This window comes from Halobacillus sp. B23F22_5, from assembly GCF_043497085.1.
GTDB lineage: Bacteria > Bacillota > Bacilli > Bacillales > Halobacillaceae > Thalassobacillus.
Genome location: NZ_JBIEKI010000015.1, coordinates 1 through 90,500 on the forward strand (window position 1 = coordinate 1; position 90,500 = coordinate 90,500).

Annotated in this window: 96 protein-coding genes, 2 pseudogenes and 2 riboswitches; of the genes and pseudogenes, 73 read left to right on the top strand and 25 right to left on the bottom strand. The window is 43.7% G+C overall.

All coding sequences use genetic code 11. The features are described 5' to 3' along the window. Positions 1-422 precede the first annotated feature (422 nt). Positions 423-1,817 (top strand): YjiH family protein, encoded by a 1,395-nt coding sequence (locus ACGTN9_RS16155; protein WP_499594544.1) that lies wholly within the window; start codon positions 423-425, stop codon positions 1,815-1,817. A gap of 121 nt (positions 1,818-1,938) precedes the next feature. After that, entirely contained in the window at positions 1,939-2,217 is a 279-nt protein-coding gene (locus ACGTN9_RS16160) for a hypothetical protein (protein WP_499594547.1), read from the top strand. A 52-nt stretch (positions 2,218-2,269) separates the two neighbouring features. Here ACGTN9_RS16160 and ACGTN9_RS16165 read toward each other — a convergent pair whose 3' ends face one another. Further along, on the bottom strand, positions 2,270-2,743 hold the full coding sequence (locus ACGTN9_RS16165) for a 3D domain-containing protein (protein ID WP_499594549.1): 474 nt from the start codon (positions 2,741-2,743) through the stop codon (positions 2,270-2,272). A 265-nt stretch (positions 2,744-3,008) separates the two neighbouring features. Here ACGTN9_RS16165 and ACGTN9_RS16170 point away from each other — a divergent pair, with 265 nt between their 5' ends. The 16 genes and pseudogenes from ACGTN9_RS16170 to ACGTN9_RS16245 all read left to right on the top strand — a co-directional run bounded on the left by ACGTN9_RS16170 (position 3,009) and on the right by ACGTN9_RS16245 (position 21,760). Then, the gene (locus ACGTN9_RS16170; protein WP_499594552.1) at positions 3,009-4,160 is read left to right on the top strand and encodes a dicarboxylate/amino acid:cation symporter; all 1,152 of its coding nucleotides are present in this window, start codon (positions 3,009-3,011) and stop codon (positions 4,158-4,160) included. 120 nt (positions 4,161-4,280) lie between these two features. After that, positions 4,281-5,150, top strand: a complete 870-nt coding sequence (locus ACGTN9_RS16175; RefSeq protein WP_499594556.1) for a 5'-3' exonuclease — start codon at positions 4,281-4,283, stop codon at positions 5,148-5,150. A 353-nt stretch (positions 5,151-5,503) separates the two neighbouring features. Next, a complete protein-coding gene (locus tag ACGTN9_RS16180) occupies positions 5,504-6,718 on the top strand; it encodes an FxLYD domain-containing protein (protein ID WP_499594558.1) in 1,215 nt (404 codons plus the stop codon). A gap of 12 nt (positions 6,719-6,730) precedes the next feature. Further along, positions 6,731-7,867, top strand: coding sequence for a S1C family serine protease (locus ACGTN9_RS16185; RefSeq protein WP_499594560.1), 1,137 nt, complete (start codon positions 6,731-6,733; stop codon positions 7,865-7,867). A 194-nt stretch (positions 7,868-8,061) separates the two neighbouring features. Then, a complete protein-coding gene (locus ACGTN9_RS16190; protein ID WP_499594791.1) occupies positions 8,062-10,773 on the top strand; it encodes a UPF0182 family membrane protein in 2,712 nt (903 codons plus the stop codon). A gap of 132 nt (positions 10,774-10,905) precedes the next feature. Continuing rightward, the gene (locus ACGTN9_RS16195; RefSeq protein WP_499594563.1) at positions 10,906-11,097 is read left to right on the top strand and encodes a DUF4083 family protein; all 192 of its coding nucleotides are present in this window, start codon (positions 10,906-10,908) and stop codon (positions 11,095-11,097) included. Between the two features lie 541 nt (positions 11,098-11,638). Next, positions 11,639-12,496 (top strand): annotated as a pseudogene (locus ACGTN9_RS16200) (alpha/beta fold hydrolase). A gap of 62 nt (positions 12,497-12,558) precedes the next feature. After that, positions 12,559-13,773: an EAL domain-containing protein gene (locus tag ACGTN9_RS16205; protein ID WP_499594566.1), complete on the top strand. Its 1,215-nt coding sequence runs from the start codon at positions 12,559-12,561 to the stop codon at positions 13,771-13,773. A gap of 768 nt (positions 13,774-14,541) precedes the next feature. Then, positions 14,542-15,102, top strand: coding sequence for a GNAT family N-acetyltransferase (locus ACGTN9_RS16210; protein ID WP_499594569.1), 561 nt, complete (start codon positions 14,542-14,544; stop codon positions 15,100-15,102). A gap of 161 nt (positions 15,103-15,263) precedes the next feature. Further along, the gene (gene zupT, locus ACGTN9_RS16215) at positions 15,264-16,073 is read left to right on the top strand and encodes a zinc transporter ZupT (RefSeq protein ID WP_499594571.1); all 810 of its coding nucleotides are present in this window, start codon (positions 15,264-15,266) and stop codon (positions 16,071-16,073) included. Between the two features lie 99 nt (positions 16,074-16,172). Beyond that, a complete protein-coding gene (locus ACGTN9_RS16220) occupies positions 16,173-17,099 on the top strand; it encodes an LCP family protein (protein ID WP_499594573.1) in 927 nt (308 codons plus the stop codon). Positions 17,100-17,345: 246 nt separating this feature from the next. Then, a complete protein-coding gene (locus ACGTN9_RS16225) occupies positions 17,346-18,188 on the top strand; it encodes an SDR family oxidoreductase (RefSeq protein ID WP_499594576.1) in 843 nt (280 codons plus the stop codon). A 38-nt stretch (positions 18,189-18,226) separates the two neighbouring features. Then, the gene (locus ACGTN9_RS16230; RefSeq protein ID WP_499594579.1) at positions 18,227-18,982 is read left to right on the top strand and encodes an alpha/beta hydrolase; all 756 of its coding nucleotides are present in this window, start codon (positions 18,227-18,229) and stop codon (positions 18,980-18,982) included. 120 nt (positions 18,983-19,102) lie between these two features. Further along, the gene (nagA, locus tag ACGTN9_RS16235; protein ID WP_499594582.1) at positions 19,103-20,284 is read left to right on the top strand and encodes an N-acetylglucosamine-6-phosphate deacetylase; all 1,182 of its coding nucleotides are present in this window, start codon (positions 19,103-19,105) and stop codon (positions 20,282-20,284) included. Continuing rightward, entirely contained in the window at positions 20,284-21,045 is a 762-nt protein-coding gene (gene nagB, locus ACGTN9_RS16240) for a glucosamine-6-phosphate deaminase (protein WP_499594584.1), read from the top strand. The genes nagA and nagB overlap by 1 nt, the downstream gene beginning before the upstream one ends. Next, entirely contained in the window at positions 21,035-21,760 is a 726-nt protein-coding gene (locus tag ACGTN9_RS16245; RefSeq protein ID WP_499594587.1) for a GntR family transcriptional regulator, read from the top strand. Before nagB ends, ACGTN9_RS16245 begins: the two co-directional genes overlap by 11 nt. A gap of 130 nt (positions 21,761-21,890) precedes the next feature. Here ACGTN9_RS16245 and ACGTN9_RS16250 read toward each other — a convergent pair whose 3' ends face one another. Further along, positions 21,891-22,313, bottom strand: a complete 423-nt coding sequence (locus ACGTN9_RS16250) for a VOC family protein (protein ID WP_499594590.1) — start codon at positions 22,311-22,313, stop codon at positions 21,891-21,893. A 356-nt stretch (positions 22,314-22,669) separates the two neighbouring features. On the opposite strand from ACGTN9_RS16250, the gene ACGTN9_RS16255 reads away from it, so the two are divergent. The 9 genes from ACGTN9_RS16255 (at position 22,670) to ACGTN9_RS16295 (ending at position 30,945) form a co-directional block, all read left to right on the top strand. Continuing rightward, positions 22,670-23,674, top strand: a complete 1,005-nt coding sequence (locus ACGTN9_RS16255) for a serine hydrolase domain-containing protein (protein WP_499594593.1) — start codon at positions 22,670-22,672, stop codon at positions 23,672-23,674. Between the two features lie 104 nt (positions 23,675-23,778). Beyond that, entirely contained in the window at positions 23,779-24,123 is a 345-nt protein-coding gene (locus tag ACGTN9_RS16260) for an ASCH domain-containing protein (protein WP_499594596.1), read from the top strand. A gap of 59 nt (positions 24,124-24,182) precedes the next feature. After that, a complete protein-coding gene (locus tag ACGTN9_RS16265) occupies positions 24,183-24,746 on the top strand; it encodes a hypothetical protein (RefSeq protein WP_499594598.1) in 564 nt (187 codons plus the stop codon). Between the two features lie 136 nt (positions 24,747-24,882). Continuing rightward, the gene (locus ACGTN9_RS16270) at positions 24,883-25,617 is read left to right on the top strand and encodes a peptidoglycan recognition protein family protein (protein ID WP_499594601.1); all 735 of its coding nucleotides are present in this window, start codon (positions 24,883-24,885) and stop codon (positions 25,615-25,617) included. Positions 25,618-25,687: 70 nt separating this feature from the next. Then, entirely contained in the window at positions 25,688-26,113 is a 426-nt protein-coding gene (locus ACGTN9_RS16275) for a universal stress protein (protein ID WP_499594604.1), read from the top strand. A 241-nt stretch (positions 26,114-26,354) separates the two neighbouring features. Beyond that, the gene (locus ACGTN9_RS16280; protein WP_499594606.1) at positions 26,355-28,367 is read left to right on the top strand and encodes a penicillin-binding transpeptidase domain-containing protein; all 2,013 of its coding nucleotides are present in this window, start codon (positions 26,355-26,357) and stop codon (positions 28,365-28,367) included. A 70-nt stretch (positions 28,368-28,437) separates the two neighbouring features. Beyond that, a riboswitch (TPP riboswitch) is annotated at positions 28,438-28,541 on the top strand. Positions 28,542-28,630: 89 nt separating this feature from the next. Next, positions 28,631-29,242, top strand: coding sequence for an energy-coupled thiamine transporter ThiT (thiT, locus tag ACGTN9_RS16285; RefSeq protein ID WP_499594608.1), 612 nt, complete (start codon positions 28,631-28,633; stop codon positions 29,240-29,242). Between the two features lie 87 nt (positions 29,243-29,329). Continuing rightward, the gene (locus ACGTN9_RS16290) at positions 29,330-29,467 is read left to right on the top strand and encodes a hypothetical protein (RefSeq protein WP_499594610.1); all 138 of its coding nucleotides are present in this window, start codon (positions 29,330-29,332) and stop codon (positions 29,465-29,467) included. Continuing rightward, positions 29,464-30,945, top strand: a complete 1,482-nt coding sequence (locus ACGTN9_RS16295) for a phospholipase D family protein (RefSeq protein ID WP_499594613.1) — start codon at positions 29,464-29,466, stop codon at positions 30,943-30,945. Before ACGTN9_RS16290 ends, ACGTN9_RS16295 begins: the two co-directional genes overlap by 4 nt. A gap of 312 nt (positions 30,946-31,257) precedes the next feature. Here ACGTN9_RS16295 and ACGTN9_RS16300 read toward each other — a convergent pair whose 3' ends face one another. Continuing rightward, positions 31,258-31,608 (bottom strand): YflT domain-containing protein, encoded by a 351-nt coding sequence (locus tag ACGTN9_RS16300; protein WP_499594615.1) that lies wholly within the window; start codon positions 31,606-31,608, stop codon positions 31,258-31,260. 135 nt (positions 31,609-31,743) lie between these two features. Here ACGTN9_RS16300 and ACGTN9_RS16305 point away from each other — a divergent pair, with 135 nt between their 5' ends. From ACGTN9_RS16305 to ACGTN9_RS16315, 3 genes are all read left to right on the top strand, one after another. Continuing rightward, complete coding sequence (locus ACGTN9_RS16305; RefSeq protein ID WP_499594618.1) at positions 31,744-32,334, top strand: DUF2087 domain-containing protein; 591 nt, start codon at positions 31,744-31,746, stop codon at positions 32,332-32,334. Between the two features lie 87 nt (positions 32,335-32,421). Continuing rightward, entirely contained in the window at positions 32,422-35,376 is a 2,955-nt protein-coding gene (fdhF, locus tag ACGTN9_RS16310) for a formate dehydrogenase subunit alpha (protein ID WP_499594621.1), read from the top strand. Then, complete coding sequence (locus tag ACGTN9_RS16315) at positions 35,369-35,833, top strand: helical membrane plugin domain-containing protein (protein ID WP_499594624.1); 465 nt, start codon at positions 35,369-35,371, stop codon at positions 35,831-35,833. Before fdhF ends, ACGTN9_RS16315 begins: the two co-directional genes overlap by 8 nt. A 203-nt stretch (positions 35,834-36,036) precedes the next feature. Here ACGTN9_RS16315 and ACGTN9_RS16320 read toward each other — a convergent pair whose 3' ends face one another. The 7 genes from ACGTN9_RS16320 to ACGTN9_RS16350 form a co-directional block, all read right to left on the bottom strand. Continuing rightward, positions 36,037-36,513 carry a DUF456 domain-containing protein gene (locus tag ACGTN9_RS16320; protein ID WP_499594627.1) on the bottom strand — a complete coding sequence of 159 codons (477 nt, stop codon included), beginning with the start codon at positions 36,511-36,513 and terminating at the stop codon, positions 36,037-36,039. A gap of 117 nt (positions 36,514-36,630) precedes the next feature. Then, the gene (locus tag ACGTN9_RS16325; protein WP_499594629.1) at positions 36,631-37,761 is read right to left on the bottom strand and encodes a CapA family protein; all 1,131 of its coding nucleotides are present in this window, start codon (positions 37,759-37,761) and stop codon (positions 36,631-36,633) included. Between the two features lie 341 nt (positions 37,762-38,102). After that, on the bottom strand, positions 38,103-39,104 hold the full coding sequence (locus ACGTN9_RS16330) for an aldo/keto reductase (RefSeq protein ID WP_499594631.1): 1,002 nt from the start codon (positions 39,102-39,104) through the stop codon (positions 38,103-38,105). 71 nt (positions 39,105-39,175) lie between these two features. After that, positions 39,176-39,919, bottom strand: a complete 744-nt coding sequence (locus tag ACGTN9_RS16335) for an NAD-dependent protein deacylase (RefSeq protein ID WP_499594634.1) — start codon at positions 39,917-39,919, stop codon at positions 39,176-39,178. Positions 39,920-40,018: 99 nt separating this feature from the next. Continuing rightward, positions 40,019-40,756, bottom strand: coding sequence for an oxygen-insensitive NADPH nitroreductase (gene nfsA / locus ACGTN9_RS16340; RefSeq protein WP_499594636.1), 738 nt, complete (start codon positions 40,754-40,756; stop codon positions 40,019-40,021). Positions 40,757-40,774: 18 nt separating this feature from the next. Next, positions 40,775-41,503, bottom strand: coding sequence for a hypothetical protein (locus tag ACGTN9_RS16345; protein WP_499594639.1), 729 nt, complete (start codon positions 41,501-41,503; stop codon positions 40,775-40,777). A 290-nt stretch (positions 41,504-41,793) separates the two neighbouring features. Continuing rightward, positions 41,794-41,982, bottom strand: coding sequence for a hypothetical protein (locus ACGTN9_RS16350; RefSeq protein WP_499594642.1), 189 nt, complete (start codon positions 41,980-41,982; stop codon positions 41,794-41,796). A gap of 916 nt (positions 41,983-42,898) precedes the next feature. On the opposite strand from ACGTN9_RS16350, the gene rsgA reads away from it, so the two are divergent. From rsgA to ACGTN9_RS16420, 14 genes are all read left to right on the top strand, one after another. Continuing rightward, positions 42,899-43,939, top strand: coding sequence for a ribosome small subunit-dependent GTPase A (rsgA, locus tag ACGTN9_RS16355; RefSeq protein WP_499594644.1), 1,041 nt, complete (start codon positions 42,899-42,901; stop codon positions 43,937-43,939). Between the two features lie 280 nt (positions 43,940-44,219). Next, positions 44,220-44,609 carry a DsrE/DsrF/DrsH-like family protein gene (locus ACGTN9_RS16360; RefSeq protein WP_028782534.1) on the top strand — a complete coding sequence of 130 codons (390 nt, stop codon included), beginning with the start codon at positions 44,220-44,222 and terminating at the stop codon, positions 44,607-44,609. 29 nt (positions 44,610-44,638) lie between these two features. Continuing rightward, complete coding sequence (locus ACGTN9_RS16365; protein ID WP_093045687.1) at positions 44,639-44,869, top strand: glutaredoxin family protein; 231 nt, start codon at positions 44,639-44,641, stop codon at positions 44,867-44,869. A 56-nt stretch (positions 44,870-44,925) separates the two neighbouring features. Beyond that, the gene (locus tag ACGTN9_RS16370; protein ID WP_499594648.1) at positions 44,926-45,492 is read left to right on the top strand and encodes a class I SAM-dependent methyltransferase; all 567 of its coding nucleotides are present in this window, start codon (positions 44,926-44,928) and stop codon (positions 45,490-45,492) included. Between the two features lie 150 nt (positions 45,493-45,642). Next, on the top strand, positions 45,643-46,011 hold the full coding sequence (locus ACGTN9_RS16375) for a rhodanese-like domain-containing protein (protein WP_499594651.1): 369 nt from the start codon (positions 45,643-45,645) through the stop codon (positions 46,009-46,011). 17 nt (positions 46,012-46,028) lie between these two features. Continuing rightward, a complete protein-coding gene (locus ACGTN9_RS16380; RefSeq protein WP_499594654.1) occupies positions 46,029-46,325 on the top strand; it encodes a rhodanese-like domain-containing protein in 297 nt (98 codons plus the stop codon). Positions 46,326-46,377: 52 nt separating this feature from the next. After that, positions 46,378-46,929: a sulfurtransferase TusA family protein gene (locus ACGTN9_RS16385; protein ID WP_499594657.1), complete on the top strand. Its 552-nt coding sequence runs from the start codon at positions 46,378-46,380 to the stop codon at positions 46,927-46,929. 22 nt (positions 46,930-46,951) lie between these two features. Beyond that, positions 46,952-48,076 carry an MBL fold metallo-hydrolase gene (locus ACGTN9_RS16390; RefSeq protein ID WP_499594660.1) on the top strand — a complete coding sequence of 375 codons (1,125 nt, stop codon included), beginning with the start codon at positions 46,952-46,954 and terminating at the stop codon, positions 48,074-48,076. A gap of 57 nt (positions 48,077-48,133) precedes the next feature. Continuing rightward, positions 48,134-48,361, top strand: a complete 228-nt coding sequence (locus ACGTN9_RS16395; protein WP_499594663.1) for a sulfurtransferase TusA family protein — start codon at positions 48,134-48,136, stop codon at positions 48,359-48,361. 92 nt (positions 48,362-48,453) lie between these two features. Then, entirely contained in the window at positions 48,454-49,233 is a 780-nt protein-coding gene (locus ACGTN9_RS16400; protein WP_499594666.1) for a sulfite exporter TauE/SafE family protein, read from the top strand. A 67-nt stretch (positions 49,234-49,300) separates the two neighbouring features. Next, a riboswitch (TPP riboswitch) is annotated at positions 49,301-49,403 on the top strand. 89 nt (positions 49,404-49,492) lie between these two features. Further along, complete coding sequence (locus ACGTN9_RS16405; RefSeq protein ID WP_499594668.1) at positions 49,493-50,098, top strand: YkoF family thiamine/hydroxymethylpyrimidine-binding protein; 606 nt, start codon at positions 49,493-49,495, stop codon at positions 50,096-50,098. Continuing rightward, entirely contained in the window at positions 50,091-50,675 is a 585-nt protein-coding gene (locus tag ACGTN9_RS16410; RefSeq protein ID WP_499594670.1) for an ECF transporter S component, read from the top strand. Before ACGTN9_RS16405 ends, ACGTN9_RS16410 begins: the two co-directional genes overlap by 8 nt. Next, complete coding sequence (locus ACGTN9_RS16415; RefSeq protein WP_499594672.1) at positions 50,662-52,362, top strand: ABC transporter ATP-binding protein; 1,701 nt, start codon at positions 50,662-50,664, stop codon at positions 52,360-52,362. The genes ACGTN9_RS16410 and ACGTN9_RS16415 overlap by 14 nt, the downstream gene beginning before the upstream one ends. After that, entirely contained in the window at positions 52,337-53,116 is a 780-nt protein-coding gene (locus tag ACGTN9_RS16420; RefSeq protein ID WP_499594674.1) for an energy-coupling factor transporter transmembrane component T family protein, read from the top strand. The genes ACGTN9_RS16415 and ACGTN9_RS16420 overlap by 26 nt, the downstream gene beginning before the upstream one ends. A 210-nt stretch (positions 53,117-53,326) precedes the next feature. Here ACGTN9_RS16420 and ACGTN9_RS16425 read toward each other — a convergent pair whose 3' ends face one another. After that, positions 53,327-53,932: a GNAT family N-acetyltransferase gene (locus ACGTN9_RS16425; RefSeq protein WP_499594677.1), complete on the bottom strand. Its 606-nt coding sequence runs from the start codon at positions 53,930-53,932 to the stop codon at positions 53,327-53,329. Between the two features lie 140 nt (positions 53,933-54,072). Here ACGTN9_RS16425 and corA point away from each other — a divergent pair, with 140 nt between their 5' ends. The 4 genes and pseudogenes from corA to ACGTN9_RS16445 all read left to right on the top strand — a co-directional run. Then, positions 54,073-55,017, top strand: coding sequence for a magnesium/cobalt transporter CorA (gene corA / locus ACGTN9_RS16430; protein WP_499594680.1), 945 nt, complete (start codon positions 54,073-54,075; stop codon positions 55,015-55,017). Positions 55,018-55,596: 579 nt separating this feature from the next. Next, a complete protein-coding gene (locus tag ACGTN9_RS16435; protein WP_499594684.1) occupies positions 55,597-56,088 on the top strand; it encodes a hypothetical protein in 492 nt (163 codons plus the stop codon). Positions 56,089-56,261: 173 nt separating this feature from the next. Further along, positions 56,262-56,456: a hypothetical protein gene (locus ACGTN9_RS16440; protein ID WP_499594686.1), complete on the top strand. Its 195-nt coding sequence runs from the start codon at positions 56,262-56,264 to the stop codon at positions 56,454-56,456. Between the two features lie 21 nt (positions 56,457-56,477). Then, positions 56,478-56,726: pseudogene (locus ACGTN9_RS16445) on the top strand (OsmC family protein); the annotation flags it as partial. Between the two features lie 77 nt (positions 56,727-56,803). Here ACGTN9_RS16445 and ACGTN9_RS16450 read toward each other — a convergent pair. Continuing rightward, positions 56,804-57,367, bottom strand: a complete 564-nt coding sequence (locus tag ACGTN9_RS16450; RefSeq protein WP_499594689.1) for an FAD-dependent oxidoreductase — start codon at positions 57,365-57,367, stop codon at positions 56,804-56,806. 277 nt (positions 57,368-57,644) lie between these two features. After that, positions 57,645-57,977 carry a hypothetical protein gene (locus tag ACGTN9_RS16455; protein ID WP_499594691.1) on the bottom strand — a complete coding sequence of 111 codons (333 nt, stop codon included), beginning with the start codon at positions 57,975-57,977 and terminating at the stop codon, positions 57,645-57,647. 304 nt (positions 57,978-58,281) lie between these two features. Here ACGTN9_RS16455 and ACGTN9_RS16460 point away from each other — a divergent pair, with 304 nt between their 5' ends. From ACGTN9_RS16460 to ACGTN9_RS16475, 4 genes are all read left to right on the top strand, one after another. Further along, a complete protein-coding gene (locus ACGTN9_RS16460; RefSeq protein WP_499594699.1) occupies positions 58,282-58,824 on the top strand; it encodes an HD domain-containing protein in 543 nt (180 codons plus the stop codon). Between the two features lie 516 nt (positions 58,825-59,340). Further along, on the top strand, positions 59,341-59,478 hold the full coding sequence (locus tag ACGTN9_RS16465; RefSeq protein ID WP_176791576.1) for a hypothetical protein: 138 nt from the start codon (positions 59,341-59,343) through the stop codon (positions 59,476-59,478). A 113-nt stretch (positions 59,479-59,591) separates the two neighbouring features. Next, entirely contained in the window at positions 59,592-59,726 is a 135-nt protein-coding gene (locus ACGTN9_RS16470) for a hypothetical protein (RefSeq protein ID WP_499594702.1), read from the top strand. A gap of 122 nt (positions 59,727-59,848) precedes the next feature. Further along, entirely contained in the window at positions 59,849-59,983 is a 135-nt protein-coding gene (locus tag ACGTN9_RS16475) for a hypothetical protein (RefSeq protein WP_499594704.1), read from the top strand. 75 nt (positions 59,984-60,058) lie between these two features. Here ACGTN9_RS16475 and ACGTN9_RS16480 read toward each other — a convergent pair whose 3' ends face one another. Continuing rightward, a complete protein-coding gene (locus tag ACGTN9_RS16480; protein WP_499594707.1) occupies positions 60,059-61,408 on the bottom strand; it encodes a dihydrolipoyl dehydrogenase family protein in 1,350 nt (449 codons plus the stop codon). 248 nt (positions 61,409-61,656) lie between these two features. On the opposite strand from ACGTN9_RS16480, the gene ACGTN9_RS16485 reads away from it, so the two are divergent. From ACGTN9_RS16485 to ACGTN9_RS16495, 3 genes are all read left to right on the top strand, one after another. Further along, positions 61,657-62,922: a molybdopterin molybdotransferase MoeA gene (locus ACGTN9_RS16485; protein ID WP_499594709.1), complete on the top strand. Its 1,266-nt coding sequence runs from the start codon at positions 61,657-61,659 to the stop codon at positions 62,920-62,922. A gap of 38 nt (positions 62,923-62,960) precedes the next feature. Further along, a complete protein-coding gene (gene moaA / locus ACGTN9_RS16490; protein WP_499594712.1) occupies positions 62,961-63,980 on the top strand; it encodes a GTP 3',8-cyclase MoaA in 1,020 nt (339 codons plus the stop codon). A gap of 664 nt (positions 63,981-64,644) precedes the next feature. After that, entirely contained in the window at positions 64,645-65,073 is a 429-nt protein-coding gene (locus ACGTN9_RS16495) for a YwpF-like family protein (RefSeq protein ID WP_499594715.1), read from the top strand. Between the two features lie 184 nt (positions 65,074-65,257). Here the strand turns inward: ACGTN9_RS16495 and ACGTN9_RS16500 are convergent, their stop codons facing one another. The 3 genes from ACGTN9_RS16500 to ACGTN9_RS16510 all read right to left on the bottom strand — a co-directional run bounded on the left by ACGTN9_RS16500 (position 65,258) and on the right by ACGTN9_RS16510 (position 69,235). Next, the gene (locus tag ACGTN9_RS16500) at positions 65,258-66,601 is read right to left on the bottom strand and encodes a (Fe-S)-binding protein (protein WP_499594717.1); all 1,344 of its coding nucleotides are present in this window, start codon (positions 66,599-66,601) and stop codon (positions 65,258-65,260) included. Beyond that, positions 66,598-68,010, bottom strand: a complete 1,413-nt coding sequence (gene glcD / locus ACGTN9_RS16505) for a glycolate oxidase subunit GlcD (RefSeq protein ID WP_499594719.1) — start codon at positions 68,008-68,010, stop codon at positions 66,598-66,600. Before glcD ends, ACGTN9_RS16500 begins: the two co-directional genes overlap by 4 nt. 79 nt (positions 68,011-68,089) lie before the next feature. Beyond that, on the bottom strand, positions 68,090-69,235 hold the full coding sequence (locus tag ACGTN9_RS16510) for a CdaR family transcriptional regulator (protein ID WP_499594721.1): 1,146 nt from the start codon (positions 69,233-69,235) through the stop codon (positions 68,090-68,092). A gap of 172 nt (positions 69,236-69,407) precedes the next feature. Between ACGTN9_RS16510 and ACGTN9_RS16515 the strand changes: the two genes are divergently transcribed. Continuing rightward, on the top strand, positions 69,408-70,772 hold the full coding sequence (locus tag ACGTN9_RS16515; RefSeq protein WP_499594724.1) for a TrkH family potassium uptake protein: 1,365 nt from the start codon (positions 69,408-69,410) through the stop codon (positions 70,770-70,772). A gap of 62 nt (positions 70,773-70,834) precedes the next feature. Here ACGTN9_RS16515 and ACGTN9_RS16520 read toward each other — a convergent pair whose 3' ends face one another. Both ACGTN9_RS16520 and ACGTN9_RS16525 read right to left on the bottom strand, forming a co-directional pair. Next, positions 70,835-70,945 (bottom strand): YjcZ family sporulation protein, encoded by a 111-nt coding sequence (locus ACGTN9_RS16520; protein WP_084315624.1) that lies wholly within the window; start codon positions 70,943-70,945, stop codon positions 70,835-70,837. Positions 70,946-71,039: 94 nt separating this feature from the next. Next, positions 71,040-71,378: a DUF3905 domain-containing protein gene (locus ACGTN9_RS16525; protein ID WP_499594727.1), complete on the bottom strand. Its 339-nt coding sequence runs from the start codon at positions 71,376-71,378 to the stop codon at positions 71,040-71,042. A gap of 536 nt (positions 71,379-71,914) precedes the next feature. Between ACGTN9_RS16525 and ACGTN9_RS16530 the strand changes: the two genes are divergently transcribed. The 3 genes from ACGTN9_RS16530 to ACGTN9_RS16540 all read left to right on the top strand — a co-directional run bounded on the left by ACGTN9_RS16530 (position 71,915) and on the right by ACGTN9_RS16540 (position 75,911). Continuing rightward, the gene (locus ACGTN9_RS16530; RefSeq protein ID WP_499594730.1) at positions 71,915-72,928 is read left to right on the top strand and encodes a 2-oxoacid:acceptor oxidoreductase family protein; all 1,014 of its coding nucleotides are present in this window, start codon (positions 71,915-71,917) and stop codon (positions 72,926-72,928) included. Beyond that, entirely contained in the window at positions 72,925-75,222 is a 2,298-nt protein-coding gene (locus tag ACGTN9_RS16535) for a thiamine pyrophosphate-dependent enzyme (RefSeq protein WP_499594733.1), read from the top strand. The genes ACGTN9_RS16530 and ACGTN9_RS16535 overlap by 4 nt, the downstream gene beginning before the upstream one ends. Before the next feature lie 173 nt (positions 75,223-75,395). After that, entirely contained in the window at positions 75,396-75,911 is a 516-nt protein-coding gene (locus ACGTN9_RS16540; RefSeq protein WP_499594735.1) for a hypothetical protein, read from the top strand. A gap of 88 nt (positions 75,912-75,999) precedes the next feature. On the opposite strand, the gene ACGTN9_RS16545 is transcribed toward ACGTN9_RS16540, so the two are convergent. After that, positions 76,000-76,506, bottom strand: coding sequence for a DoxX family protein (locus ACGTN9_RS16545; RefSeq protein WP_499594737.1), 507 nt, complete (start codon positions 76,504-76,506; stop codon positions 76,000-76,002). 1,209 nt (positions 76,507-77,715) lie between these two features. Here ACGTN9_RS16545 and ACGTN9_RS16550 point away from each other — a divergent pair. The 3 genes from ACGTN9_RS16550 to ACGTN9_RS16560 all read left to right on the top strand — a co-directional run bounded on the left by ACGTN9_RS16550 (position 77,716) and on the right by ACGTN9_RS16560 (position 78,387). Continuing rightward, a complete protein-coding gene (locus tag ACGTN9_RS16550) occupies positions 77,716-77,940 on the top strand; it encodes a DUF1659 domain-containing protein (protein WP_499594739.1) in 225 nt (74 codons plus the stop codon). Positions 77,941-77,974: 34 nt separating this feature from the next. Continuing rightward, positions 77,975-78,187 (top strand): DUF2922 domain-containing protein, encoded by a 213-nt coding sequence (locus ACGTN9_RS16555; RefSeq protein ID WP_499594742.1) that lies wholly within the window; start codon positions 77,975-77,977, stop codon positions 78,185-78,187. Between the two features lie 62 nt (positions 78,188-78,249). Beyond that, positions 78,250-78,387 carry a YvrJ family protein gene (locus ACGTN9_RS16560; RefSeq protein WP_499594745.1) on the top strand — a complete coding sequence of 46 codons (138 nt, stop codon included), beginning with the start codon at positions 78,250-78,252 and terminating at the stop codon, positions 78,385-78,387. Positions 78,388-78,681: 294 nt separating this feature from the next. Here ACGTN9_RS16560 and lepB read toward each other — a convergent pair whose 3' ends face one another. Then, positions 78,682-79,203: a signal peptidase I gene (gene lepB / locus ACGTN9_RS16565; RefSeq protein ID WP_499594748.1), complete on the bottom strand. Its 522-nt coding sequence runs from the start codon at positions 79,201-79,203 to the stop codon at positions 78,682-78,684. Positions 79,204-79,556: 353 nt separating this feature from the next. Here lepB and ACGTN9_RS16570 point away from each other — a divergent pair, with 353 nt between their 5' ends. The 3 genes from ACGTN9_RS16570 (at position 79,557) to ACGTN9_RS16580 (ending at position 81,039) form a co-directional block, all read left to right on the top strand. Beyond that, positions 79,557-79,739, top strand: a complete 183-nt coding sequence (locus ACGTN9_RS16570) for a Spo0E family sporulation regulatory protein-aspartic acid phosphatase (protein WP_499594794.1) — start codon at positions 79,557-79,559, stop codon at positions 79,737-79,739. Positions 79,740-79,821: 82 nt separating this feature from the next. Continuing rightward, on the top strand, positions 79,822-80,001 hold the full coding sequence (locus tag ACGTN9_RS16575) for a Spo0E family sporulation regulatory protein-aspartic acid phosphatase (RefSeq protein ID WP_499594750.1): 180 nt from the start codon (positions 79,822-79,824) through the stop codon (positions 79,999-80,001). Positions 80,002-80,181: 180 nt separating this feature from the next. Beyond that, the gene (locus ACGTN9_RS16580) at positions 80,182-81,039 is read left to right on the top strand and encodes an NAD(P)-dependent oxidoreductase (protein WP_499594753.1); all 858 of its coding nucleotides are present in this window, start codon (positions 80,182-80,184) and stop codon (positions 81,037-81,039) included. A 153-nt stretch (positions 81,040-81,192) separates the two neighbouring features. Here ACGTN9_RS16580 and ACGTN9_RS16585 read toward each other — a convergent pair whose 3' ends face one another. Next, entirely contained in the window at positions 81,193-82,344 is a 1,152-nt protein-coding gene (locus tag ACGTN9_RS16585; protein ID WP_499594755.1) for an aminotransferase A, read from the bottom strand. Positions 82,345-82,464: 120 nt separating this feature from the next. Here ACGTN9_RS16585 and ACGTN9_RS16590 point away from each other — a divergent pair, with 120 nt between their 5' ends. Both ACGTN9_RS16590 and ACGTN9_RS16595 read left to right on the top strand, forming a co-directional pair. After that, the gene (locus ACGTN9_RS16590; protein WP_499594758.1) at positions 82,465-82,605 is read left to right on the top strand and encodes an FbpB family small basic protein; all 141 of its coding nucleotides are present in this window, start codon (positions 82,465-82,467) and stop codon (positions 82,603-82,605) included. 126 nt (positions 82,606-82,731) lie between these two features. Beyond that, the gene (locus ACGTN9_RS16595) at positions 82,732-83,583 is read left to right on the top strand and encodes a patatin-like phospholipase family protein (protein WP_499594761.1); all 852 of its coding nucleotides are present in this window, start codon (positions 82,732-82,734) and stop codon (positions 83,581-83,583) included. Between the two features lie 44 nt (positions 83,584-83,627). Here the strand turns inward: ACGTN9_RS16595 and ric are convergent, their stop codons facing one another. Both ric and ACGTN9_RS16605 read right to left on the bottom strand, forming a co-directional pair. Then, on the bottom strand, positions 83,628-84,320 hold the full coding sequence (gene ric, locus ACGTN9_RS16600; RefSeq protein WP_499594764.1) for an iron-sulfur cluster repair di-iron protein: 693 nt from the start codon (positions 84,318-84,320) through the stop codon (positions 83,628-83,630). A gap of 67 nt (positions 84,321-84,387) precedes the next feature. Then, positions 84,388-85,284, bottom strand: a complete 897-nt coding sequence (locus ACGTN9_RS16605) for a DMT family transporter (protein WP_499594767.1) — start codon at positions 85,282-85,284, stop codon at positions 84,388-84,390. Between the two features lie 134 nt (positions 85,285-85,418). Between ACGTN9_RS16605 and ACGTN9_RS16610 the strand changes: the two genes are divergently transcribed. After that, positions 85,419-85,823, top strand: coding sequence for a hypothetical protein (locus ACGTN9_RS16610; protein ID WP_499594770.1), 405 nt, complete (start codon positions 85,419-85,421; stop codon positions 85,821-85,823). Between the two features lie 42 nt (positions 85,824-85,865). On the opposite strand, the gene ACGTN9_RS16615 is transcribed toward ACGTN9_RS16610, so the two are convergent. Next, on the bottom strand, positions 85,866-86,153 hold the full coding sequence (locus ACGTN9_RS16615; RefSeq protein WP_499594773.1) for a hypothetical protein: 288 nt from the start codon (positions 86,151-86,153) through the stop codon (positions 85,866-85,868). 70 nt (positions 86,154-86,223) lie between these two features. Here ACGTN9_RS16615 and ACGTN9_RS16620 point away from each other — a divergent pair, with 70 nt between their 5' ends. The 5 genes from ACGTN9_RS16620 (at position 86,224) to ACGTN9_RS16640 (ending at position 90,167) form a co-directional block, all read left to right on the top strand. Beyond that, positions 86,224-87,039 (top strand): electron transfer flavoprotein subunit beta/FixA family protein, encoded by an 816-nt coding sequence (locus ACGTN9_RS16620; protein WP_499594776.1) that lies wholly within the window; start codon positions 86,224-86,226, stop codon positions 87,037-87,039. 60 nt (positions 87,040-87,099) lie between these two features. Next, positions 87,100-88,125: an electron transfer flavoprotein subunit alpha/FixB family protein gene (locus tag ACGTN9_RS16625; RefSeq protein WP_499594779.1), complete on the top strand. Its 1,026-nt coding sequence runs from the start codon at positions 87,100-87,102 to the stop codon at positions 88,123-88,125. Next, a complete protein-coding gene (locus ACGTN9_RS16630; protein WP_499594782.1) occupies positions 88,118-89,413 on the top strand; it encodes an FAD-dependent oxidoreductase in 1,296 nt (431 codons plus the stop codon). Before ACGTN9_RS16625 ends, ACGTN9_RS16630 begins: the two co-directional genes overlap by 8 nt. After that, on the top strand, positions 89,413-89,697 hold the full coding sequence (locus ACGTN9_RS16635; protein WP_499594785.1) for a ferredoxin family protein: 285 nt from the start codon (positions 89,413-89,415) through the stop codon (positions 89,695-89,697). The genes ACGTN9_RS16630 and ACGTN9_RS16635 overlap by 1 nt, the downstream gene beginning before the upstream one ends. A gap of 131 nt (positions 89,698-89,828) precedes the next feature. Continuing rightward, complete coding sequence (locus ACGTN9_RS16640; RefSeq protein ID WP_499594788.1) at positions 89,829-90,167, top strand: hypothetical protein; 339 nt, start codon at positions 89,829-89,831, stop codon at positions 90,165-90,167. Positions 90,168-90,500: the final 333 nt, after the last annotated feature.

The window sequence follows — 90,500 nt, forward strand, 5'->3', positions numbered from 1 at the left end:
CTTGAGCCATGGACCGAATGTGTTTCATTAGTTTCATAAAATCATCCTTCCTTAGAAAATTCTTGAAGGAAGGATAACGTATATAAGGGGAGATACAAAAATTTTAGAGCTTAGCTTGACGGCTATGGGGAAACGATGAGACTCCTGTGGGAAATGCGGGATCGCTGAGGCCCCGCAAGGCGAAGCCTGAGGAGACTCAGCACACGCCCACGGAAAGCGAATCGTTTCCCGGAAACCCTAAATTCCAATAATATCTCGAAATCAAGTCTTCGACTTTTCGGCCCATTGTTGAATAAGACTCGTTGGTAAATCAGTAATAGTGTTTAACAAGTTCAATTTTAAAAATAGAGAGAAAAGCCATTGCATAAATATATTATCTTATGTATATTTATAACTAACTTATTTTTCAGGGGGACGCAGGAATGGAAGCGAAGAAGCAGACGAACTATCAGGAAATCAAGCAGACAAAAGAAGCACAAACATTTCCATGGAGCAGTTTCAGTAAATTTTTTATCCCATCATTCATTGGGATTTTATTATTTTTAGTACCGATTCCTTTTCAAGGGAAAATAACCATCGGGGTCGGTATCCTGGCGGAATCGGTACAAAGTTATTTCACTAATCAGATACCACTGTTTATGACTATACTAGTGTCCATATCAGCGTTAGGAGCTTTGGCTGTGAAAATGGTGCAGCCGGCATGGTTGGATAAGAGTCAATTACTTAAGAATCTCTTTGACGTTTCAATTTTTTGGACAGGGGTAAGAATGATAGGGGCAGTCTTCGCTGTCATGACGATAATGCAGGTAGGGCCGGAGTTCATCTGGTCTGATATCACAGGCGGAACGGTCTTATACTCCCTGGTTCCGGTATTGACGACATGGTTTTTATTTGCGGCACTGTTGATGCCGTTCCTGATGTCCTTTGGTTTGATGGACTTCATTGGTACGCTGTTAAGAAAAGTGATGCAGCCGGTATTCAAGCTGCCTGGCCGTTCTGCGATTGACGCGACTGCCTCCTGGATGGGAGCGGGACCTGTAGGCGTATTGATCACGACACAGCAATTTGAGCAGGGTTATTATACGAAAAGGGAAGCATCTGTGATTGCGACCAACTTCTCGATCGCTTCGATCGCTTTCAGTCTGGTCGTCATTACATTCATCGGCTTAGAGCAATATTTTGTTCCGTTTTACTTAGTTGTCACTTTAGCGGTATTGGCAGCGGCTGTGATCGTGCCACGGATACCGCCATTGTCCAAAAAGAAAGATGAATATGATGAAGTAGCTGGCAAGCAGATCGAAGAATATGTACCAACAGGTAAATCAAGCTTCCAATCCGGTCTCGATAAAGCGATGGAACAGGCAGAAAAAGTTTCTTCTTATAAAAATGTCGTCTATCGTGGTTTTGCGAACGTACTGGATATTTGGCTCGGTTTGATTCCGGTGGTGATGGGACTGGGTACACTTGCTTTGGTATTAGCCGAGTTCACACCGGTATTCGTGTGGTTGTCCTATCCCCTGGTTCCGGTTCTGGAATGGATGCAGATTCCTGAAGCGAGTGAAGCTGCTCCCGCACTAATCGTCGGTTTTGCCGATATGTTCCTACCGGCAGTAGTAGGGAGTGGCATCGAGAGTGAATTGACTCGATTTGTGATCGCAGGGATTTCGATTACCCAGTTGATTTATATGTCAGAAATCGGGGTATTGATATTAAAGTCGAAAATTCCGCTAAGCATCGGCGAAATGTTCGTGATCTTTTTACAGCGTACAGTTGTCACACTGCCTATTGTTGTCATTTTCGCTCACCTCATATTTTAAAAAAGGCAGGGCAATCTAACAGGTGGTAAAGACCTGCTTTGTAAGTAAAATGTGCTAATTTTTCAAAAAAATAGCCAAATCGTTTGCGGCTGGGAATCGACTATACTAAAATAATCGACACATGGAAAAAGAAAGGATGAAGACATTGGCAACAGAAGAAAGTAAACAAGTATGGCAGTTCAATTTCCTGATGAATAGTGGAAGGACTGTGACACAAGAAGTAGAATTAAGTGAACCTCATACGACTCGGGAAGCATGTGAATTCATTATAAAACAATTGGAAAGAGGTATGTGGTGGTCCTTGGATGACGACCTGGTCATTCGTACCGACCGCGTCGAAACATTCTTCGTCGGTGATTTGGAACGGGAAGAAGACTTCTTGAATAAAGATGAAGATTGATATAAAAAGGCGTCCAGCTTAATCAGCTGGACGTCTTTTTAAATGTTAGCTGCTATTTTAGTATGGTAACTTCCATGCTCTCACGGCCGAATGCTTTTGCATCTGATAAATCAGCCATGAACAGGTCGATGCGGTGGCCTTGGATGTCGCCTCCGATGTCTCCGGCAATGGCTGTCCCATATCCAGGTACATGAACTTTCGAACCGATCGGAATGATGTCAGGGTCGACGGCGATCACTTTCTTACCCGGATTCGCTTTCAAATCGATGCCTGTATAGGTGATGCCTGTACAGCCATCACAGGATGCGGTATAGGCGGTTGCCTCGACGGTAACTTTTTTCCCTTGAGGATCCTGGGAGGTTTGCACCGGTTTGCTGTTCGTTTCAAAACGCTTCAATTGATCAGATTTATCGGTCAACGCGACTTGTTTTTCGCTTGTCGTTTCTGCATTAGAATGAAGTTCGTTTGTTAATGTGATTCCAGATAATAGAATAAGGACGACGACAATTTTTCTCAAATGTTTCATGCTTATTGCCCCCTTCGATGTAACTACTTTCCATATTGTAGCAGTGTTGTTGTGACTATAAAACTACAGGGGCAATACATTTTGATTGCAGGAATGTGACAATAGATGTGTAAGCGGTTACCGGAATCTTTCCGGTTAAATAAGCATAAATTAACAAGTTTTTTCCCTTTTCTAATGGGTTGCTTTGTAATAGAGTAGAGGGTATGATTCTTTCTTGAACATACAACCATACATTGCAGACGTACATTTGAAGGGGAGGAACACCATGAAAAAAGTACCTTTACTCGCACGAATCATCATCGCTATTATTCTGGGAATCTTAATCGGATCTATCGCTACGGAATGGCTGGTGGAATTATTCGCTACGTTCACCGGTCTATTCGGAAACTTTCTGAGCTTTGTCATCCCACTGATCATTTTGGGATTTATCGCCCCGGGCATTGGTTCCATGGGTCGTGGGGCAGGCAAACTACTCGGACTGACGACTGGGTTGGCTTACAGCTCAACGGTTGCTGCCGGTTTATTAGCATTTCTTGTTGCTGGAGGTTTATATCCAATCATGCTGCAAGGGCAGACGGCTGCTGAATTAGAAAATCCGGAAGAAGCACTGGTGGAAGCTTCTTTTACCGTCGATATGCCTCCAGTGATCGGTGTGATGGGGGCCCTGATTTTAGCTTTCATCATCGGTCTTGGGATGTCACGTTTGAAAGGCGATGCCTTATTGCAGGTTATGGATGAATTTCGTTCCATCATCCAACTGGTGATCGAAAAAGTGATCATCCCGTTATTGCCTTTTCACATCTTCGGGATATTTGCCAATATGACCTATGCCGGTCAGGTGCAGACCATTTTGAACGTTTTCTGGAAAGTATTCATCATGATTATCCTGCTGCATTTAGTCTACCTGGCAGTTGTGTATACACTTGCGGGCTCCTTCCATAAAATGAACCCGATCCGTATGTTGCGCACGATGCTGCCGGCTTATTTTACAGCGCTTGGGACCCAGTCCTCGGCAGCTACGATTCCGGTTACTCTGAAGCGAGTGAAAAAAGTCGGGGCCCGTGAACGGGTGGCAGACTTCGGCATTCCTCTCCTTGCGAATGTCCATCTTGCTGGAAGCACCATTACGATTACAAGCTGTGCCATGGCAGTGATGTACATGCAAGGGCAGGCCGCAGGATTCAGTGCCATTACACCGTTCATTTTGATGCTTGGTGTTACGATGATTGCTGCGCCTGGTGTTCCAGGTGGGGCGGTTATGGCGGCACTTGGACTCCTGGAATCGATGCTTGGCTTCGGTCCTGCGATGACTTCGTTAATGATCGCACTCTATTTAGCTCAGGATAGCTTCGGAACGGCAACAAACGTAACCGGCGATGGAGCATTGACGATGATTGCTAACCGGTTTACAAAATAAAAGACAGTGAAACGCGCTGGTTAGCCAGCGCGTTTTTTAGGTATCCGGCTTTCCTTCATGTATGCCGACTAGTATACTAGTAAAAGATAATCACGTTTTTAAAACAAAGGGGGAGTACCAATGAATCAGAACAAGATCCTGCTGGTTGACGGTATGGCACTATTGTTCCGCGCTTTCTATGCCACTGCGATGAGCAACTATTATATGATTAACAGTAAAGGCGTACCGACGAATGCCGTGTATGGATTCGTCAAACACTTGTTTACGGCGACTAATAACTATGGACCAAGCCATGTGGTATGCTGCTGGGACATGGGGAGCACCACTTTCCGGAATGAAATTTTTCCAGATTATAAAGCAAACCGCGGAGAGCCGCCTGTCGAATTGATTCCACAATTTGATCTGGTTAAGGAAGTGGTGGAAGCCTTAGATATCCCTAATGTCGGACTTGCCGGCTACGAAGCGGATGACTGTATCGGAACACTGAGCAATAAATATAGCGAACATTCCGAGGTTATTATTTTAACTGGTGACCAGGATATACTCCAGCTGCTTCAGGACAACGTCACCGTATCCTTGTTGAAAAAAGGATATGGCAATTATGCCGAGTATCATCATGATAATTTCATAGAAGAAAAAGGGATCACACCGGCGCAGATGATTGATCTGAAAGCATTGATGGGAGATAGCAGTGATAACTATCCGGGTGTCAAAGGGATTGGTGAGAAGACTGCTCTGAAACTGCTCACCGAATATGAGACAATCGAAGGGATTTTGGACAACCTTCCGAACCTGACGAAAGGACAGCGTACAAAGATCGAAAACGAACTGGAAATGCTCCACCTGTCACGCAAATTGGCAGCGATTCATTGCGAAGTTGATGTTGATTGTTCTCTTGATGAGGCCATATTTGAAGTCAATCAGGAACGGATGATGGCAAAGTTTAAAGAGCTGGAGTTTAAAAGACTCGATTCTTTACTTTCTTCATAGACCAGGAGATTTTGCATACAAAGAGTAGCGAACACAGCTTGATTTTCGATTGGCTTCGTTAACCATATCAAAATAGAGGGAGGCAGGAAACGGCGAGACTCCTGCGGAAATATGGATGAGTCAAGACCCCGGCAGCTCAATGGGTTGGCTTGACCGTACGTCCGCGGAAAGCGAGTTGTTTCCAGCCTCCCTTTTCGTTATCAGGCTGACGAAACTGTTTTTTACAACCGAAAATCTACCATCTATATCCGAAAATTTGCCGAAACATGCTATAATTGAAAAAGTATGTTTTAGTTCCATTTATTTACCATTTAATCTAGCATAATATTATTATAGTAAAGGGGAGTGAGCCCATGAAGAAGTGTCCAGGCTGTCAGGAAGAAGTGAACGAGGGCTCTCGCTTTTGTCCCAATTGCGGCACAAGGCTTGATGAAGAAAATAGTCTACATAATGACGAAATATCAGCTACAGTAGCAGAAGAGACTTCTTCCCGTAGTGACCACAGGCAACCGAAAAGGAAGAAAAATTGGAAGATGATTTTGCTTCCAGTCATCGTATTATTACTGGCTGCCGGAGGTGTCGGTTACACCTATGCCCACGAAAAAAATGTAAACGAAGAAGTGCTCAAGTTAAAAAGGGATGCAGAAGCTTCCGCCTTAGAAGGAAAGTATGATGAAGCAGCATCCATGCTGGAAGAAGCGATGGATAAAAGAGAAGATTTTACTGTATTAAAAAAAGACCTGACATTCATTAAAGAGGCGGACACCTTCCGTGAAGAAATGAAGCAAATTGAAGAAGAGATCCAAAGTGATCAGCTCGGTAAAGCGACCGACCATATTGCAGCTCTACGGGAAGATGTTAAGGCCAGTGAGAGCAAGCTTGTCCCGGAATTCCTGCCAAAATTGGATACGATGGATTCTCAAATTAAAATAAAGCGTATCAACAGTGAATTGGCTGAGCTTACGACAGTGGATCAATTGGCAGCCAAATTGTCCACCTTATCACGGTATAACTTAGAGGAAGCGACAAAAGTGAAGGCGAAAATCCTTGAAAAGATTGTAACCATTGCTTCTAATGATGCGGAAAACCATATTGCTGACAAAGAGTTCAATAAGGCGGTAGCGGCTGTCGATCACGCGTTGCAGTTTGCGGTAAACAATGATAAATTGCTGCAATTGAAAAAGCGGATCCAGCAAGAGCAGGAAGCATTCGTCCAAGCGCAGCGAGAACGGATTGAGCGGGCGGCAGAGCAAGCTGCACAGGAAGATTTGAAGAACCAGACTGCAGCTATTGAAGTACAGAACGTTAAAGCAGAGCTGGATGACCTTGGTGATCTTACCGTTACCGGGGAAGTAAAAAGTGTCGCGACTAAAATCATCAGTTCCGTAACCGTGGAATTGGAAATTCTCGATAAAGAGGGGAATCCGATCGAGACGGAAGAAAATACAGTCACTGTTTACCCGATGTACTTAAATCCGGGAGATACAGGTAAGTTTGAAAAACAATTTTTTGAAATCAATGAAGAAGTCGATGTGAAAGTCAAAAATATCGAATGGTACGTTGAGTAGGAGGGACGCAACATGAATCGTAAATGGCTGATCAGCATCATACTTTCCGTAATTATTGCCATTGCGGGCGTCTCGGGAGTTTTTTACATCCAGGATATAATGCCGACGAAGCTTACGGAAGCATCCGCATTGGTGCAGACGGGCAATGACCAGTCAGTGGAAGAACCGGTTACAAAAGAACAGGAAGAGATCATCGAAGAAACGCAAAGACGCGTGGTTCAAATTACAAAGAGTGATGGGGAGCAGGGCTCCGGTTTCCTATATAATGACAAAGGAGATATCCTCACAAATGCCCACGTGGTGGCAAACGCGGAAGAAGTTACAATCACAACCGAGGATTCCAAGGAAGTAACAGGGAAGGTCATAGGCATCAGCACCACGACTGATGTTGCTGTTGTACGTGTGCCTGCCCTTGAAGATGCCGAACCATTACCGCTCGAGCGGGAAAATAAAGCTGACATGCTGGATAAAGTTCTGGCTTTGGGAAGTCCCCTCGGCTTACAGAATACGGTAATGACCGGTGAAATTACTGGACTCGATCGGGAATTCGATATCGCCCCATTTGAATATCGCGGCTTGTATCAGGTATCAGCGCCGATCCAGCCAGGGAACAGCGGAGGTCCGCTAGTCGATGCAGAAACCGGAAAAGTGATCGGAATCAACTCAGCTAAGTTAGATAAAGAAGCGATCGGTTTCAGTATTCCAATCCCCGACATCATAAATCTGGTGGAAAGATGGTCGGAAAATCCGATGGAAAGCCTGCCGGAAATCCAGGATACAGTCGGAGGGCCGGGAGAAGGCTATAATGTCACACCGATCGATCAGGCCACTTATATTGTCGAGTACTTTTATGAAAGCATCAATCAGGGCGATTTCGTCACTGCCTATTCCCTGATCGGAAGCAGCTGGCAAGGGAGCAATTCCTACGAAAATTTCCGTAAAGGTTATTCTAATACGTTATCGGTAACAATCGATGACTTGATACCAAAGCAGGCAGGTAAAAATGTCGAGGTCACTGCCTTTATCACAGTAGAAGAAACGGTAGGCGGCGAAGTGAAATTAAAAAAATATAAGCTGGTTTACACGGTAGGTTTGGAGAACGATCAATTGAAAATTCTAGCAGGAAAAGGAGAAGAAATTTCTTCTTAAACATTCCCGGCAGAGTCATATCTGCCGGGTTTTTCATTATTTTTCTCATAAATTTGCGTGTAAATGAGTAAAGTGTGAAACGAAATCGTTGTTTCATCCGTATAAACAAATAGCTGTAAAACCATATTGTTTAACAGATAGGATTACATATAGCAAAACTAAGGGGGAGAAAATTGGATAATCGAACGATTAATATGCCAACAAGACAGAAACAAAAACTGAAAAAATTCGGGTCTTTATTAGGCAAGATTTTTGGTGTGTTTGTGGTTCTGGCTGTTTTACTGGCACTTACGTTGAACTGGATCACGGATTATATTTGGATGGAATCACTCGGTTTTAAATCGGTTTATATGACGATATTTACGAGTAAAATCATGCTTGGGGTCACTGGCTTCCTCATCTTCTTTTTGCTGATGTATGTGACACTGGCTTCGGTGAGGAGGACGTATATCAGCTTTTTCGACCGCGAACGTCTTCCAGCCATTCTTTTGAACAAGAAATGGTCTCGATTGATACTTATTGGGATCTCTGCATTAGTTGGGTTGTTTGGAAGCAGTATTGTTCAAGGGATCGGCTGGGAATTATGGCTTAAGTTTCTCAACCATAGTTCTTTCGGCATCAGCGATCCTCACTTCGATATGGACATCTCTTTTTATATGTTCGTACTGCCATTTATCAATTTCGCGCTCAATACTTTATTGGGATTAGGTGTCTTTTTACTGCTGATTGAACTCGGATTTTATTCCGTATTTTCGATGTACCGGGAAAGTCGGTTCGCACAGCTCCACATGGGAGTAACGCTTGGTGTCATTGGTTTGCTGCTGGCGGCTGTACATGTACTTGAGCCTTATGCCACCCTTTTGACTAACCAGGTGAACATTTTCCAAACCAGCGTGGTTCATGGATTAAGTTATACGGATAAGGTAATCAACAATCCGGCTTCTTATGTATTGGCTGGCGTGGCAGTCGTTGGAGCTGTTTGGATGATTATCGCGATGATGCGCGGGCGTTTGCAGTCGATGCTGCTTCCGGTGGTCGCTTATGTCGCACTCGTAATCCTTGCGCAAGGCGCATCAGTGATTGTACAGAATTATGTGGTATCACCAAATGAATTCTCAAGAGAAAGCCCATACTTGGAGAAGAACCTGGAATTCACGCGGGCAGCGTATGATTTGGATACCATTGAAGAACGGGAGCATCCAGGTAATCAGTCACTCGATCAGTCGATGGTAGAAAATAATCAGTTGACGATCAATAATGTTCGTATCAACGATGCGCGGCCGATATTTGATATCTATAATCAGCTCCAGACTTTCCGGACCTATTACCAGTTCAATGATATCGATGTCGATCGCTATGTCATTGATGATGAATACCAGCAGGTCTTCTTAGGCGCCAGGGAACTGAATACCACAGATCTCCCGTCCCAGGCGAAGACGTGGGTCAATGAAAACCTTCGCTATACTCATGGCTATGGTGTTGCGATGAGTGATGTCAACAAAATCACCTCCCAGGGACAGCCGGAATATATGCTGAAAAACGTGCCCTCCCAGGGTGTTATGGATATCACCCGTCCTCAAATTTATTTCGGTGAGGAAAACTATCAGAATGTCATTGTAAACAGTGAAGTTGATGAATTTGATTATCCGTCAGGGGATGAAAATAAATCGACACGCTATGAAGCGGACACCGGTATTCCCTTATCCGGCTTAAACCGGTTGATTTTCAGTCTGGATGCAGGTTCTTTCCGTATGTTTGTATCTAACCAATTAAACGGAGATAGTCAACTGCTGGATACCCGAAATATTATGGACCGTGTAAAGAGAATCGCGCCTTTCCTTCAATATGATGAAGATCCATATATTTTTGTACGGGAAGACGGAAGTCTATCCTGGCTGATCGACGCTTATTTGACCGCAGAACGTTATCCATACTCAGAACCGTATAACGGAGAAATGAATTATATCCGCAATTCGGTGAAAGTAGCAGTTGATGCTTACACCGGTGAAGTAGACTTTTATGCTGTGAATCAGGATGATCCATTACTGCAGACCTATCAAAAAATGTTCCCGGATATGTTCACCGAGGAAATACCAGCAGACGTCCAGTCGCATTTCCGCTACCCGGTGGATCTATTCAAAGTCCAGGCATCCATATATGGGACTTACCATATGACAAATCTTGAGGTCTTTTATAATAGGGAAGATAAGTGGGAGTTTCCGACAGAGAAATATTTCAATGAAGATATTCAAATGGAACCTTACTACATTACGATGAAGCTTCCAGAGAATGACACAGAGGAATTTGTCTTAATGATGCCATACACACCAAGGAACCGGCAGAATATGATTGCGTGGATGGGTGTCCGGAACGACGGGGAGAACTATGGAGAAACGTTCGTCTACCGTTTCCCTAAGCAAAGGAACATCTATGGACCGCAGCAAATTGAAAACAGGATCAATCAGGACAGTACAATATCTCAACAGCTTAACCTTTGGTCGCAGGGTGGTTCAGAAGTGATTCGTGGCAATCTGCTGGCGATTCCATTTGAAGATACGGTATTGTACGCAGAGCCTATCTATATCGAATCTTCTAATGAAACATCCTTGCCAGAAGTGAAGCAGATCATCCTTGCCTATGGGGACAACATCGTGATGGAACCTACATTTGATAAAGCCCTGGAAAAAATGCTGGCATTGGTCGACCCTGAAGTAGAAGAAGATAAAGGGGAAGATGAAGCCGAACAGGATGGCGAAAACGCTGAAGAACTTCTCCAGTCAGAAGAGATACTGAAAGAAGTATCAGACTTATTTGACCAGTATCAGCAGGCACTCTCAAACGGTAACTGGGAAGAAGCTGGTACTATCATGGAAGAAATTGAAGCACGGTTAAGAGAAGCTCAATAATACACCAGGATCAAAAGCCCGAATTTAATTTTGTTCGGGCTTTTGGTATATAAAAGAAGCTAAAAATGAAAGGATAACAGCGTACCGATTACAAATAGCAAAATAGTAGATTACAGGTGAAAGGAGCATTTCATGTATTTATTAGCTGAAGGCGGACTGATGGTAGGAGATGTGATAGCCCAATTGTTATTTTTCGTGATATTAATCCTGATGATTGTAGGGATTACTGTTTTTATCCGTAATTTTACTAAAAGGAATAAGCGTTTGGAGAGAATTGAAGAAAAGTTAGATGAACTGCTCAAAGATAGAAATGATGCTGGCTAGATCCTTATGGCGAAAGCCTGAGTGTTTCTTATACTTCAATCCTTTAACAAAGTTAAACTTTCTTAAAATATAAAAAATCCTAACACATCATGTGTTAGGAAAAGTGGTAAACAACTTAGGTGACCCAACCATGTTAGAACCATCCATGATTCCACATTTGAAAGCTTATGCAGAAGGATAATTCTGTGATGAATCCGTTTCCTTCTACCTCTCTAGTTAAGTCCGATTTTTTAAATCTACTTAAAGCTCTAAACCATTTACTCTATCTGCTGTACAGCTATCGTGTCAGCAGATCCGACTGCCCGGTCAAATTTCAGGGCTATTTTTCACCTTGCACAGGAAGTGCTGTCCCTTGTTTGAACCGGCGTCTCTGTTCGTTTTGGAAACGAACTCGCGATGGTTGAGCCACCTAAGTTGTCTAGCTGCTTGTTTTCTTGTTATCTTCTTTACACTTTTATTATACCACCATTTTAGATAAGTGAAACCAGTAATTATGAACGATTTGTTAACGCTTACATAGTTGGGGGGAAGGGAGAAAAGCATGACATGGACTCGAAGAATGATTCATACATTACGTGGGGAATTTGAAGTTTTTAGCAAGGGAGATGGAGAGCCGCTATGCGTGACACATCTCTATTCAGAATTCAATGAGACAGGGGATCATTTTGCTGATGTTTTTACAACTACCCATCAAGTTTTTTTGGTAAATTTAAGAGAGACGGGTAATTCTCCAAAAGCGGAGGAGCCTTATCAATTAAGTATGTTGGAATCTGTGCTGGATTTAGAGGCAATCCGGGAAACATTAGGCTTTAGACAGTGGGGATTTGCGGGTCATTCTACTGGTGGAATGCTGGGAATCATTTATGGCATCTTTTTTTCAGACCATTTGACGTTCGAAGTGATTGTCGGTGCTGCAGCAAGAGAATACATGACGTTCTCGCCGGCTTGTATCTACCATTCTTCCCATCCTCGGTTTAATAGAATGCAAGAGCTGAATGAATTATTAAAGAGAACTGATCTATTACCTGAACAAAAGAAACAGCTTAAAGTAGAACGGACTAAACTGTCGCTCGTGGAACCGGAAAAATACTTCGAATTGTTTTCTTCAACTATTAACAAAGGCTTTTCAGCTCTCCGTATTGATTATTTCAGTCGGGAATTGCAAATTTTCGATGTCACAAAGAAACTTCCGTTAATTTCTGCTCCGGTCTGGATTGCTTGTGGCAGACATGATGTTCAATGTCCCGTGGAATATTCAATATAAATGAAAGAAGGTATACCAAATTCTACCCTGGACATCTTTGAAAACAGCAATCATTATCCGTTCTTAGAGGAAGGGAAAGCCTTTAAAGATAAGCTTCACCAGTTCGTGAAAAATTTGCAGGGACCGGGGGAGTGACCAAATTTTCCGTCATACATTTTTCCCTGGTATGGTAGGATTGAAGAAAGGAGGCGGGCATTGTGGATCCATTAGATATTATAAGTGATTTAAGCAAAATAAAGCCTGTTTATCAGCCGGTCTTCAGTGCTGTCAGATATACGGTGATTGGTTATGAATTGCTTGGCCGTTGTTTTGATGGGGAGAATTGGATCAGCCTGGACGACTTTTTTCAGGACCCGGATGTGCCTGAGGAATTCAAAGTAGAAGTGGAACAGCATTTGTTGCAGCTTGCTTTGACAGAGATGATTCGCTCGGACATACAAGGCTACTTGTTTATCAATCGAAGTGCGAAACAATTGATGGTGAATAACGGGGAAGATCTGCTCGAAACACTGCAATTATACAAAAGTAAAGGATTTACGATGGACCGGATTGTCATTGAAGTGACCGAGCACGATTTTGACGAAGATTTTGAAGCGTTGAGTCACCTCCTTCTATACTATAAAACCTACGGCATCCAAATTGCTGTCGATCATGTCGGAGCGAAAAGCTCGAATATTGATCGGATACGGCAGCTGGAACCTCATTTCTTAAAGATTGATACGACAATCATTCGCCAGGCAAATGCGGATAGCTTCCAAGATATTATTTATTCCCTTTCCATGTTAGCCCGTCGCATTGGTGCTGCTTTATTGTTTGAGCACATCGAAGATGACTTTCAGCTCCATTTCGCCTGGAAGCACGGTGGGCGTTTTTATCAGGGCAGCTATTTAGCGGAACCAGCTTCCAGCTTCCTCGCTAAAAATGCTTTGGCTATGAATATTTCTGAAAAAGTTTACAAGTATATCAATCGGGAAAAGTCCTTGATCGAGCAACGGTTATCATTGATTCTCCAGTGGGAAGAAAAGGTGAAAAAAGTGTTACCGAAATGGGATGGCCCAAAAAAGGCAGATGGATTTATAGAATGGATCACGGACCAATTCAATGAAGAAAGTTTTCGTACCTTCATTTGCAACAGCGATGGCCAGCAAGTCTCAGCTAACTTTAGAAAAAGAGGCGATCAATGGGTGGTCGAATCACAGAAAAAGGGCTCCAATTGGGCATTCCGTCCTTACTTTCTGGAAAATGTGATGCTGATGAAAACATGGCACAAAGGCATACTATCCGAGCTTTATTCCGATATCGAGACGAAAGAAACCATCCGTACGTTCAGTTTCCCTTTGACAGAACAGCATTTTTTGTTCATTGATCTTCGCTATTCCTTCATTTATGAACATGAATGTCTAATGATTTGAGGGTTCACGATAAATGAAGGATATCTAAAAAAGCCGGTCTCCGGCTTTTTTTATATTAGCGCCGTTAAATCTCAGTGTTCATTTTACAGTTAAAGCTCCCTTTACTTGAAGACTCAGTTTCGAGACTTTAGATTGCAATTATGGTGGCTGGGAAAACGGATCGCTTTCCGTGGGCATGTGGTGAGCTTCCTCAGGCTTCGCCTTGCGGGATCTCACCGAACATTTACATCCCACAGGACTTTGAATATGCTTCCTGAATCAACACCGCACGAAGAAAATGCGTAGCATTTTCGAGGAGTCTCACCGTTTTCCCAGCCATCATACAAGGGTTAGAATCTCGAAACGCCTATCAAGAATAGTGTACTTTTGGAACAGAAAGCACATTCGAATTAGCTTTGTAATAGGATTTTCTTCAAAAAAGGTGGAACTTCCCAAGTACGATTTCGAGTATCTTATATGGCAAAGGGAGTAGGAGAAGGGTGAGACTCCCGCGGGAGAAGGAGCTAGGCGAGATCCCACAGGGCGATAGCCCGAGGAAGCTCGCCAGTTCCCCCGCAGGAAAGCGAATCCTTCTCCAACGACCTTAAACTCCCAAAACATCTCGAAATCAAGTCTTCGACTTTTCGGCCCTATTGTTGCATCATGATGTCAAAAAAAAGAATGCAATTTTTTACAAAAGATAGTGAAATATTTCCATCCTTATGATAAGATATTTCTCAACTTTCTAATCAGTCATCATAGCGAATATACAGAGGATGGTGATGCAGGATGAATCCGGTTTTGATTGATTTTCCTTCAGCTTTTGAAACAGAGCGTCTTCAAATTCGTATGCCGCTGCCAGGTGACGGAGAAGCGGTTCATGAAGCGAAGGAAGCTTCCCATGAAGAACTAAAAAAATGGATGCCATTTGCCCAAAAGAGAGGCACGCTGGAAGAAACAGAAGCGAATGTGCGGGAAGCACACGCTAAATTTTTGACTCGCGAAGACTTGCGCTTACATATCTTTTTAAAGGAGTCCGGCACATTCATCGGGTCCTCTGGTCTTCATCGGATAAATTGGGAGATACCGAAGTTTGAAATCGGATACTGGATCGATACAAGGTATTCTGGAAAAGGTTATATGACCGAGGCAGTAGAAGGGATTGCCGCGTTTGCCTTCGATAAATTGAAAGCAAGACGTGTGGAAGTCCGTTGCGATTCAGAAAATGAAGCGAGCAGAGCTATTCCTGAACGCTTAGGTTTCGATTTGGAAGGTGTTTTGTGGAACGACGATGTATCTGTAACAGGAGAGGATCTGAGAAATACGTGTATTTATGCTAAAATTCGCTGATGATAATTTTTTTAAATAGGCACATGCCGCCCCCTTGCTACATAATATTGTGGCAAGGGGGTTTTTCGTTTGCGAATATATTGTTACTTAAGCGAAAAAAGTTGCCCTTAGTCAAAAAAACAAGTATGATTACCTTGCAAAGTAGAGAGGAGAATGAAAACTTGGGTTCAGATTTATTATTAGCATTCGGTTTAACTTTAATGGCCGGTCTGGCAACAGGCATCGGTAGTGTGCTGGCATTTTTCACGAAAAGCACCAATACCCGATTTCTATCCTTTGCACTCGGCTTCTCGGCAGGTGTGATGATTTATGTCTCGATGGTCGAAATATTTTTCAAAGCGAAAGATTCACTTGTAAGTGCGATGGGCATTCAGATGGGGAATTGGGTGACAGTCGGTTCATTCTTCGGCGGGATGCTGTTCATCGCCTTGATTGATAAATTCATACCTAAAAAGTCAAATCCTCACGAGGTGAAGAAAGTAGAGGATATGGAGAAACCGGAAAATGGTGTGAAGGACCCTGCATTGTTAAAAATGGGTACGTTTGCCGCGTTAGCGATCGCTATCCATAACTTTCCGGAAGGGATTGCTACGTTCACCTCCGCTTTGCAGGATCCAAGCCTTGGAATCGCCATTGCTGTCGCTATTGCCATCCATAACATTCCTGAGGGTATCGCTGTCTCTGTACCTATTTACTTTGCTACCGGGGACCGGAAAAAAGCATTCAAACTCTCCTTTCTTTCCGGTTTATCAGAGCCTATCGGTGCTTTAGTAGCTTATTTAATACTGATGCCGTTTTTGAATGATATCATGTTCGGAGTCATCTTTGCTGGTGTAGCAGGGATCATGGTATTCATCTCGCTTGATGAATTGCTGCCTGCGTCGAAAAAATATGATGAAGCTCATCTATCGATATACGGTATCATTAGCGGAATGATGGTGATGGCACTCAGTCTATTATTATTTATCTAAATGAAAGGACACATCCTTATAACGGAGGTGTCCTTTTCTAATGCCTGGACATACCTGCTGCCTTACCAACATATAATGCGGTAAGGGTGGGGTGCGATAATGAAACAACAGTGGAAGGACTTAAATAGGAAACGTAAATGGCTGTTGGTTGTCGGAATGGCAGTGCTTATGATTGTCGGCGGCATGAGTGCTTACTTATTATTTCTTTATCAGAAAGTCCATTACACAGTATCCGGTGAACTATTCGAGCCAGTCACTGCTATTGACAGTAAGGAAAGCAAGCATAAGATGAAAGAAGACGATCCGTTGAATTTTCTATTACTGGGAATCGATGAGCGGGAAGCAGATGTGGGAAGGCCTGATACGATTATCGTCATGAATATCGACCCGAAAAAAGAAAAAATGCATTTAATCAGTATTCCGCGGGATACGATGGCGTGGATTCCTGGGCATGGCAGCTATGACAAAATTAATCATTCCTATACGTTCGGCGGAGTGGACATGACAATAAACACAGTGGAAGAGTTGCTGGATATCGAGCTTGATTATTACGCCACGATGAACATGGCTGGTTTGAAACAAATGGTTGATGCAGTAGGCGGTGTGCAAGTAGTCAACGAGTTTCCGTTTGTACAAGGTGGTTTCGACTATCCAAAAGGTCCCCAGACCCTTTCAGGTGAGCAGGCACTTGCTTATGTAAGAATGCGTGATCAGGATCCAAAAGGGGATATCGGCAGGAACCACAGGCAGCGTGAGGTGGTAGAAGGGTTGATGGCCCAGGGAATGAGTTTGCATGCAGTTGTCAATTTGGACGGGATATTCCATGTACTGGCTGAGAATATGGAGACCAACCTCACGTTGGATGAGTTAAGGACGCTGGCTGTTCATTATCGTAACGGTCTGGAAAATATCAACATGTATCAAATAGAAGGAAAAGACAGCTATGTCAATGACATCTATTATTTGCAGGTATCACCGGAAGAAATAGCGAAAGTGAATAGTATGATTTCTAAACAGGAATTATAGGAAGCGATTCATTCAGCGAGACTGTCGAAAAACGATCGACAGTCTTTTTCGTGTTTCATAAAAATGTTGAGGTGAACGATCTTCCTGCGATTAGGCATGGGGGCGACTGCTCCCCTCCTTCCCCCGAGTAAAGCGACCTATTTTTATAGGAAGTGTATTAATCATGCCTGGCCGCTATTATCCAAGGGGTTTACACGGTATGCCAGCGTGGTACTATGGAAAAAAGCGGTTAGAAAGGAGTCTGCCATGACAAAAACGGTAATGATTACAGGGGCCTCCAATGGGTTTGGATACCTGACAGCGGTAAAATGTGCAGAAAAAGGATTCCGGGTGATTGCAACGATGCGTAACATGAAGTATGCCAATCGTTTTGAAGAAGAAATTCAGGATCCTGTCGTACGGAATCGTATCATCCCTAGGCAGCTGGATGTGACCGATCATGATTCCCTCCGTTCCTTCCAGGTAAGCCTGACGACAATTGATCGTATCGATGTGTTAATCAATAATGCGGGATTTGCAGTCGGGGGTTTTGCGGAAGAAGTTCCGGTTGAGGCCTATCGAAAGCAGTTTGAGACCAACTTTTTCGGGATGATTGCTGTGACACAGATGGTGCTTCCCATCATGCGAAAGCAAGGATTTGGAAAAGTACTTAATGTAAGCAGTATCAGTGGGCAGGTGGCATTTCCGGGGCTATCTCCTTATGTTGCTTCCAAGCATGCAGTGGAAGGTTTTACGGAAAGTCTACGGTTGGAATTGCAACCGTTTGGGATTGACGCAGCAGTCATTCAACCTGGATCATTCCGCACGAATATTTGGACGAAAGGGACCTACATACCAGAAGAAGCAAGTCACCCCGGTTCCCCATACGCGGATTATATGGATCATATCAAGGATTATATGGAAGCAAGCCGGGAAAAAATGGCCGACCCCACGCTTGTAGCCACATACACGAGCAAGCTTGCGGATCTATCCCGCTGGAGGAAGGTGCGCTATCCGATTGGTAAAGGAGTACGTACCACGATGGCTGTAAAACGACTCCTCCCATGGAAGGTGTGGGAAAGGCTGGTATTGCGACAGCTATCAAGATAAGGCTTGATCGTCCAGGAAAAGTAGAGGAGGAAAATATGATGGAAGAGAACTATCCTGTGCTTCCGGGAGCGGAAGCATTTTATCAAGAAGGTAATGATTTGGGGATTCTTGTTGTACATGGGTTTACAGGTTCGCCGCAAAGTATGCGCCCGCTTGCCGAAACGTATGCCAAGTCGGGATTTACTGTGGCAATGCCGAGATTGTCCGGTCATGGTACCCATTATGAAGACATGGAAAAAACCACTTACAAGGATTGGGTAGCGTCTGTAGAGGAAGCGCTTGGCTGGCTGAAAGAACGGACGAGTTTTCAGTTTGTGGTTGGACTTTCCATGGGCGGCACGCTGGCTTTACATCTTGCTGAACAGCATGATGATCTCAAAGGGATTGTATTGATCAATGCGGCCATTGAAATGCAGCAGATGGAAGCGTTGCGAGAAGAAGAGAATCAATCCAGGTATTTGGAATCGATTCATTCTGATATTCAAAAAGAAGGAGTTCAGGAGCTTGCTTATGACAAGGTTCCCTATGCTTCTGTCATTCAATTGCTGGATTTGCTGCACGGTGTACGTGCTGATTTGGCCGATGTCCACTGTCCTGCCTTAATTTTTGTGTCGGATGAAGATCATGTCGTACCGCCGGATAATGCTCAGTATATTTTTGATACGATTTTTTCTGAACATACGGAGCTTGTCCATTTGGAAAATAGTTATCATGTTGCCACACTGGATAATGATTTCGACTTGATTATCGAAAGGAGTCTGGAATTTTTTCAACAGTATACGATGACTAAATAACATTTCTTCCTTCGGTGATACTAAGTTCCAGAACATTTAATTAATCCATATACTGGTATAGACAACTATATATGAACCCTTTATAATAGAGCTAGCAGAAACACCGAAGGAGGGAACAACATGCCCCGTACATTGATGATGAAAAATATCCAAATCATCGTAGATAATAACCAAGTAATCACCGGTTCCCTTTGGATCGAGAATGGAAAAATTTCAACGGTTACCGAGGGAGACTTGTCTGACCGAAAGGCTGATGTCGTAATTGATGGAAAAGGGAAGCATTGGACCGTGCTTCCTGGCTTCATCGATGTCCATATCCATGGAGCAGCCGGCCATGACACCATGGATGCTACCCCTGAAGCACTGACGGGTATAGCAGAGGCCTTGCCCCAGGAAGGGACCACGAGTTTTCTTGCCACGACGATGACCCAGTCGCACCAGGCAATTTCCAAAGCTTTGAAAAATGCGGCCGGGTATATTAAAGAGCAAACGGCAGGAGCAGGTGCGGAAGTCATCGGCATACATCTGGAGGGTCCATTCATTTCGAAAGATAAAGCAGGCGCACAACCGCTCGATCATATTATTGCGCCTGATATTCCTCAATTTGATCAGTGGCAGCAAGAAAGCAACGGGCTCATCCGTCTGGTTACGATCGCGCCTGAGGAACCAGGGGCACTGCAGCTGATCAGGCATTTACATGAATCAGGTATTGTCGCTTCGATCGGCCACACGAATGCGACCTACCAGGAAGTGACCGACGCGGTGGAACATGGAGCTTCTCATGTCACCCATTTATACAACCAGATGCGTGGACTCCATCATCGTGAGCCTGGAGCGCTTGGAGCGGCGCTTTTACACAAGGAATTGACGACAGAAATCATTGTCGATCTGGTCCATGCTCACAGGGATGCCGTGCGGCTTGCCTACCAATCGAAAGGTCCCGAGCGTATGATACTGATAACCGATGCGATGCGCGCTAAATGTCTGCCGGAAGGGAATTATGACCTTGCCGGGCAAGAGGTTACGGTTAAAAATAATGAAGCTCGTCTTGACGACGGCACACTGGCTGGCAGTATTCTGACCCTGAAGCAGGCGGTAGCCAATATGAAAGAAATCGTAGCACCGTCATGGCTGGATATTATTCGTCTCACATCGGAAAATGCCGCCAGAGAGCTTGGTGTTTTTGACCGGAAAGGGAGTATCAGCACCGGGAAAGATGCTGACCTGGTAATTTTGGATGAGGATTTCGATGTAGCCATGACAATCTGTAATGGATATGTCGCATATGAACGGGAGGGCTGATGGCAGTGAAAGTGATTGTAAAAGAGGACTACCATGAAATGAGCTGTGCTGCAGCCCATTTCATTGAGAGTAAAATAGTTGAAAATCCAGGGGCCGTACTGGGGTTAGCTACGGGCGGAACGCCTCTGGATACCTATGAAGAGCTGGTCAAGGGATATAAGAAAGGAAAAGTAAGTTACCGTCAGGCATGCACGCTGAATCTGGATGAATACGTCGGTTTAGAAGAAGACCATCCGCAAAGCTATCATTATTTCATGCGGGAGAAGTTGTTTGATCACATCGATATCGATGCCTCCAATACCCATTTGCCCAATGGAAATGCTGAAAATATCGATCATGAATGCCAGCGCTATGAAGGATTGATCGATGAAATTGGTCCGCCTGATTTACAAGTGTTAGGCATTGGCATAAATGGTCACATCGGTTTTAATGAACCCGGTACCTCATTTGATTCAACTACGCATGTCGTTACTTTGACGGAATCAACGAGAAAAGCAAATGCTCGCTTTTTCCCGACACCTGAAGACGTACCGACTCATTCTATCACGATGGGTATCCGCTCGATTTTAAAAAGTAAACAGATTATTCTGCTTGCTTCCGGGGAGGATAAAGCACCAGCAATCCAGCGTTTGCTTGAAGGGGAAATAGACGAAGCATTTCCGGCTTCTGCGCTGAAGAACCACCCCGATGTGACATTGATCGTTGACGAAAGCGCCTATCAGGGTGTTGTTCAGGGAAGGAGTAGAAGCCATGCTGAATAAACAATCTCCTCTCCCAATGTATTATCAAATTGAGGAAGATATCAGGCAGCGGATCGCCAAACAGGAATTTTTACCTGGCGAAGCGATTCCTTCTGAGCGAGCTCTGACCGAGACCTATGATGTCAGTCGAATGACGGTACGCCAGGCGGTCAATAACCTGGTGATGGAAGGACTGCTGTACCGGGAAAAAGGCAAAGGGACGTTCATTGCTGAAACCAAAATGGAACAGCCGTTGACCGGATTGACCAGTTTTACGGAAGATATGAAACGAAGAGGGTTGAAACCGGGGAATAAACTGTTGAGTTTCGATGTGAAAGAGGCGGGGTCCAAGCTTGCAGCGAAACTTCAGATTGAAGCGGGTGAACGGGTATTTGAAGTCAAACGTGTTCGCCTTGCCGATGAAGTCCCCATGGCTTTGGAAACGACCTTCATCCCCTATACGTTGATGCCGGGGTTGACGCAGGAACATATCCAACAATCGTTTTACGCCTACGTCGAATCAGAACTCGGACTTACCATCGGCCGCGCGGAACAAGCGATTGAAGCTTCCCTGGCTGACGAAGCAGAGGCAGAAGCACTGGCTATTCCGTTGCATGCTGCCCTGCTTGGCATCGAACGGCTGACATTTACTACCGATAATACGCCGTTCGAATTAGTCCAGTCGGCATATCGCGCTGACCGGTATAAGTTTCTGGCGGAGATAACTCGGGAATAACAGGAAAAAAGCGGGCTGAATCCTCTGGATTTGAGTCCGCTTATGTTTTTGTAGAAATAGTAAGACGCGTCACCATCTACAGTCGGTAAAGCCCATTATTAGGCTATTATCAACCTGTCTGTATTGGAGGTTATACTATTTCATCCCATGCCGGGTTCCACACAATTTCCCACAAGTGATCATCTGGATCTTGGAAATGTCCAGAGTAACCTCCCCAGAATGTATCATGAGCAGGATCATTGATTAAAGCACCTGCATTTTTAGCTTTTTGCATAACCGCATCCACTTCGGCTTTACTATTTACATTATGGCCGAGAGTAAATTCTGTAGGACTTGGGCTATGAACCTCAACCTTGGTTTCATGGGCAATATCTTTGCGATTCCAGATAGCAAGTTTTAAACCAGGTTGCAAATCAAAGAAAGCTACAGCCCCGTGGTCGAACTCTTCACCAACTATTCCATCAGTCGGAAACCCGAGACCATCACGATAAAAATGTAACGATTTTTTTAGGTTATCTACGCCAATAGTGATTACAGATACTCTAGGCTTCATTTAATTACCTCCTATAAAAAATACAAAGTGAGTTTTTCACAATAAAATGTATTTATCTAAAACCGTGTCCTGGGCACGGGGATTATAGGTAAGATGTATCATCATCGCTGATCCCCCATTAGTTTACATTAGATATTATACAATAAAAGTAGTCGTTCCTTCTTTAGTTTAAGGTTGTGCAGTTTTTTGGAATAAAAAAGTTAAATTAAACCACAAAAAGGACCGTTTAGTTGAATGAAAGAAAAGAGGCTTGTCCTAGATAAGGGTAAGCTTCTTTTAGTAGAAAACAAACATTGTGAAAAAGTCGTGATTTTGAAATAATTGGTTATAGGTTTCTAAAAAGGGGGGGATTTGGAATGGGTTCAACGTACGAAGATATGGTTTCCTGGGTAGAAGATATTAAAGAAAAAAATAAAAGTTCTGCTGCTGCACTTACTGTAATAAAAGACAATGAGATAGTATTAGAACATTTTAGTGGATATCATTCCAATACGTACAACGCACGGCCTGTAAATGAAGATTCCAGATTCAATGTTGCATCTGCCAGGAAGAGTTACTTAGGTTTGTGTATCGCTTTTGCATTATATGAAGGAAAAATACATAGCCTTGATGATTATGCAAGTGAGTATTTTAAAGACATCGACCCAGACATACTTGGAAATACTACCATACGCCATCTGGTAACTCATACCCATGGTTTGGATGAAACTTCAGACGGGGGGATAATCAGAGAGTTTAACCCGGGTGAAAAGTGGGCCTACAGAGGAATCAACATTAAAATGATGACCCGATTAATACATAAGCTATATGGTATTTCCTTTCCAAAATTTTTGTATCAAAAAGTGTTCGTACCAATGGGGATGAAGCGGACAAAATGGGAAACTCAAGACAGTGATGATTTAGTAAAAGTTATCATTGATCCTAATAAGATTGGAGAAGATACAACAGGTTCGGCTCAAGATGGCATGGAATCCAATTTGTTTGTTTCTACGCGCGAATTTGCTCTTTGGGGGAACCTTTTTCTAAATAAAGGTAAATTCAATGGGAAGCAAATTGTCCCTAAAGAGGTTATTGAACTGGCAACCAGCATACTTACACCGGATCACTTAGCAAAAGAGTTCCCTCGTAATGGAATGTTTTGGTTTGTACAGGATATTCCTAGAGAATTGAGTGAATTAGGGGACCGAGTACCGAGCGGTTCCTATCAAATCTTAGGTGTGACGGGGCCAACTTTGTTAGTGATACCAAAATACAACGTGGTAGTGGCAAAAATGTATAACAAAAGATACAACTATGGTAATGAGAATTATCTATATTACTTAAAAGAATTCAGCAATATAGTGGCCGATACTTTTCAGTAGATATCACTTAAGTTTGACTATTCAAGTTTTTAAGAATGTATTTTTTAAATAATTGTGTAGGTAGACCAGCTTAAAAAGATAACAATTTAACAGGGAGTCTAGTGATGAAACATACAATGGGGTTATACAAAACATATTTCGATCACATAAAAGAAGGTAAAAAAACAGTAGAAGTAAGATTATTTGATCAGAAGAGAAGAAAAATTGAGGTTGGGCATATAATTGAATTTATCAAGTTACCTGAACAAAACGATTCTCTTACTGTTGAAGTTACCAAATTAAGAAACTTCGATACCTTCAAGCAACTGTATGAAACCATTCCTTTTGAAGATTTAGGTGGGGAAGGATGGACCCTGGATGAAATGCTCAAGGGTACTTACGAAATATATACACCAGAACAAGAAAAAAAGTGGGGGGTACTGGCTATAAAGTTAAGATACTTAAAATGAGTTTTAAACTTACATAGCAGAAGTGTAAAGCATGGCTTAAATTATGGGGGAGGAACATATTGAAAAAGGTTATATATTTGCTTTTATTTGTCTCAATTATCTTTATAATTTATTCGTTTAATTATTTTAACCAATACCATATCGAAGATAAAACAACTTCAATTCAATCTGAATTAAAAGAATGGATAAACAGGGGATCAGGTCTAATTGAGCCTGAGGTTATAAAGCGTGTTCAATTAGATGATACAAATTCTTATATTGCCTCATTCCGGACAAAAAGCGGTAATATTGGATATGCTCAATTAATCAAAGGATGGAATGGGAAATTTAAAATTGTTGTCGCTGGGCATGGAGATGGGGATGATGTGGTTGATTATCAAAAAATAAAAACAAGTGATGGCATTTACGGTGTGGTAGTGGGGCGAAATCCTGATATGAAGATAGACCACATAAAAACTGACTTATATGATGAAGAATTTAATTTCACATCCACTGTCTCTAGTGATAAAACATATGTTAAATACCATATGCTGCCTCCTGATATTGAAAATCCTTTTCCTGCCGAGGTAACCTTGTTCGACAAAAACAATACTGAAATTTATCACCCTTATTTATTTCAATAACAGGAGCAACCAGATGTTTTTATGCTAGTAAAATGTGACTTTTAACTGACCTTACTACTGCCCGATTGCGAATATATATTAGTTCGGCACTTTTCCTGCCACTGGGTTCGATTATAGTGGTAAGGAGGGAGTGCCAATGTTACTTAACATCAAGCCGATGATCCTGCCGGAAAATCATCCATGCCGCCCTGGATATGCTATGAGACCTGATTACATAACGATCCATACAACAGGAAACCGTTCATGGGGTGCAGATGCCCTAATGCATGGCAGATATATGAGGAATCTGGACGGCAGCCGGCAGGTCAGCTGGCATTATACCGTGGATGATAGCTTGATCATCCAGCATCTGCCTGACTATGAAAGTGCCTGGCATGCGGGTGACGGCAATGGGAAAGGAAATCGAAATTCGATCGGAGTGGAAATATGTGAGCATGAGGATGGTAATTTCGAAGAAGCGGTAAAGAGGGCGATCCTGCTGATTCGCACGTTGCAGAAGCGTCACGGGATCCCGTTGAGTCGAATCGTCCCTCATAAAAAATGGAGCGGCAAAAATTGCCCGCGGCCACTTTTACCTGTATGGGATGAATTTATAGGAAATATCGGAGAAAACAAAGCCTCCACGAGGGGAACTTCTTATCTTGGAAAGCGGGTGGAGTCGATTCATCCTGGAAGCTTACGATTTTACGCCCGCCCCTCCTGGAAGGATGGCGATGTTGCGGGAACCGTAAAAAAAGGCTATGGCTTCCCGGTAATTACAGCAAAGGTGAAAGTGGAGGCGGGTTATCAGTACCGTGTGAAAAACAGCAAAGGGGATGTATATTACATTACCGCGAGCCCTAAATATGTCAAAGTTGAAAGCGGAGGGTGAATACTTTCATGGTATAATAGAAGTATAAACGGACAGTATGGTTAGAGAGTGTGGAAAGGGGCTGGAATTGATGAAGCAAAAATATTTAGTACCGGTAGACGGTTCCGAACATTCCTTGCGGGCTTTAGAATATGCGATTGAGCATGCAAAAGAAACTGGCAGTGGAATTTTACTTGTGCACGTACAGCCTGAATATAATACACATAATATCCGCAGGTTTATTACGAAAGAGCAAATTAAAGAGTACCAGCAGGAAATGGCAGATGAAGCATTCCAGGCTACCGAACCGCTATTGTCAAATAGTGATGTGCCGGTAGAAAAAGTGATGTTGATCGGTATAGCCAGTGATGAAATCTGCCGTTTGGCACGAAAGGAAAAAGTGAAAGGCATCATCATGGGTTCCCGTGGTCTCGGTCGAGTGAAAGGTTCTGTATTAGGAAGCATCAGTTATAGCGTCCTGCATACGGCTGATGTGCCAGTCACCGTTGTTCCTTAATAAAAACAATCACCCGCCTTCCTTGGCATACAAGGAAGGTTTTTTTATTTGTTTCATAGAAACAAACGGCAACATCTTTTAACCTAGCCTGGAATACGAATAGAAAAGGGAATCGACTTACTTTCCAGGCACCATACGTGTATGACCTTTGACTCAGCGATAATTCCAAACGGCTGATTCCTGAATTAGATGCAGATATGATAAGATAAAAGAGCTAATAACTTTCCAAAAGGAGGATATTATGAGGAAATTATCAGGTGCCCTGATGATTATTTTATTGATCATTACAGCGGCATGCAGTAATAAAGATGAGCCTACGGCGGAAGAGCGTTTTACTAAATACATAAATTTATGGCAGGATCAGAAGTTTGAAGAAATGTACGACATGACTGCTGCTTCCTCTAAAGAACATTATACAAAAGAAGAAGCGGTCGATCGCTTTAAAAAAATCTATCAGGATTTTTCTATTAAAGATGTAGAAGTGACCTTTGAGCAGAAAGAGGAAGAAGAGGAAGAGGATAAGGAGAAGACAGAAGAAACCATTCCCTTCAAAGTTTCGATGACATCGGTTGCAGGTGACATCGAATTTGATTATGAGGCGACGCTGACGAAAGAAGAACGGGAAGCAGACGGTGAAACGAAAGAAAACTGGTATGTCAACTGGAACCCGGGATTCATTTTTCCGGAGATAGCTGAGGGCCAGGAAGTAGGACTATCCACTAAGAATCCTGTCAGAGGAGAAATTTACGATCGCAATGGCAACGGTCTGGTCATTAATGCTGAATTTCTGAACATCGGTGTGATTCCGGAACAGCTTGGGGAAGAGGAAGCAGAGATGAAACAGAAGATTTCCGAACTCCTGGATATGGCTGTAGAAGATATTGATAAAAAGTTGAGTGCCGGCTGGGTACAAAAAAACCCGGGTCAATTCGTACCACTGAAAAAGATACCCGCAGATGAGAAGGAGAGAATAGAAAAACTGGTTGCCATGGAACCTGTCTCTACCCAGGCAACCACCGGACGGGACTACCCTTATGGAGAAGCAGCCGCCCATCTGACTGGCTATATCCGCCAGGTGACTGCCGAGGATTTAGAAGAATTGGATGACGAAAAATATCATGCCAATAGCATGATTGGTCATGGCGGGCTGGAAGGAAAGATGGAAGACACCTTAAGCGGGTCCCCTGGAGTCACTATTTATGCTAAATCGGAGGAAGGAACCACAACCATCGCTGAAACTCCAGTAGAACATGGGGAGGATGTACATCTTACGATAGACGCTGAGCTCCAGAAGAAAATCTATCAATCTTATGAAGGAAAAGCAGGGGCTGCGGCGGCCATCCACCCGACTACTGGTGAAACACTGGCACTGGTCAGTTCTCCCGCTATCGATCCGAACCTGAGGGTTTATGGTACGACCAAAGAGCTTGATGATACAGGACAGCCCAGCTTGAACCGTTCCATGTATACCTTTGCACCAGGGTCAACCATCAAACCGGTTACGGCGGCGATCGCATTGAGTAATGGTGTCATCGCACCAGAAGAAACCATTGACATTAATGGCAAAACGTGGGCAAAAGAAGATGGGTCCTGGGGTAATTATGAGATCAGTCGGGTCACAGAATTTAATGGACCTGTCGATGTCACCAATGCACTGATTCGCTCCGATAATATCTTCTTTGCAAGAACAGCCTTGAAGATGGAACAGGAAACCTTCCGTGCCGGCTTGGAATCGTTTGGTTTCAATCAGGAAATTCCGATCGAATACCCTGTATATAACTCGCAGATTTCCAATGAAGATACGTTTTCCGATGATTTGCTGATGGCAAACACCGCCTATGGACAGGGCCAAATGGAAATGTCATTGATCCATCTCGCGACAGCGTATACCCCATTTTTCAATGAAGGTAACTTGTTGAAGCCTACGATTGTTAAAGGTGAAAACACGCGGGAAATTTGGAAAGAGGGTGTGACCGACCCACAATACAATGATGTCATTAAAAATGCGCTGCGCCAGGTGGTTGCTCATGAAGCAGGAACGGCACGTGCTGCTAACATTTCAGGAACTTCATTATCCGGAAAGACAGGGACAGCTGAATTGAAACGTACAAAAGATGAGGAAGGAAAGGAAAACGGCTGGTTTGTCGTTTATCCGACCGAAAATACGGATATATTACTTGCAATGATGAAAGAAAATGCCAAAAGCGGGGACGTTGTCAAACAGGCCGCAGGATTATTCCGGAATATGGAATGAACCGGTCGCTTGTTGCTAAATCTGTGATAGTTTTTTATAATAGATGCAGTACAAAAAAAGCATAGATTCAAAGCCTTCCAAGGGGAGCCGAATTTGGCTGAGAGTGGGCGCTCGTGTCCTTACCCTTCGAACCTGTTAGTTAATACTAGCGTAGGAATGGTGGCTTTTATGATGGTGCAATGCAAACGGAATCCGTCCATCTGGAAGCTTCCCCCTTGGCATTGCTTTTTTTGTTGCCAAAAAACAAGGGGAGTGATTGACTCATGAGAAACAAACGTACGTTATTTATGGTAGAGGTGGCGATTTTTGCAGCGCTTGCGACACTGTTGGACTTCATCCCGATTTTCAAAATGCCGCAGGGCGGTTCGGTGTCGCTTGCGATGGTGCCAGTCTTTCTGATTGCGTTCCGCTGGGGATTAAAAGGTGGACTGCTGACCGGATTGCTTTACGGGATTTTCCAGATCATCGTCGGACAGGCTTATATTTTGACGCCGGTGCAGGCGGTTATTGAATACGGGCTGGCGTTCACGCTGTTAGGATTAGCCGGTATTTTTGCTCACACAGTCAAACAGGCGTTAATCAACCATAATACGAAGAAGTTTTTCACGTATGTAACGCTCGGTATACTGCTTGGAAGTACACTCCGGTTCATCGGACACTTCATCGCAGGCGTCGTATTTTTTGCCGAATATACCGATGCAGAAAATGTATGGATTTACTCGTTAGTATACAATGCTTCTTATATGGTGCCAGCAGCAATCATTAGTGCGCTCGGCTTGGGATATTTATTCCACAAACAGCCGCGAATTCTTTTGAATGATCAGGAACAGGCTTCCTACCGGGCGGCAGCAAGACCTAAGGAACAATTGAATTAAATCATCAACCTTGCCAATTATTTCTGGCAAGGTTTTTCTTTTTATCAGGGGGGTATATAGTATGATGGAGAAAAGGGGGCAGGGAATATGAGAGAATTAGTAGGTCGCTGCAGTAAGTGCGGAAAAAGCGTTTATTGTGAGGACGGCTTTTTGAATGGTTTCTATGAGAATAAACAATTGTACTGTAATGCATGCTATGAAAAAGTAGAGGAACAGGAAAAGTGAAAAACAAATTCGCCCGCATCCAAACCAGAATGAAATTATTACTTAAGAAAAAACGAAGCTGGCTATTCATAGCGGTGGTGCTATGGTTATCCGGCGTGATATTCTACAATACTTCCTATAAGACATTACCCGAAGGGCTCTCTTATGAAGGCAATGTACACGACATGAAACAGGTTGAATTCTTTCGCGATTTGACCTACCCGGACGAAAACGGCAAAACCGTCCATGACCGCGAGATATTCCAGGAAATCAATGATCTGATCGGAGAGGCGGAAGAGTTTGTCGTGATTGATATGTTTCTGTTCAACGGTTATACAGATGGAAAGAGAGAATTTCCCCCAATATCAAAAGAGCTTGCTGATGCTATCATCAAGCAAAAAGAAAAGCATCCTGACCTGAAGGCAGTGTTTATTACCGACCAGGTCAATACGGTCTATAATTCCTACCAGCCGGAAGCGATTGAGCGGCTGCGCGCGAATGATGTGGACGTCGTGATGACCAGCCTGAGCGAACTAAGGGACTCTAATCCATTGTATTCATCGGTTTACCGGACCTTTTTCCAATGGTTCGGGGAAAAAGGGGATGGCTGGATAGGCAACCCGATGGCGAAACAGGCTCCTGATATCACCTTCCGTTCTTATGTGAAAATGATGAATATCAAGGCGAATCACCGCAAGCTGATAGTTACAGAAGATGCGGCGATTGTATCTACCGCCAACCCTCATGATGCCAGTGGTTATCATGAAAATGTGGCGTTCAAGATGAAAGGACCGATACAGAAAGATATTTTAGAAGCAGAAAAAGCGATCGTCGACTATTCCGCCGAGGAGGAAGTCGATTATCCTGATATCGAAAGCTATCAGTTTGAAGAACAAACCGGCAGCATCAATGCCCAGTTTCTGACTGAACGTAAAATTTATGAAGCGATTTTAGCTGACTTAGAGAATGCTTCAGAAAATGATAAGGTCTGGCTTGGTATGTACTACCTGGCTGATCGGAAAATACTGGGCCGTTTAATAGAAGCGGCTGATAATGGTGCAATGGTCAATATTATTCTCGACCCGAATAAGACAGCTTTTGGCAATACAAAGACAGGATTGCCGAATATCCCGGTCGCGGCTGAATTGTTTAAGCTGGATCATCCAAATATGAACATACGCTGGTATAACGTCGGTAAAGAACAGTTCCATACAAAAATGCTTTACATTGATAAAGCAAAAGGTGACCATGTGATTATTGGCGGATCAGCGAATTATACGAGACGTAACCTGGCTAACTTGAATCTGGAGGCAGATGTAAGAATCCAGGCGCCACAAAAGGAGCAAGTAATCCAGGAGGTAAGGGATTATTTTGAAAATATGTGGACGAACCAAGGCGGCGCGTATACCGTAGCCTACAAAGAAAATGAAAGTGAGTTGAACTTTTTACTCAGCCTGACTTACCGTCTGCAAAAGCTGGTCTGGTTTACCACCTATTAAGCGCGCCTAATCATCCCTGGTTGAATGTCGTGTGCGGGGTGAACAAACCTGAAAAAATGGCTGAATCCTTGTCCCTTTGTAACGGAAGGTCCTGGGATTCAGCTCTTTTACTGGACAAAAGCTTTTAATACCAGACAACTTTAGCTGTAACTAGACAATTTCCGGATTTTACTAGACATTTTTGAGAAAATACTAGACGAAATCAATAATTAACTAGACAAAAATTACTTTTTCTAGACAAAATAATACGACATAGGAGCAAATAAAAAAGAGTGTGAGCCATAACAGACGGCTTCACACTCTTTTATCTATTTAGGCTAAAATTGACTCGACATCTTCGGTCTCAGTTACCAGCAGCAGTACTCTCCCTTGATCCATTTCTTCTTCATAACTATCCGCTTCCTCTTCACTAAAGCCCATTTCCTCTAATTTCGTACGCAGTTCGTCCCCTTTTTTACTGAACAGGTTTCCGATTGCATTCTTGAAATCCTGCTCGGAAAATCCGATCGTGTTCGCACTGGCATTGCTGGCCAGGCGCTCCGTACGATCATCATCGTGGGTCAATACATAGACATTGTCGCTATCAATCCCGCGATCTTTTAACTTTTTCACATCTTCGATTACTTTTTCATCGTTGGTATATTCTCGAATAAATGGTTTCATTATACGCACTCCTTTATAAGGTATACATCATCCCTATAACCCTAAAGCAGGCTATGCAAACTTCTGAAACATTGACAAAGGAATAAGATTAGATTAATATCTAATTAGATATATATTTAATTAGGTGGTGAAAACATGCAATTAGATAAAATGGTGCAATTTCATAAAGCTGTTGGGGATGTGACAAGAATAAGAATCCTGGCATTACTGAAAAAAGGACCACTCCACGGACAGGAAATAGCGAATAAGCTTGGACTGAAGCCGCCAACGATTACCCATCATATCGCAAAGCTGAAAGACACCGGCATGGTTTATGCGAGACGAGAAAAAAATACGATTTACTTTCAACTTGATGAAAAGAAACTGGAATACATGGCCACAGCAATCATACGAATCGGGGAGGAGAATCTTGTGAAGAAACAGGAATTGGAAATGACCGAAGCAGAAAAGCATAAAATCATCAAAAATTTTGTAACGAAAGAAGGGGAGTTAAAGCAGATTCCGAGTCAGTTGAAGAAGAAACTCGTCATTCTCAGCTACTTTGTCGAGCATTTTGAACCCGGGAAAGTATATGAGGAAAAAGAGGTCAATGCGTATATTAAAACCTTCCATGAAGACTTTGCCACGATACGCAGAGAATGGGTGATGCAGCAATTCATGTATCGGGAAAACAATCGCTATCAGCTGAACCCTAAGGAAATTTGGCCGATTGTTATCGAAAAATAGGTTTTGTCTCCCCCTAAACAGGTTACTAGTTTATATAATGCGAATAATCTAACCTGCATCTCATCATTACAATAGGGGGAAGATAGTATGCTAGAGCGTGACCATACCGTGGTTACCATCAACGGAAAAGAATACTTAGCGGATCCAGGGCAGAATCTATTGGATCTGATCAATTCGACGGGAGAAAATATCCCTCAAATATGTTATAACGAATCGCTTGGCCCCATCGAAACCTGTGATACTTGTATCGTCCAGGTGAATGGGGAACTGAAACGTGCCTGTGGTATGAAAGTCGAAGCGGGCATGCGCGTCATGACCAATCTTGCAGAAGTACATGATGCCCAGAAAGAAGCATTGGATACGATCCTGGAAAAGCATGAACTATATTGTACGGTCTGTGATTACAACAACGGCGACTGTGAAATACATAATGCGGTCGCAGACTTTGGTTTAGAGCATCAATCTCGTGAGTTCAAGCCTACTTCCTATGAAACGGATAGATCCGGGTCCTTTTACCGTTATGACCCGAACCAGTGCATTCTTTGCGGGCGCTGTGTGGAAGCCTGCCAGGATGTTGTTGTCAATGAAACATTGACCATTGACTGGGAGCGAAAAGAACCGCGTGTCATCTGGGATAATGATGTACCGATCGACCAGTCCTCCTGTGTCAATTGCGGCCTTTGTGTAACCGCTTGCCCTTGTAACGCTCTGTTGGAAAAGGATATGGAAGGGGAAGCAGGATACCTGACTGATCAGGAACCTGGACTCCTGCGTTCCATGATCGATTTGACGAAGAAAGCTGAATCCGGCTACGGTCCATTGCTGGCTGTTTCCGATACAGAAGCAGCTATGAGAGAAGACCGTATCAAGAAAACGAAAACGGTATGTACGTATTGTGGTGTCGGGTGCAGTTTTGATGTATGGACAAAAGATCGAGAGGTATTAAAAGTAGAGCCTCACGCACAGTCCCCTGCCAATGGAATCGCAACATGTGTCAAAGGAAGATTCGGCTGGGACTACGTCAACAGTGAAAAGCGCCTGAGAAAACCATTGATCCGCCGTGGAGATCATTTCGAAGAAGTGGAATGGGATGAAGCTATCCAGTATGTAGCCAAACGTTTCACGGAAATTAAAGCGGAGCACGGCCCGGATGCCTTAGGCTTCATCGCTTCTTCCAAAGCGACAAATGAAGAATCTTATTTGATGCAGAAGCTCTCCCGCCAGGTTATTGGTACAAATAATGTGGATAACTGCTCCAGGTATTGCCAGTCGCCAGCGACGAAGGGACTGTTCCGTACGGTGGGCCATGGCGGGGATTCTGGCTCCATCGAAGATATTGCAAAAGCGAATCTGGTAATTACCATCGGTTCCAACACAGCAGAATCTCATCCGGTATTAGCTTCCCGGATTAAACGTTCCCACAAGCTGCATGGGCAGAAGTTATTCGTGTTCGATTTACGCAAGCACGAAATGGCTACCCGTGCCGACCGTTTTTATCAGCCTCAATCCGGAACTGATTTGGTATGGCTGTCTGCAGTTACCAAATATATTTTGGATCAAGGATGGGAAGACAAGAACTTCCTCGATGAATGGGTGGATGGATTTGAAGAGTACCGGGATAGCCTGGAAAAATACACCCTGGAATATGCAGAAGAGATGACGGGCATCTCTCAGGAAGAACTGAAAGATTTGGCAAAAGAAATTGCCGAAACGGATAAAGTAGCTATCTGCTGGGCGATGGGTGTTACACAGCATATGCTTGGCAGTGATACCAGTACGGCGATTTCCAATCTGCTATTGATTACAGGAAATTACCGCCGTCCAGGTACAGGTGCTTATCCACTTCGCGGTCACAACAATGTTCAGGGCTGCAGTGACTTCGGAAGCATGCCAAATTATTTCCCGGGCTATGAATTTGTCACTGATGATGACGTTCGTAAGCGGTACGAAAAAGCCTGGGGCGTAGATCTTCCAAAAGAAGTGGGGATGGACAACCATGAGCAAATTAAAGCGATGCATGAGGGCAAGTTGAAATCTTTCTACGTCAAAGGGGAAGATACTGGTATCGTAGACGCCAACATCAACTATGTCACTTCTGCATTTGAAAAATTGGAGTTCATGGTGGTTGAGGATCTATTCCTTACCAAAACTGCTGAATACGCCGATGTGGTCCTGCCTGCAGTGGCGAGTCTTGAAAAAGATGGCACATTCACGAATACAGAACGCCGAATTCAGCGGCTTTATAAGGCGATTGAACCAATGTATGATACAAAGCCTGACTGGGAAATCATCCAGCTTATCGCGAAAGAACTTGGCTTTGACTGGGGATACACTCATCCAGAGCAGATCATGGAAGAAGCTGCTGGCCTGGCTAAGCTTTTTGCCGGCGTAAGCTATGAAAAGCTGGAAGGCTTCAACTCCCTTCAATGGCCAGTTCATGAAGATGGTACGGATGAGCCGCTGCTCTATCAGGATGGATTCAATTTTGATAACGGAAAAGCAAAGCTCTATCCGCTGGACTTTGAATTAAAATATGATGTGACAGAAGAGTATGATCTTCATATCAACAACGGTCGTCTATTAGAGCATTTCCATGAAGGTAACATGACGTATGAATCAGAAGGTATTGTACGTAGAACTCCTAGTGCCTGGGTAGAAATTTCACCGGAACTCGCAGAAGAAAGAGGGCTGAAAGAAGGAGGAGAAATCAAGCTGATTTCTGAAGCAGGAGAAGCGACAGGCATCGTCACAATCACCGATCGCGTCAAAGGAAAAGAATTGTACATTCCAATGAGCGCCAATGGAAAATCAGCTGTCAACTTCCTGACGGACAATCGTGTCGATAAAGATACTGATACACCTGCTTATAAAGAAATTGCGGCTAAGATGGAAGTTGTCACGAAAAAAGGAGAAAAATCACCAATTCCGCCGAATAATCATCGTCGCGGCAATCGTCAGCCACAACTCAGTGTTCAAGTGGAAAGAAAATGGCAGCGTGAAGACTATGAATTCCCGGGAAGCAAGGTGAAAAACAATGGCTAAATCACTGACTAATATCAAACGGATGGAAATACCGAAGGAAGTACAAGTGGAGAAAGATGTCGAGGAGATTAAGGAAGCCTTATCTGAAAATAAACATGCGATTCTAGAGGGAATCAAGCTCCTCAAGTCTCTCGATGATGCTGACATGCTGCAAGCAATGTACGCCTTAACCAATCACAGAAAAGAAGCGATGGGGAAACTGGCTACGGAACTGAACAAAGACCAGTATTCCGGGGTAATTGAAAATCTCACCGGTTTCATGTTCCTGCTGGGAGATCTCGATGTCGATGCCATCAGGAGTCTATCCGATCGCATCAACCGCGGGATGGAAGAAACAGAGAAAGAACCCGAGTCTAAAACAGGTTTCATGGATCTTGCCAAAGCGTTGAAGGATCCGGAAATCAATCGCAGTGTTACGATGCTGATGCAATTTTTAAAGGGAATGGGAAGAGAATAGTGAAAAAATCCAGCACCGGAATAGGTGCTGGATTTTTTATATCAATAAGTAAGTGTAAAATACGGACTCTTCCGTGAAGTATTGGCTAGCTCGAGCTCTCAGACACTCGTGACATAAGCAACCCGTCTTGCGGAAGGAAAGGTCCCCTTCCTCCAGCCGTTTTGCTTATGCGTGTCGTGTCTCTCGGGGCGCTTACGCTTTTTTTATATGGCAATGAAGAACCAGATGATCATGATTAACTGGATCACTATTTTGGCAACAGAGCCGCTGAGGAAGCCGAGCAATGAGCCGATGCTGGCACGCATGGATTCTTTTGGAGACCGCTGTTGCAGCAGTTCCACGACTAATACCGCAAGGAACGGAATGATGATAAGCCCAAACGGAGGAATGATAAAGGAACCGACGATGACACCGATCGCAGCTGACCTTTCTCCCCACTTCGTGCCGCCATACTTTTTTACAAAAAAGCTGTTCGCAATAATGTCTGAAACAATCAGTATCAGTGTAAGCAGTGCCATGGCTGTCCAAAAGAAGAAGGAGAGTCCATCACTGTTGATGAAAAACTGATAAATCAAAAATCCTGCCCAGAGTGCCACTGTTCCTGGAATGATTGGGAAAATAAGACTGGCAAAACTTAATAGAAATAACACGACAATGATTGTCCATAGTATAAACTCCATTGAATTACCTCCTATCTTTACTGTGGATGATCAGCGATAAATCAAATTTGTTATTATTTTCTATCCTACACTATAAAGAAAACTGGCGCACAGGTTTTCTCCCTATGCGCCAGCCAATCATTGTTCAGTAATTTCAAATGCTTCATTAATCGTGATCCCAGGAGCCGAGCGTTGTTCTAATGCCTTTGCCAGCCCATTTGCATCCGGGTGGGGCTTGATGACATCATTTTCAATAAAATGAGGAAGGAAGCGGTAAGTCGCTTCTTCGTTCTCATCAATCTCAAGCTGTAACACACCTGTCTGAGCCGTTTCCCCTTTTACGTAGTCCGGAAATAAAAAATTGCCAAGAGAATAGGCGATTAATTTTCCATTGTAGATTTCAAAGCCCTGAAGCACATGGGGGTGGCTGCCGATGATCCCATCAGCACCCGCATCAATCATCGCATGAGCATAAGCTTGTTCAGACTCATTGAATTGGGTATCTTTTTCTTTTCCCCAGTGAATTTGAACGAAGACATAGTCATTCGTCTGCTTGGTCTGTTCAATGATTTTGAGCACGCGGTCCATTTGATAGCCACTGGCTACCCCAGGACGATCCCCGACAGCATACCATTCGATATAGGGAAGTACTTTTGAAAAGTTCAAGAAAGCAACTTTTTTATCTTGGATGGTAGTTTCATAGGCTTGATAGGCCTGGTTTTCATTAGCTCCGCCTCCAATGGCAGCTAATCCAGCCTCATCAGCAAAGTGCAGCGTATCAAGTAACCCGTCAATTCCAAAGTCAAGCGTATGGTTGTTGGCGAGCGCAACGCCATCGACGCCGACATTCGCCAATGCATCCATCGCATCAGGCTTGGTCCGGAAATTGTAGATTTTATCTTCTTTGACCCCTCGTTCTGTTGCAGGAGTTTCAAAGTTTACGAACGTAAAGTCATCCTGTAAAAAGTAATCCTTTACATGCTGGAATGGATATTCAAAACCACTTTCCGCAACGGTCTGTTCCAGTGACCAGGCAAACAGGACATCCCCAGTGAAGGTGAGGGTCATCTCTGACGATTGCGCTTTTTCCTGTTCGGATGATTCTGGGTCTTGTATGTGGGTGGTTTCTTCAGTTTCTTCTGTTGTTTCAGAAACATCAGGATTTCCTTCCGCTTTGACCTTTCCTGTATGATTTCCATCTTCCTTCGCAGAACTGCAGCCAGCAACAAAAATAAGTAAACATATGATTAATATGAGCGTACGTTTCAACTACCATTACTCCTTATGTATGAAAATTCTCCTGCCAAGCATTCTATTTGACAAATTTAGACTTAAATGTCTAACAAAACCATCGTAATATACAAATGTAACCAATACAATAAAAATATTGCAATATAGGATATTATAACCAGTGGCAACATTGCTCTTCTTGATTTTTAAGAGGGACTAACAAACGTTAGGAGGAAGGAAGGTGGGATATGTTGAGACAAATTTTTAGGCGCTAAGGCAGCAGGTTTTATACAGGGGTTCAGGAAGTGATAATAGAACCTAGTTTTTCCCCTTTTTCAATTAAAAAAGGCCCGGTTTCACACCGGACCTTTCATTCATCGTTATTTGATTCCCAGTTGTTGTCTGTCAGGCGGCGCCATGAATTCAGGTCCCACTGGATCTTTAATATGTCTCATCAGGATTTCATCAATATCATGCATGCTTTCGTCGTCGATTTCAAAATTAAGTTCATCTATTGGATCCATCTGATCGGGACGACGACCGCCCATTAAGGCAATATTGGCGCCAGGCTGTTCAATCACCCATTTCAAAGCTAAGTGAAGCACGCGTTTTCCAAAGCGGTCCTGCGCCAGTTTATCGAGCTCATCCACTGCAGACAAGTATTGTTCAAACCGCGGGGACTGAAACTTCGGATCTTCTTTTCTTAAGTCATCACCTTCAAAATTGCGGTCTTTCGTCATTTTACCGGACAATAAGCCGCGGCATAATGAGCCATATAGCAGGGAAGTCATATCGTTTTCCTGCACATAAGGAAGGAGATCATTTTCCGATTCCCGTTCAAATAGATTGTATGGCGGCTGCAATGTGTGCAGTGGTGCAGCTTCCCGGAAATAATCCATTTGTTCCGTTGTGAAGTTGCTGACTCCGATCGCTCTTATTTTTCCTTGTTTATACAGATAATTCAATGCTTCCGCTGTTTCGTCAATCGGAGCGACGGGGTCAGGCCAGTGGACCTGGTAAATATCGATATAATCCGTCTGTAAGCGACGCAAAGAATCATCGATTTCCTGATGGATCCGTTCCTTGCTCCCATTACGAAACGGCTGTTCATCTTTCCAGTCCAGCCCCACCTTGGTAGCAAGAATGATGTCATCTCTATTTCCATGTTCTTTTACAGCTTTCCCGATGATTTCTTCGGATCTGCCGAAGCCATAGACAGGTGCTGTGTCGATCAAATTCACGCCTTTATCAAGTGCTGTGTGAATGGTACGGATGGATTCCTTTTCGTCTGTTCCACCCCACATCCAGCCGCCGATCGCCCATGTTCCAAGACCAATCCGGCTTGCTTTCATGTCTGTGTTGCTGATTTGAATTCTATCCAAGCTTATCACTCCTATACTGCAAGTCTCTCTAACGCTCTTCCCGTTATAGGTGCACTTTAATCGTAGCGGCTCTATTCCATTAACTTGTTAAGCTCTTTTACTGCCTTGCTCAAATCAGAGTGAACGACATGGTCGAATAAATAATCTTTGTCCGTCGGTTCGCCATTTATCATGATCGTGTCCAGTTTCCCAAGACAAGCTGCGTATTCTGGAAGCAGGTTGAATGGAGTAACGAATAAAGACGTGCCCATTACCAGCAGGACATCGGCGTTATCGATAATAGCTTCCGCTTGATCATGGGCCGTTATCATATCGCCGAATAGTACGACATCCGGCTTTAGGACATCGCCGCACCCACTTTCCTGACAACGGGGAATATCATTTGCCATCACGTAATCCAATGGATAGGAGGTCCCGCAAGCGGGGCAGGTTGCCTGGTTCAAAGTTCCATGATATTCAAGCACACGACTGCTTCCAGCCACCTGATGAAGACCATCCACATTTTGAGTGATGATAGCTACGTCTTTGGAATGGTCTTCCAGATTTTTGAAAAAGTTATGGACGTGGTTCGGTTGATAATTTTTCAGCAGTTTCAGTCGGAAGATACTTTTATACTTCTTCCAGAAATCCTCGGGGTCTTTGTAAAAGTACTGATTCGACATGTAATACTCACGTGCATGATTCTCCGTCCACAATCCCTGGCTGGAGCGGAAGTCAGGAATACCACTGGCAGTAGATACGCCTGCGCCTGTAAGTACAGCGATGGAATTTGCCTGTAGTAATTTTTCAGCGATTTGTTTTAGTGGTTGCACCATAGATCCCTCCTGATTACATCATCGTTGCTTGTATTATAGGATAAGTACCAATGAAAATTAAAACAGATCCCCATATAAGTAAGGGGACCTGTCGGATTACTATTTTTTATTGAAGCCTTTATTTTTCACGTGATCCGTGACATCCATCCGGATTGTCTTCTGGAAACGACGCTTCATTTGATCGGTCCACGTGTCTTGTCGGTTGTTTTCCGAACGCTTCGCATAATATTTTCCAATTTTTTCATCGAATCGATCCAACGCCTTCTCATGGTCCTGGTAACCATTTTCAAAATAGACAGCATCGATCGGAAGGCGTGGTTTGGGTTCTGGATGGTGGGCAGGGTAGCCGATGGCCATACCGAATAAAGGAATGACATGTTTTGGCAAATGGAAAAGTTCATCGACTGCAGCAATGTTGTTGCGGATGCTTCCAATATAACAGATGCCAAGGCCCATGGATTCAGCTGCTATGGCAGCATTTTGTGCAGCAAGTGCCGCATCAATGGCTGAAACGAGAAAATGTTCACTATTTTCCAGGTTATCCAGCATGTTTTCATATTCATCACTTGTTGCTTTGACTGTCACGCGGTTCAAGTCTGCGCAAAATATCAGGAAATGTCCGTTATGTTTAACATACGATTGTCCGGTAATCTCAGCTAACTGTTCTTTTTTGCTTTCATCCGTTACACCAATAATGGAGTAAGCCATCATATAACTGGATGTGGATGCGTGCTGTGCACTGCTAACGATCGATTCAATTTGCTGCTGGTTCAGTTGTTTGGATTTGAACTTACGTATCGAGCGGTGGCTTAATAAGTTTTCGATCATTTCATTCATGGTGATTCTCCTTTATAGCTAATTGATAGTTAGTATGATTTCTGTAGTAGGGGAGCCCTTTGACCTCCAATTTTCAAGGTTGTAGGAAGCGTAATTCTCCACTTTGGGTACATCAATTGTCAATTCACCTGATTCGGTCCATTTCATATTTTCGATTGGATATTGATAAGCTTCGTAGCTTACCCCGGGATATGTATCCGAATCGATAGAGAAGTTCTTTTCAGAAAGCGTCTGTAAATCCACTATTTCCACGTGGTTGGTCGTAACCCCTTGCTCGTTATTCCTGCTGAATTTCATCGCGATCAGGCTGTCATGTGATACTTGCACCTGTTCCAATTTTGCTAAATCAGCCATCAAAATCGATATTTCCTCAGAGAAGTCGATCAATAAGTATGAACAGCGTGTTTCATGACAAGCGAATTCGATCAGGGCCTTATCGGCATGTTCGTTCATCGTGATCGGAATGAAGCTCATTGTCTCCAGCTTGGCTCCAGGGTCAGAAGATGCACTTAAAAAATTATTCAAAATCGGATGTTTTTTTAAGTCGATCGTAAATGTTTCTTCTCCGAGTTGGATTCGATATTTTTTCGGAGCTTCTTCGTCTTCTCCTTTTTCTTCTTCTACCTTGGGACTGACCTCTTCTTTTTTCACGTCCATCTTTTCTTCCGTTGCTTGTCCTTGATCAGGTGAGCAGCCTGCAGATATCAACACCATACCCAACATAATGAAAAATAACACGTGTTTCATTTTTTTAGCTCCTCTATTATTCTTCTCTATTAAAAATTACCATTACCAACGTGGGATTACAACAACTTCCAATTAGAAATACCAGCCTCCATATAATAGGAAAGAAGCTGGTTTCAAATTTGGCTAGCTCTTAGCATTTTGATTTTTGTTTTCGTTTTTAGGTGGATTTTATGTGCCAGGCTGTTGGAAGGTCTAATCAGCATCTGCAGAGTTCCCAGAACAAGCAAAGCCCTAACATGTTTACACTTTATATATAAAAGAAAACGCCCTGGTTTCAGGGCGTTCCTTGTTTATATATTCTTGTTTTTAGGTCTGTGGACTTCACTTTGGGCGCTGCGATCCAAGTATTCTTCTGTCAGCATTTCTTTATCCTGAATCGTCATATCAGCATCTGCGACTGCTTTGTTGCCTCTTTTCTCAATATAGATGGCAATAGCGATGAGTAGGGCAAGGGGTACTAAAAACATTAACCAGATCATGTTCAACCCTCCTTGCTTTAGTATGTTAATTAAGTTCCCGAAATATGCAGACGGTAACCCATTGTGACAGTAAAAGGGGAAAATGGGGGACTTTTTGAGATGTTTTGTTACGTGGTTGTAAAGCTGCTTAATGCTAAAGGACTAGGAAATGGACTTCTATATAAAAGGCTCTATAAACCGCGGTTATGGATTATTCATTAGAGATTTACTTAATTATAAAGCCGAAAAGTCGAAGACCTGATTTCAAGATATTGTAAGAGGGGAAGGGCGTTGGGGAACAACTCGCTTTCCGTGGGCGAGTGATGAGCCTCCTCGAGCTGACGCTCTGTGGGGTCTCATCTAACACGCATTTCCCACAGGAGTCTCGCAGTTCCCCTACGCCCTTTGCCATAGGAAGTTCTCGAAATCACACTTGTGGGGAATACAACCCATAATATTTGATAGAAGATTTCTGCGCCTTTATGTCCTTTATATTCTCTATAAACGCTTCAGGATGAAGTTTTTAGTTGTGCACTATTCTCTTTTTGAAGGGTCCGTTTAGTACAAAACTGGCTGGATGGGAGGGGAAACGGCGAGACTCCCGCGGGATAAGGGGCTAGGCGAGATCCCGCAGGGCTTTAGCCCGAGGAAGCTTGCCAGGTCCCCCCGCAGGAAAGCGAGTCGTTTCACAGACCATCCCATTCCTCTCAAGGTAACGGACCCAATCACCTCGAAACTGAGTCTTCATAGTTAACCGGAGCTTTAAGGGAGCCAATTTAAACCAGCCTCCAATGAAGGGTTCTGGTATAATGGAAATAACAAGTAAAGGAGCGTGATGTTTTATGAGCAAATTCGTACAATCAATCAACCACAAAAACAAACAAAATTATCAGGGAGGGTACTTGATGCAGTAACCTCCCAACTAGGAGGAACTTTATTGGAACAAATCACATGGGAAACACTTGGGTACGAAAATTTCTTTCAAACACAAACAATAGGAGAAGAAACTCCTCTAGGTCGAATTACCAAAGCAGGAAATGGTTTATATACCATCCAGACTCCTGAAAAAGCCTTTTCAGGCAAAATATCCGGTAGGTATTGTTTTGACGCAGAGGTGCAAGGAGATTTTCCTTGTGTTGGAGACTGGGTTCTTTTTCAACCACAGGCAGGAGAGGATAAGGCAATCATTCACCAGCGTCTCGAACGGAGGACGTTATTGACACGGCATGCTGCAGGAAATACACATCAGGAGCAAGTGATGGCTGCCAATATTGATTATGTCTGGATAGTCAGTAGTATGGATCAGGACTTGAATCTGCGAAGGATTGAACGTTACTTGATGCAGGTATATGAAAGCGGCGCGGTACCCGTTATTATATTGACAAAAGCAGATTTAGCACCCGATCCTGAAAGGCAGGTAGCAGCGGTCGAACGGATAGCTCCGGGAGTATCGGTATATTCTGTCAATACCCTTCAGGGAGTGGGATGCGATTCCTTGATTGAAAAATTTGCACCAGGAATGACGATTGCATTGATCGGTTCCTCCGGTGTTGGTAAATCGACTTTAATTAATCGTCTAGTCGGAAAAACGGTCCAGAAAACCCAGGAAGTCCGGGAAGAAGATCATAAAGGAAAGCATACGACTACCCATAGGGAAATGTTTTTAGTGCCAGGAGGGCCACTCATCCTGGATACTCCGGGAATGCGAGAACTGCAGTTATGGGGAGTATCTGATGGTGTACAATCGACGTTTTCTGATATTGAAGACTATAGCAGCCAATGTAAATTTCGTGATTGCAGCCATGGGAGCGAGCCAGGGTGTGCAGTCAAACAAGCAATAAAGGATGGCAGGTTAACGGAAGAGAGGCTGAAGAATTACTGGAAAATGCAGCGGGAGATTGAACGCCTGGACCTTAAATCCAAGTATGGCGCCCACAAAACCAACAGAATTCTCCATAGTCCAAAAAGTAAAAAGTGAAATGTTTGAGGGATAACAGATCTTCTGTTATCCTTTTTATATACGCGGTTGGGTACCTGTTTCGTGGATAGCCGCATCAGGTAATGTAGAAAAAATCGCGTTGTATCAACGCTTTTAAGGACATTTGAAAAAGGTCGAAAAAAGTTCAGGCATACCCCCTTGACTATTTTGGTGATATGATTTAATATACATATCAGGGTATTAAACCCGCCGGGGTATTAGAGGTTTTTAACTTCTAGACGGTGAAAATATTAATAACATTCTCAAGGAGGAATTTATAATGAAAACAGCTATTATCGCAGCAAACGGTGGAGCGTTCGACGCTTACAAGGTATTGAATATCGCAAACGCATCTGCAACTTACGATGGAGAAACTGCTGTATTCTTCACATTCGAAGGTTTGAACTTGATCCACAAGGATGCTCATAAGCAGCTTCCAATGCCAGAAGGAACAGAACACTTCCAGGAAGGTTTCGAAAAAGCAAATGTACCATCCATCCCTGAATTGGTTGAAATGGCTCAAGAGATGGGCGTACGTTTCATCGCTTGCCAAATGACAATGGACGTAATGGGTCTTACTAAAGAAGACTTCGTTGACGGAATCGAAGTTGGCGGCGCAGCAACTTTCCTAAACTTTGCTAAAGACGCGGATGTTTCTCTAACATTCTAATTATACTGAGGTTTAAAGGAGTGGAGTAAATGGTAACAGTATATACAACTAGCACATGTCCTTATTGCACCATGGTCAAACAATTTCTTGATCAGATGAGTGTCAATTATGATGAAGTCAATCTGGAAAAAGATCCGGAGGCTGCGAGAAAGTTAGTGGAAACGACTGGTGAAATGGGCGTCCCGCAAACAAATATCGACGGTCAATGGATTATCGGATTCGATCCGGAAACATTCTTGAAATATTTGCCGAAACAGTAAAAGCAGTAATTGGACCATGTCGATTACCCGTTTCGGCGTGATGGAAGGAGATTTGTATGGCCGGTAAAATGTTTTCACATGAGAAAGCCGAAAAATTGCTCGATCCAAAACGACAGGAAACCGTTCCTGTTGAGGAGGTCATCAGGCTTCTTGATTTAAATGGCGATGAAAAAGTCATTGAATTGGGAGCAGGAAACGGGTATTTGACAATACCGATAGCAAAAGAAACAAGTGACCGCGTCACCGCGGTGGATATCCAGCCGGAAATGCTGGAAATGCTGGCAGAACGTTCAGAAGAAGCTGGTATTACTAATATTGATCGCATGCCGAGTGGAGTGGATCGTCTCAATTTCCCTGATGGTTCATTCCAGCGTGCGGTTGCAGCATTTGTCCTTCATGAAGTTCCGAAACTGGACCAAACACTGCAGGAAGTCTACCGTGTTCTTCCGGAACACGGGATGTTCGTAGTGTTGGACTGGGAAAAGATTGAAGCAGATCAGGGACCACCACTCCATGAGCGGATTCCATCACAGGATTTGGCCCATGAAGTCGAGCAAGCTGGTTTTTCTGTGAAAGTCGGCAAGCTCAATAAGGATGTATACTTTATTGTTGCCACTAAGTAAATAAGGGGACGAGGGAGCAAACCGCTTCCTCCACCCGCTCCACTTATTTTTTTAAAAGTCTGCCGAGATTTCAATGGGTTGACTTTTAAAAAAATAAGTTTAAACTATACCCTTAGGGGTTATGGTAATAATGAAGAGGGGTAATGTGAAATGGAAACGATAATTACAATTGTAGCAGTAGCAATCATCATTGGATTTTTAGCAAAAAGAATGATGCCGGCAAAAGGCGTCGATCAGATTACAACTTCCCAATTGAAGGATGATATGAAACAGAAGAAGGATAAACAGTTCATTGATGTCCGTACACCTGGGGAATACAAATCCAATCACATTAAAGGATTCAACAACCTTCCGCTTCAGCAATTAGGAAATCAAGCGGATCAACTCAATAAGGAAAAGCCTGTCTATGTCATCTGTCAGAGTGGCGGCCGTTCATCAGCAGCCTCTCGCATGTTGAAAAAGAAAGGCTTTGAAAAAGTGATCAATGTCCAAGGCGGCATGAACGCCTGGAGAGGTTAAAAGGAGGATATTCACAGATGAAAAGTTTAACTGCAGAACAAGTAAAACAAAAAATAGAACTAGGCGAAAAATTGAATATCGTTGACGTTCGTGAAGTTGGCGAAGTGAGCCAGGGTAAAATCCCTGGAGCGGTGAATATTCCGCTTCACTTGCTTGAGTTCCGTAAAGATGAATTAGATAAAAACACAGAATATATCATGGTTTGCCGTTCCGGCGGCCGCAGCGGTCAAGCGACACAGTTCCTTGATCAGTATGGATATGATGTTACCAACATGGAGGGCGGAATGATGTCCTGGAGTGGGGACGTCGAATAAACCGTCACGTGATCTTTAATAAACTTTCACCTAAAATAGGAGGTATTTTCCAATGAAAGTAAATGAAGTACTAGATGCTAAGGGCTTAGCTTGCCCTATGCCGATCGTAAAAACGAAAAAAGCAATGACTGATCTCGAACCTGGCCACGTGCTTGAAATACAGGCAACGGACCGCGGTTCAATCGCTGACCTGGAAGCATGGTCTGAAAACATGGGTCACCAATACCTCGGTCATAAAGAAGATGGCGATGTCTTGTACCATTATGTACGCAAAAGTACAGACTCAGAAAATAAGCCAGAGAAAAAACATGACCAGGTCGTTTCCAATGAAGATTTGGAAAGCAAACTGAGTGACGATATTACTGTACTTGATGTCCGTGAACCAGCGGAATATGAATTCGGCCACATTCCTGGCGCCGTATCTGTACCGCTTGGAGAAATCGATGAAAAAGCGGATGAAATCGAAAAAGATAAAGATGTCTATGTCATCTGCCGTACAGGAAGCAGAAGTGACATGGCAGCTCAGAAACTTGCAGAAAAAGGCTACAACGTATATAACGTAACGCCAGGCATGAAAGACTGGAACGGAAACGTAGAAAAATAAATCATTAATTGGAGGGGTATCAATGCCAAAAGCAATGAATGCACAAGAAATTGCACGCAAAGTTATTGATAAAGAAGAATTGTTCATTCTGGATGTTCGTAACCAAAAAGAATTCGCAGACTGGAAAATCGAAGGTGACAGTGTAGAAGTCATTAATGTACCTTACTTTGATCTACTAGATGGCGTAGAAAGCATCATGGATAAACTTCCAAACGAAAACGTACTGGTCGTTTGTGCAAAAGAAGGATCTTCCATGATGGTTGCCGACCTGCTTGAAGAAGCTGGCGTGAAAGGAGTTTCTTACTTGAAAGGCGGTATGAAAGCCTGGAGTGAGTACCTGGAGCCGGTTAAAGTAGGCGACATTTCTGATGGCGGTGAACTATACCAGTTCGTACGTCTGGGTAAAGGCTGCCTATCTTATATGGTTGTCTCTGATGGCGAAGCAATGGTCATCGACTCCAACCGTATGATCCAGCCTTACCTTGATTTTGCAAAAGAAAAGAATGCGAAAATCGTTCAGGTGGCAGACACTCACCTGCACGCAGACCACATTTCCGGCGGTCGTGCGCTTCGTGAAGAAACTGGTGCACAATACTGGTTGCCACCGAAAGACGCAACAGAAGTTCAATTCGATTACAACAAGCTTGAAGACGGCAATGAAATTACTGTCGGTACGACTAAGGTTGCTGCTCAGGCAGTATATTCACCAGGACACACCATCGGATCTACTTCTTTCATCGTCGACAACAAATACTTGTTGACTGGTGACATTCTATTCGTAGAATCTATCGGTCGTCCTGACCTTGCCGGTCTTGCAGAAGATTGGGTTGGCGACTTGCGTGAGACACTTTACAGCCGTTACAAAGAACTTTCAGATGACTTGGAAGTGCTGCCAGCTCACTTCGCTAACATGAGTGAAGTACAGGATGATGGAAAAGTATCAGCACCTCTTGGTGAACTTTACAAAGTGAACACTGGCTTGAATGTGGAAGACGAAGGTGAATTCCGTAAGATGGTTACAGAAAACCTTCCACCACAACCAAACGCATACCAGGAAATTCGCCAAGTGAACATGGGTAAACTAACGCCTGAAGAAGAAGAAAAGCGTGAAATGGAAATCGGACCAAACCGCTGCGCGGTATCCTAATGGGCTGCCCCATTTTAGTGGGGCTCCCGGTTAATTTTAAAAAAGGAGTGTATCAAAATGGAAGCAAATAAAGTACTAGATGCAAAAGGTCTGGCATGCCCAATGCCAATCGTAAAGACGAAAAAAGCGATGGATGAATTGAACAGCGGAGATATTCTTGAAATCCACGCTACAGACAAAGGTGCAAAAGCAGACTTAGCAGCCTGGACAGATTCCAGCGGACACGAACTTGTCGACCAGCAAGAAGAAGACGAAGTTCTTAAGTTCTGGATCAAGAAAGGCTAAAAGATAAAAAGGGGGGACAGACATTCCGGTAAACGGATGGCTGTCCCCTTCCAATTGGTAAGGCTTTCAAAGAGATAAAGGGAGGAAGAAAAATGGATTTATGGTTTTACGTCACGATTTTTATCATCGGTTTTGCAGGTTCATATGTATCAGGAATGGTAGGAATCGGCGGATCAATTATTAAATACCCAATGCTCTTATATATACCGCCTATGTTAGGTTTCGCTGCATTCACTGCCCATGAAGTTTCAGGAATCAGTGCAGTGCAAGTGTTTTTTGCCACTATTGCCGGTGCCTGGGCTTACCGTAAAGGTGGCTACTTGAACAAAGACTTGATTATTTATATGGGTGTAAGTATTCTGGTTGGTAGTTTCATCGGAAGTTATGGCTCCCGTTTCATGACGGAAGAAGGCATTCAAATCGTATATGGTATTTTAGCCTTGACTGCCGCGGTCATGATGTTCATTCCTAGAAAGAACAACGATGACATTCCACCTGATCAGGTGACATTCAGTAAAATGGTTGCAGCTGTTTCTGCTTTCATCGTTGGTGTAGCGGCAGGTATTGTCGGTGCTGCTGGTGCATTCCTGCTGGTTCCAATTATGTTGACGGTGCTTAAAATACCAACCCGTGTTACCATCGCAACTTCCCTGGCAATAACCTTCATTTCTTCGATCGGTTCCACTGTCGGTAAAGTGATGACCGGTCAGGTCGTTCTTGTACCAGCGATTATCATGATTATTGCCAGTCTGATCGCATCTCCACTTGGAGCAAAAGCAGGTCAGAAAGTGAATACCAAGTTATTACAAGGTATCCTTGCTGCTTTAATTGTCGGAACAGCCATTAAAATCTGGTGGGACGTATTACTGTAAAATAGATGTTTACAAAGTTTTGGAAATCTATTAAGCTACTAATAGATGAAAAAACTGCATAGCACGATTGAAGCACTAGGGGTGCGATTGAGCTGAGAGGAGTCACAAGACTCTGACCCTTAGAACCCGAACTGGATAATACCAGCGTGGGGAAGTGCAGAGATAAGGTGACACGAATCATTTTTATCAACAATAACCTTTGAACTGCATTCCCCGTGGATGCAGTTTTTTTGTTGTATAAAAAAGGAGGGGAATGTTCGTGTCCAATAAAGTATGTAAAGGAACAAGCAGAATTGCCGGGTGCCGCTTTTCGGTACACCCGATGACGGATGATTTCGTGAATGTCATTTTATCGGCTCTTGAGGAAGTCGATACCTCAAAGGTCTGGTTAGAGACGGATGATGTCAGCACGTGTGTGAGAGGGAAGATTCCGCATGTGTTCGATGTTACCGAAGCTATTTTTTCCCATGCTGCAAAGACTGGCCACCATGTAGCTTTTTCAGGAACTTTTTCTATCGGCTGCCCGGGTGATACGGATGGCGATGTCTATATGGCAGAAGACGATCGTAAATTAAACACCCCAACAGCGATAAACCAATATGCCGCTTGTGATTTTGCGCTGTATCCGCTTGGGTCTGACCGTTACATGGATCAGATTATGGAACAAATCGAAGCTGCCAAACAAAGAGGACTAACTGTCGAGGGTATCCACTATGCTACCAAGCTGAAAGGAGAAGCGGCTGACATTTTTACTACACTTGAAAACGCCTTCACGTCAACCCAGGAACATAACGATCATGTTGTGATGACGGCGTCCATTTCTGCGAACAGTCCATCCCATCAAAAGGGGGAAGACGATGAATAAGTGGAAAATGAGAGAAATAGTTGTCATGTCTGTACTTTCCGTTGTATTCGCAGTCGTTTATTTAGCGTTTCTTCCTGTCGGAAAGTTGCTGGTCGGATTTTTCGGTCCGATCGGTTACGATTTGATTTTTGGTATTTGGTTCATCATCTCCATTATCGCTGCCTATATTATCCGAAAGCCGGGCGCCGCATTTTTATCTGAAACGATTGCCGCCATTATTGAAGTAATGCTGGGGAATGCTGTCGGACCGATGCTGATCATTTCAGGGATGATCCAGGGACTAGGGGCTGAAGCGGTATTTGCCGCAACCAGATACCGGATGTACCACGTATGGGTGTTAATGGCCGCAGGGATGGGGTCAGCTGTGTTCAGTTTTGTCTGGGGCTACTTCCTGTCTGGCTATGCAGCACTTGCAACCACCTACGTTGCCGCCATGTTCATTGCCCGTTTGGTCAGTGGTGCAGTCATCGCCGGCCTGCTTGGAAAAGCAATCAGCGATGCGCTTGCGAAAACTGGCGTGCTGTACAACTTTGAGCTTGGCAAAGAGCATAGGAGAAATAAACATGGCGCCGCATGATAAACCTTTAGTGGAAGTGAATCAGCTCACATTACATTATGAAGAGACCAAATCTCCGACATTGAGCGGGATTGATTTTTGCTTATCTCACGGGGAAACTGCGCTGCTCCTTGGGCCAAGTGGGTGTGGGAAAAGCACGTTGACGTATTGCCTGAATGGTTTATACCCAGGGGAACTGGATGGAACTATGAAGGGCGAACGCTATTATCAAGGAGTGCCTTATGAAAAATTCGAAGCAGGTGAACTGAGCCAGCGGGTTGGAGTGGTTTTTCAGGATCCGGAAAGCCAGTTTTGTATGCTGACCGTCGAAGATGAAATAGCTTTCGGTTTGGAAAATTTGAAAACTGCTCCTGAGATAATCAGGGAAAAGGTGGATTGGGCTCTTGAAATGGTCGGTTTAGCAGAGGTGAAGAAAGCGGAAATCTCCACTTTATCCGGAGGGATGAAACAAAAATTAGCCCTGGCCTGTGTATTAGCCATGGAGCCTGAACTGTTGATTTTGGATGAACCGACTTCCTTGCTCGACCCACATGCCAGGCGTTCGTTTATTGAAACAGTAGTTACGTTGCAAAAAGAAAATGATTTCGCGTTATTAATTATCGAACATAATTTAGATGAATGGCTACCTTATGGCGATCGCTGTCTATTGATGAATCGTCACGGAAGAATATTTTATGATGGATCGATCGCTCAAGGTTTTTATCAACATTATGAAACCATCAGAAGCGAGGGGATTTGGATGCCTGAGCTTTTCCGGACAGCTCAGGAGTTGAGTGATCAAGGCTTGATCGAACTCTACGGGGAATATCCTGTCCATCTGGAATCCCTGACGGCAAAAATAAAACCAGAGACACTGGAAAACAAGCCTGCCGAGTTATCACCGGAGACTAAGCATATTGAGTCCTCACCAGAGATCCATCTATCTCTCCAAAACATCGGTTCTAAGCATATTCTTGAAGATATAACGATCGAAATAAAAGAGGGAGAATGGGCAGCTATTGTGGGTGCCAATGGTGCCGGGAAGACCACTCTTAGTCTGTTAATGGCAGGGCTTGTGCATCCCTCTTCAGGGAATATCCAGCTGAACGATAAAGCGATGGATAAATTCCGAGATCATTTGCTATGGCAGGAAATCGGATACGTCTTTCAAAACCCTGAACATCAATTTGTTGCTGATACAGTTTTTGAGGAGATTGCGTATGGCCTGCGTCTACAGGAAGTCCCGGAAGAAGTTGTGACTGAAAAGACAACACAGATGCTGGAAAGGTACCGTTTGCTTCCGCATGCCGACCGTCATCCCTATACCTTGAGTCAGGGGCAAAAGCGACGGTTGAGCATTGCCACTATGATGGTCGAGCACCAAAGCCTGTTGATTTTAGATGAACCAACTTTCGGTCAGGATGAGCAGGCAGCTAAAGAAGTCATCGATCTGCTGGAAGTGCGTAATCAAGCCGGCACCACCCTGGTGATGGTCACCCATGACATGGAGCTCGTCGATCAGCATGCCGATCATGTCATCGTATTGGAGAAGGGACAGGTGGCATTTGAAGGCAGCCCTGCTCAGTTATGGCAAAAAAATAATCGTTGGCTGGCGCAGCATCATTTGCAAAAACCTTTTCACGTGAGGCTTGAAGAAGCAGCAAGAAAGAGGGAGGGTCATTATGAATTTACAGGAACTCAATCCTAGCATGAAGGCGATAACGATTGTATTGGCAGTTTTCCTGCTGGCTTTTGTGTTCGACCCGATCACCCCGCTGCTGTTTTCTATTGGGGTAGTAATCCTCACATTTTTATTCGGGCGCGTGTCCTTGAAAAGCTGGTCTCTTTATTTTGTGCCATTCCTGATCATTGCTTTCGGTTTTTTCTGGACGACACTTATGTTCGCGGATGCCGGCAGCCAGGCAGGGACTATCTTTGACCTCGGATTTTTAACTTTTTCTCACTCAGACTTTCAATTAGCCATCTCGCTGGCATTGAGAGTACTTGGTTTTGCTTTGTTATCCTTATTGTTCATTCTGACGACAAATAAAACCGAATTTTTGCTCAGCCTGATGCAGCAATTGAAACTGTCTCCAAAAATTGCATATGGGGTGCTGGCTGGTTATCGATTTTTGCCGATGATGATGAACGAATGGAAAGCGATCCGGATGGCTCACCGCATCCGTGGCGTTCGCAGGGGCAAAGGTATAAGCGGATGGGTACAGGAGATGAAGCGCTATGTCATCCCGTTGTTAGCAAGCGCTATCCGGAAAGCCGAGCGGACAGCAATTGCCATGGAATCCAAGGGATTCACAGGGAGTAAAGAACGCACCTTTTACAGGAAAATGAAAGTAACTCCTAAAGATTGGGCATTCCTGGGAATCATGCTGTCTCTATATGGAGTAAGTGTCTATTGTTCTGTCCGGTGGGGATATTTCCAATGGTATGATGGGCAATTATAGATTTGTCACGGAATAATGGACTAGGAGAATTGCCAATATTTTTGAATGAAAGCTGAATTTTCAGGGTGGGGAAAGCCGCCAAACTGGAAATTCAGCTTTTTGACTGTGAGGAAGTAGTCCGGTTTACTAAATGTTTATCCCTAAGATCATGGAAGCTAGATTAAGGGTCTGTCCTCTATTAAAAAGGAAAAATCCCGCATCAGCGGGATTTCACAACTTAGAAACCGTTTGTTTTTCAATTGTACCGTGGATCGCTTCCCATTCCTCGCGCAGGACTCCCATACGGATGGCATCGTAATGTTTTCCTTCATAAATACGGCATTTCCGTATTCGGCCTTCTAATTTCAAGCCAAGTTTTTCTCCTACACGCATCATGCGCTCGTTCTTTGACCAGGTTGTTAAGCCGACACGAGCAAGGGGCATAACAGAAAACAAATGATCGATCCACAGAGTCAATGCTTCGGTGCCATACCCGCCATTCCAATATTCCGGACGGTAAATGCCTATCCCTACTTCAAGCCAGAGCGAGGCTTTGTGTTCCCAATAATAACTGACCGTTCCGACAATCTCCCCATCCACTTCAATGATCAGCCTTGAGTCTGGTTCATCGGGAGAGAGCCGCTCTTTTCTTGCCCGTTCGTAGCTTCGGTAGCTGTCCAGGGTATGGGGTTCGAGGGGATAATATGGGGCGTCCCACTTTTTCCATTCAGGGTCTTTATCTTTATAAATGAGTTTCCATAATTGCTCATGATCTTGTTCCTTGATGCTTCTTAACTTGACGCGCTTTCCAATTAGCAAGCTTTCTTTAGCGGTCATCCAGCCACCCCCAGGTTAATCCTTCATCTTCATCCTATCACACTTGACTATGCATTGAACCATCCAGAATTCATGTTTTGGATAGTAGCAGTTGGGTAATATTATTAGAAGTTAAAGGAAGAAGCAGGAAGGGTTTTTATATGTTGAAATTAACCGCTTATACAAAACAAGGTGAACTGATTGAGGACAATTCTCTCGAACCATTGAAATCAAACGATATTAGATGGTATTGGGTGGATTTCGATCAGCCAAGTGAAGACGAAACGGATCTCCTTGACAGTTATTTTGACTTTCACCCGCTGGCAATCGAAGACTGTATTCATGACCTGCAGCGGCCGAAGATGGATTACTATGATGATCATACCTTGATCGTCATCCATGCCATTGATGCCAAAGAACTTAAAAAACAGGAAATCGATATCTTTTTTGGTGAAGACTTTATTATTACGTATCATAAGCAGGAATTGCCGGTATTGGATCATATCATCCGGATGGTCAAGAAAAAACAGCCGACCTGGGATGAATACTATGTATTACATTACATCTTTGATGCCGTCGTCGATAATTATTTTCCGATTGTTTATGAAATTGAAGATCATATCAACGAAATCGAAGATAATACGAAAAATCTTTCCATCGATAAGCTGCTGGAGCAAATGTTCGACCGGCGCAGTGAACTGCTGACCATGCGGCAGACTGTCCATCCGATGCGTGAATTGTTGTATCGTATCCTCAACTCTCAGCATCTCGATGGCGTGAAACAGGGGAAAGAGTATTTCGCAGATGTGCATGATCACTTGATCAAATTAGCAGATGTGATTGCTTCCAATCGTGACTTGACGCAGGACATCCGGGACAGCTACTTATCGTTAACCTCCCACCAGCAAAACAAAACAATGCAGGTGCTGACGGTCATTTCCGTGATTTTCATGCCGCTGACTTTCATTGTAGGTGTGTATGGAATGAACTTCGAGTATATGCCGGAGCTGGATGAACGATATGCTTATCCAATCATTTGGGTAATCATGGTTGTGTTGTCTGTAGCGATGATTATCTGGTTTAAACGCAAAGGCTGGTTCAGTTAAACCGGCTCCCTGAACTTGAATGAACAAGGTGCCCGTTTCCTTACAGAAGGAAGCGGGCACCTTTTTTGCGGGTTGCATCTAGCTCCAGCGCCTACCCCCTCGAGGTCTTAAGCCAATCCTCTCTGTGACAGAGAACGTCACGGCGAGGCTTGGCTTAAGCTTGTCGGGGGTGAGCAAGGCGCTTGCGCTTTTGTTGGTCCGATAAAAAGTTCAGTCCAAAGGCTGAAGTATAATCACTCCGCTGGCTGTTATGGAAAAGTTGAAAACTACCTATAATTAGACTTAGAAAAGCAAACGGAGGAGATAAACATGAACTTCTTAAAAAAATGGATCGAGAAAACGAAACCTAACCCGTATCGTGATGTCTGGCTCGAAATGCAAAGACGGCACATTTGATTGGTAAAAAAATTAAAAAAAGGATGTGAGATTATGTATTTCAATGAATATGAACTTTCTAAACAAGTTGAAACTCGCCGTCCCCGATAGCGTCCAGCCCGCTTGATAAAAATTCAAGTGGGCTTTTCCATGTGTGCATGTCCGATACTCTCCTTGCATAAGATGCAGTGGGGGGAATTACAGATGCATTCTTCAATGATATTGTTGATCGTAACCTTATCACTCGTAACTTTTATGGTTATTTTTAAATTAAGAAAACTTGAAAAAGAAAGTCGCCATCATGCTGTCAGTACTGCTGTCATCATCGTGGTCACCTTATATGTGAGCAGTCTGTTATCTTTATTCTTATCATCTATCGTTGTTGTACTCGTGACAGGGGTAGTAATTGCCGGCTTACTAAGCCTTGCCTTCGGTTTCAAAGATACTCTCCAGTGGCCTGCAATTATTCATGGGTTGATGGCTGCTCTGATGGGCTGGATGGTCATAATGATGTTAGGGACAGAAGAAAAAGTTCAATATTTGGAGATTTTATCACTAATTTCTTTCATGTTAATGACTGGCTGGCTGTTCCTATCCCTGGCAAAAGAAAGCGAGTCGTATAACAAATTATTTTTGTTCTGTTTTGTGGTCCTTGTCTTTCATGAATTTTTAAGAAATATCGTCTGGCCGGTATAAGAGTAAACAACAAAGATAGCCCCCTCCGAACCGGAGGTGCTATGTTTGTTGTTTAAACCCTCCCAATGTACATCGTTAGATATGGTTAATCCCTGGGGAAATCGGTTGTTTAGACACCAATTGGATAGGGAATATTTCTAATATTATGAACATATTAGGGAGGTATCCTAAAAGTGAGCGATCCTATCGAAATTTCCAGGATAACGATCATACAAGAGGAACGACCGAACCGCCGTGCTTATATTGCAGATTTTGAAGAGCCAATTCATTATGGTGTGCACGGTGGAGTCAAGGATTTTTACAAGGCTGTTCCTGAAACAGAACATCCATCCACTTTGGATCACATTGTTTCAGCAGCAGGCGGCTGACTTACGGGAACATTATCTGGCGCGCTGGAGGCGCGTAAAATACCAACGTTTCCTGATAAACTGCGAGGCAGCTTCGAGGGAGTAATTGAAGCACCGGATGGGGTGTTGAAAATTACGAAAATCCGCTGTCATTATCAATTAAAAATACCGGAAGGAAAGCGTGATGCGGCTGAAAGAGCTTTAGCTGTATTCGAGCAAAGTTGTCCGGTTGCTCAAACCCTGAAGGGGTGCGTACAATTTGAGCATGATTGGGATATTGAAGAAATATAAAGGTTAGCAAATCAAAAGACCGCTCTGCTGAGGCTGAGCGGTCTTTTGATTTGGCAGACTTCCAAATTAAGCCCGGATTATTTTTTCAAAATATCATGATCGACGTAGCGTTCGCCGTTCAATTCACTAATGACGTTGATAGCCACATGAGCCCCATGCCCGGAAGTGATGATGGTATGGACACTTACTCCTGCAACGGTACCTGCTGCCCAGACATTTTTCTTATCTGTCTTGCCCTGAGGGTCTGCTTTGATCACCTTCGCTACCCGTGGTTCGCTTCCTTCTTCAACTGTCAGACCGAATTCTTCTGCTAGTTTAGCGGACATACCGGTCGCAAAAATAACATGTGTCGCTTCATAGCTTCCGTTTTCTGTTTTTACCGTATAACCGGAGACGCTTTCTTCGATAGCGGTTACTTCTTCATCTTTGAGGTCAGCCCCGAATTTTTTCGCTTGTTCCTGGCCGGTTTTCAAAAGTTCCGGGCCTTCGATTTCTTTTACCCCGTAATGGTTTTCCACCCAGGCTTTTGCTGTAATGCTTTTCCCATGGTCGAACATCACTGTGTTTTTTCCTGCTTTTGCTGCAAACAAAGCGGCACTAGCGCCGGCTGGACCTGCACCAATAATTGCAATATCAAACATAAACCTCTCTCCTTTGTGTAAGCGTATTCTTTTCTTATTATAACGAACCATGTTTTTATTGGAAAATATTAACCCTTAAGAGCATGAACAACGCCCGGCTGGATATCCAGCCGGGCGTTGTTCTTAAGATGGAGAAAAGGATGATTTATGTGATAATCCCCTCTTCAGAGGAGTTATCGCTGAGAGCGTGTTTCAAAAGAATAATTTTATATGATACCGAATAAATCAATGTTTCATAGCTGCTACGCTGTAATCAATCTATTTACCAATTCATGATTTATACCACAATAGAAATTTGTTCGTCTTCCATGGAGGCACTGTACTTCACGCGTTGATCCGACTGCTTGATATGTTTACTTAAAATATTCTGCAGTATTTGATAAGCAAATTCTGCGTTGTCGCCATCAATAATCATTTTGATAGGCTTCTTTGTGTTGGCCAGTAAAAAGAAGGACATTAGCTTTGGCATAATGGTTACATCGGCAATCAGTTGATCCTGATGCAAATAAATTTCATAATCACTGTTACTTACAAATTTATGGATATCTATAATTTCTGATGTAGTTACCGCCTGGTTCAAATGTACTTGATAGGATGTTAGTTCTTTCAATCTAATCACCTCATATTTTATTTGTTGCTTTTTGTTGTGTTGGTAAAAAGTTACCCTGCATGAGCGGATGTCAAACGTCGATAGTGGTAAATAGTACTATCTACCTGTATATCGCGAGAAGCCGTAACCCTTTCTAATAAGTTCGCATAAAATTCAAGGAGTGAAACATGCGTACATCTTTATATGTTCTCTCTTTCACAAAGGCGTTTAAAGTCTTGTAGCAAGGGCATAGATATAATAACTTGTTCAACTGCAAACAACATGCTATATTTGTCTATAAAAAAATTCAGGCGGAGGGGTTTCTATGTCGAAGGTAACATTAGAGACGATATTCAAACATCGCGTGACACAGAAATATCTGCAACGATCGGGTGTCAATCATGCCGTCTCCGTTGCATATAATGCATTCGACCTTGCCGCAGAGCGGGGAGTTAGCGTCGATTTAGCCTCTAAAGCGGCATTGCTTCATGATATGGGACATTACGAATGGTATCGTGATGGAAAATGGGATTATGAGGAATACCGGCGTCATGATATCCATGCGATCAAAGGAGCGGAGCGTGCCCACAAACTATTGATTCGTCTTGGTGAGGACCGTCTGGTGGCAAAAGAAGTGTCGCTGGCGGTACTCCTTCACACGGACAGTTATCTGCCATTTGACGTGGATGGCAAACGGACGGAACTACAAAAAGTGGTGGCAGAGGCTGATACGATGGACGAACAGCCCGGCGGGATGCATCACTACAAAGAAATGTCACGCCAGGAAGCAATCAAGCTGCTGCGAAAGCTGGATAAAAAGATTGCTGATCATCAGTCAGGAGATGCCCGGCATCTAACAACAGGATAAATAGTATAACTTATTTCAGAAATAGGCTTTACTTTTATCGAGTCTTTATATATAATTTCCTTTGTAAGAAAAATTTCTCAGAAAGCGAGGTCGAATCCAATGAAAAATATCACTCTTTACTTCCATCAATTAAATAAAGCGATACGATCGACCTCAGCTGAGCGGTAAGTTTTAATATTCTGACTATCATGAAAATGTGCATATCAGCCACAGGTCGATCATAGGATTGACTTGTGGTTTTTTTAATGAACGTATGTCTAACTGTCTATTTTTGCAGTTTAATGGGCATGCTTGTTAAAAGCCACGGGATTCTCCTGTGGCTTTTTATTATGCGTCCAGTTCCAGCGCCTACCCCCTCGAGGTCTTAAGTCAATCCTCTTTGTGACAAAAACCCTCACGACGAGGCTTGTCTTAAGCTTGTCGGGGGTGAGCAAGGCGCTTGCACTTTTGTACGTGCGTAAAAGGGTGTTGCTAACATCCTTTACTATAAATATCAACTTTTAGGAGGTGAGTGTTATGACGATTCCATTTTTCATATTCACTATCAGAATTGAAAAAAGAAAAAAAGTGAAGGGGACAAAAGATCCGAAGTACCATCGAACACCGGAAGAAGAATTGTTCGACCGTAAAATGATGTATTTATCAAAATTCTAAACCAAAGGGAGAGGAGTGACTAACATGAAAGAATACTTGATGAATTTTGCAGGCTGGTCGCAAGAGGAGATGGATTCGGATTAGAGATTCCCTGATAGAAGGGAGGTAAAAACATGAGACTTAATATGTTATTTTTTACGATTATCATTCAAAAACAACCACGTGAAGTGCTTAAAAGAAAAGAGCAACACCAACAAACAATCAGTAAGCGTATCGAAGATGTCAAACTGAAACATTTTCAACTATAACTAAAAAACAACAGAAAGGATGAGTTACGATGATGAAGTTGATAAGGTTCATGGAATGGTTGAATGTGGAGAAGGATAGTGCCTAGCTGGAATGATGAAACGATCGGAAGGGGAAATTCTTTATGAAATTAAGTATATTATTTTTCAATATCTCTATTGTCAAACGCCCGGAGCATGAAATAGTCAAAGAAGAACTGCATAAACAACAAGTGCAGCGGAGATTGGAAAATATCAAATTAAAACAAATCAATTATTGATAGTAAGAAGGCGGGATCCAGAACTGATGGATCCCGCCTTCTTTTTACATTTCTTATCGAAACAGTTAATTACAATTAGAAAAAGCTTGGAATATCACTTTCCGCAGTCGGGTAGCCCCAGAGCACAGACTTCAAATCATGTTTCGTCAGCCCTTTTTGGATAGCTAATGTAAAGATATTAACGAGGTGCTCGGCTTCACTTGATAAAAAATGTGCCCCGAGAATTTCCCCTGTAGCAGGGTTCAGCAATATTTTCACATAAGCTCCTGGCTCTTTCGTTCGTTGGTACGTAAAAAATTTCGTGATGGTTTTTGACTCGGATTCGTATGGGATATTCTTTTCACGTGCTTCCTGCTGGCTTAATCCTACCGAAGCAAGTGCAGGGTAGGTGAAAACGATGGAAGGTACCGGTTTTTGTTCAGGGGCCATGGTTTCGTCATCCAGCATATGACTGACCAGGCGTGTTCCTTCTTCTCCTGCAGACGGGGTAAGTGGTGGAAGCCCGGTATCTGCACAGTCTCCCGCTGCGTATATGTGCTGGTGTGGCTTTGATTGCTGGTTTTCGTTCACTTTGATTCCTTGTTTCGAAAATTCGATACCCGCATTGGCAAGTTCCAGGTGATCGATATTGGGGGCTCGTCCAGCGCCATGGAACACCATATCTGCTTTTAATGCATGTTCGTGATTGAATTTTTTCACATCTATTTTATAACCGGAGTCGAGTTTTGTAACTTTTGTCACTTCGGTGCTGGTGTGGATTTCCACACCTAAATCTTTCGTGTGCTCGATCAGTTTGTTGGTCATCTCAAAATCATGATTTTCCAGAACGTTACGGCCACGATGGACAATGATGACGTCTTTTCCCAGACGTGCTGCCAGCTGAGCGAACTCAAACGAAATGTAGCCTCCTCCCACGAACAAAAGGCGGTCTGGCAATTCTTCCATCTCTAAAAATTGCTCACTGGTAACCAAATGTTCAAATCCCTCAAAAGGAAGGTCTGCTGGTTTGGCCCCAGTAGCTATCACTATATATTTAGCTGTCACATTGTGTTCCCCGATTTTTAAGGTGTGGGGATCCAGGAAGCTTGCAGTGCCATGGTATCGCCTGATTCCTAATGAGTTGAACTTCTCTTCTGTACCTTCAGGGATCGGTTCGGTGAATTTCTTTTTAAATGCCTGCAGGTCTTTCCAGTTTAAAGTTACGTCTCCATCTAATCCTAAACCTTTCACCCGTTTGGCATCGTCAACGATTTTACTGATTCCGGCCATCACTTTCTTCGGGTCACACCCACGCTGTGGACATGTACCACCGTATTGCCGTTCGTCAACAATAGCCACTTCCAGGCCGGCTTTCTGAGCTTTTGTTGCTACCGTACTGCCAGCTACACCGGTACCGATGACGATCACATCGTATGTAGTGTTCATGTTCCATCCCTCCAACAATCCTTTTAATAATAATCTACCCCTAAATGCCCAAGAAAAAACAGCTGCTACAGGTCTAAAGAGTTCATGAAACGTTAAAATTTCACCGTTCGGAAGGAAGATAACGGCTGTTATAATGAGGGAAATGCTGCTATGAATCATAACTTTACAAAATAAAGCAGATTTACGTTAGAATGACAGATAAGAAGAATTACCAATAGATGGGTCAAAGGGAAAGGATTGTTTTACTAATGAAATTCGATCGCAAACCAATTCCGGTAACGGATGCAGTAGCAAAAGTCATGGAGTATGAACAATTCGGTGGTTGGGAAGAGGTGGCTATCGACCAGTGTGAAAATAGAATCTTAGCCGAAGAAATTACCGCCTCACACCCAATCCCGCCTTTTAATAAATCACCTTATGATGGATTTGCACTTAAGGCAGAAGATACAGCTGAAGCCGGCTCGGACAAGCCTGTGACTTTCCGGGTCATCGAACAAGTGGGGGCAGGGCACCAGTCCAGCCGTGCGATTGAACAAGGGGAAGCCGTTCGCATCATGACTGGCGCAGAAATCCCGGAAGGCGCTGACTGTGTCGCCATGTTTGAAATCTGTCAGACCTTTGAAGAAGATGGTATGGATTATATGACGATCAAGCGGCAAATGGAAAAGGGACAGAACATCATCGAAAAAGGTTCGGAAACGTCACTCGGTGATGTGCTCGTTAACAAAGGGACACGAATTAATCCTGGCGTAAAAGCGTTGCTTGCAACCTTTGGTTATCCTACTGTGAAGGTGGGCAAAAAGCCGGTGATCGGATTGTTTGCGACAGGTACGGAATTACTGGATGTCGATGAAGACCTACAGCCGGGGAAAATCAGAAATTCGAACGCTTATATGATAGCTGCCCAAATCGAGCGGGCGGGCGGCCATGTAAAATATTATGGCAAGCTGGAAGATGATTTCGATACGTGTTATCAGGCTGTTTCCAGAGCTTTTTCTGAAGTGGATGCTTTAATTACTACAGGTGGGGTTTCTGTCGGGGATTTTGATTTAATGCCGGACATTTATGAAAAATTAGGCGCAGAAGTGTTATTCAATAAAATAGCCATGCGCCCGGGCAGTGTCACTACTGTAGCTGAGAAAGATGGCAAGCTATTATTTGGTCTTTCCGGCAACCCTTCTGCTTGTTATGTAGGGTTTGAATTATACGCATATCCGGTCATCCAGAGGTTTGCCGGAGTGGCAAAACCTTATCACCGGAAAATTGACGCTGTCCTCGGCAAAGATTTTCCAAAACCGAATCCATTTACGAGGTTTGTCCGTGGATTTATCCATTACGAAGACGGGAAAGTACTTGTAAGTCCCGCAGGTATGGACAAATCAGCAGTTGTCACTACACTGGCGAACACAGATGCACTAATTATGCTTCCTGGTGGCACAAGAGGCTTTGAAGCCGGGGATGCCGTCCAGGCGATTTTGCTTGAAGATCCTTCCGGTCAGGCAGCATTCGAATAGCTCCCTAACCAGGGGAGTAAAGGAGAAGTGATTTTATCATGACAGACACACAATATATCAGGGACCGGTTGAACCGCCCGATGAAAGACCTGCGGATTTCGGTCATCGACCAGTGTAACTTCCGTTGCACGTACTGTATGCCAGCCGAAATCTTTGGGGAGGATTATAAATTTTTACCGTTCAAAGAGCTGTTAAGCTTCGATGAAATCGTACGGCTGGTGGAGATTTTCGCTAAATTTGGTACGGAAAAAATCCGGATTACCGGAGGTGAGCCTTTACTCCGAAAGAATCTCGATCAGCTGATCAAACGGTTGTATGCGATTGACGGCATCAAAGATATTGCGATTACAACCAATGGTGTGTTTCTGACTAAACAGGCGAAGAAATTGAAAGAAGCAGGCCTCGATCGTGTTAACTTGAGCCTTGATGCGATAGAAGATGATGTGTTCAAAGAAATTAACGGCCGCGGAGTCAAGACAAAGCCTGTCCTCAAGGGGATTGAAGCAGCCCAGGAAGCAGGCCTGCAGGTAAAAATCAATATGGTTGTGAAAAAAGGATTAAATGACAGCCAGATCCTTCCTATGGCACACTATTTCAAAGGGACCGATGTTATCCTCCGGTTCATTGAGTTCATGGATGTCGGCAACCATAACGGATGGAACATGGACACCGTGGTTTCTAAACAGGAGATCGTTGACCGTATCAGCGCAGAAATGCCGCTTGAACCGGCAGAACAGAATTATTATGGGGAAGTTGCTTCCCGTTACCGCTATGTAGATGGCGGAGGAGAAATCGGGGTCATATCTTCCGTGACGGATTCCTTCTGCGGAAGCTGCACGAGAATCCGCTTGTCTGCGGATGGGAAATTATATACGTGCCTGTTTGCGACCACAGGCTATGATATCAAAACACCACTGCGTGAACATGCCAGCGACCATCAACTGATACTTGAATTAATCAAGCTATGGAGTGGGCGGACAGACCGCTATTCGGATGAACGCGCAGAAGGCAAGCCGCTCAAACGGGAAAAAATCGAAATGTCCTACATCGGCGGGTAACACCTTTTTCTATCACACGGTAATAACACAAAAAAGCTTAGAGCACCTATAAGGCTCTAAGCTTTACTTATGAAGCACACAACTCCATACATTATGCTGCCTGTTTCATTATTTTGGGATGAGAAAGGAGGTCCGGGAAAATCACTCGCTTTCCATGGGCATGTGGTGAGCTTCCTCAGGCTTCGCCTTGCGGGATCTCACCGCTCATGTTCATCCCATAGGAGTCTCGCAATTTCCCGGACCTCCTTACGTTTGTGAGGGAACAAAAACATCAGTTTGAAGGCTGACAAATATAGTAAAAGATCACTAAGAAACAGTGGTTACTATCCAGAATATTGTTCATTAGCCAATTGTTAAGACATGAATTAGAACAATGTGGTTCCGTATGCTACCAAAGGCAGTGGGGGAGGGAAATAGCGAGACTCCTGCGGGAAAGGATAGACTGGCAAGACCCCGCAGAGCTTTTGCTCGAGGAGGCTTGCTGTCTTCCCCGCGGAAAGCGAGTTATTTCCCGTACCCATTATTTAGATTTTAGTAACGGAACCAGGCGCCTTTGCCCAGCGTTCCATCAGTTACTCTACTTATCCAAAATTATAAATTTTTTTGCTGAAAGAAGGCTACTATTCTATAATGAAGTCAGATACATAAAGTGGGAGTGAATGGGATGAAGACGTTCAAGCTGGTTTCCCTTGATTTAGTCGAAGAAAAAGCGGAGGACATCACACAGCGAAGGATCAAGCTGATTGACGGTCTGATCATCAACCGGGAAGATGATAAAGGACGATGGGTGATCGAAGCCTACGTAGACCAAAGTTATCAATCTTTTTTTGAGGAATATGTCAAAAGTGAAGAAGAGTTGCTGGTCCAGGTGAAAATCACGAAAGAAACGAACCAGCCCGCCACCTTCTTAGTGAAGGCGATCGACACGAACATTATCAGTGATAACATGAATGTTCTGTTCATGGGTACGATCGTCGACCGCAGGCAGGACCAAATTGAAAAAACATTGAAGCTGCTGATTGAGGAAGGCTATCAGGGAGAAGAGCTCCTCGAAGCGTTTAAGAAACGTGGCAGTAACAACAATAAAAACTGAGTCAATTATATCGGCTGTATGTCCAAACAAAAACCCTGCCATTGGCAGGGTTTTTTGCATTGTCTAGTTTTTAACGCCCAGACACTCGCGACATAAGCAACCCGTATTGCCTATGGAGAGAACGCCTTCCTCCAGCCGTTTTGCTTATATTCGTGTCATTCAGCGCGCTTGTGCTTTTCTTAATTTACGAACCCACGGGCTGTCGGGCATACTCGTATGCTTCCAGCAGCAAATCGACAAAATGGACAGCGCGCATCTTATCCGTCAATCCTTCCCGTTCAATGCCAAGTTTCATTTGCAAAAGGCATCCCGGGTTGGCGGTAACTATGGTCTTCGCCATGGTATCCTGCACCTGTTCCATTTTATAATCAAGAATCTGCATGGACATCTCTGACTCGACGATATTATAAATGCCGGCAGAGCCGCAGCACCGGTCAGCATCTTTCATTTCTTTGTATTGTACCCCTGCGATTGATTGCAGCAATTGCCGGGGTTCCAGGAAAGTCTTCTGGACGTTTTTCAAATGACAGGAATCCTGGTAGGTGATGATCTGATCTGGCAGTTCAAGCGGAAGTTGATCAAATTCCAATTCAGTCAATACGCTTGATATATCTTTGATTTTAGCGGCAAATGCTGCTGCACGTGATGCCCATTCCGGATCATCCTTTAATAAGTGATCATAATCGGTAAGAAACGCACCACAGCCGCCTGCATTGGTGATGATGTAATCGGCTCCTGATGTTTCAAAAGCGGCGATATTCCGTTTAGCAAGTTCTTTTGCCTGCTGTTTTTCCCCGCTATGGCCGTGCAACGCCCCGCAGCAGGCCTGGCTTTCAGGAATCACGATTTCACATCCGGCATACTGCAATAGTTTCATGGTGGCATCATTGGTCGCCATGAACATGGAATCCATCAGACACCCGGAAAAGAAGGCAACTTTTTTCTTTTGCGGGATGAGAGAAGGTAAATGACCCGGACGATTCTTCAGCTGTTTTAATGAAGGTACTTCCGGAAGCACTTGTTCCATTGTCCTTAAGTTTTCCGGCAAAAACTTCATGAGACCTGTGCGGCGGGCGGCCTTCTGTAAACCGCTCCGCTGGTAAAAACCTAACAGGCCGGTCATCGTTCTCATGCGGCTTTGGTTAGGGAATAATCTTTTGAAAGCGATGTTCCGAATTGCTTTTGTAGAAGCGGATAACTGATGATTCTGATAGATGATATCCCTTGCCTGTTCAAGCAGGTGGCCGTAATTGACTCCTGAAGGACATACGGGCTCGCAGGCCCGGCAGCCGAGACACATGTCTAGTGACCGTTTCACATCTTCATCCGGTTCAATATCGCCATCGACGACCGCTTTCATCAACGCAATCCGGCCACGAGGGGAGTGTGCTTCGTCATACCCGCTCTCGATATAAGTCGGGCAGCTCGGAAGACAAAAACCACAGCGCATACAATTAAGCAGTTCATCGTAATCCATTTTGTCCTGGAATTCTGTCTGAATCCGTTTCTTTTCTTGTGTTGTGATCATGGCTGTACCACCACGCGTTTCCGTTCCGACTTGGCAAAAACTTTTCCTGGATTCATGATGTTGTTAGGGTCGAAAGCCTGCTTGATCCCTTTCATTGCGGCAATTCCTTCTTCTCCGAGTTTCAAGTGGAGGTATGGGGACTTCATGGCGCCTACGCCATGCTCGCCGGTAATCGTACCTCCAAGCTCGACCGCTTTATGAAAAATTGCTTCGAAAGCCTGCTCAACCCGATGGATTTCATCCTCATTCCGGACATCGGTCAAGCAGGTGGGGTGGAGGTTGCCATCACCGGCATGGCCGAAGGTGCAGATTTCCACGTTATATTCCCTGGCAATGTCATTAATCGCCCGCACCATTTCTGCGATTTTCGAGCGGGGGACTGTCGCGTCTTCCAAAATCGTCGTTGGCTTCAAGCGCGCCAACGCAGATAGCGCTGTCCGTCTTGCTGTCCGCAGCGCATCCGCTTCAGCTTCCGATTTTGCGACATCGACTTGGATCGCCTGTTTTTCTCGGCACAGCGCAGCGATTTTCGCGATGTCCCGTTCAACGACTTCTTCCGGACCATCCTGTTCAATCAATAATACCGCTTCGATATCGGTAGGAAGTCCGATTTGGGCAAATTCTTCGACTACCTTCAGGGTAGGCCGGTCGAGAAATTCCAGCGTGGTTGGAATAATACGGTGAGCAATAATGCTTGACACGGCTTCTGCTGCCGCTTCAATATCCTCATATAATGCAAGCATCGTCTTTTTCGTCTCCGGCATCGGGACTAATTTCAACGTTGCTTCCGTAATCACTCCAAGCGTCCCTTCCGAACCTACAAACAACCGGGTCAAATCATATCCAGCCACATCTTTGGCAAGCTTCCCGCCGGTACGGATGATGTCACCATTGGGCAAAACTACTTCAAGCCCCATCACGTAGTCTCTGGTTACGCCATATTTCAAGCCCCGGAGACCGCCCGAATTCTCGTTCAGGTTTCCTCCCATCGTTGAGATTTTCATGGAAGAAGGATCAGGAGGATAAAACAGCCCTTTCGCTTCGACGGCATGGATCATATCAAGCGTGATCAACCCAGGCTGGACGGTGATCGTCAGGTTTTCTTCGTCAATCTCTATGATATCCTGCATATGCTTGAACAGCAGCACGATCCCTCCCTCCATAGGGGTAGTGCCAGCGGACAGGTTCGTTCCTGAACCGCGTGGGACAACTGGTACTTCGTTGTCATTGCACAGCTTCAATACGGATGCAACTTCTTCGGCATTCCTTGGAGCTACGACCGCATCTGGCATCGACTGGAACTGTGGCGTAGCATCATAAGAATATACAAGCAGGCTGGCTTTGTTATCCTGAAAATTTTCCGGTCCGACAATAGCTGTAAGTTGGCTTTTTAATGTTTCGTTTAACATAAAAAAACTCCCTCAATAGAATGGTTACTTCCATTATAAGAAATGCAGGAGCTGACAGCTATATAGGAATGTACAAAAATTAAGCCCTTACATGCTTTTCTTTTGTTTGTTCCTCCAAAAAATATAACCCCATATAAAGTGTCATTAAATCGCGGAATACTTTGGGATCAAGGGAGGTAAGTGACTCTATTCGTTTGAACCGGTAATGGATGGTATTAATATGTACATGCATATCTTCTGCGGCAGCTTTTATTTTCAAATCGTTCTTAAAATAAATATCCAGGGTATCGATCAAATCTTTCTCGCCTTTGATGCGTTCAATCGTCCTCGTAATGAAATCCACACGTGTAGCATGACTGATTTCCTGAAGACACATCTCGAGTCCTAACTCCTCATCAAAAAATATTCCGTCATTTTTATCAGCGACCAGTAACGCGCGTTCCGCCTGTTCATAAGAAAGGTTAACTTCTTCTTTGGAAACGGGTTGACCAATTCCTGCCGTCATCGTTATCCCATATCGCTTCTCCAGTTCCTGTTTCCATTTTAAAAAAGAAGACTTGCGTTGTGCTGCCCAAGTAGCAGCTTCATCAGAAGTCATGGCCACTTCAAGAAGGACATAACGATCGCTGCCTAAACGGGCGAAAATATCATTCTTCGTAGGCAGTAAGCGGGATTTTAAAAAATCTGTGACCACTGTTTCCTTGTCAGCATTCATGTTCCGAAGATGGATGATGGTACTCCTTCTCGGTAAAGACAAATCAATGCCAAGCATATCCGCCCGTTCCTGGAAATTTTCAGAGTCCGTGTGCTGGTGAATCCAGTCGAATACCAAGCCTTCAATCGCACGGGTTTTCCATTCCATTTGTTCTTTATAATAATTTTCGTGGATCAATAGTTCGGTCATTTTTTTTAAGAGAGATCCGAAAGGGGTTACTTTTTCCGGATTACCTGTTATGCCAATCACCCCTACGACATCATGTTGAAACATGATAGGCAGATTAATGCCGGCCCTGACACCTTGCAGCTGGGATTCGTCCTGCTCTGTCAAGAGGACATTTCTTTTTTCACGGGAAGCAATCATAGCTCCTTCATGAAATCTTCCTATTCGATCACGAGCGGTACTTGCGATGATATTCCCTTTTGTATTCACAATGATGAAGTCCTCATCCATCAATTTTCTGACTTCCTGTAAAATCCTTTGCGCTAAAGCTTCCGATAAGAACATATTCTACCTCCTAACAGACTGCTGCTTCCATTTTACCTTGAATTTTTAAGAAAAACCCAGACATTCCGGACAATTTTTGGCGAATGTCTAGGAAATTTCTGCAGCACACTGCTATAATGGGTAGAAGATTCTTTAAAGAGCAGGCGCAGCTAGTCGACAAAGGAGAAACATTATGAAAATCAGGAAAAGGAACTTACGATCAATCAATAACTTGTCCCCATTCAAATTGATCGCTTTGTTCTATTTATTTGCCGTTACGGTATCCTCACTTTTATTGGCTATGCCAGTTGCGCATCAGCCGGGTGTGGAACTATCATTCATCGATATATTATTTACTGCAGTCAGTGCTGTCAGTGTGACCGGCCTTAGTGTCATTACAGTAGCTGATACCTTCAGCACGACCGGAATCATCCTCCTTGCTTTTGTACTTCAGCTTGGTGGAATAGGCGTGATGAGTATCGGTACAGCGATCTGGATGCTTTTAGGAAAAAAAATCGGTCTCAAGGAACGCCGGTTGATCATGACCGATCAGAATCAAACCTCGTTCCAGGGAGTCGTCCGATTGATCCGCCAGATAATTGGCGTTGTTCTGTTGATTGAATTTGTTGGTTTTCTCACACTCGGAACCTACTTCTTACAATATCACCCTCCCGGGGAAGCCTATCTTCATGGGTTTTTTGGAGCTGTCAGTGCCATGACCAACGGTGGCTTTGATATCACAGGAGCTTCGCTGATCCCTTACAAGGATGATTATTTTGTCCAATTCATCAACATGCTGCTGATTATAGCTGGTGCCATCGGTTTTCCGGTGTTGATTGAAGTGAAAGAATACCTTTTTAAAAATACAGGACCCGGAGAGACGAAACGGTTTTCGTTATTTGCGAAATTGACTTCGTTTACTTTTTTGATGCTGGTCATTTTTGGAATGGTGATGATCATCTTATTTGAATTCAACCATTTTTTTGCTAATAAAAATTGGCATGAAATTTTATTCTATGCCCTCTTCCAATCGGTGACAACGCGAAGCGGAGGCTTGTCGACAATGGATGTCGGCCAACTGACAGAGCAGACGAAACTGTTCCTTTCATCCTTGATGTTCATTGGTGCCTCACCAAGCAGTGTCGGGGGTGGTATCCGGACGACTACTTTTGCTTTACTGGTCATTTTCATGCTTACTTATGCCAGGGGCCAGACGCGCGTACGGGTGTTCCGGCGCGAGATTCATGACGATGATTTGATTAAAGCGGTTGTCGTTACCATCATGGCGGTTATGATTTGTTTTGTTGCTGTTGTCGCATTGACAATCACAGAGCCGTACACCATAGGAGATATTCTTTTTGAAGTGACCTCGGCCTTCGGTACGGTCGGATTGTCCACCGGCATTACTCCAGGGTTATCGACGTTTGCCAAGTTTGTACTGATGTTTCTCATGTTCATCGGACGAATAGGCATATTGACTTTCTTATTTACATTGAAAAAAGAAAAAAAGAAGACGGGAAATTACCACTACCCGAAAGAACGGATCATCATCGGTTAAAACACAAAAAAAGCGCCTCCTATATAAAGGAGTGCGCTTTTTTGCGCTTTTCAGTGCGATGATTAGCAGTAGAATGCTGCTCCTACAATGATGAGCAAGATAAACAACACTACAATCAACGCGAAGTTGCTGCCGTAGGCACCTCGACGTCCGTAAGGGTAACAATGGTACATTAAAAGCTCACCTCCTCGGTTGGTACACTGATACTATATGCAACCGGGAGTTTCGCGTATGGTCATTCACCCAGATTTAGTTATTTATCTTGTATCAATCTGTCTGGTAAGAAGCATCATGGGTGGGATGAGAAAAGTTTTTCCGCTTAGCGTAATAATTTTCTTCCATGAGCTTCCGATTATGAGAAGTGTTCCAGCCGATATCGTTGGTTTCGTGCACCCATTCGTCACCAGACATGACAGCCGGATCGATTTCTTCACTCCAATGGTTGAGTGGAGAATTCATGGAATCATAGTAGCTGTCTCCGATCGTGACACCATAGGGGTTGACGAAAGGGGCTTTCCTTTTTTTCTTTTCAATGTTTGGTGCATTGATTTGATGAGGAAACGAGGTGAATTCATCCATTTGTCGCTCGATATTTTGTTCACGCATTAGACATCCCTCCTTATCCCTATCTTTCCCAGTAAGAAAAGGATTATGAAAAATTCACTCGCGTTTCTAAAAGACTGAATTTGTAAAATCTCAATGTTAATTTACATTTAAGTTCCCTTTTGCTGAAGACTCATTTTTGAAACTTTAGATTGCGTTTATGGTGGCTGGGAAAACGGATCGCTTTCCGTGGGCATGTGGTGAGCTTCCTCAGGCTCCGCCTTGCGGGATCGCACCGATCATGTTCATCCCATAGGACCCAAATTATATCGAAATCGAGTCTTCCACAATCCGGTCTTGTTGTTGAATAGGCCTCTTATGGCAAACTCCATCAGGAGAAAAGTAACTGCTGTTATATGTCAAAAAGATAAATGATACCCTGTTATAATGCCGAATATACATAGCTGATTTGAGGTGTAGTATAAGTTTTAAATGAAAAATTGCTACAGTTATGACCTTTGTCACATACAGAACGCTCATAGGTTTTTATAATGGATGGAGAATCAATCCACGTCACTTAAAAAGCAAAGGGGGATCCTATGTCAATTTTGCCCACTACTAATGAACTTGGATTTTTTGAAATCCGCTTAGAATCGATCGGCGGACTAGGTGCCAATCTGGCTGGAAAAATGCTTGCAGAAGCCGGTGTATTAGGCCATGGTTTAAACGGTTCAAACTTTTCGTCTTATGGTTCCGAAAAGAAAGGGACGCCAGTCAAAGCATTCATTCGTTTTTGTGAACCTGAGGTTGAAATCAGAGCCCATTCACCAATTGAAGAGCCGCATGTGATCGGTGTATTCCATGAAGCGTTATATAAAACTGTCGATGTTGTCAGCGGGCTGCAAGCAGATGGCGTGGTTCTGGTAAATAGTGAACGCGATATAGAAGCTGTCAGGGAAGAGCTGGAACTCGATCACGGTACGTTAGCGGTCGTTGACGCCATGAGTATCGCTGTCGAAGAAAATACGCGGATCAATACCGCCATGCTTGGTGCACTTTACCGCGTACTCGGATTTTTAGATGCGGATAAGATGCGTGATGTCATCCGTGAGACGTTTGGTAAAAAGTATCCGCACTTAGTCGATGCTAATATCCGGACATTCAATCGTGGCTACGAAGAAGTCAGCTTTAAAAGCTATGAAGTACCTGAAGGAGCAGAACAGAAACCATTCGAACGTCAGCCATCACGGTTGGGATATGAAACCCAGGAAATCGGTGGTGTGATTACCTCCCAGGCGAATAGTATTGAAAAAGACTTGAGTGGATCGAGACAAGGATTTTTACCGGCCTTCGAGCAGGAGAAATGCATCAACTGCACACACTGTGACACGGTGTGTCCTGATTTCTGCTTTGTATGGGAAGAAGGAGAGGACAAACGGGGCCGGAAACAGATGTTTTTGCAGGGAATTGATTACCAGTATTGCAAAGGGTGCCTGAAGTGTGTCGAAGTCTGCCCGACAAGTGCTTTGACGGAAATTAGAGAGACGATCGGTTACAGTGATGAGCACCGCGTGAAGCAGACGTTCCCCTACGTGGAAGGAGTGGTGAAATGAATCATGTCATAACAGAAAAAGAAAAATCACAAGCCCCTGCAGGTCAGCAGGTAAGCTTTGAATCAGGCAATGAAATGGCTGCAAAGGCTGCTGCACAGATTAACTACCACATTATGGGATATTTCCCGATTACCCCGTCCACAGAAATTGCCCAATATCTTGATCAGATGAAAGCAAGAGGCGAACATGAAATCAAACTGATTCCTGCCGATGGCGAGCATGGTTCTGCAGGTATTTGTTACGGAGCGGCGGTAAGTGGCGCCCGTGTCTTCAATGCTACCAGTGCCAACGGCTTTTTATTCATGCTGGAGGAACTGCCTGTACAGTCGGGCACTCGGTTCCCGATGGTATTAAACCTCGTCACCCGTGCAGTGAGCGGTCCCCTTGATATCCGCGGGGATCATTCTGATTTGTATTTTGCTCTCAATACCGGCTGGGTAATTTTAACAGCAAGTACACCGCAAGCAGTCTATGACTTGAATATCATGGCGTTAAAAGTAGCAGAACATCATGATGTGCGCCTTCCAGTAATCGTTGCTTATGATGGATTTTTCACCTCCCATCAGAAACGGAAGGTCCTTTCATTCCAAAACAGGGAAGTCGTATCAGACTTCATCGGCGAACGTCCAACTGATTTTCCAAACGCAGTGGATAAAGAAAATCCGGTTACTATCGGAGCCCATATGAATGGTGATGATCTGATCCATAATAATTACCAGCAGTCGGAAGCCATGTATCGGGCAGAGCATGTATTTGAAGAAATCCAGGAAGCCTATGAAAAGCTTTCCGGAAGAGCGTATCCTGCCATTGAAACGTACGAAATGGAAGACGCAGAGGCTGCGGTCTTTTTAATCAACTCTGCTGCCGAGACGGCGAAAGACGTGGTCGATCGTTATCGCAAGCAAGGAAAGAAAGTCGGTGTAATCAGTCCGAATATGATTCGTCCTTATCCGAAAGAAGCTGTCAAACAGGCGCTGAAACATGTCAAAGCAGTGCTTGTCGGTGAGCGTGCCGATAGTTATGGAGCCAATGGGGCGAATATGACACTTGAAATCAAAGCGGCCTTGCAGGAAATGGCAGGTCAGCAGCCAGTTGTTTTGAGTCGGGTCTTTGGTGTTGGAGGAAAAGACTTTTATGAAAAGGATGCTGAAGTATTTTTTGATGAAGCGTTAGAAGCTGCGGAAACATCCGTCGCGGTGAAACCATTCGATTATTATGGCATCCATGCCGGCGATCCAAAAAAACGGCTGCTCCCTATCATAGAGCCACAGCATTCCGGATCTTATGATTCGGGGCTGATTAAAGTCACCCATGATGAAACAACCGATAAATTAAAGGTGAAAGTGCCGCCGCTCCGGCAGCTGATGAATAAACCGAAGCGGATTGCTTCAGGCCATGGCGCCTGCCCTGGCTGTGGTATCTTTCCAGGACTTGAACTATTTTTTAAAGGTATCGAAGGGGATGTCGTGGTCTTATTCCAGACAGGATGCGGTTATGTAGTCAGTGCTGCCTACCCACACTCCTCCCATAAACAGACGTTCATCCATAACCTGTTCCAGAACGGTGCAGCTACATTATCAGGGACAGTGGAAGCTTTTTATGAAATGAAACGTCGCGGGGAAGTAGAAATAGAAGATGATTTTACCTTTGTCATGGTTACCGGTGATGGAGGAATGGATATCGGCATGGGTTCTGCCATCGGTACTTCGTTAAGGAACCATGGCATGATCATCCTGGAGTATGACAACGAAGGGTATATGAATACAGGATCGCAAATGTCTTATTCAACGCCAATCGGCCATATGACATCCACATCCAATATCGGTAAAGAACAAAAAGGGAAGACCTTTCATCATAAGGATACCCCGCAGATTATGGCAGCAACGAACATTCCTTATGTATTTACCGGCACCGAAGCTTACCCGCAGGACTTGATCAAAAAGGCGGCTAAAGCTCAGTGGTATGCAAAGCACGAAGGCCTGGTCTATGGCAAACTCCTGATCACTTGTCCGTTAAACTGGAAAAGTGAAGAGCGTTATGGTCAGACCATCATCAAGGCGGCCGTGGATTCCTGTTTCTTCCCGTTATATGAAGTGGAAAAAGGGAAAACGGCTATCACTTATAATCCGGAAGCAAAGAATAAACGCGAGCCGGTCAGTGAATGGCTCAAATATCTTGGCAAAACGAAGCATTTACTCAAGCCGGAAAACGAAGCAATCTACCATGAATTTGAGGAAGAAGTGGAAAAGCGCTGGAACCGGTTAAAAGCAAAACATGATTGTAAATATCTCTAATTCCAAGTCCCGGTATTACCGGGGCTTTTTGTATTTTAATTAAGTTTAAAGTATAAGAATACTAAGGCATTCGATCTAACTTCTTGGGACAATCCATGTTTTCTAACATGAGAAGTACTGGCGAAAAATATAATGAATAAAACATACACACGAAAGAAGAAGGAGGGGGAGGAATGAGGATAGAAACCTTTCGTATAGCTGGCACAAACAGAGCTATAGTTTTCAACGCCTCCGAAAGAAAGACAACAATCACGGTGGATGAAAGGAAATATGACCTTCAACCAGCTGAATGGATGCATATTAAGGAATCCATCGAAATCGGTGGCAGCAACATAACGGTCTCTGCGGATTGTTTCTATTGTATTTTTGAACAAGAAGGTAATCTAGAGTTGAGGTCCTATCCGCTTATGAAGCCTCCAAAAGAAGAAGCTTCCCTGCAAATCATCCATACGGGAACTGGCAGTCTTAAAGCAAAAGCCAGATACGGGGATGCCTTTCCACCGCTGGATGCCGGCAATGCGACAAATCCAATCACATTATATGTACCAATGGATGTAGTGATTGATTTTTATGAACCTGCCGAACAACTAAAAGGAACTTATCATTATGTGACAGAAGAAGACCAGGTAGGCATATTACTCTATACTGGTTCATGTCTCTATTTTATCGAAGTCTTTCCTCCTCATTAACTGGGACGATAAAAGGCGATTCTCCTGTTCGGGGAATCGCCTTTTATGGGGGTTTGTGATGGCTCTTAGAAGTTATTGTCTGCATCGGTTATGCCGCTGGAGCGGTTTTTGTTTCTTTTTTAGTTGTATATTGGTGGATATAAGGGATGACCCAGCGATCCAAACCAAACTTAGCTGCGTTGAATCCAGCTGCTGCAATGAACACGGTCAACAATACCATCTGAGCATTGGTGCTGACAGTTCCACTGAACAGGAAGGCGAAGTTCATTGCTAATCCCATGATTGCTGCGAAGTTAGTGAAAATACCTAGAATAAGTGCGATCCCTACTAATACTTCACCCCACATGACAAGGAATGTAAAAATTTCTGCGTTAGGAAGAGCTACACCTTCAAGGAAACTTGCCCACCAGCCCTGTACAGCAGGGTGTTCACCAGATGCTTTGCCGATAGCTCCCTGGATAAAGCCGGCAGAATCGAAGCCTCCGCCTGTCAACTTACCCCAGCCTGCAGTCAGCCACGCATAGCCTAGGTAGACCCGGATAACTGTCAAAATTACAGCCGCCACATTGTTTTCTCTTAAAAAGTTATTAATCATGATTCCCACTCCTTAAATAGGATTTTATTTTGTTCAACATTTCACATGATGTGGTAAAAGAAGAACACCTTAGCCGGCTTTTGTGTTGGTGTTATCTTTTACAGTTACATCATATCACCTTTTTTAAGATTTGCGGTAACTTTGTGATAGATTTCACATTTTAGCAATAAAGTTATGGCAAAGATGTGAAAAACAGGATTTTTTAGCACCTGCAGTTTTAGACCAGGCATAGGAATTTGCTTGATTTAGACAGCAAACGCAGGTAAAATCTTAATTGACATACCTTTCGCTACTGATATAGTACCAGCTTAAGGTGAATTACTAATACTTATTGTTATAGCGTACACTACAAAAAGAATGGGTCATCGAGCTATTGTAGAAAATCTGGAGGTGAAGCAGCATGTGGGAAGTTACATTTTTTATTATTTCTGCACTTATCCTATTATTGAACATCGGATACTGTATCTTTGATCACGGTTAATAAGTAAAGAAGCCAACAAACACGAAGTAGTTCAGCTTTGAAGTACAAATCTTCACTTGTACTTTCAAAGCTGAACTACTTTTTTATTTCCACAAAGGCTCTTTTAACATTATATTGATTTTTCCTAAGAGACTTCTTCAAAAATAGGGCCGGAAAGTCGAAGACTTGATTCCGAGATATTGTTGGAGTTTAGGGGCTCCGGGAAACGATTCGCTTTCCGTGGGCGTGTGCTGAGTCTCCTCAGGCTTCGCCTTGCGGGGCCTCAGCGATCCCGCATATCCCACAGGAGTCTCACCGTTTCCACTACGCCCCTTTGCTATAAAAGTTTCTTTGAAATCACTTTACTACAATTCGCTCTGGGTGTTATAAATAACGCTCAAACACTCATAGTAGCGCTTTTTGGGAATGGTCTCATTGTATTTAAGAGGGTGGTTTCGTTACTCTATTTATGGTAATGGGGACTTGGAAATGGCGAGACTCCTGCGGAAAGGATAGACTGGCAAGACCCCGCAGAGCTTTTAGCTCGAGGAGGCTTGCCGTCTTCTCCGCGGAAAGCGAGTTATTTCCAAGTCCCCATTTCTCTACCCAACTATCTCGAAACTAAGTATTCAAGTAAAGGGAGCTTATCTGTAAAAGCAACACTAAGATAGTCATTAAAAATAAATGTTAAAAACATAACACCACTTTATCACCCCTTTCGATTATAAAGTTGAAAGGAGGTGAGGGACATGGCAGTAACAAGCGAAAAAGTAAGTTCCCAGCTGCAAATGGTACTTGAAAATGGTCAGGATGAACGAGGAAACTTCATTTTCAAGAACAAGAACTTCAACAATGTAAAGACTGGAGCGACTGCAGACGAGCTGTACACGGTAGCGAAAGCATTAGAACCATTGCAGCAACGCGTGCTTTATGCAATTGAGCGTAAAGACGACAACAAAATCATGAACATTTAACGAGTAAAAATTTTGTGAAGAAAGGAGGGAGATCATGAAGAAATTAGAATTGAAATTTCAGAATGAGGAAGATAAGACAGTGACCATCACTCTAGACGAGCCGGTAGAACCTGCTGATCCAGCACTAATCAATGCTGCCATGGATGCTATCCTTACTGCTAATTGCTTTTATTCCAGTGGCGGGGATTTAGTAGCCAAGAAAGAAGCGCGTATCGTCGAACGAAATGTCGTAGATATCCAGCTGTAAATTTGAAGAGGTTGTCCGGCAGGGCAGCCTCTTTCAATTCGAAAAGGAGGGGGAGACTAGAGATGGACAATTGGGTGGCTTTATTGACCGATGTCGGTTTCCCAATCGCGGTCACATTCTACTTGCTGCACCGCGTAGAAGGAAAACTTGATATCATGATCGAAACATTGCACCATTTGCCAGAAAAAATGAATCCTTAAGAACAAAAGCGCAAGCGCCTTGCTCACCCCCGACAAGCTTAAGTCAAGCCTCGCCGTGACGTTTTTTGTACTTTCATTCCAATTAAGTTTAATAAAGGTTTAAAGTATAAGTAAAACTAAGGCTTTCGCCATTGGCGATAATCCAAGTTTTTCTAATCACAGAGAGGACTGACTTAAGACCTCGAGGGGGTAGGCGCTGGAGCTGGATGCGGCCCACTGTAAAAAGTTATCACTAGAAGAAAACCATCCTGTCGAAATAACAGGATGGTTTTTAACTGGTACTTTTCTTGCTAATTAACGGGTCATTTCCCATTCTTTGAACGGATAAATCACGAGTTCAGACCTGCCGATAATTTCACTTTCTTCAATAAACCCCAGTCCGTTACGGCTGTCTTTACTGATGGAGCGGTTATCTCCCATTACGAAATAATGCCCATCCGGAACTTTTACAGGACCGTAATTGATCGTTCCTTCAATAGAGGTTTGATCAAGATAATCCTGGTTCTGCTTCTCCCCGTTGATATAAAGTTTGTGATCTTTCACTTCGACAACATCGTTAGGGAGGGCAATGATGCGTTTGACATAACTTTTCACCGGACGGTGGATAATGACGATTTCTCCATAAGCCGGCTCTTCCAGATAATAAATGATTTTATTGAACATGACACGTTCCCCGCTCTCCAGCGTGGGGTTCATGCTCGCACCCTCGACGATGGAGGTGGCGAAGAAAAAAGTACGTAATAGGAATGCAAGTACAATAGCGATGATGATGGCCTTGAGCCATTCCCACCATTCATTCTTAGCTTCTTCTGACAATCTTGATCTTCCCTTCTTAATGATAGCCGATTGATGATTTCTCTTCTTGCTATTCAAGAAGAGGTGAATGAGATTGTGCTATGAAGCTCAAGAGTTTTTGGCTTCATCATTCCTTATTTTAACACATTTGTAAGCATTCATGAGTATCATAACTTTTATATTTGAAACATCCTGTGAATTTCCAGCACAAAGAAAGTATTACGAGCATAAGATTAATTTTACGAGCAATTCCACCAAAGTAGAACAACTATTTTTGACGACATTTGTCTAGTTTTGCGATATCGTTTACAAAGAAATTTTTTTCGGGCATAATTTATCTCGGTGAAAAAATTGTTTCTGGAGGTATCATTTTGGTGGAACTAACAGATAAGGATGTAAATTTGAAGGATCTAGAAGGGAAAATCAATCTTTCCCAGAAGAAAATGCTGACGTTGGCCGATCAATACGGGAGAGATAGTCTATATACGATCCAGGAAAGTCAAGCCTTAGATACACTGATCATGGAATATATGAGGCGTAAGAAAAAAATCAGCTAAAGGTGAAGCGGATACGGCGTGTCAATCCCCTTCTGCTATGGTACACTATTTTTAAACCAAAGCAGGGATTGGAGGTAACCTGGTGTCCACTTTCAATGAAGCCGATCAACTTCTTGTCAAAATCGAGCGCTTGCGCAAAAGAATGACCAGGGTTGCCCTATTAGAAGGCTTTACAAGCCCTGAATCGATCCGGATCAGCCAAGAGCTGGACGAGCTTTTGAACACCTACGACAAATATAAACATAAATATAATAAATCATAAAGAAGCTGTCCCCATTCCACGCTTAGGGGAGAGCTTCTATATTCTTTAAGAAAGTTTACACTTTGATAATGGATTAAAGTATAAATGCTCTTGCTGTAAGTATTTGGCGCCGCCAATTTTTTTAATGTTATTCCCTTCCTAAGATTTGATATGATAGGGGAAAGGGAAGGAGTGGTGTAGATGAAGATTGGTTTTGTCGGTACCGGAGTCATGGGGAAAGGTATGATTGGTAAGTTGCTGGCCAAGAATTTTGAGGTATGTATACATACACGGACGAAAGCGAAGGCGGAAGCTTTGATAGAAGCCGGCGCAGAATGGTGCGAAGATTTGGAGACGCTTACAGAGAGAAGTGACACCGTTATTACCATCGTTGGTTATCCGTCTGATGTCGAAGAAGTTTATTTTGGGGAAAATGGTTTGTTAGCCTACGCCCGTCCAGGCATGTACCTGATTGATATGACAACCTCGACACCTACCCTGGCAGAGAAAATTGCTGTTGAAGCTGACGAAAAGCAGGTAAAAGCGTTAGATGCTCCTGTATCCGGTGGGGATATAGGTGCAAGAGAAGGCAAGCTGTCCATCATGGTCGGCGGTGAAAAGGCTGCCTTTGAAGCAGTGAAACCCGTATTTGAAGCCATGGGAACGAATATTGTTTACCAGGGAGAAGCAGGCGCCGGGCAGCATACGAAAATGTGCAACCAGATTGCGATTGCTTCCAATATGCTTGGTGTAGCGGAAGCTATCGCTTACGCAGAGAAATCCGGGTTGTCGCCTGAAAATGTATTAACAAGCATAACGACAGGAGCAGCAGGAAGCTGGTCACTGAGCAATCTGGCGCCCCGTATGATTGCCGGAGATTTTGCACCTGGATTTTATATCAAGCACTTTGTGAAAGATTTGCGGATAGCTATTGAAGAAGCAGACCGGATGGGAATGGAACTTCCGGGTCTCAAGCTGTCGGAATCCATTTATGAGCGGCTGATTGAACTCGGTTATGAAGACAACGGAACACAGGCCATCTATAACTATTACCAATAAGTAAAAAGCCGCTGGGGAGTAAGCTCTGCCAGCGGCTTTTTTGACTTTTTTCTAGTAAACACTTTTTATTTCTAGTATCTCACTCATTTGTCTAGTAAAAAATCTAACTCCCGTACATTAGCTTTGTCTCTTTAAACTACATTTCAAACAAGCTCACTTTCCCATAAAAGCCGCTAGCCGGTCCATTCCTTTTTCCAGCGTTGCCATGTCATAGGCATAGGACAAGCGCATATATCCTTCCCCGTATTCAGAAAAAGCATCCCCAGGCACCAATGCCAAGCCAGCTTCACGTACTAATTCTATACCAAGGTCAAAAGAGCTCAGTCCCGCTTTAGCAAGTTTCGGAAAAATATAAAATGCCCCGCCAGGCTGAACGTAATCAAGCCCCATGTCATCCATCCGTTCCATTACATAATCACGGCGCTTCTGATATTCCTCGCGCATGACTACCGGGTCATCAGCCCCATTTCCGATCGCTTCCAACGCCGCAAATTGGCTGATTGAAGTAGCACAGGACACATTATATTGATGGACTTTCAAGATGTGCTTCATCAATAAAGCCGGTCCCAACAGGTAGCCGATCCGCCAGCCGGTCATGGCGTGGGATTTGGATACGCCGTTGACGACAATGACCTGATCCCGTATTTCCGGAAAAGAAGCAATCGATACATGCTCCTGCTCATAAACCAGCTCGCTATAAATCTCATCAGCAAGCACAATCATGTCCTTTCCAGCAACCAATGCTGCTATTTCTTTCAGCTCTGCTTCTGTCAACGTTACACCAGTAGGGTTGGAAGGGTAAGGGAGGATGATGCATTTTGTCCGGTCGGTCATCGCTTGCTCCAGCAAATCAGCCGTCATTTTAAAGCCATTATTAGTCGTATCGACATGCACAGGTGTGCCGCCCGCTAACCGGATCAACGGTTCATAGCCAGGGTAGACAGGCCCGGGAAGCAGTACTTCATCTCCTGGAGAAATCAGTGTCCGTAAAGTGATATCAATTCCCTGACTGGCACCCACGGTGACGATCACTTCATTATTAGGGTCGTATTGCAGGTTGTATTTTTTAGCTGCAGATGTGCTGATGGCTTCCCGAAGTTTTAAAATACCAGCATTGTGGGTATAGGTAGTATAATTTGAATCGATTGCTTGTTTGGCAGCCTGTTTTACATGCTCTGGGGTAGTAAAGTCAGGCTGGCCGATCGATAGGGAGATAACGTCCTCGTAGTCACTGACCATGTTGAAGAATTTACGGATTCCGGATATTTCGATATTTTTGACGTTGTTATTGACTAAATGTTCCATAAGGAGGCCTCCAATTATTAGAAAAATCAAAATGTTAACAAAATGTTCAAACAATTTAGATAAGTAAGTAGATAACTTTGATATAATAAAAACGTAAACTTCATGAAAGGAGCATACGACATGCGACCAAATTTACCTTCCTTTGACGAACTTGTCAACAAATACAAGGAAGAACTGCAAAACGATCCGCGTGCCATGCAGGAAATCGAGAAGAACTTGGAAGAGAAACAGTCCAAGAACAATAACTTGAATGTAAATTGATGATAACATAAAACCTGACAGCTGCCTGAGATTAGAGGCGGCTGTCTTTCATTTTGAGTCGATACATTTATCAACATCTCGAAAATTGTTATAATTTGCATATTAGATTAAGAAGAAGGTGTTGATATGGAACAAACAGGCCTTGTATTAGAAGGAGGCGGCATGAGGGGAACTTATACTGCCGGAGTACTGGATTATTTTCTTGATATGGATCTCCATTTTCCCTACGTTACAGGGGCTTCTGCGGGCGCGTCTAACGGCAGTTCTTATGTAGCCAGGCAGCGTGGCAGAAATTATCAGGTGCTTGTTGGGTATGGCGACCATCCTGAATATATTTCTTATAAACGAGCCTTTCGGCAAAAGGAATTATTCGGCATGGACTTCATTTTTGATAAATTACCGAACGAACTGGTGCCATTCGATTATGATGCCTTCGAGGCTCGGGATACCCACTTTTCTGTCGCTACAACGGATATGATGACCGGCGAGGCACACCATTATGATGATTTTCCGGACCGCAGCAGTTTACTGACAATCATGCGCGCTTCCTGCTCGCTTCCCTTGATATCTCCCATGATTTCTTATGATGGGAAAAACCTCATGGATGGCGGAATCGCCGATCCGGTTCCCATCGAACAATCGATCCGGCATGGCAACGAGAAACATGTCGTCATATTGACAAGAAACCAGGGATATATTAAAAAACGTATGAGGCTAGGGTGGTATTTACAGCGGAAATTCAAGCAGTATCCAAAGTTTGTGGAAAGCCTGTTGACCCGCCATGATAAATATAATCACTTGACAAAACGCCTCCACGAGCTTGAAAAAGAGGGGAAGGTCTTCATCATACGGCCAGAAGAGCAGCTTGCTATCGGCAGGATCGAGCGCAATAAACAGAAATTGCATAATGTCTACATGCAAGGTTATGAGGAAATGAAGAGACAGGAAAAAGCATTAGAAGACTTTTTGAAAGCCTAAAAAATCCACCCGGCGTAAATACGGGTGGATTTTTACTTGAGGATTTAAATTCTCTTGAACAGAATGTTATTTTCCAAATGAATGTGCTGGAACGTGTCCGCTTCGAGTTCTGCCAATCGTTTGTAAGTAATTTGATAGGAATTGCAGGCACCTTCAGGAAGTTCGAAACCGTTCGTCAAATTGTGTATTTCCTTAAGCAGATCGCCTGCCTGATCATGTTCTTCCTCAAGCCCGCCGTTAGCCTCATGGATTCGTTGACGTAATTCTTCACTAGGCTCTAGATCATATTGTTTTACGAGAGGGAAGACTTCCATTTCTTCTTTAATCAGATGAGATTCCAACTCCACTTTCAATTCATTATATAGACGGTGAAGCTCTTTTAAATGTGGGTGATTAGCGCCATGGACACGGTAAATTTTTGTTACGAATTGTCCCAATGCAGGCAATTCGTCATTTAAGAAAGCGTGATGGGTATAAACGATATGGTCAACAAGTTCTGTGTTGGAAACGGAATCCCAGGAAGGACTTTCATTTCCTTTTGTCTTCCAATCTGTGTATTCTTCATTCAATTGATGTAAAATCATGCCTTCATCGATTTTCTTCTCATCAAATACTTCTCCTAGTGGCCTGTCGCCGCCGCAACAAAAATCAATTCGGTTCTTTTTAAATAAGTCGCTCGCTTTCGGGTATATATTCACAATATCTGCAGGTGTATGTTCTCTAGTAAAAGTGGTCATTTCATCAACCTCCTTGTTTGGTTACCTTTATGATACAAGGTTTTCACTATGGAGATAATGATATAAATCACACCCTGCCTGTGATTTTTACACGTTTATGGCTTTTCGCTATGACAACAACTGCTGCAAGGATCGCTATCATGCCTGCCATCTGCCATAAATTGAACGACTCTTCGAAAATACTTATTCCAATAATAATTGCAACTACTGGTTCAATCGTACTCAATATCGATGCCTTCGATGCTTCCATTTCATATAAACCCAGCGTATAAGCGATATAGGCGACAGCTGTCGGCAATAGGCCAAGCCCGATACCAAGCAGCAGGGGTCCCGGTGTCAACAGCTGGCCAAGCTTTTGCTGGTAAGGAAAAAATGGAAGCAAGGCTGCTGTTGCAGTAAGGAACGTATAAAAGGTGATGGTCAGGCTGTCATATTTAAGAAAAGCGAACTTGCTGAAAATGCTGTAAAGCGCATAACCAAAACCAGAGCCGATCCCTAACAAAATCCCGATGGTAGACAGGCTGGCGTCTGGTGTTGGGAAAGCCCCGACGGCCAACGCAGCACCTACGAGTGTAAGCCCGAGCGCAAGCCCCTTTTTTCCATTGAATGGTTCATGGAATAAAATAATCGATAGAATCATGACAAAAGCAGGCCCGGTGTAAAGCATGGCTGTCGCAATTGGAATATTCGTCTCTGACATGCTGGCAAACAGACAATAATTAAAAAACACGATGCTGCCGATACCTGTACCTATAAAATATCGGATATCTTTCCAGCTTTTCAGTTTGAGGTTCTTCCTATGCCGCAACATCATATAGCCGAGCAGAAATACGGTTGCAAACAATACCCGGATGGTCACGATTTCCATCGGGGTGAAGCCTGCCTGTTCCAGCATTTTTACATATAATCCGATGGTTCCCCAAAGTGCAGCTCCTGTCAGAACTAATAAAATAGCTTTTTTCAATGGCAACTCCCCCTGATGAATCGAATTATATCAGAATTAAAAGGGGGGACGCTATTGCTACACGCAGTTCGTTCAGGTTTAACTTTGCCTTGCTTGGGCCAGACTGTGGATAAAAGCGGAGAGGGCGTGGTGGAATGAAAGAGTGGGTAGATTGGAACGTCATCAGCAAATGGCTGGAGTTTGATATCGGTACCTTTGCCATCCTTGGCATTGATCCTTCCTATGTACATTTTGCACTGGCATTTTTATTATTGGCTGCTGGTGTGTGGTTGTTTGAGCCAGTCATGTTATGGTTGATTAACGCGAATTGGAAACGGCTTTTGACCTTTCTTGTCATCAGTCTTGCAGTGACCAACCTATTAATCAGCATCCAGCTGTACCAGGTGGTGAAAATGAACGGAAGCATAGCTGAAGAGGCACTGGCTTATCAATTGCTTGCTGTAATCAGTTTCGGGGTCTGTTACACGTTGTATGCGTTGGTAAGACAAGTTTTCCGTTATTTCAGTAAAAATTCCAGACCAGCTGTGAAGCGGTGGTAAACCTTTAACCTGTTGCCAGAGGGCAGCAGGTTTTTTTATTGGTTAGGCAATTATAAAGTTTTCTTTTTGTAGATAACTTTCGGTAGTGGGTGTCATCCAGCTCCAGCGCTTTTGTTCTTTTTCCTGCGCTTTCTTACAATTTGAAGGTAATGCAAATCGTATTGTTTTCCTCTGCTGAACTGTGACGTATGTCATAGAGCGTGCGAATGTTTCTTTGCTAATATCAAGGAGAAAAGTGGGTTTTCTGCCATTGTTTTTACTGAACGTAAGTGATTGGACTTCATCCCCAATGTAAGTCTTGCTCTTGGGAACATTCGCCTGTTCACCCAAATTTGCAAACGCTTACTTTAAGAAAGACCAGTGGCGGGGAATCTATTTTTAAGGAAGGGGGGGATATTACATGCATATTGTTGTTTGTGTAAAACAGGTGCCTGACACAAAAGTAATTAAAATCAATCCCAAAACCAATACATTGGATCGAAGAGGAGTGCCATCGATCATGAACCCGTACGATGCTCATGCGGTTCAGGAAGCTGTAAATCTGAAACATCAGTATGGAGGAAAGGTTTCTGTATTGTCTATGGGGCCTCCGCAAGCAACTGCAGTTATTAAAAAAAGCATTGAAATTGGAGCAGACGAAGGATATTTGATATCTGACAGGGCATTTGCAGGGGCTGATACACTAGCTACAAGCTACGCTCTGACCAAAGCGCTGGAAAAAATCAGCAAAGCTTCCCCGATAGATATGGTTTTTTGCGGGAAACATGCTATAGACGGGGATACAGGTCAGGTAGGTCCCGGGATAGCAAAACGCCTGGATATACCACCAATCACGAATATTTCTGCCATCACTAAAGTCACCAAAGACTATGTAGAACTCCAACGTAAACTTCAAGACGGTTATGCTCATATCCGCAGCACGCTGCCGTGTTTAATTACCATTGAAAAAGAAATCAACGAAATCGAATATGCGCCATTCCCGAATATGTTGAAAGCAGTCGATTATCAGCCGGTAGTTTGGAGTGTCGATCATTTAGAGGACGTCGACCGCAAACAGCTCGGTTTGAAAGGCTCACCGACAGTTGTCGGGAAAATGTTTGCGCCTTCGAAACAAGAAGGCGGCCACCGCTTAGAAGGGACGCCTGAGGAACAAGTGGAACAGCTTTTGGAAGTTTTGAAAGAGAAGCAGTATTTGTTCCACGTCAATAAAGGTTAACTTTATTAATGGATTATTAGCGATACCAGGTTTTTAACATGGGAAGAAGGAGGTGCAGGGATGAGCGAAGAATATCGGGGAATATGGGTATTCGCTGAAGTGATCGATGGCTCGATCGCTGGCGTCTCACTTGAATTACTGGGAGCTGGCAGGAAGTTGGCGGATAAGCTTGACGTGCCGCTGGCAGGCGTATTATTAGGGGATAACATCACCCATTTATCCGAAGAGTTGATTCATTATGGAGCTGATGAAGTCTATCTGATAGATGACCCTGTTTTAAAAGATTATCGAACCGAGCCATTTTTAACTGGTATGGGAAAATTAGCACGGATGTATTTACCGGAAATCATTTTATATGGAGCTACTCCAAATGGAAAAGACATCGCTTCTGCTATTGCGACAGATTTAAAGACAGGGCTGACTGCCGATTGCACCATGTTGGATGTCGATATCGAAAAACGTTTGCTGGAGGCAAGCAGACCGGCTTTCGGGGGAAATATCATGGCAACCATCCTTTGTAAAAAGCATCGCCCGCAAATGGCGACAGTTCGTCCGAAAGTTATGAAGGCATTACATCCGGATCATACTCGAAAAGGCACCGTGTTTGAAGAGAAATTGCAAATGAAAGAAGAAGAAATCCGCACCAAAGTTTTGGAAATCATAAAAGGCCCAGGCAAATCCGTAGACCTTGAAGGCGCAGATGTCATCGTATGTGGAGGAAAAGGCATGGGGGATGAACAAGGATTCCAGCTGATCCATCAATTAGCAGATACGATAGGTGCCTCTGTTGGAGGTACACGGGATGCAGTTGAAGCCGGATGGCTCTCTCATGACCATCAGGTCGGTCAGACTGGAGAAACAGTGACACCGAAAATTTATTTTGCCATCGGCGTGTCTGGTGCCATTCAGCATACGGTTGGCATGAAAAACTCGGAGTTGATCATTGCCATCAATAAAGATCCAGATGCCCCCATTTTTGATATTGCAACCTACGGGATTGTTGGTGATGCCAGGGCAATTGTACCTGTGATGATCAAAGCCTTAGGTGAAATGCTGAGAGAAAATGAGGTGATTTCCCATGCCTGAAAAATTCGACGTTATTGTGGTCGGAGCAGGACCTGCAGGGACCAGCTGCGCTTATCAATGTGCTAAAAACGGGCTGAAGGTACTTCAGATTGAACGTGGTGAATATCCAGGAGCTAAAAATGTCATGGGCGGCGTGCTGTATAAGCAACAATTAGAAGAGATAATTCCAGAGTTTTGGAAAGAGGCACCGATCGAACGTCCGATAGTCGAACAGAGAATGTGGCTGCTGGATGAAGAATCGGCGATTACACTTGGTTATAAAGGGCGAGCATGGGCAAACGAAGCCAGCTATAATAATTTTACAATCTTACGAGCGAAGTTCGATCAATGGTTTGCCAGGAAAGCACAAGAACAAGGAGTCACGTTAATCAATGAAACGGTCGTGGAAGAATGTCTCGTCGAAGATGGAAAAGTGATCGGTGTACGCACGGACCGTCCTGATGGGGAGGTATTGGCTGATGTCGTCGTCTTAGCTGATGGAGTCAATTCCTTGCTCGCAAAACAACTTGGATTCCACCAGGACATCGAGCCTGCTCAGGTAGCACTTACGGTGATGGAAGTACTGAAACTGCCTGCAGAAATGATCAATGAAAGGTTCAACCTTGAAGATGGCCAGGGCTGTACGATTGAAATGTTCGGAGATTCTACCAAAGGACAATTAGGGACGGCCTTTCTATATACCAATAAAGACAGCCTGAATATCGGCGTAGGAGCGACTTTATCCAGTATAGTAAAGGAAAAGATGAAACCATATGAATTGCTGGAATATGTTAAAAACCATCCGATGGTAAAACCGCTGATCCATGGGGCTGAGGAAGCAGAGTATCTTGCTCACCTGATACCTGAAGGAGGTTACCACGCTATCCCTAAACTGGTCGGTGATGGTGTTATTGTTGCCGGAGATGCAGCTCAGCTGGTCAATGGAATCCACCGGGAAGGATCCAATATGGCCATGAAATCCGGATCCTATGCAGCAGAAACAATTCTGCTGGCTAAACAAGCGGGCCGATTTACAGAAGAAGTGCTGGATATCTATCGTGAAAAAGTCTACGAAAGTTTCATTGGCCAGGATTTGAAAAAGTATAAGGATGCAACGGAAACATTGGAAACCCATCCGCAGTATCTGAAGGAATATATCCCGTTGATGAACCAGGCCGCCCGTGCATTTTTTACAGTAGATGGAACCAGTAAGCGCGAAAAGCAGAAGGGAATCTTCAACATGTTCATGGAACGCGGTAAAATCCGCACCGTGCAGGACATGTACCGGGCATGGAAGGTGATGAAATAATGACGAAAGCTACGATTGAAGAAAAACAGTATCTCGTCAGATTCAAAGCAGATAAGGAATCCCACTTGAAAATAACCGATCAGTCTGTCTGCCTGGAGCACTGCCCTGATAAGCCTTGCACGTATTTTTGTCCGGGAGAAGTTTACAAATTCGAAGGAAACCGAATCCAGGTCGGCTATGAAGGATGCCATGAATGCGGCAGTTGCCGAATTGGATGCCCACAAAATAATATCGAATGGAAATACCCGAAAGGTGGCCATGGAGTCATCTTCCAGTTGGCATGAATTCCTGTGTTATCCCACGTGCTTTAAAGAAGGAACATTAGGTGGGATAACACTTTATTTAACGGTTTTGTTATCAGAAAATTAAGAAAAAATAACAAGAAATTATAAATAACCTGAAAGGCGGGAGCAGGATGATAAATTTTGTGGAGTACTATCCACGTCAACCAATCATTATCGGAAAAAAAGACTTACAGGTATTGCGGGAGCTGACAAGGAATCGAACAATGGATGATCACTGGCTCGTAGTTATGAAAGTCGTAGATTTAGAAGGGGGGCACTGGGTTTGGAAGGTATCGTTGCTGACTTCTAATCCGGAAGGTATCTACGATATTAATGCAAAAGCCTTGTTCGAAAAAAAATGTGCTACATTTCATGAAGGACTGGATATGATCAAGGATTGGGAAGTCAAGCTGTCAGAAGATCGCTGGTTTGAAGAGAAAACGCGTCACATAAACACGTCTGTCCTCTAAGACGTGTTTTTTATTATGACCCAGTTAAACGCTGTTGTTAATTTTACATAAGATGCTTGTTCAACAAAGGGCCAGTATTATGGAACACTCGATATCGAGATAATATGGGTTCGTCACTGAATCATGAGAAGGGAGGCTGAGAAACGGTTCGCTTTCCTGTGGGGGAGCTGGCAAGCCTCCTCAGACTTCGTCTTCCGGGGTCTTGCCTAGATCCTTCTCCCACGGGAGATTCCTGTGGGATTCAGTAGAGGGGTCCTTGAATTAAAAAAAGCCCTCCGTTAAGATGCATTTGTACAACCAAATACAAACATCAAAAGGAGGACTTCCCCTTGA

Excerpts from the sequence above, each read along its gene's own strand:
- ACGTN9_RS16585 (WP_499594755.1), bottom strand. The coding sequence starts at position 82,344 with ATGGAACATTTAGTCAATAACAACGTCAAAAATATCGAAATATCCGGA.
- ACGTN9_RS16630 (WP_499594782.1), top strand. The coding sequence starts at position 88,118 with ATGCCTGAAAAATTCGACGTTATTGTGGTCGGAGCAGGACCTGCAGGG.
- ACGTN9_RS16610 (WP_499594770.1), top strand. The coding sequence starts at position 85,419 with ATGAAAGAGTGGGTAGATTGGAACGTCATCAGCAAATGGCTGGAGTTT.
- ACGTN9_RS16175 (WP_499594556.1), top strand. The coding sequence starts at position 4,281 with ATGAATCAGAACAAGATCCTGCTGGTTGACGGTATGGCACTATTGTTC.
- ACGTN9_RS16315 (WP_499594624.1), top strand. The coding sequence starts at position 35,369 with ATGGCTAAATCACTGACTAATATCAAACGGATGGAAATACCGAAGGAA.
- ACGTN9_RS16450 (WP_499594689.1), bottom strand. The coding sequence starts at position 57,367 with ATGTTTGATATTGCAATTATTGGTGCAGGTCCAGCCGGCGCTAGTGCC.
- ACGTN9_RS16395 (WP_499594663.1), top strand. The coding sequence starts at position 48,134 with ATGGAAGCAAATAAAGTACTAGATGCAAAAGGTCTGGCATGCCCAATG.
- ACGTN9_RS16425 (WP_499594677.1), bottom strand. The coding sequence starts at position 53,932 with ATGACCGCTAAAGAAAGCTTGCTAATTGGAAAGCGCGTCAAGTTAAGA.
- ACGTN9_RS16370 (WP_499594648.1), top strand. The coding sequence starts at position 44,926 with ATGGCCGGTAAAATGTTTTCACATGAGAAAGCCGAAAAATTGCTCGAT.
- ACGTN9_RS16555 (WP_499594742.1), top strand. The coding sequence starts at position 77,975 with ATGAAGAAATTAGAATTGAAATTTCAGAATGAGGAAGATAAGACAGTG.
- ACGTN9_RS16365 (WP_093045687.1), top strand. The coding sequence starts at position 44,639 with ATGGTAACAGTATATACAACTAGCACATGTCCTTATTGCACCATGGTC.
- ACGTN9_RS16375 (WP_499594651.1), top strand. The coding sequence starts at position 45,643 with ATGGAAACGATAATTACAATTGTAGCAGTAGCAATCATCATTGGATTT.
- ACGTN9_RS16640 (WP_499594788.1), top strand. The coding sequence starts at position 89,829 with ATGATAAATTTTGTGGAGTACTATCCACGTCAACCAATCATTATCGGA.
- ACGTN9_RS16420 (WP_499594674.1), top strand. The coding sequence starts at position 52,337 with ATGAATTTACAGGAACTCAATCCTAGCATGAAGGCGATAACGATTGTA.
- ACGTN9_RS16515 (WP_499594724.1), top strand. The coding sequence starts at position 69,408 with ATGAAAATCAGGAAAAGGAACTTACGATCAATCAATAACTTGTCCCCA.
- ACGTN9_RS16590 (WP_499594758.1), top strand. The coding sequence starts at position 82,465 with ATGCGACCAAATTTACCTTCCTTTGACGAACTTGTCAACAAATACAAG.
- ACGTN9_RS16195 (WP_499594563.1), top strand. The coding sequence starts at position 10,906 with ATGTATTTATTAGCTGAAGGCGGACTGATGGTAGGAGATGTGATAGCC.
- ACGTN9_RS16525 (WP_499594727.1), bottom strand. The coding sequence starts at position 71,378 with ATGCGTGAACAAAATATCGAGCGACAAATGGATGAATTCACCTCGTTT.
- ACGTN9_RS16255 (WP_499594593.1), top strand. The coding sequence starts at position 22,670 with ATGGGTTCAACGTACGAAGATATGGTTTCCTGGGTAGAAGATATTAAA.
- thiT (WP_499594608.1), top strand. The coding sequence starts at position 28,631 with ATGAGAAACAAACGTACGTTATTTATGGTAGAGGTGGCGATTTTTGCA.
- ACGTN9_RS16480 (WP_499594707.1), bottom strand. The coding sequence starts at position 61,408 with ATGAACACTACATACGATGTGATCGTCATCGGTACCGGTGTAGCTGGC.
- ACGTN9_RS16360 (WP_028782534.1), top strand. The coding sequence starts at position 44,220 with ATGAAAACAGCTATTATCGCAGCAAACGGTGGAGCGTTCGACGCTTAC.
- ACGTN9_RS16190 (WP_499594791.1), top strand. The coding sequence starts at position 8,062 with ATGCCAACAAGACAGAAACAAAAACTGAAAAAATTCGGGTCTTTATTA.
- ACGTN9_RS16380 (WP_499594654.1), top strand. The coding sequence starts at position 46,029 with ATGAAAAGTTTAACTGCAGAACAAGTAAAACAAAAAATAGAACTAGGC.
- ACGTN9_RS16165 (WP_499594549.1), bottom strand. The coding sequence starts at position 2,743 with ATGAAACATTTGAGAAAAATTGTCGTCGTCCTTATTCTATTATCTGGA.
- nfsA (WP_499594636.1), bottom strand. The coding sequence starts at position 40,756 with ATGAATGAAATGATCGAAAACTTATTAAGCCACCGCTCGATACGTAAG.
- ACGTN9_RS16390 (WP_499594660.1), top strand. The coding sequence starts at position 46,952 with ATGCCAAAAGCAATGAATGCACAAGAAATTGCACGCAAAGTTATTGAT.
- ACGTN9_RS16270 (WP_499594601.1), top strand. The coding sequence starts at position 24,883 with ATGTTACTTAACATCAAGCCGATGATCCTGCCGGAAAATCATCCATGC.
- ACGTN9_RS16595 (WP_499594761.1), top strand. The coding sequence starts at position 82,732 with ATGGAACAAACAGGCCTTGTATTAGAAGGAGGCGGCATGAGGGGAACT.
- ACGTN9_RS16470 (WP_499594702.1), top strand. The coding sequence starts at position 59,592 with ATGAGACTTAATATGTTATTTTTTACGATTATCATTCAAAAACAACCA.
- ACGTN9_RS16500 (WP_499594717.1), bottom strand. The coding sequence starts at position 66,601 with ATGATCACAACACAAGAAAAGAAACGGATTCAGACAGAATTCCAGGAC.
- ACGTN9_RS16180 (WP_499594558.1), top strand. The coding sequence starts at position 5,504 with ATGAAGAAGTGTCCAGGCTGTCAGGAAGAAGTGAACGAGGGCTCTCGC.
- ACGTN9_RS16260 (WP_499594596.1), top strand. The coding sequence starts at position 23,779 with ATGAAACATACAATGGGGTTATACAAAACATATTTCGATCACATAAAA.
- ACGTN9_RS16220 (WP_499594573.1), top strand. The coding sequence starts at position 16,173 with ATGAAACAACAGTGGAAGGACTTAAATAGGAAACGTAAATGGCTGTTG.
- ACGTN9_RS16230 (WP_499594579.1), top strand. The coding sequence starts at position 18,227 with ATGGAAGAGAACTATCCTGTGCTTCCGGGAGCGGAAGCATTTTATCAA.
- ACGTN9_RS16460 (WP_499594699.1), top strand. The coding sequence starts at position 58,282 with ATGTCGAAGGTAACATTAGAGACGATATTCAAACATCGCGTGACACAG.
- fdhF (WP_499594621.1), top strand. The coding sequence starts at position 32,422 with ATGCTAGAGCGTGACCATACCGTGGTTACCATCAACGGAAAAGAATAC.
- ACGTN9_RS16410 (WP_499594670.1), top strand. The coding sequence starts at position 50,091 with ATGAATAAGTGGAAAATGAGAGAAATAGTTGTCATGTCTGTACTTTCC.
- ACGTN9_RS16435 (WP_499594684.1), top strand. The coding sequence starts at position 55,597 with ATGCATTCTTCAATGATATTGTTGATCGTAACCTTATCACTCGTAACT.
- ACGTN9_RS16530 (WP_499594730.1), top strand. The coding sequence starts at position 71,915 with ATGTCAATTTTGCCCACTACTAATGAACTTGGATTTTTTGAAATCCGC.
- ACGTN9_RS16465 (WP_176791576.1), top strand. The coding sequence starts at position 59,341 with ATGACGATTCCATTTTTCATATTCACTATCAGAATTGAAAAAAGAAAA.
- ACGTN9_RS16350 (WP_499594642.1), bottom strand. The coding sequence starts at position 41,982 with ATGATCTGGTTAATGTTTTTAGTACCCCTTGCCCTACTCATCGCTATT.
- ACGTN9_RS16300 (WP_499594615.1), bottom strand. The coding sequence starts at position 31,608 with ATGAAACCATTTATTCGAGAATATACCAACGATGAAAAAGTAATCGAA.
- ACGTN9_RS16280 (WP_499594606.1), top strand. The coding sequence starts at position 26,355 with ATGAGGAAATTATCAGGTGCCCTGATGATTATTTTATTGATCATTACA.
- ACGTN9_RS16290 (WP_499594610.1), top strand. The coding sequence starts at position 29,330 with ATGAGAGAATTAGTAGGTCGCTGCAGTAAGTGCGGAAAAAGCGTTTAT.
- ACGTN9_RS16540 (WP_499594735.1), top strand. The coding sequence starts at position 75,396 with ATGAGGATAGAAACCTTTCGTATAGCTGGCACAAACAGAGCTATAGTT.
- ACGTN9_RS16550 (WP_499594739.1), top strand. The coding sequence starts at position 77,716 with ATGGCAGTAACAAGCGAAAAAGTAAGTTCCCAGCTGCAAATGGTACTT.
- ACGTN9_RS16245 (WP_499594587.1), top strand. The coding sequence starts at position 21,035 with ATGCTGAATAAACAATCTCCTCTCCCAATGTATTATCAAATTGAGGAA.
- ACGTN9_RS16335 (WP_499594634.1), bottom strand. The coding sequence starts at position 39,919 with ATGGTGCAACCACTAAAACAAATCGCTGAAAAATTACTACAGGCAAAT.
- ACGTN9_RS16170 (WP_499594552.1), top strand. The coding sequence starts at position 3,009 with ATGAAAAAAGTACCTTTACTCGCACGAATCATCATCGCTATTATTCTG.
- ACGTN9_RS16485 (WP_499594709.1), top strand. The coding sequence starts at position 61,657 with ATGAAATTCGATCGCAAACCAATTCCGGTAACGGATGCAGTAGCAAAA.
- ACGTN9_RS16160 (WP_499594547.1), top strand. The coding sequence starts at position 1,939 with ATGGAAAAAGAAAGGATGAAGACATTGGCAACAGAAGAAAGTAAACAA.
- ACGTN9_RS16275 (WP_499594604.1), top strand. The coding sequence starts at position 25,688 with ATGAAGCAAAAATATTTAGTACCGGTAGACGGTTCCGAACATTCCTTG.
- ACGTN9_RS16225 (WP_499594576.1), top strand. The coding sequence starts at position 17,346 with ATGACAAAAACGGTAATGATTACAGGGGCCTCCAATGGGTTTGGATAC.
- ACGTN9_RS16210 (WP_499594569.1), top strand. The coding sequence starts at position 14,542 with ATGAATCCGGTTTTGATTGATTTTCCTTCAGCTTTTGAAACAGAGCGT.
- ACGTN9_RS16475 (WP_499594704.1), top strand. The coding sequence starts at position 59,849 with ATGAAATTAAGTATATTATTTTTCAATATCTCTATTGTCAAACGCCCG.
- ACGTN9_RS16520 (WP_084315624.1), bottom strand. The coding sequence starts at position 70,945 with ATGTACCATTGTTACCCTTACGGACGTCGAGGTGCCTACGGCAGCAAC.
- ACGTN9_RS16620 (WP_499594776.1), top strand. The coding sequence starts at position 86,224 with ATGCATATTGTTGTTTGTGTAAAACAGGTGCCTGACACAAAAGTAATT.
- ACGTN9_RS16185 (WP_499594560.1), top strand. The coding sequence starts at position 6,731 with ATGAATCGTAAATGGCTGATCAGCATCATACTTTCCGTAATTATTGCC.
- glcD (WP_499594719.1), bottom strand. The coding sequence starts at position 68,010 with ATGTTAAACGAAACATTAAAAAGCCAACTTACAGCTATTGTCGGACCG.
- ACGTN9_RS16560 (WP_499594745.1), top strand. The coding sequence starts at position 78,250 with ATGGACAATTGGGTGGCTTTATTGACCGATGTCGGTTTCCCAATCGCG.
- ACGTN9_RS16510 (WP_499594721.1), bottom strand. The coding sequence starts at position 69,235 with ATGTTCTTATCGGAAGCTTTAGCGCAAAGGATTTTACAGGAAGTCAGA.
- ACGTN9_RS16535 (WP_499594733.1), top strand. The coding sequence starts at position 72,925 with ATGAATCATGTCATAACAGAAAAAGAAAAATCACAAGCCCCTGCAGGT.
- ACGTN9_RS16495 (WP_499594715.1), top strand. The coding sequence starts at position 64,645 with ATGAAGACGTTCAAGCTGGTTTCCCTTGATTTAGTCGAAGAAAAAGCG.
- ACGTN9_RS16305 (WP_499594618.1), top strand. The coding sequence starts at position 31,744 with ATGCAATTAGATAAAATGGTGCAATTTCATAAAGCTGTTGGGGATGTG.
- ACGTN9_RS16625 (WP_499594779.1), top strand. The coding sequence starts at position 87,100 with ATGAGCGAAGAATATCGGGGAATATGGGTATTCGCTGAAGTGATCGAT.
- ACGTN9_RS16250 (WP_499594590.1), bottom strand. The coding sequence starts at position 22,313 with ATGAAGCCTAGAGTATCTGTAATCACTATTGGCGTAGATAACCTAAAA.
- corA (WP_499594680.1), top strand. The coding sequence starts at position 54,073 with ATGTTGAAATTAACCGCTTATACAAAACAAGGTGAACTGATTGAGGAC.
- ACGTN9_RS16385 (WP_499594657.1), top strand. The coding sequence starts at position 46,378 with ATGAAAGTAAATGAAGTACTAGATGCTAAGGGCTTAGCTTGCCCTATG.
- nagB (WP_499594584.1), top strand. The coding sequence starts at position 20,284 with ATGGCAGTGAAAGTGATTGTAAAAGAGGACTACCATGAAATGAGCTGT.
- ACGTN9_RS16415 (WP_499594672.1), top strand. The coding sequence starts at position 50,662 with ATGGCGCCGCATGATAAACCTTTAGTGGAAGTGAATCAGCTCACATTA.
- ACGTN9_RS16345 (WP_499594639.1), bottom strand. The coding sequence starts at position 41,503 with ATGAAACACGTGTTATTTTTCATTATGTTGGGTATGGTGTTGATATCT.
- nagA (WP_499594582.1), top strand. The coding sequence starts at position 19,103 with ATGCCCCGTACATTGATGATGAAAAATATCCAAATCATCGTAGATAAT.
- moaA (WP_499594712.1), top strand. The coding sequence starts at position 62,961 with ATGACAGACACACAATATATCAGGGACCGGTTGAACCGCCCGATGAAA.
- ACGTN9_RS16400 (WP_499594666.1), top strand. The coding sequence starts at position 48,454 with ATGGATTTATGGTTTTACGTCACGATTTTTATCATCGGTTTTGCAGGT.
- ACGTN9_RS16320 (WP_499594627.1), bottom strand. The coding sequence starts at position 36,513 with ATGGAGTTTATACTATGGACAATCATTGTCGTGTTATTTCTATTAAGT.
- ACGTN9_RS16155 (WP_499594544.1), top strand. The coding sequence starts at position 423 with ATGGAAGCGAAGAAGCAGACGAACTATCAGGAAATCAAGCAGACAAAA.
- ACGTN9_RS16580 (WP_499594753.1), top strand. The coding sequence starts at position 80,182 with ATGAAGATTGGTTTTGTCGGTACCGGAGTCATGGGGAAAGGTATGATT.
- ACGTN9_RS16635 (WP_499594785.1), top strand. The coding sequence starts at position 89,413 with ATGACGAAAGCTACGATTGAAGAAAAACAGTATCTCGTCAGATTCAAA.
- ric (WP_499594764.1), bottom strand. The coding sequence starts at position 84,320 with ATGACCACTTTTACTAGAGAACATACACCTGCAGATATTGTGAATATA.
- ACGTN9_RS16545 (WP_499594737.1), bottom strand. The coding sequence starts at position 76,506 with ATGATTAATAACTTTTTAAGAGAAAACAATGTGGCGGCTGTAATTTTG.